Raw genomic sequence first — 114,889 nt, 5'->3', positions numbered from 1 at the left:
TTCTGCTTGGCCGCTGCCACGTCCGGCACGTCGGCCACGATCGGATGCGTGGTCGACAGGGCGTCCTGGCGGTAGGCCCAGGCCTTGCGCCCCACGGCGAAGCCCGCCCAGGCCTCGGTGAACTGCGTGGCGCTGACCGAGGCGTGGGCTCCCATGAACTCGGCGAAGGACTCCTTGAGCCACAGGTCCTCCCACCAGTGGATGGCCACCAGGTCCCCGAACCACATGTGCGCCATCTCGTGCAGGATCGTGTTCGCGCGGCCCGCCAGCTGCTGGCGGCTGGCGCCGTCCGGGAAGAGATAGTCCTCGGTGAAGGTGACCAGCCCGGGGTTCTCCATGGCGCCCAGGTTGTACTCCGGGACGAAGGCCTGCTCGTAGGTGTCGAACGGGTACGCCATGTCGAACAGGTCGGTGAAGAAGTCGAGGCCCTGCCGGGTGATCGTGAAGATCTCCTCGGCGTCCAGGTGCTCGGCCATCGAGGCGCGGCACCACAGGTGCAGGGGCAGGTGCTGCGGGCGCTGAGGAGCCGAGGACTCCCACGACGACTCGGCGCTGACATACGCCCCGGCCAGCACCGAGGTCAGGTAGGCCGGGATCGGCAACGTGGGGGAGAACTCGTGGCGGGTCGCAGCTGAGCCGTCCTGCGCCGGAGTGCTGACCGGCGTGCCGTTGGAGCGCGCTGCCCACTGCTGCGGGGCGGTGAGGCGGAAGACCCACTCGGCGCGCAGATCCGGCTGATCGAAGCACGGCATCACGCGGTGGGCATCGGCCGGCTCGTACTGCGTGTAGAGATAGACCTCGCCGTCCTGCGGGTCGGTGTATCGGTGCATGCCCTCCCCGGAGCGGGAGTAGAGGGCCTCGCCGCGCACGCGCACCCGGTTCTGGGGCTGCAGGCCCTCCAGGCGCAGACGGTCCTCGGCGAAGGCGGCGGCGATCTCCTCGGCGCTGAGGCTGCGGCCGTTGATCTCCAGCTCCAGGACCTCGCCGGTGAAGTCCAGGAACGTCTCATCGGGGCCGTCGGCCCGGTCGAAGGAGAAGGTCCAGGCCACCTCCACGGGGAAGGTGCGGCGCGCGGCATCCGGGGCGCCGGTGAGGTCGAGGTCGACCTCGCATCGGTGCGGGTGCACGCGCTCAGTGCGATCGGCTGCTTCTTCACGGGTCAGGCTGGGAGTCGGCACGGACCCATCCTAGGGACAGCTCACCGGTGCCCGTCATCCCGTGGGGCAACCGGGCGGCGGTGCTCGGATGTGTGACACTCATGACGGGCAAGGGGCCCGGCTCCGCGGCGCGGCCGCAGATCCAGCGCAGACGAGGAAGCGACCGCCACAACATGACGAGACTGTTCAGCGGCTATCCGGACGATCTGTCTGGCCAGACGGCCTATGACGAGATGTTCTCCGACCCCAGGGCCGTGCGCGCTCCGTACGACCGGGTGCACGAGGTCCTCGACGGCCTCGACCTGTCCTCCGTGACCGGACGCGACGAGCTCATGGCCCGGTCCTTCCTGGATCGCGGCGTGACGTTCGACTACGCCGGGGAGGAGCGGCCCTTCCCGCTGGACATCGTTCCGCGGATCATCCCGCAGGAGGAATGGGAGGTCGTGGAGCGCGGCGTGAAGCAGCGCGTGAAGGCCCTCGAGCATTTCCTGGACGACGTCTACGGCGAGCAACGGGTGATCTCGGACGGCATCGTGCCGCGGTCGCTGATCACGTCGTCCTCGCACTTCCACCGCTGCGTGTGGGGCTTCAAGCCCGTGGGCGGGGTGCGCATCCACGTGGCCGGCATCGACCTGGTGCGCGACGACGCCGGGACCTTCCGCGTGCTCGAGGACAACGTGCGCGTGCCCTCGGGCGTCTCCTACGTGATCGAGAACCGCCGCGCCATGATGAAGGGCCTTCCGGAGGCATTCGTCTCCACCCCGATCCTCGGCGTGGACTCGTATCCGCGACAGCTTCTGCACGCGCTGCGGAGCACGGCCCCGGAGCCCGGCGACGACGCCGTCGTGGTCGTGCTGACGCCCGGCGTGTTCAACTCCGCGTACTTCGAGCACACCCTGCTGGCCGGGCTCATGGGCGTGGAGCTCGTGGAGGGCCGCGACCTGGTGGTGCGAGGGGACCGCGTCTTCATGCGCACCACGGAGGGCGAGCAGCGCGTGGACGTGATCTACAAGCGCATCGACGACGACTTCACCGATCCGCTGCAGCTGCGACCGGACTCGGTGCTGGGCTGTCCCGGCCTGGTCAACGCGGCGCGCCAGGGCAATGTCACCATCGCCAACGCGATCGGCAACGGCGTGGCCGATGACAAGCTCGTCTACTCCTACGTCCCCGATCTCATCCGGTACTACCTGGACGAGGAGCCGATCCTGCCCAACGTGGACACCTACCGGCTCGAGGAGGACGAGGCCCGCGCCTACGTCCTGGAGCATCTGGCGGAGCTCGTGGTCAAGCCCGTGGACGGCTCGGGCGGCAAGGGGATCGTGATCGGCCCGCTGGCCAGCGAGCAGGAGATCGAGGAGGTGCGCGCCAAGATCCTCCAGGACCCGCGCGGCTGGATCGCCCAGCCCGTGCTGCAGCTGTCCACCGTGCCCACCTTCGACGGCGAGGGCTTCTCGCCCCGGCACGTGGACCTGCGCCCGTTCTGCGTGAACTCCGGCGACGACATGTACGTCCTGCCCGGCGGGCTCACGCGCGTGGCCATGCAGAAGGGCTCTCTGATCGTGAACTCCTCGCAGGGCGGCGGCTCCAAGGACACCTGGGTCGTCGGGCAGCACCGCCTGGAGCCGGCCGCCGATCCGGAGACCACCGAGACCGTCGCCGACATGGAGGCCACCGCACCGGCCCACGGCGGGGACTTCGACGACTCCGCGCTGCGCCGCCAGCAGGAGCAGCAGCAGCAGGCGGCCGTCGTCGACGACGCTGCAGCTGTCCGCCGCACCACGGGAGAGGAGAAGCGCTGATGCTCAGCCGCATCGCAGAATCGCTGTTCTGGATCGGGCGCTACATGGAGCGCGCCGACGGCGTGGCCCGGATCCTCGAGGTCCACCTGGAGCGGATCACGCAGCTGCCGGAGCACGAGCAGGGCGTGGAGGCCCGTCGGATCATGGCCATCATGGGCGTGGAGCCCCAGGCCGATGCCGGCGTGCAGGACATGATCTTCGAGCTCGCCTGGAACCCGGAGACCACCACGTCCATCGCAGGCTCCGTGGGAGCGGCGCGCGAGAACGCCCGCCGGGCTCGCGAGATCGTCTCCTCCTCCATGTGGCAGACCCTCAACGCCACAAACTACGGGCTGACCGATCACCGCAAGGACACCGTGGGCACCTTCCGCATGTGCCAGTGGGCCTCCGAGCGGATCTCCATGACCCGCGGGCTGGCGGACATGACCATGGCCCACGACCAGTCCTGGCAGTTCCTGACCCTGGGCGTCACGCTCGAGCGCGCGGACATGACCGCCCGGCTGCTGTGGACCCGCGCCTCCTCCCGGGGCGGCTCCGGGGAGGCCACCTGGGCCGAGATCCTCGAGTGCGCCGGGGCCTACGAGGCCTTCCTGCGCTCGCGCGGCGGCTCCTTCAACGACGAGTCCGCGACCTGCTTCCTGGTCCTCGACCGCCTCTTCCCCCGCACGATCATCTACTCGCTGCGCCGGGCGGAGAAGGTGCTCTCGGACCTCGATCCCGGCGGAGGGCGCCTGGGCGTGTCCAGCGAGGCCCGGCGCATCATCGGCAAGGCCCTCATGGAGCTCGAGTACGACAGCTCCGATGACATCGTGAAGCACCTGCCTCGGCAGCTCAACGACGTCCAGTCCGCCATCAGCCGCGCCTCGAAGGCCGTGAGCGAGAAGTACTTCATCCACGCCCAGGAGGCGTCCTGGTTCGGAGGTGTCCTGTGAGCAGGCTCAAGATCGATCACATCACCCGCTACACCTACGAGGGCACGGTCTCGCGCTCGCACAACGAGGCGCGCATGACCCCGGTCAGCGACGACGAGCAACACGTCATCACGGCCGAGCTGGCCGTGAAGCCGTCGTCGGCCTCGATCCACAACTACGTCGACTACTTCGGCACCCGCGTGGCCGATTTCGACGTCCCCCACCGCCACACCGTGCTCGAGGTGCGCTCCTCGGCCACTGTGGACGTGGACCGCTCCGCGGCTGCGGAGACCGACGTCGAGAAGGTGGGCTGGAAGCAGCTGCGGGACCCGCACCTGCTCGACACCCAGGCGGAGTACATCGCGCCCACGTCCCTGACCGCGGCCGGCGAGGAGCTCAAGGCCGTGGCCGAGCAGGTGCGCGAGACCGCCGAGACGCCCGATGCCGCAGCCCAGGAGATCCTGCGCCGGATCGCCGAACGGGTCGCCTACGAATCCGGCGTCACCGGCGTGCACACCGACGCCGACGCCGTGTGGAGCGACGCCAAGGGCGTGTGCCAGGACCTCTCCCACGTGGCCATCGCGCTGCTGCGGGAGCTCGGGATCCCGGCACGCTACGTCTCCGGCTACATCCACCCTGACGAGGACGCCGGGATCGGGCAGACCGTGGCGGGGGAGTCCCACGCCTGGCTCGAGTGGTGGGACGGCGATTGGCGCGCCTACGACCCCACCAACCACAAGGCGCTCGACGACAGCCACGTCAAGGTCGGCCACGGCCGCGACTACCGCGACGTCCCCCCGCTGAAGGGCATGCTCACCGGCGGGTCGTCCACCGAGTCCCTCGACGTCACGGTCGAGATCACCCGGGTGTCCTGAGGGATCCATCGCGGATGCGCGAAGGCGCCGGCCCCGAGGGGTCGGCGCCTTCGTCGTCAGCGGCCGGGCCCGGCCGTCCTGCGGATCAGAACGTGAAGTTCTTGGGGATGACAGTGATGCCGGACTCCGTGACCGTGAGGCCGCGCTCGCGGTCCTCCTGCGGGTCCACGCCCACGCGCACGCCCTGCGGGATCACGACGTTCTTGTCCACGATGCAGCGCTCCACGACGGCGTCGTCCTCGACCTTGACGTTGTGCATCAGCACCGACTCGCTCACGCGGGCGTGGTTGCCGACCTGCACGCGCGGTGACAGGATCGACTCCTGGACCCGCCCGCCGGCCACGATGACGCCGGGGGAGAGGATCGAGTCCGTGGCCACGCCGCCCTCCTGGTAGGGCCCGCGCACCAGCTTGGCCGGCGGCGCGACCACCTGGTGGGTGAAGATGCGCCACTGCTCGTTGTAGAGGTTGAAGATCGGCAGCGGGCGCAGCAGGTCCATGTGGGCGTCGTAATACGAGTCCAGGGTGCCGACATCGCGCCAGTACTGGCGGTCGCGATCGGTCGAGCCGGGGACGTCGTTGTAGGTGAAGTCGTAGACCGCGGCCTCTCCTCGATCGGCGAAGTACGGCATGATGTCGCCGCCCATGTCGTGCTTGGAGTCCTCGCGCTGATCGTCCTCCCGCAGGGCCTCCACCAGGGCGTCGGTGCTGAAGATGTAGTTGCCCATGGAGGCCAGGAACTGGCCCGGATCATCAGCCAGGGGCTGCGTGGTCTCGGGCTTCTCCACGAACTGGGTGATGCGGGAGGAGTCCTGCGGATCCGTCTCGATCACGCCGAAGGACTGCACGAGCGACATCGGCTGGCGGACGCCTGCCACCGTGGCCTTGACGCCCTTCTCGATGTGGAAGTCCAGCATCTGGGAGAAGTCCATGCGGTAGACGTGATCCGCGCCCACGACCACCACGTAGTCAGGGCGGGCGTCGTCGATCAGGTTCATGGACTGGAAGATCGCGTTGGCCGATCCCAGGAACCAGTCCTTGCCGGAGCGCTGCTGGGCCGGGACCGAGGCGATGTAGTTGCCCAGCAGGGTCGACAGGCGCCAGGTCTCCGAGAGGTGGCGGTCCATGGAGTGCGACTTGTACTGGGTCAGCACGACCACCTGCAGGTAGCCGGAGTTGACGAGGTTGGACAGGGCGAAGTCGATCAGCCGGTACGACCCGCCGAACGGGACCGCGGGCTTGGCCCGGTCCTCCGTCAGCGGCATCAGGCGCTTGCCCTCGCCGCCAGCCAGAACGATGGCAAGGACATTCGGTCGCACCATGATGGAACCTCTCGCGTGGAAGACGTCGTCGTCCCGGGGGCCCCGCCCCCAGAGGAGGCGCAGATCACGTCCGCGCACCCGGGCTTACTCAACCCTGAATCGGTGCCGATGGGAAGCCGCCTTGCCGCAATTTGCACTCGCATTTTCGGGTTCGTCGCTCTGCGGTCACGCGGTGGCGCTCGTGCCCGCACGGAGCCCTCCGTGCGGGCACGACGTGGGCGAATCCGCTGCGCGTGTATGGGCAGCCCGAGCGGGGGACTGTAGTGTCGATCACGTGCGCATCGACATCATCTCCAAAGAGTTCCCGCCCGCCATCTACGGAGGCGCAGGCGTCCACGTGGCCGAGCTGTCCCGGGTCCTGGCCCCGCTGGTGGACCTGAACGTCCGCTGCTTCGGCGAGCCCCGCGACCCGGACTTCCACGGCGCGACCGTGAAGGCCTACCCGGTTCCCGCCGACCTCAAGGGCGCCAACCCCGCCCTCGAGACGCTGGGCACCGATCTGACCATGGTCGACGACATCGCGGGCGCCGGCCTGGTCCACTCCCACACCTGGTACGCCAACTTCGCCGGGCACCTGGCCGGGCTCATGCACGGCATCCCGCACGTGGTCTCCGCCCACTCGCTCGAGCCGCTGCGCCCGTGGAAGGCCGAGCAGCTGGCCGGCGGGTACGCGCTGTCGTCGTTCGTGGAGAAGACCGCGTACATGGGCGCCTCCGCGATCATCGCCGTGTCGGACGGCATGCGCCGCGACATCCTGCGCTCCTACCCGGAGGTCGACCCCGAGAAGGTGCACACAGTGCACAACGGGATCGACGTCGAGCAGTGGGACCGCGACGAGTCCACCGATGTCCTGGAGACCTACGGGATCGACCCGTCCCGGCCGTCCGTGGCGTTCGTGGGGCGCGTGACCCGGCAGAAGGGCGTGCCCTTCCTGTTGCGGGCCATGAAGCAGCTCGATCCGTCCGTCCAGCTCGTGCTGTGCGCCGGCGCCGCCGACACCCCCGAGCTCGGTGCCGAGGTCAACCAGCTGATCGACGAGCTCAAGTCCACCCGCGACGGCGTGGTCCTGATCGAGAAGATGCTCCCGCGCCGGGAGGTCATCCAGATCCTCTCCCACGCCACCGCCTTCGCCTGCCCGTCGATCTACGAGCCGCTGGGCATCGTGAACCTCGAGGCCATGGCCTGCGGCTCCGCCGTGGTGGCCACCGCCACCGGCGGCATCCCCGAGGTGGTCGTGGACGGCGAGACCGGCCGCCTGGTCGAGATCGAGCAGGTCGACGACGGCTCCGGCACGCCCCTGGATCCCGAGAAGTTCGTCTCGGACTTCGCCGCCGCGCTGACCGACGTCCTCTCGGATCCCGAGCGCGCCCGGGAGATGGGCCGCGCCGGGCGCAAGCGCGCCGAGGAGCACTTCGCCTGGGAGGCCATCGCCGAACGCACGCTGGAGGTCTACCGGGCCGCGATCGAGCGCGCCTGATCCCCGTCGCACCTGTGCTAAGGTTGTCCGCGTTGCTCAGCGACCAGGCCGGTTCCCGGCAGGGCGTTGGAGTCACCCGCGCGGGTGGCGGAATAGGCAGACGCGCTAGCTTGAGGTGCTAGTCCTCGTATTAGAGGGTGGGGGTTCAAGTCCCCCTCCGCGCACAGTGCGATGTCCCCAGGGCATCGGAGGCACCCCGGACCATCTGGTCCGGGGTGCCTTTCGTCGTTTTCGACTCGCCTCTGCTATCATAGGCTTCGAGGCTGTGCGCAGGAATGCGCGTATAGCCCGACGTCTCCAGTCGGGCCAGGGCAGTGAGCTTCTGCTTCAGCGAGTAGGGCCCGCTGCCTGAACGGAACCACCAAGGGCAGGGGCGCGCTGAGGGGACACGACCCACGAAGTCGCGGGTCTGATGCGCGTCGAATGAGACCCGTTGATGCCGATAGCCGGCCATGACGCGCTCGAGGGCAGGCCTCGTGCGGGCCATCAACGAGCGGTCACCGGTGCAGGGGCCGGCCCGGCTGACGCCTGCCTCGGTGACCACTCGCGAGCCCCTGTGACCGGAGAGGTGCACGGTGGCCCGGATTCTGCGCCCGGAGGCTGGAACCACCGCCCAGTCCCCTCCAGGTCCGCTTAGGCTTCAGAGACCTGCTGTCGCTGTAGGCGCACTTCCGGCATATGACCCACGAGTGGTCGGCGCCTGGGAGGAATGTTCGGCCCGCCGTCATCGGCGAGTTCGGGCCGACTCTGTTCCGCTGGTCTTGGCCTCGACGTCGAGCGCTCGGTCGCCGAAGTTGAGAACGACGCGAATCAGGGAGTCAGAGCACAGGTGAGACGACCACCTCTTGGCGATCTTCGATGCGCACCTTCCATGCATCCCCTCCGCGGCACAATGTGGCTGTGACGGTGCCCGAGGTCGTGACATACGAGTCGACGATACCGAGGGGTGTCCCTGCATTCGGTGCGATCAGGACCGTCAGCCCACGATCAGGGTTCTGCCTCTCCGCAGTGAGCAGAGTTCCCGGCTTGAGGGTCTTCCACCGTGTGCCGAACCAACCGCGCAGATCACCGTCTTGAGCCTCGTGTCGCGAGAGGCGAGGGGTCCCGCCGAGCCAGGTCAAGGACATCGAACGATCCTTGTCCTGCAGAGTGAACCCTCGATCGTGACGTCGGCAACGCAGACCGAGGTCGGCCTGCCAGTGCTGTCGGAGCAGCGATCCTGTGTCGCCGTCTGCAGTGTCACGGATGATCCAGCAGTCCGGACCTGCAAGGTAGATCACGCGGCGACGCAGCTGGACGCCCGGATACCCGGGGTCGAGCACTGCGAAGTCATGGACAGTCTCCGTGATCTCCGCACGCTCGATGGCGACTGTTGAGCGGGGCGAATACTCCCGTTCAGGAAGAAGAGCCAGGTTGTGGGCCTGTCGGGAATGCAGATGCTGACGGGTGCGGTCCGCACTCTGATAGCTGTGGAATCCGCTGTCTACCAACCACGGTCTGCCTGCAGCGTAGATATGGACGCTTCCCAGGTCCGCGTGAGCATGGGCTCGAACGAAGGGTCCGTGACGGAGAATCATATGCGACTCGTTGTGAATCTTTCGCTGCTCCCCCCAACCGCTGCGAGAGATCGCGTAACCGCCGTCGAGTACCAAGGCAGTGGCCTTGGGACGAGTGCCGCGGACGCCTTTGGTTGCGGCGAAGTCCGCCACCGGATCGAGTCCCCTGGAGACCGGGCCACGGGAAGAATCGCCAATCTGCGGCAACCTCCCGTCGGGCTGAGCCAGATGGGCGAGGACTGTTCCTGCGCCAGCCAGCCGGTGTGCTGCGAAATCAGGAATGGCCCTGCCCTCGAGGGCGACCCTTCGCCACGCTTGAGACCACCAGCGAAGGTTCATCTGGTGATAAGCAGTGGAGCCTTCGTCGTTGCAACCTTGGGCGTCGAATGTGGTCGCGAACTGGTCTGTCATCCGGGTGACAGCCGTGTCCATGGCCTCGTCATCGCGCATCACTGCCCCCAGGACGAAGAGTCCTGTGTGTTGGTGAAGGCCGTGGTTCTTGCCCACGATGTGCTCTGGATCCATGAGCCACTCTCGGTGCGCCTTCAGCAGATCTATGAACCACTCGTCGTCATCAGCGAGAAGAGCTGCGCCCAGGGATAGCTGCAGTACTCGATTCCCATCGGCCATGTCCTTCCACGCGAATGCACTGGCTGCCGATGACGGGGGCACATTCGCATGGAACCAGGAGCGCGCCACGGCTCGCCATTCATCACGGGCGCGTGCGTCGCCGTCCAGGGCCGACCACCGGAGGGGATTGAGCCAGCGCAACGTGTGGTGCTGGAACTGCCAATTGCGATCCTGAAAAGGATCGGCGGTCCAGTCCATTCGATCGCCTTCCCAAGAGGGGTGGGGAGGCAGGACCAGTCTGCCCGCCCAGTGCGACGACAGGTCATCGGAAAGTGCTGCGGGCCGATCGTACGACGGCCCCAGTGCTTGCCGAGTCGCAGCGTCGACATCAAGGTCAGCGACGCTGACTGCGGGGATCTGCTGCACTTGTCGTCCTTCCGAGGGGGTGAGGGGAGGGAGAATCGAACCTCATCCTAGCTGGCGCAGGGTCGGTCACGGCGTCAATTGGGAAATATTATGCCCTTGTCGGGTCACCATCCAGAACCGGCGCCTGTGATGTATACACTCGTGCAGACTGTTGCCCCCCCCCCCCGAACGCGCAGATTCACGGAGGACCCCATGGCGAAGCGTCCAACTCCCCATCAGATCACCACTTATGTGAGGTCTGGCCCAGGCGGGTCAGCGGCAGCCGTTTCCGCAGAAGACGTCCTGTGGCTGGCGAAGGAGCGATCGGATCTTTACGACAGCGCCCTCAATAAGCTTGGATACACCATGGCAGAGCAGGCGTTCAAGCACTCCGTGGACGACGTATTTCAGAAGTACAGAGATTTCACAGGTCCTTGGATCGATCGCATAAATCACCCTGCGTCGCGATTGTTGAAGGCTCGGCTCAATGCTTACGAGTCTGCATGGAATGCCGGAATGGGTGACCTGCGGGTTGATTCATCCCCCGAGGATGCCCGCGCCGTGTCAGAGCGGATCGCCCGTCTCTACGAGGGCTCTGGCAACCTGACCGAAGTGCAGACTCTTGCACTTCGCGGTCAGGTGGAGTCGCTGTGGTCGCGTGATGTTGCCGGTCAGACCTTCGAGGAGGTGCGGGGGCACCCCAAGCACGCATCATTGGCCAAATCGTGGGATCGGGGCGCGCTGAGCTACTTCAATTCCAACCAAGTCTTCGAGCGGTCGCGGTCGGCCGAAAATATTGTCGGCACCGTTCCAGAGGTGGCTACCTCAAAATCAGCTTTCGTCATATCGGTGGACCCGGTATTCTTCCGAATCTATGCCCCGATGTTTCTGTTCAATGCGCAGCAGATTCCTGGAGTGGACCTGGTCCTCTTGGTCTGTGCGGGGGCTGATGAGGCAGGAGAGCTGATCGAGGAGTCAAGACAGTATCTGGAAGCGCTGTCCCGAATGAACAAGCAGAACGTGCCGCGAAATGTTCACTTCCATGCGTTTCCCGTACCGGATTGGGTTGGAGATCGGACGACATTCTATGCGTGTGCTCGGTTTCTCGCATTGCCCCAGATCCTGGAGCAGTATGAATATGTATATTCCATTGATGCGGATCTGATCATGCGCTACGACCCGACGGCCTTCTTCAGGAAGACTGCAAAGGTTGTACTGTCGTTCCCCCATATCGGTGGATCGCTGGGAATGGTCCCATGGCGTCGATACATGGCCGGGAATCTGGTGGCGACTCAGAAGCTGCTCGGGGCCTCGTTCATCGGGGATCTGGAGTCCTATATCACTGCTGGTCTTGATCAGCCGCGAGCATGGACACTGGACCAGAACGCGCTGGCGTATGCCGTTGAACGAGGTGATCCGGGAGTCTACGAGCCGCTCGAGAATTACAGCAGGCCCCTCATCACATCGACCTCCATGAACCGCTGGGAGAGGAATTACGTGCGGGCGACACGCTGAACTGGGCATCTCGATGCGTGTGATCACACCGGAAGCGGCTGGGGCAGCGCCTCGGCCGCCCGGAGCTTTGCTGGTTCCGCGATAGCCTGCTGGGCGGCCGTCGAGCAGCTCGGCGCGCACCACCCCACCCCCACACGAGAGGAGCGATCTGTGCTCAGGAAGATCCTGATCATCGGACTCGCGTACTTCGGAGTCACCGTCGGAGCATGATTCGGATCTGGGCAGGAGATGCTCCAGTTCTATGTCTCCTATGGCTGGTGGGGCGTGGCCGGTGCCGCCGTGAACCTGATCATCATGCCGCTGACGGCCATGGCGATCCTGCAGTACGGCAGCTACTTCCGGGCCCAGACGCACGGCAAGGTCTTCGACTCGATCACCACGTCGCTGGTCTCGAGGTTCATGGACTACGGACTGTCCGCAGCCCAGTTCTGCATCGGCTTCGTGATGCTCGCCGGCGCCGGATCGAACCTGAACCAGCAGTTCGGCCTGCCGCTGTGGGTGGGCTCGGCCCTGATGGTCCTCATGGTGATCATCGCCGGCATGTTCAACGCGGACCGCGTCGGCAGCATCATCGGCATGATTACCCCGGCGATGATCGTCGTGATCGTGGGCGCCGGTCCGGCCGGTCTGGCCGCGGCCCGTGAGGCCGCCGCCTCCGACGCGCGCGTGGTGCTGATCGACGAGGACTCGCAGCTCGGCGGCACTCTGCTCGACGACCGGGGCACCGAGATCGACGGGCTGCGCGCCCACGAGTAGATCGCGCAGGTCCGGGCCGAGCTCGAGGCCGCTCCCGAGACCCTCGTGCTCGAGCGCACGACCGCCCTGGGCTGCTACGACGGCAACTACGTCGTGGCCCTGCAGCGGCGCACCGATCACCTGCCGACCAGCCCCGGGCCGGGAGTCTCGCGCGAGCGGACCTGGCACATCCGCGCCCGGCAGGTCGTGCTGGCCACCGGCGCGCATGAGCGCCCGGTCGTCTTCCAGGACAACGACCGCCCCGGGATCATGCTGGCCTCGGCCGTGCGCGCCTACCTCAACCGGTGGGCTGTGGCGGCGGGGCAGTCTCCCGTGATCTTCGCGACCGACGACTCCGCCTACGAGCTGGTCGCCGACCTGGCCGCGGCCGGGGTGCAGGTCGCGGGCGTCGTGGATGCCCGGACGGAGCTCAGCGAGTTCGCCGCGCAGGCGGCCGCTGCCGCAGGTGTCGAGGCCCGCACCGGAAGCGCTGTGATCGGCACCGCCGGCGATGGGCCCGACGGCCGGATCAGCACCGTGACCGTGAGCTCCATCGATGCCGACGGCGCCCCCGTCGGCGAGGCCGAGACCCTCTCGACCGATCTGCTGGCCGTGGCCGGCGGCTGGTCCCCGGTGGTCCACATGCACAGCCAGCGCCAGGGCAGGCTGAACTGGGACGCGCAGCTGTCGGGCTTCATCCCCGCAGCCCCGGTGCAGGATCAGCAGGTCGTCGGCATGCTCACGGGCACGCGCGACCTGGCCGGCTGCCTGAGCGCAGGCGCCGAGGCGGGGGCCGAGGCCGCTCGTCGCACGGGGTTCTCGGTCCAGGCGCGCGCCATCCAGGCCAAGGCCCGCGAGTACGGGCCGGGGCGCCAGCTGTGGCTGATCCCCTCCGGCCAGCCCGAGGACCGCTGGGACCGGCACTTCGTGGACCTGCAGCGCGATCAGACCGCCGCCGACGTCCTGCGGGCCACCGGCGCCGGCATGCGCTCGGTCGAGCACGTCAAGCGCTACACCTCGATCTCCACCGCCAACGACCAGGGCAAGACGAGCGGCGTCAGCTCGATCGGCGTGATCGCCGCGGCGCTGAAGGACCCGGACGTCGGCGGCATCGGGACCACCACCTACCGTGCGCCCTACACGCCGGAGGCCTTCGCGGCACTGGCCGGGCGGCGCCGCGGCCAGATGCTCGATGCCACCCGCGTCACCGCCATCCACCCCTGGCACGTGGCCCACGGCGCGGAGTTCAAGGACGTGGGGCAGTGGAAGCGGCGCTGGTACTACCCGCAGCCCGGCGAGGACATGGAGGCGGCCGTGCTGCGCGAATGCGCGGCGGTGCGCGAGTCCGTGGGCTTCATGGACGCCACCACGCTCGGCAAGATCGAGATCCGCGGGACGGATGAGGGGGAGTTCCTTAATCGCATCTACACCAACGCGTTCAAGAAGCTGGCTCCGGGCAAGGGCCGCTACGGCGTCATGTGCCACGCCGACGGCTTGGTCTTCGACGACGGCGTCACCCTGCGCCTGGACGAGAAGCGCTACCTGATGACCACCACCACTGGCGGGGCTGCCGACGTGCTGAACTGGCTCGAGGAGTGGTCCCAGACGGAGTGGCCCGAGCTCGATGTCGTCTTCACCTCCGTGACGGAGCAGTACGCGACGGTCGCCGTCGTGGGGCCCAAGTCCAGGGAGGTCGTCGCACGGATGGCCCCGGAGCTGGACGTCTCCCAGGAGGCCTTCGGCTTCATGGAGTTCCGCGAGACCACGCTGGCCTCGGCCATTCCTGCGCGGATCTGCCGGATCTCGTTCTCCGGCGAGCTGGCCTACGGGATCAACATCTCGATCTGGTACGGCCACAGGGTCTGGGAGGACGTCGCCGCGGCGGGTGCCGACTACGGGATCACCCCGTACGGCACCGAGACCATGCACCTGCTGCGAGCCGAGAAGGCCTTCCCGATCGTCGGACAGGACACCGACGGCACCGTGACCCCGCAGGACCTGGGGATGTCGCGGGTGGTCTCGACCAAGAAGGACTTCATCGGCAACCGCTCCTACGCCTGCGAGGACACCTCCCGTGAGGACCGCAAGCAGCTGGTCGCCGTCCTGCCCGTCGATCACGACGAGCCGATCCCGGAGGGCGCCCAGCTCGTCGAGGCCGGCACGCCGATCACACTGCAGGACGGGCCCGTGCCGATGGTCGGGCATGTCACCTCGGCCTACCGCAGCGCAGCTCTGGGTCGGACATTCGGCCTGGCCCTGGTGCGCAACGGTCGTCAGCGGATCGGCGACACGCTCCAGGCGCCGCTGGTCGATCGGACCGTCGACGTCGTGATCGCCGAACCCGTCCTCTACGACCCCGAAGGGAACTGCCGAGATGGCTGAGACCACCGCACCCGAGATCGCCGCCCTGCGGCGCAGCCCGCTGCACGATCTGCGCGAGGAGATGGCCGCCCAGACTGAGGTGACCGGCGAGCGCGGCGTCAGCATCCGGGAGATCCCCTTCCTCACGCTGATCGCCCTGCACGTCACCCCCGGCACGCCGGAGGCCGCGGCGATCGAGTCGCAGCTGGGCGTCGCGCTGCCGTAGGGCGTCGGTCAGGTCACCGGCCCGACGGAAGCCACCGCTGTCCTGTGGAACGGGCCCGACGAGTTCACAGTGGTCCAGCCCGACGCCATGACCGGCGGTGGCCTGCTGTCGGAGGAGCTGACGGCCCAGCTGGCGGGCGTCCTCGAGGAGCACGAGGCCCGCGGTCAGACCGTCGACGTCTCGGCCAACCGCACGACGATCGAGGTCTCCGGACCCTCAGCCCGTGCCGTGCTGGAGAAGGGCTGCCGCATGGATCTGCATCCCCGGGCCTTCCCGGTGGATCACGCGGTGTCGACCAACTACGGGGTCGTGCAGGTGCTGCTGTGGCGGACGGGCGAGCAGACCTGGCGCATCATGCCGCGGGCGTCGTTCGCCGAGCACACGGCGCGCTGGTTCCTGGACGGGATGACCGACTTCGGATCGAAGGAGGTGGCCCGATGGACCCGCGCACCACGACGACGGCAGTTCCCGTCGGCCCGAGCGACGACCTCCTGGTCCTCAGTCTGTCCTGCCCGGAGGCCGCGGGCATCGTGCACGCCGTGAGTGAGGTGCTCTACGACAACGACTGCACGATCATCGAGCTCGACCAGTTCGACGATCAGCGCACCCGCCGCTTCTTCATGCGGGTGCGCGTGGCCCCCACCGGCGAAGCCCCGCTGGATCCCGCAATGCTCGAGCAGCGCCTGGCGCCTGTGGCCGAGCGGTTCGAGATGCCCTGGGAGCTGGTCCGCCACGGCGCCAGGCGCCGGGTGCTGATCATGGTCTCCAAGTTCGGTCACTGCCTCAACGACCTGCTCTACCGCGAGCGCACCGGGGAGCTACCCGTGGAGATCGTGGCCGTGGTGTCCAATCACCGCGATCACCAGTCGCTGGTGGAGTGGCACGGCATCCCGTTCTTCCACGTCCCCGTGACCCCCGAGACCAAGCCGGAGGCCGAGCAGAAGCTGCTCGACCTGGTGGATCGCTTCGAGGTCGATCTGGTGGTGCTGGCCCGCTACATGCAGGTGCTCAGCGACTCACTGGCCACCCGGATGGAGGGCCGGGTGATCAACATCCACCACTCGTTCCTGCCGTCGTTCAAGGGCGCCAAGCCCTATCACCAGGCCTTCGAGCGCGGCGTGAAGACCGTGGGCGCCACCGCGCACTACGTCAACGCCGAGCTCGACGAGGGCCCGATCATCGCCCAGCAGGTCCTGGCCGTGGATCACACCTTCGGCCCGGAGGACCTGGTCGCCGCCGGGCGCGACACCGAGCGCAAGGCGCTGTCCGATGCCGTGAAGTGGCACTGCCAGGGGCGGGTCTTCCTCAACGGGAACAGGACGGTCGTCCTGCTGTAGGGGTTCCCCAGAGCTGATCAGGAGAGGGGCTTGTACAACGATCGACCGCGAACGTTATACAAGAGATCGATCAGACGACGACGGCCGCCGTCTCGCTCAAGGCGAGGCGGCGGCCGTCGTGGTGGGAGAGGGCTTCAGTTCTGCGTGTCGGGGTCGCGATCCTGGTCATCGGTCATGGCGCCGACGCCCTCATCGGCGGGCTCCTGGGCCTCGTCCATCTCCTGGATGTTGCGGGCCTCCTCGACGGCGTCGTCGGCGCCGCCGGTCAGCGCCGGGTCGGAATCCTGGTTGCGAGGGGACATCGTGGTCCTCTCCTTTCGGTTCGCGGGGCAGATCGGGATCAGCTTAGGCCCGCCGCCAGGCGCCAGACAGGGGCCTCAGGCGGATTCTCAGGCATTCTCCGGGGCGAGCACGATGTCGAACCGCGCCCTGGCCCAGGTCTGATCGCCCAGGTCACGGCCGTCCGGACCAGGCGTGCCCGCCGGCTGCTCCACGAAGTCCTTGATCAGTGAATCCTTCACGCCGAAGACCGAGTCGCCGATCTCCAGTTGAGGGTCCCCGGTCACGAAGATGTGCGTGACCAGCGTGCGCAGCTGCGGTGCGGTGACCATGAAGTGCAGATGCGCCGCCCGCACGGGGGAGCGGCCGACCCTCTCCAGCAGCTGTCCGACCGGACCGTCGTGCGGGATGGGGTACGGGGTGGGCGTCAGGGCCCAGAACGAGTAGCGGCCCTCGTCGTCGGCCTGCAGGTGAGCGCGCCCGGCCACGCGGCCGTCGGTGTACTGGACGTCGTAGAACCCGTCGTCGTCGGCCTCCCAGACCTCGATCCGGGCCCCGGGGACGGGCTGGCCCGACGTGTCGGTGACCGTTCCCTCGACCCAGCAGGGCTGACCCGAGGCACCGCCGGTGATATCGCCGCCGATGGGGATCTCGGGGGCGTCCTCCACGAAGAACGGTCCGAAGACCGTGGCCTCGGTGGCATTCTCGTAGGCCTCGTTGTTCACCGCGATGGTCTGCATGGAGGCTCCCAGGACGTCCGAGAGCAGCACGAACTCCTGACGCCGGTCATCGGTGATGTGACCGACGGCGGTGAGGAATTCGATCGCCGCGTTCCACTCGTCCTCGGTGAGGCGCACGTCGCGGATGAACGCGTGCAGGTGCCGGGTCAGCGACTCCATCACGGTCTTCAGGCGCGGATCCTGCGTCTGGGCGAAGGAGGCCAGGACGCGCTCGATCAGGTCCTCCTCGACCGCGGTCTGCTCGGGGCTGATCTCGGGCTGGGTGCTCATGACGGGTCTCCTTCGGTTGCGCCGGTCGCGGAGACCAGCGTGTGCGGGTCGTCGCCGTTCAGGGCGGCGGTGAGCAGCTCGCTCAGGTTCTCCTGCGTGACCGGGCGGGGATTGTCGGCGGGGATGGCTGGCAGGGCGATCTCGACGGCCTCGGGGATCCCCTCGGCCGTGAAGCCCAGATCCGAGAGCCGCTGCGGGGCATCGAGCACCCGTCGCAGCTGCTGCAGGCCCTCGAGCGCGGTGGAGCTGCCGAAGGCCGCCGCGATCCGGTCGGCGGCCTCCGGGGCATGGGACATGTTGAAGGCCAGCACGTACGGCAGCACCGTCGCGTGCGTGGGGGCGTGCGGCAGATCGAAGGTTCCGCCCAGGACGTGGCAGATCTTGTGGTGCATGGCCGAGCCGGCCGAGGCGAAGGACACCGCCGCCAGGTAGGCGCCGTAGAGGGTCCGATCGCGTCCGTCGACGTCCTCGCCGTCGGCGGCCACGGCGGGAAGCCCCTGGCTCAGGGCCCGGATCGCCTCCCCTGCCGGGGCGGCGTTGATCGGATCGGCCCGCGGTGCCCACAGTGCGTCGATGCAGTGCGCCAACGCATTGAGCCCGGAGGCCACGGACAGCTCGGTCGGCATGGACATGGTCAGCTGTGCGTCGTAGATGACCGCCTGCGGCAGCACCCGCTGATCGACGCCGGTGGTCTTGCGGGCGCTCTCCGTCAGCCCCCAGACGTCGGTGCGGAGCCGGCGTAGGTGGTGGGCACGGCGATGATCGGCACGCCGCTGATCAGTACGATGGCCTTGGCCAGCCCGGTTGTGGACCCGCCGCCCACACTGACCAGCAGGTCGATCCCGTGCTCGGCGGCCGCGGCACGCCCGCGCTCGGCCACCTCGACGGGCACGTGCATCTCGACCTCGTCGTGCCACAGGGCCACGTCGATCCGTGAGGCGATCCCGCGGGCCATCTCGAGCTCGCGCTCACCGGCGATGCCCATGGCCCGCTGCGCGTCCAGGCGCCGGACCTCTGCCTCCAGGTGCTCGGCGCCGCGGCCGGACCCGCAGAGCACGCGCTGGGGCAGTGTGGTGTGGGTGAACCCCAGGCTCATGTGCACAGGCTCTTTGAGGGGGTGCGAACGGGATCGAGGCGGAGACGGCCATCGCCTCACCACGCGCGAGCCGCCCCTCCGCCTCCGCGCACCGTCTCGGCGGCCGCCACCAGCCCGATCGCCTCCCGGCTGATCCCGGAGGCGTTGCCGATCCAGTCCTTCTCCTCGCGCGGGGCCAGGTGGTGCCCCAGTCCGGTGAGTCCGCGCCCGGCGGGGGATCCGGCCAGACCCAGGTCGGTGTCCTCGCCGTCCTCGTCATTGCGCGAGCTCAGTCGCGGGGCGGCGATCGCGTCTACGAGCGGCAGCGCCCGCTCGAAGTGACCGGCGATGATCTGGGCCACCGAGGTGATGATCGTGGCCCCGCCGGGGGTGCCGACCACCAGGCGCAGCCCGGCGGCGTCGGTGATGATCGTGGGCGCCATCGACGAGCGCGGCCGCTTGCCTGGGCCCGGCAGGTTCGGATCGGGCACTCCGGGAGTCACGGGCACGAAGTTGAAGTCCGTCAGCTCGTTGTTCAGCAGGAACCCGTGGCCGGGCACCGTGATGCCGGAGCCGCCCGTCTGCTCGATCGTCAGCGTGTAGGACACCGCGTTGCCCCACTGATCCACGACGTTCAGGTGCGTGGTCGACTGCCCCTCGTACGGCTCCTGCTGCGCTGCGCCGGCCGGCGGGGTCGTCGTGTAGTCGCCGTCGGGCCAGCCGAACAGGATCGGACGGGGCCGGGCCGACGACGGCCGCATGATCTCGGCGCGCTCGGCAGCGAAGCCGTCGCCGAGCAGCTCGGCGTACGGCACGTCCGCGACATCGCCCACCCAGCGGTTGCGATCTGCGAAGGCCGTGGCGCAGGCCTCCGAGAAGCGGTGCAGGTAGTCGGTCTCGCCCAGCTGGGCCAGGCCGATCCCGGTGCGCAGCTCGTAGTGCTCGAGCAGGTTCAGGATCTCGCCCACGGCCACGCCTCCCGAGCTCGGCGCAGGCATCCCGAACACGAGCATCCCGCGGTACTGGCTGACCGTGGGCGCTCGCAGGACGGGGACGTAGGAGCCCAGATCCTCCGCCGTCATGGGGCTGCCCTGGACCTCCCTGCCTGCGACCGTCGAGGGAGCATTGGCCTCGGCGAGAACTGCGGCGCCGATCTCGCCGCGGTAGAAGGTCTCGACGCCCTCGGTGCGCAGTCGCCGGTAGACGTCGGCCAGTTCCGGGTTGGCGAACGCGGTGCCGACCTCCGGCGCCCTGCCGTCGCGCAGGAAGACACGGGCGGTCTCCGGGAAGCGGGAGAAGCGCTCGGCGTTCTCCTGCGTCTGATCGTGGAAGTGCTGATCCACGACGAATCCGTGCAGAGCCAGCTGCTCGGCCGGCTCCAGCAGCGCACCCAGCGGAAGCGTCCCGAAGTGCTCGGCGGCAAGGGCCCACATGGCCGGGGTGCCTGGCACCCCGATGGACAGACCGGAGTTCACGACGGCGTCGAAGTCCAGCTCGGCGCCCGAGGCGTCGGTGAACTGGGTCTCGGTATAGCTCATGGGGGCCGTCTCGCGGCCGTCGATCGTGTGCACCAGGCCGGTGGCGGCATCGCGGTAGAGCAGGAAGCCGCCGCCGCCGATCCCGCACGAGTACGGCTCGGTGACCCCGAGCGCGGCTGCCATGGCCACGGCGGCATCCATCGCGCTGCCGCCGCCCTGCAGGATGCTCAGGCCGATGTCGCTGGCGTACGGGTCCACGCAGGACACGGCAGCGGTGGTGCCGACCGCCTCGTTGAGCTTCAGCGGCTCGGGCGCGGAGCCCAGCCCGGGATCTGACGGGACTGGTGCCTCAGGCCCTGGAGCTGCCGCCATCGCCTGACTCGCACCCAGGGCACCGGCCCCCAGTGCCGCCCCGGCTGCGAGGGCCGATCGTCGGGTGATCCGTCCGGTGCTGTGCTGCGTCATCTCCGCCTCCGCTGAGCACTCGTTCCTCGGGTGTGATGCAGAACACCCTACGCTCCGACGGCGAGCAGGGCGGAGGACGGCTCAGCGCGAGCGCTCCTGCCGCGCCAGCACCAGGGCGCAGGCCAGGCCCAGGACGATCCACACGCCCATCATCCCCAGTACCCCGAACCAGCCGCCGGCGCTCCAGATGTGGGTGGACAGCGTCCCGGAGACCGAGCTGCCGGCGTAGTAGAAGATCAGGTACAGGCTCGAGGCGCGCGCGGTGTCCAGACCTGCGCGGTGCGCGCCGTCCACCGCCCATCCGCTGGCCACGGAGTGGGCGGAGAAGAACGCGAAGGTCAGCAGGCCCAGTCCCAGCAGGATGGGCAGCACGGCGTCCGGGGTCGTGAGCGCGGCGCCTGCGGCCATGGCCGCGATGCCGAGCATGACCGCCACAGGCCGCCCCGTGCGCTCGGCCAGACGCCGGGACAAGGCGGGTGCCAGCAGACCGGCCGGGTAGGCCAGGTAGAGCACTGCCGCCTGCTCGGGGCTCATGGCGAACGGCTCGGCCTCCAGCCGCAGCGACACCGCGTTGTAGACCCCCACGAACACGGCCATGGAGGAGAAGCCGAGGCCGCACACCAGGGCGATCCGTCCGCTGCGCAGCAGGCTGAACGTCCCCGTGGCGATGTCGAGCACCGAGAAGGGGAACCGCGTGGGTCGATCACCCGGCAGCAGGACCACCACGGCCACTCCGACGAGCACCGAGAACACCCCGAGCACCAGGCTCACCAGCTGCCAGCCGCCGAGCCCGGACAGCGGTCCCGGCAGCAGCCGGCCGGCCGCTCCGCCCAGGCCCGTGCCCATGATGTAGATGGCGTTGGCCTTGGCGTGGGCGGAGGCGGCCACCTTCTCGCGCAGATACGCCAGCGCGATCGCAGGCAGCCCGGCCAGGGCGATGCCCGCGGCGGCGCGCAGGATCAGGAAGACCTCCCAGCTCGGGGCCACCGCGCACAGGGCGCTGAGCGCCCCGGAGAGGATCAGCGACCCGGCCATCACCCAGATGCGCCCCAGATGATCGGCCAGCGGCCCCGCCATGAGCAGTCCCAGGATCATCGCCAGGGTCGTGGCGGACAGCGCGGCCCCCGTGGCGCCCTCCTCGATGCCGAACACGCGCGCGAACTCGGGAAGCAGCGGCTGCACGAAGTAGATCAGCGCGAAGTTCGCCAGACCGCCCAGCGCGAGCACTGCGAGCACTCGGCGATAGCCCGACGACCCCGCCGCGAACCCCTCCTCAGGTAGGCTCACCGACATGCGAGCTCCCCTCCCTGCCTCGTGTCCTCCTCCGGCAGAGGCCGAAGATCGATACGCCTGATCGAATCAGTGCTGGCGACTGTGTCAATTGCTGGTCTGAGTGTGACGCAGGGCATGGACAGGCATAAGGTGAACCTTAGACACATGCTCGGCAGTGCGGCCGCGAGCCGGCCGCCCCAGCACCCACAGCACCGTACGCCCCTCACGGCGAGATCAGGATGACCTTCGACGATGACCGAATCGACCTCCGGAGCAGACCCCCACGGCACGGCGCAGGACCATGCGCTGGCCACCGCCCGTCGGCAGGTCGCTCTGGTCCGGGACGAGAAGCGCAATCTGGACCGGCAGCTGGCCACGGCCGGCGATCAGAACCAGAAGCTGCGCACCGCCCTGGAGTCCGCCCGCGGCCAGATCGAGCAGCTCAAGAAGTTCCTGGCCAACGAGGTCGAGGTCCCGCTGACGATCGCCACCCTGGTGCGCGTGGTCCCGCCGTCCACCACGGTGGGCTCGGCGACCCTGACCGCTGACGTCCACATCTCCGGGCGGCTCGTGCGCTGCCCCGTCTCGCCGCTGATCGCCACGGCGGGACAGCTGGAGCCCGGTCGCCAGGTGCTCATGAACGAGAACTCGACCGTGGTCGCCGTGCTGGGCTACGAGCAGTCGGGCGAGCTGGCACCGGTCCAGGAGGTCCTTGACGCCACCCGGCTGGTCGTGGGCGGACGCTCCGGCGACGACCGCGTCCTGCGCATGTCCGGCGCCCTGCGCAAGGCCAAGCCGCGCCCGGGCCAGATGGTCTCGATCGACTCCCGCAACGGGATGGCCCTGGAGCTCGTCGAGCGCCAGGAGATGGAGCAGCTGGTCCTGGAGGAGGTCCCGAACATCCGCTACACGGACATCGGCGGCCTGGGCCCGCAGATCGAGGCGATCCAGGACGCGGTGGAGCTGCCCTTCCTGCACCCCGAGCTCTACCGCCAGCATCAGCTGACCCCGCCCAAGGGCATCCTGCTCTACGGGCCTCCCGGCAACGGCAAGACCATGATCGCCAAGGCCGTGGCCCGCTCCCTGGCCGAGCGCGCCGCCGAGCAGTCGGGGCGCAAGGAGGCCAAGGGGTACTTCCTGAACATCAAGGGCCCGGAGCTGCTGGACAAGTACGTGGGCGAGACCGAGCGCCAGATCCGCCAGATCTTCTCCCGCGCCCGCGAGCAGGCCGCTTCCGGCGTGCCCGTCGTGGTGTTCTTCGACGAGATGGAGTCGCTGTTCCGCACGCGCGGCTCGGGGGTCTCCTCGGACGTGGAGACCACGATCGTCCCGCAGCTGCTCACGGAGATGGACGGCGTCGAGAAGCTCGACAACGTGATCATCGTGGGCGCCACCAACCGCGAGGACATGATCGACCCGGCCGTGCTGCGCCCCGGCCGACTCGACGCCAAGATCCGCATCGACCGCCCCACCGTCGAAGGCGCACGGGAGATCTTCGGGCTCTACCTCACCGAGACGCTGCCGCTGCGCCAGGAGGAGGTCATCGCCGCCGGCTCCCGCGAGGCGGCCCTGGAGCAGCTCATCGAGGTGGGCGTGTCGTCCATGTACGCCCAGGACGACTCCACGCGCTTCCTGGAGATCACCTACCGGGACGGCTCGCGCGAGACCCTGTGGTTCTCGGACTTCACCTCGGGCGCGGTCATCCGCAACGTGGTGGACCGCGCCAAGAAGATGGCGATCAAGGACCTGCTCACCGACCAGGTGCGCGGCCTGTCCCAGGAGCACCTGCGCCGAGCGGTGGCCGAGGAGTTCCTGGAGCAGCAGGACCTTCCGGACACCTCCGATCCGGAGGAGTGGGCCCGGATCTCCGGGCGCCGCAAGGACACCATCGCGGACCTGCGCTTCGTGCTGCACCGCGGCTCGCGCGCTGCAGCCGCTTCCGCACCGACCGACGGGGCAGGAGAGCAGTCATGACCGTGCGCCGCATCATGGGGGCCGAGACCGAGTTCGGGATCCTGGCACCGGGCAGCCCCAAGGCCAACTCGACCCTGCTCTCCACGCGGGCAGTGACGGCCTACGCAGCCCTGGTGGCCCGCGAGCTCGGCTCGCGCGTGGACCGGACCGTGGACTTCGACTACAGCTCGGAGACCCCGCTGCGCGATGCCCGCGGCTTCGAGATGTCCAGGGCAGAGGCCCACCCCACCCAGCTCACGGACGTGGCCCCGGTGCTGACCTCGGAGGAGATCGCGGCCGAGGCGCTGACCGAGTCCGGGCTGTGGTCCGAGCAGACGCCGCAGGTCGTGATGAACACGGTCCTGCCCAACGGCGCCCGGCTCTACGTGGACCACTCGCATCCCGAGTACTCCTCGCCCGAGGTCCTCACCCCGCGCGATGCAGCCCTCTACGATCTCGCCGGAGACCGTGTGGCGGCCGAGATCGTGGCCACGCTGCAGGCCACCGCGGAGGCCAGCGACCAGGAGCCCGTGCTGCTGCACAAGAACAACACCGACGGCAAGTCGTCCTCGTACGGCACGCACGAGAACTACACGGTGCCCCGCGACATCGACGACGACGCCCTGACCGCCGCACTGCTGCCCTTCTTCGCCTCGCGCCAGGTCATGTGCGGTGCCGGACGCGTGGGGCTGGGCCCCGGCAGCGAGAGGGCCGGCTTCCAGATCAGCCAGCGCGCGGACTTCTTCGAGCGGATGGTGGGGCTGGAGACCACCGTGCGCCGGCCCATCGTCAACACGCGCGACGAGCCGCACGCGGATCAGAAGCGCTACCGCCGTCTGCACGTCATCATCGGCGACGCCAACCTGTCCCACTGGGCGCAGGTGCTCAAGTTCGGCACGACGTCCCTCGTGCTGCGCCTGGTGGAGCAGGGCCTGCAACCCAGGATCGAGCTCACCGAGCCGGTGATGGCGCTGCATCAGATCAGCCACGACCCGTCGCTGCAGGCCGCGGTGGGCCGTCGTGACGGCGAGCCGCTGACCGGGATCCAGATCCAGCGGATGTACCTCGAGGCCGCCGAGGACATGGAGAGCGCCGACGGAGCGAGCCCCGATCCGGAGACCGCCGAGGTCCTGCAGATGTGGCGCGAGACCCTCGATACGCTGGAGACCGACCCCATGGCCATGGCGGACCGCCTGGACTGGCTGGCCAAGCTCAAGCTGCTGCTGGGCTACCGCGAGCGCGGAGGCCTGCGCTGGGACGACGCCAAGCTGGTCATGATCGACCTGCAGTACCACGACGTCCGCCCGGACAAAAGCCTGTACGGCAAGCTCGAGGCGGCCGGGCGGATGCGGCGCCTCTTCGACGAGCAGGAGATCCGCCAGGCCATGTGGACCCCGCCGGCCGACACTCGCGCGAACTTCCGCGGCCGCCTCGTGGCGCGCTTCCCCGACGACGTCATCGCCGCCGGCTGGGAGACCATCGCCGTGGAGCTCCCCGGACTGCGCCGCGGTGCGCGGATCACCATGCCCGAGCCGACCGAGCTGACCCGGGAGCAGACGCAGGACTGGTGGGCCGCAGCCGACATCGAGGAGTTCATCGAGCGGATGCAGCGGGATCGACCCGATCTGGTGGAGGTCTCCGCCCGCATCGGCTGACACAGCCTCCGTGGTCCTTGGCCTCAGCCGGGGCGCATGGCACCGCACACGCAGCGACCGCCCGACGGCCGCGCACAGCAGCGAACATCGAAGGAGAACGAACATGGCAGAGCGCATCCAGCACAACGAGCCGCAGCGTCGCGACGAGGACGTCGAGCCCACGGGCCCGGCCCCCAGCGGCGGCGGGGCGCCCTCGGAGGCGGCCCAGGCCCGCAGCAGCCAGGCCGATGACTTCCTGGCGGACATCGACTCGATCCTCGAGGCCAATGCCGAGGAGTTCGTGAAGGGCTTCGTCCAGAAGGGCGGTCAGTGATCCGATGGATCAGCGGATCATCGGCGTCGAGACCGAGTTCGGGATCATCCACACGCCGCGCGGGGACGCCCCCTCCGGGGAGCCTGCGCGCACGCTGAGCCCGGACGATGCGGCCCGACTGCTCTTCCACCCGATCGTGGAGTGGGGCAGGTCCTCGAACCTGTTCCTGCCCAACGGCGCCCGGCTCTACCTGGATGTCGGCGCGCACCCCGAGTACGCCAGCGCCGAGTGCGCGAACCTCCAGGACATCGTGGCGCAGGACCGCGCCGGCGAGCTGATCGTCGACCGGATGCGCCAGGCCCTGGAGGCCAAGCTGGCCGCCGACGGCACGGGGGGATCGGTCTACCTGTTCAAGACCAATGTGGACAGCTCCGGCAACTCGTTCGGCTCGCATGAGAACTACATGATCGGGCGGGACACCCGCTTCGCGCGCCTCGTGGCCAGCCTGATCCCGTTCCTGGTCACCCGGCAGCTCTACTCGGGCACCGGGCGCATCCACCCGAACGGACCCGTCGGCTTCGGCGAGGGCCAGACGTTCGGCGGCGGGCAGGGCGAGGCCTCGTACTCGTTCTCGCAGCGCGCCGATCACATCTGGGAGGACGCGTCGTCCTCGACCACGCGCGCCCGGCCGCTGATCAACACCCGCGACGAGCCCCACGGGGACTCCGAGCGCTTCCGCCGCCTGCACGTGATCGTGGGGGACTCGACGATGTCGACGACCACCACGGCGCTGCGCCTGGGCGTGACGGATCTGATGCTGCGGGTGATCGAGTCCGGTCAGCCGCTGCAGGACCGCACGCTGAACTCGCCGGCCATGGCGCTGCGTCAGATCTCGCATGATCTGACCGGCACCTTCCAGGTGGCCATGCGCGAGGGCGGCACCCGCTCGGCACTGGACCTGCAGCGCGAGTACTGGGAGGTGGTCTCCCGCTTCGTGCAGGCCAACGGCGCGCACCACGACCGAGTGGACTGGCTGCTGGAACTGTGGGCGCGGTCCCTGGAGGCCGTCGAGAGCGGCGACCATTCGCTCATCGACACCGAGATCGACTGGGCCATCAAGAAGAAGCTCATCGACTCGTGGGCCGAGCGAGCCGGTGCGGACTACAGCCACCCGCGCGCCGCCCAGCTGGATCTGACCTACCACGACATCGCCCCGGGCCGCGGCCTGTTCCGCATGCTGGAGGAACGGGGCATGGCAGCCAGGCTGCCGGGCACCGACGGATCCGAGGCCGAGGCGGCCGTCGACCAGCCCCCGGCCACGCGCGCGGCCCTGCGCGGTGCGCTCGTGCAGGCGGGCATGGAGGCCGGCGTCCACTTCACGGCCGACTGGGTCAACATGAAGGTCAACGGGCCGGCCCAGCGCGTGGTGACCCTGCGGGACCCGTTCGCCACGCACGACGAGGCCGCCGAGCAGCTGCTCGAGCGGCTGCGCGCCGAGCGCACCACCGCGGTCACGTCCTCGCCGCTGCCGCCGGCCGTCTGAGCCGAGCGGCCGATCCTGGGCCGCCGCCGCCCGGGCTGGACACCTGCTCCGGCCCGGGCGGACGATGGCCTCAGGTCCCTCACGTCCCTCGAACCCCTCAGGAGCTCTCCGTGAACACCCCGAACCCCTCGACCACCCCCGCCGGCTCAGCGGGCACGGCCCATGACGAGGCCGCCGAGATCTGCCGGAACCTGATCCGGATCGACACCTCCAACTACGGGCGCGGCGAGTCCAAGGGGGAGCGCCGTGCCGCGGAGTACGTGGCCGGGCTGCTCGAGGAGGTCGGGCTGGCGGCCACCATGGTGGAATCCGCCCCGGGACGCACGAGCGTCTTCGCGCGCATGGAGGGCACGGACCCGTCGGCCGATGCCCTGCTGGTGCACGGACACCTGGACGTGGTTCCTGCAGTGGCCGAGGACTGGAGCGTGGACCCCTTCGCCGCCGAGATCCGCGACGGCATGATCTGGGGCCGCGGCGCCGTGGACATGAAGGACATGGACGCCATGATCCTCTCGGTCGTGCGGCACATGGTGCGCACCGGCCAGAAGCCCAAGCGGGACATCATGCTGGGCTTCTTCGCCGATGAGGAGGCCGGGATGGAGTACGGCTCCAAGTGGGTCGTGCGCAACCACCCGGAGCTCTTCGAGGGCGTGACGGACGCGATCTCGGAGGTCGGCGGCTACTCGGCGAACATCGGCGGCCAGCGCGCCTACCTGCTGCAGACCGCGGAGAAGGGGCTCATGTGGATGCGCCTGTTCGCCGACGGCACCGCCGGGCACGGCTCCCAGGTCAACACCGACAATCCGGTCACGCGGCTGTCCCGTGCCATGGCGAACATCGGCGAGTACCAGTGGCCGATCGAGCTGACCAAGACCACGCGCCAGTTCCTGGACACTGTGACGGAGCTGACCGGCGTGGAGTTCGATCCGCAGAACCCGCAGCGGATGCTCGACGAGCTGGGCTCGGTGGCCCGCTTCGTCGGTGCCACGCTGCAGAACACGGCCAACCCCTCCATGCTCAGCTCCGGCTACAAGGTCAACGTCATCCCCGGCACCGCCGAGGCGGGGCTGGACGTGCGCTTCCTGCCGGAGCAGCGCGAGATCGTGCTGGAGAAGCTGCGCGAGCTGGCGGGGGCGGGCATCCGCTTCGAGTTCGAGGCCGACGACATCGGGCTCGAGGTCCCGTTCTCCGGCAACGTGGTCGATGCCATGGTCGCCTCGCTGAAGCAGCACGACCCGGAGGCCGTGGTCATGCCGTACATGCTCTCGGCGGGCACGGACAACAAGGCGCTGGATCCGCTGGGGATCACCGGCTACGGCTTCGTGCCGCTGCGCCTGCCCGATGAGCTCGACTTCCCGGCCATGTTCCACGGGGTCGACGAGCGAGTGCCGATCGATTCGCTCGAGTTCGGCGCCGACGTCCTGCACACGCTGCTCACCGGCTACTGAGCCGCTCCCTCGAGCGGCCGAATCCGGCCCGTCCAGCCGTCGAGCGGCCGAGTTGTCACCGGTTCATGGCTGAGACGGCGGCGAATCGGCCACTCGATGGAGATGGGGTGGGAATGGGGCTGATGCCGTGTCGTCGACGCGCTGGCTGACTGCTCTCAGAGGGTGCGCTCGACGCGCATGACCCGGCGGCGCAGCCAGTGCTTGCGGGCCCCGCTGTAGAGATGGACCACTCGGTGCAGCTCCCATTTGCCGTATTCGGCGTGCTCGACGACTCTCGCGCGGGCGTCGGCGAGGCGCTCTCCGGGTCCGACGGTCAGCACCAGGTACTCGAAGCGCGGGTCGAGCATGGGCTGGCCCACCCCGGGGTCGCGAGGGGAACTCTGGATGACTTGCTCTCTCATCGCTCCCATTCTGCTCCTCGGGGCGGTAACGTCGAGTCCATGAGCAACGATCCGCGCGTCGCACTCCAGTCCCTCGTCTCCGCCCTCGAAGAGCACCTGGCCGCCCTGTCCAATCGCCGCGGGGAGGACGACCCCTCGGTCGACGCCGCCTACGTGGCGATCGCCGATGCCTTCGACGCCTACGAGGAGTCCCTCTACGAGAACTACGACGAGGTCACGCCTCTGACCGTCTTCGCAGACGACGAGGATGATGAGGACGACGACGACTTCGAGGATGACGAGGACGACCTCGAGGACTTCGACGACGACGCGGAAGACGACTCCGACGACGAGCGCGGAGCCTGATCCCGCCGCCGGCTGACGTCCGGCATCCGAAGCCCCCGGTGATCCCGATCACCGGGGGCTTCGTCGTCGTGGGGTGGGTGTCGGCGCATGTGTGCCGGGAATCGCACGGCGTCCCTCGGGGGCAGTCGCAGGGCCGTGCCATAGGGTGAGCGGCGTGAATTGGCTTGAATCGATCATCCTCGGCCTGGTCCAGGGCCTGACGGAGTTCCTCCCCGTGTCCTCGTCCGCCCATCTGCGCATCGTGGGGGAGTTCCTCCCGGGCTCCGCGGACCCCGGTGCGGCCTTCACGGCGATCACGCAGCTCGGCACCGAGACCGCCGTGATCCTCTACTTCTGGCGGGACATCGTCCGGATCATCAAGCACTGGGCGCTGTCGCTCGTGGGAAAGATGGATCGCTCCGATCCGGATGCCCGCATGGGATGGCTGATCATCGCTGGCTCGCTGCCCATCGGCATCCTGGGACTGCTGTTCGAGGACCAGATCGACACCACGCTGCGCAGCCTGTGGATCACGGCCACCATGCTGATCGTCTTCGGCGTGATCCTGGGCATCGCCGATCACATCGGCAAGCAGGTCCGCGACCTCGAGGACCTCAACGTCAAGCACGGCGTGCTCTACGGCTTCGCCCAGGCCATGGCCCTGATCCCGGGGGTCTCGCGCTCCGGCGGCACGATCACCGCGGGCCTGCTCATGGGCTACAAGCGCGAGGCCGCCGCCCGCTACGCCTTCCTGCTGGCCATCCCGGCGGTGTTCGCCTCGGGGCTCTACAAGCTGGCCTCGGAGATCGTCGATCCGTCGCCCCAGCCGTACTCGATGGCCCAGACCGCCCTGGCCACGATCGTCGCCTTCGTGATCGGCTATGTGATCATCGGCTGGTTCATGCACTACATCTCGAACCGCTCCTACTCGCTGTTCGTGTGGTACCGGATCATCCTGGGCATCGTGCTGTTCATCCTCCTGGGCACCGGCGTGATCTCCGCGGTGCCGGAGCTGACCGCCGGCGGCTGATCCGCCGCTGCGAGGCCCCGTCCGGACCCCGTCGATCCGCCCCCGTGGGCCCCGGCCGTCCGCCGCGGCAGGCGGAGCCGAGCGCGGCGGGGTCCTTCGCACTCGGCCGACGTGGGAGACTGGACGAGACGTGCGCTCGCCCCGCCGAGCGAGCGCACCCCGCGCGGTCAGGTCTCCGCGCCCCATCTTCAGTACGACCGTCCCCAGAGGTGACAATGCAGTCCTGGTCCGCACGCCCCGTCCCCGAGCTTCCCGGTCAGGCAGCCCCGCCCGCGGTGTTCGACTCCCGGACCCGGCAGGTGGAGCAGCTGCCGCAGCAGGAGCGAGCCTCGCTGTACGTCTGCGGCATCACCCCGTACGACGCCACCCACCTGGGCCACGCCAGCACCTACGTGGCCTTCGACCTGCTGCATCGGGCCTGGCTCGATGCCGGGATGCCGGTCGACTACGTCCAGAACGTGACCGACGTGGACGACCCCCTGCTCGAGCGCGCCGATCGCGACGGCGTGGACTGGCGTGATCTGGCCCGTGAGCAGACCGACCTGTTCCGCGAGGACATGACCGCGCTGAATGTCATCCCGCCGCAGCACTACGTGGGCGCCACGGAGACGCTCGAGTGGATCGTCCCGGCCGTCGAGGGGCTCCTGGCCCAGGGCCTGGCCTATCGGGTCCAGGGGGAGGACGGCGAGCCGGACGGCGACGTCTATTTCGACGTCCGCGCTGTCGCCGAGGCCGGCGACAGCATCATCCCGGTGCTGCAGCCGAAGGTGCAGGGCGACGAGGACGGCGCGCCCGGCCCCTGGAGCCTCGGACAGATCTCCGGGCTCACCCGCGACGAGATGCTCGAGGTCTTCGGCGAGCGCGGCGGCGATCCCGAGCGCCCGGGCAAGCGCGACATCTTCGATCCGCTGCTGTGGCGCGTGCACCGCGAGGGCGAGCCCTCCTGGGAGGGGGGTGAGCTGGGCGAGGGGCGTCCCGGCTGGCACATCGAGTGCTCGCTGATCTCCCTGAAGCTGCTGCCGGCGCCGTTCACCGTCCAGGGCGGCGGCTCGGACCTGGTCTTCCCGCACCATGAGATGGGAGCCGGTCACAGTTGGGCGCTGTCCGGTCGGCCCATGGCCCGGAACTTCGTGCACACCGGGATGGTCGGCCTGGACGGGCAGAAGATGTCCAAGTCGCTGGGCAACCTGGAGCTCGTCTCGCGGCTGCGCGAGCGCGGCGTCGAGCCTGCCGCTGTCCGCCTGGCGATCCTGGCCCAGCACTACCGCGAGGACTGGTCCTGGAGCCAGGACGTCCTCACCCGCGCCGAGGCGCGTCTCACGCGCTGGCGCATGGCCGCCGACGTCGCCGTGGAGGGCTCCTTCGCCGATGCTCTCGACTTGGTGCGCGACGCCCTGGCGGATGACCTCGATTCGCCCCGGGCGATCGAGGCGATCGACGTCTGGGCCGAGGGGGTGCTGGTCGGCGGGCAGCGCGGCTCCGGAGACGACCTCGCGCGGCAGGCCATCGAGGCACGGCTGGGCGTCGTCCTCTAGGAGCTGCTGCAGGACATGAGGAAGGGGCCCGTGCGCGAGATGCGCACGGGCCCCTTGCCGGTTCAGCGGCTGTCTCAGCCCTGGTCGCGGCGGCGCAGGAAGCGCTCGAACTCCTGGGCGATCGCGTCGCCGCTGGCCTCGGGGAGATCGGCGGTGTCCTTGGCCTCCTCCAGCTTGGCCACGTAGGCGGCGATCTCCGGGTCCTCCTCGGCCAGATCGTCCACCCCTCGCTCCCACGCCTCGGAGTCCTCGACCAGCGCGTCCATGGGCACCGTGATCCTCAGGAGGTCCTCGAGCCGGCGCAGCACGGCCAGCTGCGCCTTGGGGGAGGGAGACTGGGCCACGTAGTGCGGCACGGCGGCCCACAGGCTCAGCGAGGGGATCCCGGACATCGAGGCCAGGTGGCTGAGCACTCCGACCACGCCGGTGGGGCCGTCGTAGTCCGAGCCGGTGATCTCGAGCTCCTGCTGCAGCTCCTCGGTCTCCGAGGTGACGGTGATGGGGATCGGGCGGGTGTGCGGCACATCGGCCAGCAGCGCCCCCACCATCACCACGAAGTCCACCTCGAGCTGGGTCGCGTGCTCCAAGATCTCGGCGGCGAAGCTGGACCACCGGTACGACGGCTCCCAGCCGTGCAGCAGGATCAGATCCAGGTTGGTCCCGGGCACCGAGGCCCGCAGCATCCGCGTGGTCGGCCACACGATCCTGGACTCGCCGGTGGCGGAGCGGACAATGCGCGGACGCGAGTACTGGTAGTCGTAGTACTCATCGGGGCTGACCTCGAAGTCCTCGACCGCGCCGAAGGCCTCGGCCAGCAGCTTCACGGCATCCGTGGCCGCATCGCCGGCGTCGTTCCAGCCTTCGAAGGCACCGATCAGCACCCGCACGCGCTCGCCCGATCCGGCCTCCTGCACGATGCCGAACGGGCCCGCCTCGGGCTGGGGGAAGGTCTTGTCGAATCCGCTCACGCGACTCACTGTACGCGCGGGGCCTGCGGTCCGCCCGGCCGGGGAGCCCGCTGCTCGCCGTGAGCGCACACGATCACTTCACAGGCGCGGTACCGGTCCGGGGCAGGGCGAGCCGATAGGATCCCAGCATGCTTCCGACGAGTCCCGATCCAGCGACAGAGACCGCTTCCGCCGCCGCGGCCTCCGCGCGCCCCCACGCCGTCCTGTGGGACATGGACGGAACTCTCGTGGACACCGAGCCGCACTGGTTCGCCGCCGAGGCCGACCTCATGGGCTCCCACGGCCTCGTCTGGACGGATGAGGACTCCCTGAGCGTGGTCGGCGGAGACCTCGAGGAGACCGGGCGGATCATGGTCCGCGCCGGGATCCCGCTGAGCGTGCGCGAGGTCGTCGACGCCCTGTGCGAGCGCGTGGCCGCAGGTGTGCGCCGCGAGCTCGAGCTGCGCCCCGGGGCCCTGGAGCTGCTCGTGGCCCTTCGGCGCGAGGGCATTCCCACAGCGCTGGTGACCAACTCCGAGTCCCCGGTGGCCGATGTGGTCGTGGAGAAGCTCGGCGTGATCGCCGCCTCCGGCGAGGACCCCGCCATCAGCTGGGACGGCCCGCTGTTCGATCTGATCGTCACGGGCAACATCGGTCTGCCGGTCAAGCCGGATCCGGCCCCCTACGTCTTCGCCGCCCGTCGGCTCTCCGCCCTGGTCTCCGAGCGCCAGGAGAACCCCGAAGAGCTGAGCATCCGCCGGATGGTCGCCATCGAGGACTCGCTGACCGGCATCCGCTCTGCCATCGGCTCCGGGGCCTTCGTCCTCGGGGTGTCCAACCTGATCGACATCTCGGATGTGGACCTGGACCGGGAGGTCGGCTCCCTGAGCGAGGTCACCCCGGCAGCGCTCGGGACCTGGGTCGACGAGCGCGAGCGGCGCCGCCCGTGACGAGGGCGCCTTCCGGCAGCGCAGCGCCGGCGTCCCAGCCGCGGCGGCGGAGGGGCTCGCGCGGGTCCGTGCCCCTGGGGCGCATCGCCGGGATGCCGCTGCACCTGCAGTCCTCCTGGCTGATCATCAGCTTCCTGGTCGTGCTCCTCTACGGCCCCGTCCTGCGCCGGTCGATGCCCGAGCTCGGCCTCGGCGCCTACGCGGTGGCCCTCGGTTTCTGCCTTCTGCTCGGAGTCTCCGTGCTGCTGCATGAGCTGGCCCATGCCGGTGCCGCCCGAGCCTTCGGCTGGCCCGTGGATCGGATCGTGCTCTCGATCGCCGGCGGGCACACGGCCTTCGGGCGCACGAATCCGCGCTGGTGGGCGTCCACGGTCGTGTCGGTCGTGGGTCCGATCGTGAACCTGCTGATCGCGGCGGTCGGATTCGCGCTGCTGCCCGGGCTGGGGGAGGCCGCGCAGGTCGACGGCGCCATGGTTGCCCGCATCGGCTGGTCAGTGCTGTCGCTGACCTCGACCGCCAACCTCCTGGTGGGCTTGTTCAACCTCGTCCCGGGCCTTCCGCTGGACGGCGGCAGGGTGGTCGAGGGCCTGGTGTGGGGACTGACCGGCAGCGAGCGGATGGGCACCGTGGCCGCGGCCTGGACGGGTCGGCTGTGCGCCGTGGCGATCGTGACCGCAGTGCTGCTGCTGGGGATGTGGCAGCGTCCCCTGAGCCTGATCGTGGCGGGTCTGCTCGTGTGGATGCTGGTCTCCGGCGCCGCGGATGGCCTGCGGCGCTCGAAGGCCTCGGCGGCCATGGAGGGCCGCACCGCCCTGGGCCTGAGCCAGCCGGCGGTCGGCATCCCCGCCGGGCAGAGCCTGCGCGCCGTCGAGCAGACCGCAGCCCAGCTCGAGCCCGGCACCTCGGTCGTCGGGATGGAGGACGGCATCCCCGTGGGCGTGCTCGACGGCGGCCGGCTCAGCGCCGTGCCGTCCCACGAGCGCGCGGCCTCCCCGCTGAGCCGCGCCCTGCTGCCGATCCGCCCGTCGGCGATCCTGCCCGAGGAGCTCTCCGGCCACGACCTGCTCGAGGCTGCGGTGCGCTGCGCCAGCCCGGTGATGGTCGTCGTCGATGCCGAGGGCACCGTGATCGGCACCCTGTCGGCGGCGCGTCTGAATGCCGAGCTCGAGCGATCCGGGCTGATCCGCCCGGACGGCTCGGCACGCTGAGCACGAGGCACCCGGCTGACGCCAGGCAAGCGGCGCAGCCGCACCCCTCTTCCAGGAGCCTGAGAACTGCCGACGCCCGTCGGTCCCGAGCCTGAGACCTGTGGGCGCCGGTCGCGGTCGGCCGGTCGAGCGCGGTGATGCGACAATGTCCGTCGCCGAAGCCCCGCAGGGCCTCGGCCCCGAATCCTCGAAGCCGCCACCGGCGCACCCGTCCCGTGCTCGTGCAGCGAGCTCTCCCGCCAGCGAAAGGCAGTCCATGACCGAGGCCAGCACCCCCACCAGCTCCCCGCAGACCTCCGGCGAGCGCGCCCACGGCCCCTCCGGGGCGATCAACCGCCGCGGGCCCATGCGCGAGGGCGAGCGCATCCAGATCATGGACGACCGGGGCAAGCTGACCACGATCACGCTCACGGCCGGGCAGGAGTACCAGACCCACAAGGGCGTCCTGCCGCACGATCTGCTGATCGGGCAGCCCGAGGGCACCGTGGTCGAGAACTCCGTGGGCATCGCCTACCAGGCCCTTCGCCCGCTGATGAAGGACTTCGTGCTGTCCATGCCGCGCGGTGCCGCGGTGGTCTACCCCAAGGACGCCGGGCAGATCGTCACGATGGGCGACATCTTCCCGGGCGCCCGCGTGGTCGAGGCCGGCGTGGGCTCGGGAGCCCTGTCGATCGCGCTGCTGCGCGCGATCGGCGACGAGGGCAGCCTGCACTCCTTCGAGCGCCGCGAGGAGTTCGCGGAGGTCGCCCAGGGCAACATCGAGACGTTCTTCGGCGGAGCCCACCCCGCCTGGCGGCTGAGCATCGGCGATCTGGCCGAGGAGCTCGGCCGGCGCGAGGAGCCCGGCAGCGTGGACCGCGTGGTGCTCGACATGCTGGCGCCGTGGGAGTGCCTGGATGCCGTCGCGGGGGTGCTCGTCCCCGGCGGCGTGGTGATCTGCTACGTGGCCACGGTGACGCAGCTGTCGCGGGTGGCCGAGGCCATGCGCGCCGACGGGCGCTACACCGAGCCCGACGCGCACGAGACCATGGTCCGCGGCTGGCACGTGGAGGGCCTGGCCGTGCGCCCGGACCACCGCATGGTCGCCCACACCGGGTTCCTGATCACCGCCCGTCGCCTGGCCGACGGCGCCCGCCGGCTGGCGCCCAAGCGGCGTGCGTCGAAGTCCGAGTACACCCAGGAGGACCTGCAGGCCTGGACCCCGCTGACGCTGGGGGAGCGCGAGGTCACGGACAAGAAGGCCCGACGCGCCAGTCGCGACGCCCGCCACCTGGCCGATCGCGCCGCGCAGGCGGATGCCCAGGCGCGTCAGGATCCGCAGGACTGAGCTCCGGCCAACTGCGCCGCCAGTGTCGGCACAGGCGGCATTCAGCCCCGACCGATAGCCTGTGCGCCGACCACCGGTCCGTCCTGGGAAGCCGCCTCGCTTCCGGGATGACCCCACCGAGATGCCGCCCCTGGTCGCGGCCTGGAGGAACACGTGCGCAAGCCCCTGCTCGTCACCGGAACCGCGATGTCCGCAGCCCTGCTCCTGGTGGGCTGCTCGGGAGGCGGAGGACTGCGCTCCGTCGAGATGACGGATGAGGACCGCGCCGCCGGTGAGGCCCCCTCGATCGACTACGAGACCCCCATCAAGGTCGAGGGCAACGAGACCAAGGTCCTGGACGAGGGCGACGGCGAGGACATCGACCCCGGCGACACCCTGATGGTCCAGATGTCGATCTACAGCGGCGGCGACAAGTCGGAGCTGGGGGAGTCCTACTCCCAGCGCGCCGGTCAGGTCCTCACCTTCGACGATGACCTCAAGGAGCGGGTCCCGGAGCTCTACGAGGCCATGGAGGGCATGAAGGTCGGCGGCGTCGTGGCCTACTCCTCGGACGCCACGGCCGGGCAGAGCGGCACCGAGGGCGATGACTCCACCGCAGTGGAGGTCTACGAGATCATCGACGAGGTGCCCAGCGGCATCGACGGCGAGATGAAGGAGTCTCCCGACGGGCTGCCGGCGGTCACCGAGGGGGAGGACGGAGCCCCGCAGATCGCCAAGCCCGAGGGCAAGGCCCCGTCCGAAGTCACCTCCGAGTACCTCATCGAGGGCGACGGCGAGGAGATCGGCGAGGGCGACACCGTCGTGGCCGACTATGTCGGCGTGCGCTGGGAGGACGGAGAGGTCTTCGACTCCTCCTACGAGTCCGGCTCCCCGGCGGCTCTTCCGCTGGACACCATGATCCCGGGCTGGGCCGAGGCCCTCGAGGGCAAGAAGGTCGGCTCGCGGGTCATCATGTCGATCCCCGCCGAGAAGGCCTACGGCACCGCTGAAGAGCTCGGCGAGGACTCCGAGTACCCGGCCGGCGACCTCGTGTTCGTGGTCGACCTGCTGGCCTCCTACGACACCCCCGAGCCGGAGCCCCTGCCCGATCCCACCGCCTCCGTGGTCAACGAGGGCGACGGCGCGGAGGTCGAGGACGGCGACACCCTGCTGGTGCGCACCTCGCCGGTCGCGGACGGCGAGCCGCAGCAGGAGCAGGACCAGGTCATGCGCATCGACGACGACCTGGCAGAGAGCGATCAGTTCCTCCACGACCAGCTCGCCGACGCCAGGGTCGGGACCTCCGTGGACATCACCTCCAGCGCCGACGACGGCACCGGGCAGGTCCAGGAGACCACCGTGCGCTACACCGTCCAGGAGATCCTGCCGGACTCGCCCGAGGGCGAGATGGCCGCCAGCACCGACGGCCTGCCGCAGGTCTCGGAGGGCGAGAGCGGCACCCCGCAGATCGAGAAGCCGTCGGGCGAGGCGCCGGATGACGTCGTCACCCAGACGCTGATCGCAGGCGACGGCGCCGAGGTCAAGGCCGAGGACACCGTGGCGGTGGACTACGTCGGCGCGCGCTGGGAGGACGGCGAGGTCTTCGACTCCTCCTACGAGCGAGGCGTCCCCACCGCGTTCCCGCTCTCGGCCGTGATCCCGGGCTGGTCGGAGGGTCTGGAGGGCCAGAAGGTCGGCTCGCGCGTGCTGATCTCGATCCCCGCCGACAAGGCCTACGGCACCCAGGAGGAGGTCGATGCCGACGGCAGCGGCAGCCCCGCCGGCGACCTGCTGTTCGTCGTGGACATCCTCGGCGCCACCGAATCCGCCGAGCAGCCGGAGGCGCCGGCGACCGGCGACGCGACGGACGGTTCGGAGGATTCCGCGACCGCCGACGACCAGGCGTCCGCCGAGGGCTGATCCGCAGGCCGCTGATGGTCAGGTCCGGCTATCCTGGTCGCACAGTCCGCGTCGCATCGCTCCAGGCCGTGCGACCGTCGATCTCCCACCCCAGAGATCCTGCAACCGAACCCCCAGGAGGAAACCGTGTCCTTCGGACAGCGAAATCTCGACCGCTCCAAGCCCGAGGTGGACTTCCCCGAGGGCGATGCCCCCACCGAGCTCGTGTCGATCGACCTGATCGAGGGCAAGGGCGCTGTGGCGGAGCCCGGCAAGCAGGTCTCCTGCCACTACGTCGGCGTGGCCCACTCGACCGGCGAGGAGTTCGACGCCTCGTGGAACCGCGGCCAGCCGCTGGACTTCACGGTCGGCATCGGCCAGGTCATCGAGGGATGGGACCAGGGTCTGCTGGGCATGCGCGTGGGCGGACGCCGTCGTCTCGAGATCCCGTCGTCCATGGCCTACGGGGAGCGCGGCGCAGGCGGCGCCATCGGCCCGAACGAGGCCCTGATCTTCGTCGTCGACCTCGTCGACGTGCGCTGACGCAGCAGTGCCTGCCGACCAGCGCCGACGCGCTACGGAGCGTCGGCTGAATCTGATGCTCGCGCTGCTGTACCGCGAGCGGGGCTACACCCGCGCGGAGCTGCGCGGGGTCGTGCCCGACTACCAGGAGGCCACGACCGACAGCGGCTTCGAGCGGATGTTCGAACGCGACAAGCAGGAGCTGCGCGCCCTGGGCTTCCCGATCGAGGAGGTCCCGGAGTCGCTGCTCTTCGAGGACGACGCCACCTTCCGCTACCGGATCCCGCGCGGCTCCTTCACGCTGCCTCCGCTGCGATTCACCGCAGAGGAGACGGCTGTGCTCGGCCTGGCCGCCAACGCCTGGACCGAGGCGTCGCTGGGCACCGTGGCCAGGCGCGCCCTGCGCAAGCTCGAGCCCGTGCTGGAGGCCTCGGCCGTCCAGGACGAGCCCTCGCCCATGATCCAGCCCACCGTCACGGTCCAGGAACCGGCCTTCGCTCCGCTCATGGAGGCCGTGCTGCGTCACCGCCAGGTGCGCTTCGACTATCTGGCGGCCTCGACCGATGAGCAGACGCATCGTCGGCTCGAGCCGTGGGGCGTCGGCTCCCGGTTCGGCTCGTGGTACGTGACGGGCTGGGACCTGGACCGCCAGGCCGAGCGCACGTTCAGGCTCTCGCGCATCGTCTCCGAGGTCCGAGCCACCGCCCAGACCTTCGAGCCCCCGGCCGGGTTCTCCATGAACGACCGCCTGGATGCGCTCGAGGCCTCACCGGCACTGGGATCGGTCGCCGTCGACGTGGCCCCGGGCCGAGGCCAGATGCTGCGACGCATGGCCTCTGCCGAGTCGCTGGGCGCCGGGACCGATGGCCGAGACCGCCTGCTGGTGCCCGTCACCGAGCCGGAGCGCGTGGCCGACGAGGTCGCCGCCGTGGGCCCGGACGCCTTCATGCCGTCGCCGGAGCTCGCGGACCTGCCGGAGGCCGACCCGCTGGACGCCGAGCTCGGCGCCGCAGATCCGCTGGAGGCCCTGCTGCAGCCGGGCCAGCCCGAGCCGCGGCTGCAGACCCGCGTGCGCGCCAGCGTGCTGCGCCGCCTGCGCGGGGCGGCTCAGTTCCAGCAGCGCCTGCGAGGAGCCGAGGTCGACTGGAACCGCCCCTCGCGGCGCTCCCGGCGCACCTCCACGTCGTCGTCGGAGCACCTGGCGCGGCTGCTCGAGATCGTGCGCTACGTCTACGGGCACCAGGGCGTGGACATCAGCGAGGTCGCCGAGCACGTCGAGGTCGACGTCGACCAGGTGGTCGAGGACCTGGGCCTGCTCTTCGTGTGCGGACGTCCCGGGCACACCCCGGATCAGCTCATCGAGGCCTCCTGGGACGGCGGGCCGGTCAACGTCTCGAACGCCGAGGAGATCTCGGACCCGGTGCGCCTGACCCAGCCCGAGGCCGCCGCGCTGATGATCGGGCTGCAGACGCTGCGCTCCCTGCCCGGGGAGCAGACCCCGGCCATCGACTCCGCGCTGCGCAAGGTCGCCGAGGCGGCGGGGGAGCCGGCCACGGTCGTGGATGCCGTCGGTGCGCGGGCGGACACCGCACTGGCCGCGGCCTCCCTGGAGGCGGCCGGCCACGACGAGCCCGAGCCGCTGCCGGAGATCACTGCGTGGTCGGCCGCCCAGGACCCGATCGACTCGCTCGTGGATCTGGTCCGCGGGGCGATCGACGACCGACGCCGTGTGCGGATCCAGTACATCGTGGCCTCGCGCGACGAAGTCACTGAGCGGGAGATCGACCCCCTGCACCTGACCTCGTCCAACACCTACTGGTACGTGATCGCGTGGTGCACCAAGGCGCAGGCGCTGCGCGAGTTCCGCCTGGACCGCGTGCGCTCGGCCCTGGTGGTCGGCGATGCCGAGGTCCACGAGGACCCCGCCTCGCGTCCGCAGTTGCGCCCCCGGGACCCAGCGCTGTCCGCCGAGACGGAGATCGCCCTGGTCACCGACCGCCGCAGCCGTTGGATCGCCGATCAGTACCGGGCCACGCGCACCGCGGTCGTCGAGCTGCCGCCGCTGGAGGGGGTGGCCGCGGAAGAGGCTGCCGTCGAGGAAGCCCCCGCCGCTCGAGGGCGAGGCGGGCGCCCGCCGGTCGAGTTCGAGGCCGCGCAGATCTCCTTCACCACGGCGGAGCAGGCCTTCTCGCTGGTCACCCGCTACGGCGGGCAGCTCGGCGCGCTGGCCCCGCCGCCGGTCGTCCAGGCCGGGGAACAGTGGGTGAACACCGCCATGGCCCCCTATCTGGAGGCGGCCGATGATCAGGAATCGGAACTAGGGTGAGCGTCATGTCCTGGTGGATGTGGCTCCTGCTGTGGACCGGGCTCGTGCTCGTCGCGGCAGTGTTCCTGGCGGCACTGCTGTGGTTCGCCTGGCGGCGGCTTCTGGCCGCACTGGGCGAGCTCGACAGGCTGGGTGCCGTGATCGAGCGGGTGGGGTCGCGGCATCCCTCTGGGTCCGCCGGGCGGACCCGGAGCCTGGCGGTGCGGGGCGCGTCGGACGTGTTCACGCCGGTGCGCGAGGCCAGGCTGAAGTATCGTGAAGACAGTCACAGACGACGCTCCGAGCGCGTCGAGCGCCGCATCGCGCGGCGGGCGCTGAGAGCTCAGCCGCAGAGGGTCCAGGACCTGCACGCGGCACGAGGAAAGGAACTCCCGAATGGGTAAGCTCTTCGACAACCCGATGTTCATCGTCCTGATCCTGCTGGTCATCGTCCTGCTCTTCGGGGCTCCCAAGCTGCCCGGAATGGCCCGCAGCCTCGGCCAGTCCATGCGCATCTTCAAGTCCGAGGTCAAGGAGATGAAGGACGACGGCAAGGACTCCAAGGGGGAGAACGAGTCCACGATCGTCGACGGCGAGACCGTGCGCGAGTCCGGGACCAGTACCAGCACGGGCACGAACGGCTCCACGGCGGCGGACAGCGCCTCGAACTCGGACGGCACCGTCCGATGACCCCGGGGCTCACCGCCCCGTCAGCTGACCTCCGGGCCGAAGTCCCTGCGGACTCCGGCCCGGTTCGCCTGCCGCGGCGAGTCCGTCGCCGCGGCCCCCAGGGAGATCGACGATGACCGAGATGCAGCCGGAGAAGCCCGCCGGGAGGCCCTCAGCAGCGGATCGGCGCGAGCAGCGCCGCGTGCGCAGCCGCCGCCGCAACCCCCAGGCGCAGATGGCGCTCACCGAGCACCTGCGCGAGCTGCGCAACCGCCTGATCAAGGCGGCCATCGGACTGGTGGTCGGCATGATCCTGGGCTTCGTGGTCTACAACCCGTTCATGTCCTACATCACCGAGCCGCTCACGGCGGTCGCGGAGGCCCAGGGACAGGAAGCGGCCGTCAACTACAACTCGGTCGGCGGTCCGTTCAACCAGATGGTCCAGGTCGCGCTGACCCTGGGCGTCATCATCTCCAGCCCCGTCTGGCTCTACCAGATCTGGGCGTTCATCATGCCTGCGCTGCAGAAGAAGGAGAAGCGCTACGCCTACGGCTTCCTGCTCGCGGCGGTCCCGCTGTTCCTGACAGGCTGCGCCGTGGCCGTGCTCGTGCTGCCCACCGCAGTCATCGCGCTGACGTCGTTCACGCCCACCGGCGGCACCAACCTGATCGGCGCCGACGTCTACGTCACGTTCTTCATGCAGCTGATCCTGACCTTCGGCATCTCGTTCGTGCTGCCGGTGCTGCTCGTGGGCCTGAACATGCTCGGTCTGCTCAAGGGCCGGACCATCCTGCGCTCATGGCGCTGGGTCGTGATCATCGTGCTGATCATCTCGGCCATGGCGGCGCCGGGGCCGGACATGATGACCATGTTCTACCTGGCCGTGCCGCTGCTGCTGCTGTTCTTCCTGGCGGTGGCGCTGTGCCTGCTGCTCGACCGCCGCAAGGCCAAGCGGGCGGCGGCTCGGGAGGCCGAGACGGGTCTCGGCGCAGACAGCGCGACCTCTGCTGAGGACCTCAGCGCCATGGGGCGCACCGACGAGAAGAGCTGACCCGATCCGATCGGTCTGCCTCATCGCGGCGTGCCTGCCGGCGGCCGCAGCACCCGACAGCCCCGCACCCGCTCCGGCGGACGCGGGGCTGTCGTCGTCGGGTCGTAGGGTGGGGGCATGTCCAGTCCAGCCGAGCGATACATGGCAGCCAAGGCCCGCACCTCCGAGGCCAGGACCTACCGCAGCCGCTTCGCGGCCAGCCTGGACTTCGAGCTCGACGACTTCCAGATCGAGGGCTGCCGTGCGCTCGAGGAGGGCCGCGGCGTCCTGGTCGCAGCACCCACCGGCGCCGGCAAGACCGTCGTGGGGGAGTTCGCCGTCGACCTGGCGCTGCATCGCGGGCAGAAGGCGTTCTACACCACGCCCATCAAGGCGCTGAGCAACCAGAAGCACTCGGACTTCGTGCGCCGCTTCGGTGCCGAGCGCGTGGGGCTGCTCACCGGCGACACCTCGATCAACTCCGAGGCGGACGTGGTGGTGATGACCACCGAGGTCCTGCGCAACATGCTCTACGCGGACTCGCCCACCCTGAGCAACCTCGGCTTCGTGGTCATGGACGAGGTCCACTACCTGGCCGATCGCTTTCGCGGCGCCGTGTGGGAGGAGGTCATCATCCACCTGCCGCCGCACGTGCAGATGGCCTGCCTGTCCGCCACGGTCTCCAACGCGGAGGAGTTCGGCGATTGGCTGGGTGCCGTGCGCGGGGAGACGGACGTGGTGGTCTCCGAGCACCGTCCGGTGCCGCTGTGGCAGCACATGCAGGTCGGCACCGAGCTGATGGACCTGTTCGTCACGGACACGGTCGAGCAGGCCGCCGAGAAGGCCGAACGGCTCGAGCGAGCGCGAGAGGCCGGGCTCGAGGCCCGGATCGAGCCACCGGCGGTGAACCCCGAGCTGCTGCATCTGGCCCGCTCCCAGGCCTCCGGACGGCGTGGTCCGGGTGGGCGGTCCCGAGAGCGCATGCGCCAGAAGAACGGCCGAGGGCGCGGCGGGCACGGACGAGACGACCGCGGCGGCTCCATCCCGCGCATCAGCCGCCCGCACCTTCTCCGACAGCTGCAGAGCGAGGGCCTGCTGCCGGCGATCACGTTCATCTTCTCCCGAGCCGGCTGCGACGACGCCGTGACCCAGTGCCTGGCCGCCGACCTGCAGCTGACTACCGAGGCCGAGCGGCGCACCATCCGCGCTGTGACCGCGGAGGCGGCCGCCTCGCTCAACGACGCCGATCTGGACGTCCTCGGCTTCCGACAGTGGCGGGACGGCCTGCTGCACGGCGTGGCGGCCCACCACGCGGGGCTGCTGCCGCTGTTCAAGGAGGTCGTGGAGGAGCTGTTCACCCAGGGGCTGATCAAAGCCGTGTTCGCCACCGAGACCCTGGCGCTGGGCATCAACATGCCGGCGCGCTCCGTGGTGCTCGAGCGCCTGGACAAGTTCAACGGCGAGGCCCGCGTGGACATCACGCCGGGGGAGTACACCCAGCTCACCGGACGCGCGGGGCGCCGAGGGATCGACGTGGAGGGCCACGCGGTCGTGCTGTGGCGGCCCGGCACGGACCCCCAGGCCGTGGCCGGGCTGGCCTCCAAGCGCACGTACCCGCTGAACTCGAGCTTCCGGCCGACCTACAACATGTCGGTCAACCTGATCGCACAGTTCGGCGCCCAGCGCACCCGCGGGATCCTGGAGTCGTCGTTCGCCCAGTTCCAGGCCGATCGCTCGGTCGTGGGCATCGCCCGGGAAGTGCGCCGCAATCAGGAGGCGCTGGCCGGCTACGAGGAGTCCATGACCTGCCACCTGGGCGACTTCACGGAGTACGCGGCGCTGCGCAGAGAGCTCAAGGACACCGAGAAGTCGGCCGAGAAGGCCCGCTCGCACGCCCGGCGCACGGAGGTCGCGGCATCGCTGCAGGACCTGCTGCCCGGCGATGTGGTGGACATCCCCACTGGCCGCAACCGGGGCTTCGCCGTGGTGGTCTCCCCGGATCCGCACTCGCCGCAGCCGCGGCCGTCGATCGTCACCCACGACGCCCACCTGCGACGCCTGGGCGCTCAGGATCTCGAGGGTCCGCTCGAGCCGATCTCGCGCATCCGTCTGCCCAAGCGGATCGCAGTCTCCTCGCTGAAGGAGCGCAAGGTCATCTCCGGGGCCATGCGCTCCGCGCTGCAGGAGGGCGTGCCTCCGCGGACGGGAGGCCGCAGCGATCAGCCGCGCTTCGCCCGCGGCGGCTCGGGCTCGGAGGCGCGCATCACGGAGCTGCGCCGGCGCCTGCGCGAGCACCCCTGCCACGGCTGCAGCGACCGCGAGCAGCACGCCCGCTGGGCCGAGCGCTGGGAGCGGCTGCGCCGCGAGACCGACCGCCTCATGCGCCAGCTCGACGGACGCACGAACGCGGTGGCCGCCCGCTTCGACCGCATCACCTCGGTGCTGCACGAGCTCGACTACCTCGAGCGCCGTGACGACGAGCTGCGGCTGACCCCGGCCGGGCAGAGCCTGCGGCGGATCTACGGCGATCGCGATCTCCTGCTGGCCATGGGGCTGCGCGACGGCATCCTGGACGGGCTGGACCCGGCGTCCATCGCCGCTGTGGCCACGGTCTTCACGTACCAGGCCAAGCGCCAGGACGCCGGTGCGCGGCCGCGACTGCCCTCCGCCAAGATCGAGCAGGCCGTCGCCACCGCCGTGACGCACTGGACCCGGCTGACCGATCTGGAGGAGCAGCACCGCGTCGATCAGACGGCCGAGCCCGAGCTCGGCATGGTCGGACCCATGCACCGCTGGGCCCGCGGCGGCTCCCTGCGCGCCACGCTCGAGGACACCGAGCTGGCGGCCGGCGACTTCGTGCGCTGGACCAAGCAGGTGATCGACCTTCTCGATCAGGTGGCCTCGATCCGCGGCCTCGACGCCCAGACACGCACCGGCTGCCAGCGCGCCGTCGACCTGATCAGACGCGGCGTGGTCGTCCAATCCGTCCTCGAGGACCCTGAGCCCTGAGCCGCACCGAGCACCGACCGGCCCCCGCACCGATCTGCAAGAGCGCTGACCGGCTCGCAGCAGTGACGGGCACGGAGCACTGAGCCGTCCGCCGGGCGTGCCGAGTCCCCTTTCGACTTCCCGAACCTCCCGAAGGAGCACCATGTCCCAGCAGTCCACCGCGCGAAGCCCCCTCGAGGGTCCTGTCCTCTACCGCCGAGGCTCCGTCTACACGACGGTGGATCCGGGAGCCTCGGCGCTGATCGCCGAGGGGGATCAGGTGGTCTGGGTCGGATCGGAGCAGGCCGCTGACTCGCTGCAGGACGAGCGGATGCAGGTCGTCGAGCTGGACGGCCGGCTGATCACCCCGGCCTTCGTCGACAGCTCCGCGGATCTGAGCCGCAGCGCGCACCCGAGCGCAGCGGCGGCGCTCGGGCTCGGAGCCGTGGTGCACACCGGCGGTCTGCAGGATGCCGAGGCGCTGCAGAACTGGGTCGAGGCGGCGCAGCAGGGCCGTGCCGCGCGCGTCCTGCTGTGGCCGAGCCTCGATCCGCAGGATGACGTCGCCTCGGTCGTCGAGCAGATCCGTGAGCGCTTCAGCGCTGCGCTGGTCGGCCTCCGGCTGCCGGTGGCGGACGCTGACGCCCAGGCCGTGGCGTCGTTCTGCACGGCCGTGTCGCAGGAGTCTCTGGCCCCGGCGCTGGCCGTCAGCCGCGCCGACGAGCTGGCGATCGCGCTGGAGGGCCTCGAGCTCGTGGCGAGCAGCGCGGGGAGCGCACCGCCCACGCCATGGGCGTGCGCGTGGACCTCGTGGGTGCGGTGGAGCTGACCCAGCGCGACCTCGAGCGCCTCGCCGCCGCTTCCGTCACGCTGTGCCTGGATCCCTCGGTCGAGGCGCCGGTGGCCGAGCTCTACCGGCAGGGCATCCCGGTGGTCTGGGGCACGGGCGCCGCTCTGCTCGACGGCTGGGAGGCCGTGCGAGCCCTGCTGCACCACCCCGATCCGCAGCAGCGCATCTCCGCGAGGGCCGCCTTCGTGGCCGCGACCCGCGGCGCCTGGCGGGCTCTGGGCGGAGGACATCCAATGGCCGGGCAGCTGGCCTCCGGAACACCGGCCACCTACGCCGTATGGGAGGTCGAGGCGCTGATGGTCCAGCAAGCCGAGGGCACCGGCGCCTCCTGGAGCACCGACCCCCGGGCCCGCACCCCGCTGCTGCCGGCGCTCGAGGACGAGGCGAGCCCGCGCTGCACGCAGACCGTCGTGGACGGACGCATCCTCCCGCTGAGCTGAGGCATTCCGACGCCCCGTCACCTACCCTGGGAAGACGCTCGGTGATCCTGTGCCGGGCCTGTCGATGCCGGGGCCCTGCGCCTGGTCGTGGCAGAGTCGGAGCACAGCGGCCTGATCAACGGCTGCGTCGGGACCTGTCGTCGCATTCGAGGGTCCTGGCGCGTCCGCGACTAGACTGACCGTCTTGCACCGGCTCGTCGCCTCCCGGCCCGGCACTGCACCCAGCAGGGCTCGAGGAGGCGCACCATTCCCGGTCGGTGCGGGGGCCTCCCGCAGGATCGGCCCTCGATGTCCTGCTCGGTGCACTTCGGCGAAAGGATGCGCGCAGCGTGCGTTCCCTCATCATCATCCCCACCTACAACGAGCGCGAGTCGCTGCCGACCGTCATGGACCGACTGCGTCGCGCCGTCCCGCAGGGCGATGTCCTCGTCGTGGACGACAACAGCCCGGACGGCACGGGCGAGATGGCAGATCGCATGGCCGAGGCCGATGCGCAGATCCACGTCCTGCACCGCACCGAGAAGAACGGCCTGGGCCAGGCGTACATCGCCGGGTTCCGCTGGGGGCTGGAGCAGGGCTACGAGATCCTCGTGGAGATGGACGCGGACTGCTCCCACCAGCCAGAGGAGCTGCCCAAGCTGCTGCAGGCCGTCGAGAACGGCGCCGACCTGGCGATCGGCTCGCGCTACGTGCCGGGCGGCTCGACGGTGAACTGGCCGTGGATCCGCAAGTTCATCTCCCGCGGCGGCGGGATCTACGCCCGCTTCTTCCTGGGCTCGAACATCCGGGACATCACGGCCGGCTTCCGCGCCTTCCGCGCCGAGACCCTGCGAGCCATCGACTTCACCTCGGTGACCTCGCGCGGCTACTGCTTCCAGATCGACCTGGGCTGGCGCACCGAGCTCGCCGGCCTGCAGGTCGTCGAGGTCCCCATCACCTTCGTGGAGCGCGCCGAGGGTGATTCCAAGATGAGCGCCGACATCACTCGCGAGGCCATCGTCAACGTGGCCAAGTGGGGCGTCACCGCTCGCGCCAAGGTGCTGCGGGACAAGGCCCAGGGCCTGCTCGGACGCTGAAGCCCCCGCGCGGGAGGCTCAGTAGCCCCCGCGCCCATGACGAAGGCCGCCCCCGAATCGGGGGCGGCCTTCGTCATGGGCGAACTGATCGTTCCACGGCGGACCTGTCAGAGGCTGCGGCTCAGAGAGCGTGCAGCTCCCGGTAGTGCTCGAGGCGCTGCTGGAGGATCTCCTCGAGCTCCTCCGTGGTGCGCCGCTCCATGAGCATGTCCCAGTGGGTCCGCTGGTGCTTCTCGTTGGGGTTCTCCGGCTTCTCGCCGTCGACGATGATGGCCTCCTGGCCGGTCTTGGTGTACCAGACCTGCGGGACCTCCGCCTCCATGGCGAAGGTCACGAAGACCGACTCGCCGGACGGGGTGCGGTACTCCACGCGCTGACGCGAGGCGGGCTCGACGCCGGCCTCCGACTCCATGGACTGCGAACCGAGGCGCATGCCGCGAAGGCTGCGATCGCTCATCGGATGTTTCTCCTGTCGGTGGGGGTGTCGGTGGGAAGACCTCTGCTGGAAGACACAGCACCGCGACGCTCGAGTCTATTCCCGAGACGTCGCGGTGCTGATGCCTCCCACGCGCTCTCGGCGCGTCCTCTTCCGTGGTCTGCGGCCGCTGGGGTCAGCGCTGCGGGGGCTGACCGTATCCGTCGTGCCCGCTCGTGCGGTAGGGATCGCGGCCGTGCTGCTGAGGGCGCTGCTGGCCCTGGTAGCCCTGCTGAGCCTGCGGGTGGGGCTGCTGGCCCTGCTGATCGAACGGCTGGTCCCGGCCCTGAGGGGCGGCCGCCTGGTGAGGGCGCTGGGCGCCGGCGCGGGTGTCTTCGCCGGGCAGCTTGGCGTTGAGGTCGACCGGGGCGTTCGGGTCGATGGTCTCGGGGCCGGGGACCTCGTAGTCATCGGGGTCGGTGAAGCGCTTGGAGGGATTGAGGTCCTCGTCGGTGACCTTGACCAGGCCCTCGTCCTCCTTGGCGCGGCGACGAGCCTCGGCCTCCTGCTCGTCCTCCTCCTCCATGACCTCGCCCCAGTCCGGTCCGGCGTCGGGACGGCCCAGGAACTCGCCCACGCCGCGCAGGGCATCGCCGAGCTCAGCGGGGATCATCCACACCTTGTTCGCGGAGCCCTCGGCGACCTTGGGCAGGGTCTGGATGTACTGATACGCCAGCAGCTTCTGCGTGGGCTTGGCGCGGTGGATCGAGTCGAAGACCTTCTGGATCGCCTGGGCCTCGCCGTCGGCGCGCAGGATCGCGGCCTTGGCATCGCCCTCTGCGGAGAGCACGGAGGCCTGGCGCTGACCTTCGGCCGTGAGGATCTGGGACTGCTTCTCGCCCTCGGCAGTGAGGATGGCCGCGCGACGGTCGCGCTCAGCGCGCATCTGCTTCTCCATCGAGTCCTGGATGGAGGCCGGGGGAGTGATCTCCTTGATGTCCACGCGCGAGACCCGCAGGCCCCAGCGGCCGGTCGTGGAATCGAGCACGCCGCGCAGCTCCGCATTGATCTTGTCGCGGGAGGTCAGCGTCTCCTCGAGGTTCAGACCGCCGACCACGTTGCGCAGCGTCGCGGAGGTGAGCTCGTCGACCGCATGGATGTAGTTGGTGATCTCGTAGGTGGCCGAGCGGGGGTCCGTCACCTGGAAGTAGACGACGGTGTCGATGCCGACCACGAGGTTGTCCTCGGTGATCACCGACTGCGCCGGGAAGGACACGACCTGCTCGCGCAGATCGATCATGGGCAGCAGCCGGTCGATGAACGGGACCAGGATGTGCAGGCCGGGGGACAGGGTGGACTGGTACTTGCCCAGTCGCTCGACGATGCCTGCGCGGGCCTGCGGAATGATCCGCACCGCCTTCAGCAGGATCACCACAGCGACCACGACAAGGATGACCAGCAGGATGATCGTGGCGATCATGGAGCTCTCCTCGTGACGTCGGTGTTCGGGGGGGGGCGTTCGGATCAGTGGCGATCGACGGGCCGGCCGCGGCGGCTCAGGCCCGGTGCACCGGGGGATCGATGGCGGGGGCGCTGCGTTCGACCCTCACGGTCGCGCCGTCGACGCGATGCACGTAGGCGGTCTCGCCCACCGGGATCTCCGGACCCGAAGTCCGGGCGGTCCAGACATCTCCGTGGAGGCGGACCAGGCCGGTGGCCGAGGTGACGGGCTCCAGGACGGTGCACTCGGAGCCGGGCAGACGGTCGGCGTTGGAGAGACCGTCGCGGCCCGGGCCTCGGTGCAGCCGGGCGAGGATGCGCGGGCGCACGAGGAAGAGCAGCAGCAGGGACACGGCGACGAAGACGAGCACCTGGACGACCACGCCTCCGCCCAGGGCAGAGGCACCGGCGGAGGCCAGGGCGCCGACTCCCAGCATCAGGAAGGTCAGGTCGAGGCTCAGGATCTCGATCACGATCAGCACGGCCGCGAGGATCAGCCACACGATCCATCCGCTGTCGGCGAGCATCTCAAGCATCGGGCGGCCTTCCGTCGTCGGTGATCCGGGTCTCCATCCTGCCAGAATTCGCATTCGAGAACAGGCAGGTCCATGCGTGTGTCGTCGATTCCCCGAGATCGCGTCGTCCAGCAGGGGAGTGGTGTCACCCTCTGTTCATCTGGCGTTCATCCGCTTATCATCTGGGGATTCCGTTCGACGTCCGCACAGGAGTGACCATGAGACCCATCGCCTCGATCGCAGCTTCCGCTGTGGGTGCCGGCGTGACCGGCATGGCGGCGGGTCTGATCACGCTGTCGGCGGTGCAGTCCAACATGCCTGCGCTCATGGCGCACCTGATGAAACCGGTGCCGGATCTGGCGGGCCGTCGGGTGCTGCTGTGCACGGGGGAGGCGGATCACCGCACCCGCGGCACGGCTGCGGACGAGGCCCAGCAGTGGCGTCGGGCACTGGAAGCCGAGCACGACACCCCGGCGATTTTGGTGGACCTGCGCACGGACGCCCGCTGCTCGGCGCGCCGACGGGCGCAGGTGCGAGCGCTGGCGGAATCCGTCCCGGCGGATCACCAGCGGGAGTTCGTTCTCGGCGACTCGGTGTCTGCACAGGCACGCTCTGTGCAGGCGCGCACCGGGGCCTCGTCGGCCGAAGCTCTCGGCTGAGGCCGGGCGCTCAGGAACCCTGCGAGTCCTCGTCGGAGTCCGGCTGCTGCGGCTGATCGCCGATGATCTGCCCGAGAGGATCGACGCGCGGCGGGCGCAGGATGCTGCGGGAGACGTTGCGGTAGTCGTAGCGCCCGAGGAGCTGGGCTGCTTCCTCGTCCTCGAGGTCGTAGGCATGCGCGAGCATGCGGACATTCTCCGTGTAGAAGGCGTGCAGCTTGTCCACGCCCTTCAGGAACTCGATTTCCTTGCTCATGGTCGGTGTGCGGCCTCTCCGGAAGATCTGCGGCTGGATCCGAGACGCAAGCGCCGATCGGACCGTGACCACCGTAGTCCGAACGCCGCAGAAACTCCCGTCCCGGAGCATGGTTCGTCCGAAGACGGAGGCGTCCTGCGGGTGCGGTGCCGGGGATCCAGAGGGTCGCTCGATCCTGCACCTCGTTCGCCGATAATCTACATTATGTAAAGTTAGGCTGAGCGGAGGGCTCGACGCCGACCGGATGGCCCCTCCCTCGCAGGCGGTGGGCATTCACTCGAGGCGTGCCTCGGAGTGCTCGGCTTGTGCGCGGTGCGCCGGCACGCGGCGGCGCGGGGCGACGACCTCGCCGCGGGCCGCCTCACGCCGGATCTCTCCGCGCGGTGCTCGACGCCGCCGGGCGGTCTCGGCTCCGCCCTGCAGTCTTGCCTCGATGATCTGTCTGCGCTGGCGCCTGTGTCGCTCCATGCTCCCGACTCGCCGCGCGTGCTCACCGCCAGCTGTGTCGTCCTAGGCGGCAGACGGCATTCCGTGCGGGCTGCCGCACCGCAAAGGCCATGACGGCTTCGCATAACCCGCTCGGAAATATCCTCCGCATGGTGCGCGCTCTGCGCGCGGGAAATCGGATATTCCGCTGCCGCGGCGCATTGGCCGGCCCGTGAGGGCTCCTGGAAGATGCCACCCGGAGCTCTTCTGAGCTATTCTTCTGACGGTCGGGATATCCTTGTCGCCCTTGGCCTGACAGTCATGCGGTGCCGCATCTGCCGTCGCATGATCTCGCTCGCGTCGATTCCGTGTCGTAGTAGACAAATAGAACGACACGAGATGGCGGAGGCAATCCTGGTGCTCGTCAGCATTCAATAGACCAGTATCGGCGACTCCCCCGGCCTCGATTCCCGAGGATTCCGGGGAGATGCCCGACGCTCCCCCGCAGGCCCATTCTTCCGTCGCGCTTTTCGATAGTATGTTCGAGTCGCCGACCGAGTGATCGATCCGCTGATCGACTCCCCCGGTCTCGGTGACCCGCCCGTCGTCGCCGACCCGAAGGACTCCGCCGCCATGGCTCTGCCTCCCCCGCCCGTCGAGATCCCGCTGCAGGAGGCCGTCGCGCGCTTCCTGGCCTCGGTGGATCGACGGGCGCGTGTGCAGTCGCTGTCGGCGGCCACGGTCAAGAACTATCGCGTGGATCTCGAGCGCTTCCTGGAGCTGCTCCCCCGCGCGAGCGAGCACACCGCGGAATCCGTCACCGGCCAGGACGTGGACGAGGCCCTGCTGCTGTTCGCCGGCACCGCGGATCACCGGCGCAAGCCGGGGCTCGGCGAGCAGAGCGGGGACGTCCGCCGCCGGATGGCCGCCACCGCGCGGGAGGCCAAGTCGGCCGGGTCGACCCTGCGGATGCGACGCTCCCTGTCGCGGTTCTTCGCGTACTGCACGGAGCAGTCCTGGGCCACCGTCTCCCCCATGGCCGCCTCCGAGCTGATCCCCCAGGGCGAGGACCCCCTGCGCGTCGAGCGGACCTCCCTGGACATCGAGGAGGCCCAGGCCCTGCTGCGCCACGGCCCGGGCACTCGGGAGTCGAACCGGCACTGGGACCGGGACGCCATCGCGCTGGGGCTCATGATGGTCGTCGGGCTGCGCGCCGGGGAGATCGTGCGGCTGGATGCGGATCACCACTCGCCTGCCGGTCCGGCGGGTCCGGCTCGGGTGACGGTCTACGGGAAGGGCCGCAGCACGCGGGTGGTCCCGATCGCGGCCTGGATCGACGAGCTGATCTCGTCGTATCGAGCCCGCCTGGGTCCGGAGGCGCCTGCGCCGCTGCTGCTCTCGGCCACCGGGCGCCGCCTGGCCGTGCGCGATATCGAGCGCCTGCTCGAGCGCGCCGTGCAGCGCACCCGAGCCGCCGAGCCGCGCCTGGCCCGCGGCGTGGTCCCCCACGGGCTGCGCCACACCGCGGCCACGCTGATGCTCGCCGACGGCTGGGACGTCAAGGTCGTCGCCCGGCTGCTCGGGCACAGCTCCGTGTCCACCACGAGCCGCTACCTCGACGAGCTGCCCGGAGAGCTCTCGGCCGCGATCGACGCCCACCCGCTGCGGCCCTGACGGACCGGCGGCCCCGATCGCCGTGAGGGGACCGGGGCCGCCGTCGACGGGGGCGCGTGCGAGATGCGAGTGCGGCCGCTCATGGCTCGCACGTCCCGGTGTCCGGAGGACTCAGGCCAGCCTGCCGGTGGTCGGGAAGCGGTCCCATACGCGATGGCGCGTCAGTGCCTCCTTCACGCCGGTGAGCACGCCCTGGGGCGTCTGCGCCACGGTCACACCGACGCCGTCGGCCATGCCCAGGGCCCCCAGGGTGTCGATGCCGGTGCCCCACGCGCCCATGGGCTTGGCCTGGCGCCAGACCTCCTGCAGGAGCAGACTCGCACGCGGATCCACCTCCTGGGGGCTGGGCGCAGCGGCCTTGGCGTCCAGGCCCTGGGCGGCATCGGGTCCGGGCAGGGGGTCCGAAGCCACCAGAACCGCATCGAATTCGACCGAGCGGGCTGTGAGCAGCGTGCGCTGGGCGACCACATCCCCGGCTGCGGTGCCTCCGGTGGGGGCGATCACCAGCGGAACCATGCCGGCGCCGTCGATCTCGCGGATCACCTGCGCCAGGGAGTCGCCGTCCACGCGGCTCCCGACCAGGATGCCGATCTGGCGCCCGTCGACCGGCCAGGTCCTCCCCAGCTGCGACAGCGCCGGGGATGGCTGGACGTCTTGGGCGGGCGCCGTCGTGGGCTCCTGCTCGGGCAGGCCGAGGCCCTCGGCCACTGTGCGGCCCAGCTCCGCATCGATCGCCGACAGATGCTGCAGCTGGCGGATGCGCACGTTCTCATCCCAGCACTTGCCGAGCTCGAACATGTATCCCTGCGCGGTGTGCTCGCGCTCGATCTCGCTGAGCGAGAGCCAGAACATCCGGGCCTGACTGAAGTGATCCTCGAAGGACTGCGGGCGGCGACGCTCCTTGACCGATTCCGCGATCGGCTGCGCCACGTCGATGAACGGCCGCTGCGAGTCGGGCGTCTCGAACGGATTGCCCCCGTCCAGCGAATTCGGGCGGTAGGGCGCGACCCCGGAGTGCACGGCGGACTGGTGCATGCCGTCGCGCAGCATGTCGTTGACCGGGGCATGCGGGCGGTTGATCGGCAGCTGGGTCCAGTTCGGCCCGCCCAGCCGTGTGATCTGCGTGTCCAGATAGGAGAACAGCCGCCCCTGCAGGAGCGGGTCGTTCGTCACATCGATGCCTGGGACCAGGTTGTTCGGGTTGAAGGCGACCTGCTCCGTCTCGGCGAAGTAGTTCGAGGGATTGGCTGTGAGCGTCATCAGCCCGACCGCCTCGACGGGGGCAAGCTCCTCCGGCACGAGCTTGGTGGGGTCCAGCAGGTCGATCCCCTGGAAGGTCTCGTCCTCGGTGTCCGGGAAGACCTGGACGCCCAGCTCCCACTGCGGATGTGCTCCGGCCTCGATCGCATCGGCCAGGTCGCGTCGGTGCATGTCGGGATCGGCGCCGTTGATCAGCTGCGCCTCCTCCCACAGCACGGAGTGCACGCCCAGCCTGGGCTTCCAGTGGAACTTCACGAGCGAGGTGGAGCCGTCGGCGGCCACGAGGCGGAACGTGTGGACCCCGAAGCCCTCCATCATCCGCAGGGAGCGCGGGATGCCGCGGTCGGCCATGTTCCAGATCGTGTGATGCTGCGCCTCCGTATGGAGGGAGACGAAGTCCCAGAAGGTGTCGTGGGCGGACTGCGCCTGCGGGATCTCCCGATCCGGATGGGGCTTGGCCGCGTGGATGACATCGGGGAACTTGATCGGATCCTGGATGAAGAACACCGGGATGTTGTTTCCCACCAGGTCCCAGGTGCCCTCGTCGGTGTAGAACTTCGTGGCGAATCCGCGGGTGTCGCGGGCCAGATCCCCCGAGCCGCGTGAGCCGAGCACGGTGGAGAACCGCACGAAGACGGGAGTCTGCTTCCCCTCGGCGAACACCCCGGCGCTGGACAGGCGGGAGGCCGTCCCGTAGGACTCGAAGACGCCGTGGGCACCGGCACCGCGAGCATGGACCACCCGCTCGGGGATGCGCTCGTGATCGAAGTGCGAGACCTTCTCGCGGAAGTGATGGTCCTGCAGGAGCGCGGGTCCGCGGCGCCCCGCCCTCAGGGAGTCCTCGGAGGTGCTCAGGCGGGTCCCGTGCGCGGTGGTGAGGAACTCGCCCTGCTGGGCTCGGGCGCCCTCGGGAGCGCCGGTCTGCTCTCCGGTGGCCGTGCGAGTCTGCGGGGCGGACTGATCGGGCTTGGGAGGCAGCGGGCTGCGCGGCTGGACGGGCTCCTGCGCGGATGCCGGTTCGGAGCCAGGGACCCCTGGCACCTGAGGAAGCTCGGGGCGGTGATCTGACATGGCGGATCCTCCTGACATCGTCGCTGTGCCGGCCGGGGCTGTCGGCCGCCGGCCCGCCTCCTGTCTATCCGTCCGCAGCCTGATAAGTAAGGAGGCTGACTGGATTGCCAGGGAATCCGGAGCTGCAGGTGAGGTGCGCCACATAGCCCCCGTGTCGCATGGACTCCGCCTGCAGTCCATCCCGGGCGTCTTTGCGGCCGGGGATTGCACCGCGATCCCCTTCAAGCAGATCGTGGTCGCCCAGGGCGCCGGCGCCACCGCCGGGCTCTCGGCATGGGACCACCTGATCCGCACCCAGGCCGTCGTCCCGGCCTCCCTCCCCCGGAAGGCAGCAGGGCCCGTCGCCGTGATGGCGACGGGCCCTGCTGCATGCTGCGGGAGCATCGAGCTCCAGCGCGGATCAGTGCCGCCGGTCCCGGTCCTCCTGCGCCCGCCTGCGGCCCTCGCTGGTGCGCTGCGCCTCGGGGTCCGAGCGGTTCTCGGAATGCTTGTCCTCCCGGTCGGCCTGCTCGTCCTGATCCTCCTGGTCCTGCTGCTCATCCTCCTCGTCGCGGTACTCGTCGAGCTTCTCGCGCTGCTCTTGGCCGCGCTTGGAGTAGGTCGCGATGCGCACGGCCTCGGCGTCGTCGAAGTTGGAGCCCAGGGCGCCGGCGAGCATGCCCATGGACACGGACAGGGACGTGATGGCGATGTAGTCCCACGGCCCGGGTGCGTACCCCAGCTGCCCGGCCAGGAAGTCGGCGTCGATCACGATCAGCGAGAGCAGCCCCAGGGCGGCGAACAGCACGGCGAAGAACGCGATGATGCTCAGCAGCACCGTCACGAACGTGGCGATGTTCTCCACGAGCGCTCGACCCGAGCCGGTGGCCGCACGGTCGCGGAACCACAGCTTGTTGCGCGTGATCAGCCACAGGGTGAAGGTCACGATCATGATGGCCGCTATCAGCACATGCCGCACCGGGCTCAGTGCCACGGAGAGGCTCCAGATGCTGCCGAAGAACACGCCGAACCCGCCCGAGGCCATACCTGCGGCGATGCCGCCGCCCAGCGCCGTGATCAGACGTCCCGGGCGGTTGGCGCGCACCATGCCCGAGACCTGGCGCAGCCGAGCCGTCGGACCCGGGCGCACCAGGTAGTGCACGCCCTCCTCCAGCCCGGCTCGGGAGACCAGTCGGGAGAGCCGCAGCGCCTCGATGAGCTCATCGCCCTCGACCGGGCTGTGCGCGTCGCGGGCGCTCGTGGCCACCAGATCCACGATCAGCTCGAGGGCCGAGGACTTCAGCCCCACCGCACCCAGCGACGGGAGGGAGACCATGGCCGAGCGGCCTGCCTTGTCGACCTCGGCGACGACCGGAACGCGGTCCAGGGCGCGCGGGAGATCAGTCGCGTAGACCAGGTAGCGCCAGCCGTGGCGGTCCAGGATGTCCGGGGCGCGATCGCTGAAGGGCACGGTGCCGTCGTCGTTCAGGGGGAAGGTCACATCGCTGACCTCGGTCTCCCAGGGCGTGCCCGTCCTGCGGGTGAGCTGCTCGGCGATCCTGCCGGCGAGCGCGTCGATGACCTTCTGGGGCACGCCGGGGTCTGCGAGCAGTCCGAGAACCTGGGTTCGATAAGCCATCTGCTCATTCTGGCATCCTGCTGCCGCGGCTCGCTCCGGATGCGTCCGAGGATCAGCAAGTCACGGCCACCCGTTGTCGGGCCATCACCCGGCCGCGGTGGCTGGGGAGCATGTCATCAGAGTCGATCGCATCTCATCCGGACCGCCTGCTCCCGGCGGATCCGGCCACCCGCTCCATCGAGACCTTTGAGAAGTTCGGCGCCGACACCGGCCACGACATCCCGTTCCGGATGGAGTGCACGCGCTCCCTGCAGCCGCTGCTGGCGGACTTCGGCAACGCGAAGGGCTTCAACCTGGTCCTGTTCACGATCGACGGGACCGTGTTCTCCCGCGAGATCGCCCCGCTGGCCGGGTTCTACCCGTCGGTCTACGTGGGCGCCCCGTGGTGGTTCATCGACGAGCCCGATGCCATGCACCGGTGGCGCAGCGCGATCACCGGCACCGCCGGCTTCACCCGTTCCTCCGGGCTCATCGACGACACCCGCGCGTTCACCTCGATCCCGGTCCGCCACGAGGCCTCCCGGCGCACCGAGGCCTCGTTCCTGGCCAAGCTGCTGGCCGAGCACCGGATCACGGAGGATCGCGCCCAGGAGATCATCGTCGACGCCGCACTCAGGAGGGCCTTCAAGCTGTGAGGGCGCAACCGCTGAACCGCACCACCCACCCGCAGGCCCCGGCTGCCCCGGTGCGCATCGTGCACCTGGGACTTGGCGCATTCCACCGGGCGCACCAGCTCTGGTACACGCAGCACTCGGAGGCGGATCCTTCCGATCCGCAGTGGGGCTTCGCGTCCTTCACTGGCCGCTCGCCGCGCATGTCGGATCTGCTGTCCGCCCAGGACGGGCTGTTCACCCTCATGGTCCGCGGACCCGAGTCCGACGAGCCGGAGATCATCGGCGCCCTGAGCGATCCGCGCGCCGCCGATGATGTGCGGCGCCTATGGGAGCTGCTGGCCGCGCCGTCCACCGCCGTGGTGACGCTGACGATCACCGAGGCCGCCTGCAACCTCGGCCCGGAGCTGTCCTTCGACGCCGCCGAGGAGACCGTGGCCGCCGATCTGGAGACTCTGCGCGCGGCCTTCGCGGCCGGCTCCTTCGACACCGATGCCGTGGGCGTGCCGGCCTCGCCGGCGGCCAAGCTCGTGGTGGGCCTGGCCGCGCGCCGCGCCGCCGAGGCCGGGCCGATCGCCGTCGTGTCCTGCGACAACCTCTCGGCCAACGACCGGGCGGCGCACCACGCGATCCAGGGCCTTGCCGCCGAGCTCGACCCGCAGCTCGGCCAGTGGATCGAGCGCAGCGTGTCCTTCGTGGGCACCTCGATCGACCGCATCACCCCTGCCACCGAGGACTTCCTGCTCGACGACGTCGCCCAGGCCACCGGGTTCGCCGATCAGGCCCCGGTCGTCACCGAGCCGTTCAGCAGCTGGGTGCCGCAGGGCGAGTTCCCCGCCGGGTGCCCCGAGTGGGAGCGCGCCGGTGCGGTGTTCGTCGAGGACCTCGAGCCGTTCGAGCGCCGCAAGCTGTGGCTGCTCAACGGGGCGCATTCGCTGCTGGCCTACGCCGGGCAGCTGCGCGGGCACGAGACCGTCGAGCAGGCCATCACCGATGAGGTCTCCCGCCAGCAGGTCCTCGAGTTCTGGGACGAGGCGGCGCATCACCTCACTACCCCGGGCCTGGACGTGCCGGCCTACCGGGAGGCGCTGCTCGAGCGCTTCGAGAACCCGCGCATCCGGCACAACCTGGCCCAGATCGCAGGCGACGGCTTGACCAAGCTGCAGATGCGCGCTGTGCCCGTGCTCAAGGCCGGGCGCAGCGGCGAGATCGCAGCGCGCATGATCGCCGCCTGGACCGTGTACGTGGACGGGCGCGACGAGCTCAGCGACTCCCGGGCCGAGCAGGTCCTCGAGGCCTCTCGCAGCGAGGATCGGATCCGCTCGCTCGTCGGGCTCCTGGACGCGCAGCTGGCCGAGCAGCCCGAGGTGATCGAGCAGATCACGGATCTGGCGCAGGCCCTGCGCGACTGAGCCTCTGCGCGGCCGAGCCCCTCTCGGGGCAGCCGAGCACAGCACGGGAACTGGCCGCAGCCGCCTCCGGGCGACTGCGGCCAGATCTGTGTCACCTCTGACATGAGGCGACGCTCGCTGCCCTGCGGGCAGCACCCTGCAACGTGCAGGTGGACCACCTCCGCGATTTCAGAGCATGGGGGCACAAGGCGGAGACGTCGAGCTCACCGTCGGGCTGATCTTCCGGCCATCTGCTTCGTCGACGCCTTCACGGACATCCTCATCGGGTCCGTCATCGACCGCACGAACACCCGCATGAGCAAGTTCCGGCCCCACATCATGGTCTTCTGCGTGCCGCTGTTGCTCTCGGCCGTCTTCGCGTTCTCGCCGGCCGGTCTGCGCGGCACGAACGGCGTGCTGATCTGGGCCGTCGTCACCTGCTTCCTGCTGGGGTCGGTCTTCTACACCCTGGTCAACATCCCCTACGGCTCGCTGGCAGCCGCCATGACGGGCAACAGCCAGGACCGCTCCAAGTTCGCACTGGCGCGCACCATCGGCACGGGCATCATGCAGATCGTCACGGCCGTGGCCATCAGCCCGGCGATCCAGCAGTTCGCCGGCGATCCGGACGGCCTGCAGGCCACACTGACCCGCACCATCGCGCTGCTCGTCATCACCTCCCGGGCGAACGTCGAGCGCAGGATCGCCGAGGTCGGGCTCAAGGAGAGCCTGCAGACCCTCGCAGCCAACCGCGCTCTGCAGACCCTGGCCGGGATCTCCGTGGTGTATCTCGCCGGGCTGTTCTGCGTCACGGGCATCCTGATCTACTACGCGCGCGACGCCCTGGCCTTCGTGGGCGAGGCCCTGGGCGACTGGGCCGGGCTGTGGCTGATCGGCCAGTTCGGCTGCGTCTCCGGCGCCGCAGCGCAGCCCGACCCCGCGATCACGGGCATCACCCTGGCCGCAGGCGTGGCCCCCGCCGCGTTCTTCCTGCTGGCCGCGGATCCTGGTGCAGTCCTACCCGCTGACCGATCAGGGGCCCGCTGCGCGCTGAGCGGCCCCGTCGCGGGCAATCGAGGGAAATCCCGCTGAGAACCGTCCCGCGGGGCCGTAGCCTGGCGGGCGGTCTGCCGCGGGAGGCGACGATGCCCCCGCCGAGCACCGAGGAGAGGAACTTCTGTGATGGTCGCCAACGAGCAAGCTGCCAGGCCCACCCCTGTAGTCGTCGTGATGGGGGTCTCCGGCTCCGGGAAGACGACGATCGGCGCCCTGGTGGCCGATGCCAAGTCCGTGCCGTTCGTGGATGCCGATGACCTGCATCCGATCGACAACGTCAAGAAGATGGCCGCGGGCACTCCCCTGGATGACGAGGACCGCTGGCCCTGGCTCGACATCGTCGGCCGACGCCTGCAGGAGGCCGAGGAGTCCGGCGAGGGCGTGGTCATGGCGTGCTCGGCGCTGCGCCGCGTCTACCGCGACCGCATCCGCGCCACGGCCCCCAGCACGATCTTCCTGCACCTGAACGGCTCGCTGGAGGTGCTCACCGCCCGCATCGAGGGCCGCAGCGGGCACTTCATGCCCCCGGCGCTGCTGAGCTCACAGATGGAGACCCTCGAGGCGCTCACGGAGGACGAGGCCGGCTACGTCCTGGACATCGGCCAGAGCGTCGAGCAGATGATCGACGAGGCCCTGCCGGCGCTGCAGTCCATCCGGGACGAGATGCCCCGCGACTGAGTCGCTGCTGCTGCCCCTCAGCCGGCCCGACGACGAGGTCGCTCTGAACCCGAATCCGGGCCCCGGCCCCGCCTGCCGTGCTGCTCGCTGTCGGCCCGGGCAGCGGCGACCTGCTCCTCCAGATCCGGTCGGGTCAGGGCCCAGGCCTGCAGCGCGGTGATGCTGATCCCGCGCGGGCCGGTGCGGCGGGTGGTCCCGCGCACCAGCAGCAGTCGCGTGCCGAAGAGCACCGGCCCGGACAGACGCTGCGCCTCGTCGAAGAACGCGCAGTCGGCGGTCCCGGTGCCGTCGTCCAGGCTGATGAACACCACGCGGTTCCCGCCGCGCATGGGCGGGGTCATGGTGGAGACCCGCACCCCGGCCACGAGCACCTCGGTCTGCGAGCGCAGCTCCAGCAGATCGCCCGCGGCGGTGGCGCCCAGTCGGCGCAGCAGCGGGGCGTAGCTGTCGACCAGGTGGGCGGAGACGTCCAGAGCGATGTGGTCGAGCTCGGCGCGCACGGTCTGCTCGGTGCTGGGGCTCGGCAGGCCCGGCACCAGGCCCCGCAGCTCCGGATCGCCCAGGGGCAGCTCGAGCTGCCCGGAGACCTCGCGGCGGACGGCGGACGGGCGGGCGTCGGCTCGGTGGCGCATGGCCTGGACCAGGTCCGCGCGGTTGGCCGTGCTGCCGGAGCTCTCGAGCAGCCCGTCCAGCGCGCCCACCGAGGCCAGCCGCTCGAGCGAGCGCCGGGTGGGCCGCGCCCGTGCACGCAGATCCCCGAGCGAGGCGTAGGGTTGTCCTGCCACGAGGCGTGCGATCTCCGACTCCGAGACGCCGCTGAGCTCGCGCAGGGACAGCCGGATGCCCAGCCGGCGGCGCCCCTGAGCGTCCAGGCCCTCCTCCGGGGCCAGCTCCTCCACACGGTGGTGGTCATCGGAGCGGTTCACGTCCACGGGCAGCACGGGGATGCCCATGCGTCGGGCCTCCCCCACGAGCAGGCGCTTGGGGTACATGCCGGGGTCGTGCTCCCACACCCCGGCCAGGAAGGCCTCCGGATGATGGGCCTTCAGCCACGCGGATTCGTAGGTGGGCACGGCGAAGGCCGCGCCGTGGGCCTTGCAGAAGCCGAACGAGCCGAAGGCCGAGAGGATCTCCCAGACCTGATCGAGCACCGCGGGCTTCCAGTCCCCCTGCGCGCGGGCGGACTCGCGCACGAAGCGCTCCACGGCCGGCTCCTCGGGGCCGCCGAGTTTGCGGCGCAGCTCGTCGGCCCGGGCCAGACCGCAGCCGGTCACGGTGTCGAGGATGCGCAGGATCTGCTCGTGGAAGACCGTCACCCCGTGGGTCTCGGCCAGGATCGGGTCCAGGCGCGGGTCGATCGAGGGCACCGTGGCGAAGCCGTGGCGCTGATCCAGGTACGGCCGCACCATGTTCGACTGCATGGGCCCGGGGCGGAACAGGGAGATGTCCACGATCAGGTCGTCGAAGCTCTCCGGGGCCATCTTGCCGATCAGCTCCCGCTGGCCCGGGGACTCGATCTGGAAGCAGCCCAGGGTGTGGGTGGAGCGGATCAGCTCGAAGGTCGCCGGGTCGTCCCGCGGCACCGCCTCCAGATCGATGCGCGGCGGGACGACGGCGGCCTCATCCTCCTCATCGCGACGACGGGCGCGGATCAGCTCGAGGCGCTGGATCTCGTCGAGCGCGTAGGTCAGCGTGGACTGCATGCGCACCCCCAGGACGTCGAGCTTGAGCATGCCCATGGGGTCCATGTCGTGCTTGTCGAACTGGCTCATGGGCAGACCCAGCCCGGAGGCCTGCACGGGAGTGCGACCCAGCAGGGACTGATCGGAGAGGATCACCCCGCACGGGTGCATGGAGATGTGCCGCGGCAGCCGGTCCAGGCGCTCGGCGACGTCCACCAGCAGGTCGAGCTGCTTGTCCTGGGCGACCTGCTGGGCGAACTCGGCCAGCTCGGGCTTCTCCTCGAGGGCCTCCCGGAACGACGAGGCCGAGAAGCGCCACAGCTGCTTGGCGATCGCGTCCACCTGGGCCGGCTCCATACCCAGGGCCAGACCGGCGTCGCGGACCGCACCGCGAGCGCGGTAGGCGTTCTGCATGCTCATCAGCGAGACCCGCTCAGGCCCGAAGCGCTCGAAGATGCGGTCGTAGACCTCGTGGCGCCGGGCGGACTCGACGTCGATGTCGATGTCCGGCAGGGTCGAGCGGTCCCGGGAGAGGAAGCGCTCGAAGATCAGCCCGTGCTCCAGCGGATCCGGCTGGGAGACGCCCAGCAGGTGGTTGACCAGCGAGGAGACGCCCGAGCCGCGGGCAGCCCGACGCACCCCCATCTGCCCGATCATGTCCGAGACCTCGGCGACGGTGAGGAAGTAGGACGCGAAGCCCAGGTGCTCGATGATCGCCAGCTCGTGCTCCAGGCGCTCCTGCACCCTCTGCCAGGCCGGTGAGCCGGGGGCGGCCTGCGGGTAGCAGCGGGCCACGGCCGTCTGGCACCGCTGGCGCAGCTCCCGGGGTGCCGGGGAGCTCAGGCCCAGCACCGAGGCCTCCGGCACGACCGGTCTGCCCCAGCCGCAGTCGGCGGCGGCGTCCAGGCGGGTGAGGTCGGCGACCTCGGCGGTGCCGCCCAGCAGCGCCTTCACCCCTGCTGCGCCCAGATCGGCGCTGCGGGCTGTGTCGCGGGCCAGGTCCTCCATCTGCGCGGCGGGCTTGAGCCAGGCCTGGCCGTTGGGCTGCAGGGATTCGCTGTCGGTCTCCCCCGCTGCCAGCTGGGCCAGCGGGGTCAGGGTGCGGGCGGCGTCCAGGACGTCGGCGGTGGCCGCGTCCTGCGGATCGAGATAGCGCACGGCATTGGAGAGCACGCAGCGCACTCCGGACTCGACACCCATCCGCAGGGTCCGGGCGGCGTGGCCCGCGCTCCCCGAGGCGCCGGGCTCCGCCAGGTGGTGCACGACCTCCAGGGCCAGCGCCTGCGGGGGCAGCAGCTGCTTCCAGCGAGCCAGGGCCTGTCGAGCGCTGCGATAGCGACGGGCCGCCAGCAGCCTGCCCACATCCGAATCCGGGCCCAGCAGCACGACCAGCCGGACGGGGGCTCCCGCCCTCGCCTCTGCGGCCGTGTCCTCTGCCCCCGGCTCTGCGCTGTGCTTCGTGGACGAGATGCCGCCACCTGAGGAGCCGGTCCCGGGGTCCCCCAAGGCCCCCGGCACCGCCCGCCGACGCAGCTGCTGCCTGGTGATCCCGGGCAGGAACGAGGCGCTCGGCCCCGACCCGAGCCGCGAGCGCAGCCGCGCAGCGCCTGTCCGGGCGCCTCCGCCGGAGGATCCCCGTGCACTCGCCCCAGCCGCACCGTCACCGCGCTCACCAGCCGCGGCCCCGCAGGTCTGCTCCGCCCCCTCCACCCGGTGCGCGTCCGAGATCAGCCGGCACAGCGCGGCGTAGCCCTCCCCCGGCGCTGCTCCGGCCCCGGCTCCGGCGGCGAGCACCACCACGCGGTGGAAGCGCTCGCCGTCCGGATCGCCCACCCGCAGATCGACGCCCAGGATGGGGTCGATGCCCGCAGCCCGGCAGGCACCCAGATGCTTGACCGCCCCGTAGAGGCCGTCGCGATCCGTGCACCCCAGGGCGTCGGCTCCGTCGGCAGCGGCGGCGGACACGAGAGCCTCCGGGCGGGCGACGCCGTAGTGCGCGCTGAAGGCCGTGCGCACATGCAGATGGGTGAAGGTCACCCCCGTATTCGAAACTATGTTCGAATCAGAGTCAACTCACCGCAGGCGGCTCGAGGGCGTCGGGCTCACGAGGCGGAGTCGAGGGCCCGCAGCTCGCCGATCCTGCGGTCGAGCCCGGAGGGCTCTGCGGCCGCCGAGCACTGGGCGAGGGCCTCGCGGCGCCGCAGGGGCAGATCGATCACCCCGCCTCCGGTCTCCGTGGTGGCCCGCAGCAGGCGCCAGCGCCCGGTCTCCATGGTGTGCACGAGCTCCAGGGTGATCAGTGCCGCGCGCGGGCTCAGCCGCACCTGCACGCGCCACATCTCCTGATCGACCACCTCGGTGTCCCGCGGGGCGCGATGCCCATCCACCCACCACGAGCGACGCCGATGCCAGCGCACCGGCTCCTCCGCGACGCTGTGCACCCGCCCCTCCCAGAGCACCCGCACAGGGGCCCCCGACCTCCCGCACTCGACCTCCACGCCCTGCATCAGCAGTCCCATGATGTCCTCCGCTCTCCCGCGTCCCGCCTGTCCCGATCGTCGTCCGATCGATGCTTCGAAACTAGAAGAGGTGTACGACAGCACAAGACGAATATGACGCTCATGGGAACACCAGTTCCCAGGGCGAGGATGGGGTGCTCGCGCCTCATGCCTCCCGGTCGGCCGCATCATTGAGCTCGAAGGAGCCCCTCCCGTCCAGCGTCTCCCGGAGAAGGTCCGCGTGCCCCGCATGACGGGCGACCTCGGCCGCGATGTGAGCCAGGCACCACCGCACCTCCCAGTGCGTGACGTCCTCGGGGATCCAGGGCGAGGGCGGGACGGGCACGAGCGCATCCAGCTCGGCGGCCTCGTCGAGGTTCTGCGCGGTGAGGGCCACGTGACGGTCGAACTGCTCCAGGACCTCGCTCAAGGGCCGGACGTCTGCGATGAGCGAGTCCAAGGACGGGTCCTCCGACAGATCCTCCGGAAGGACGGGCGCCCCGGGTGCTGCAGCCGCGAGCGCGGACCAGTACACCCCCACGGCCGAGGTGTGCAGCAGCAGGCCGGTGAGGTTCAGGACCGAGGCGGTGGGTGCGGCATGGGCCTGCTCATCGCTCAGGCCATGGACGGTGGTGCGCATCTGGGCGAGCTGCTGCAGCGCGTAGGTGCGCAGGACGTCGTGCTCGCCGACGGCGTTCGGGGTCAGGAATCCCATGGTGGTGTCCTCCAGCAGGGCTCATGGCCCGGCGGATCCGGGCGCTGAGCACACTGTTGCTCACACCGAGGACAGATCCTGTCCTCGGGATGAGCGATGATGAGCAGGTGACCGATCCCACCTCCCGAGCCCTCTCCCTGCTCAGGCTTCTGCAGGTGCGCCGCTCCTGGCAGGTGGACGAGCTCGCCGCCGAGCTCGGGGTGACTCCCCGGACGGTGCGCCGCGACATCGCCCGGCTGCGCGAGCTGGGCTACACCGTGAACTCCGGCGGCGGCCTCTACGGCGGATACCACCTGGGTCAAGGCGGCCTGCTGCCTCCGCTGGCGCTCGACCTGGACCAGGCCGTGGCCGTCGCGCTCGCCCTGACCGACGCCGCCGCAGCCGGAGGAGCACATGCGGACGCAGCTCTGCAGGCGCTGCACCTTCTCCAAGAGATCGTGCCTCCTCGGGTGAGGCGCCGACTGCGGGGGCTCAGCGAAGCCTCCGAGGCAGGGATCCCCCACCGCACCGTCGATGCCGCTGCCGTCGACCCGAAGTCACTGCTGCACTGCATGGATGCCATCCAGCAGCGGCTCATGCTCGGCTTCGCCTACACGGATCGCCATGGTCGGCGCACGGACAGGCGCGTGGAGCCGCACTGGCTGGTGCCGGTGCGAGGGAGATGGATGCTGGTGGCCTACGACCCCGCACGGGAGGACTGGCGCACCTTCCGCTTCGACCGGCTGAGCGAGCCGGAGATCCTCCTGCGGCGCTGCACGCCGCGTCCCGGCCTGGATGAAGTGCTGGCGCGTCTCGACGAGCCCACGCCGCCCAACGCCTGGCGGCATCAGGTCGTCGTGCTGATCCACGCACCGCTCGACGAGGTCGCGGAGACCATGCCCCGCCTGGCAGGGCACCTGCAACCCGTCGGGGAGTCCGAGACCGAGTTCCGCACCGGTGCCGAGGATCCCGACGACGCGGCGAGGTGGCTGAGCACGCTGCGGCAGGACTTCACTGTGCTGGGCGATGAGGAGGTTCACCAGGCCATGAGGCGTCTGTCCGACCGCCTGGGGCGCAGCGTCGCGGACTCGACCGGATGAGGCTCAGCGCGGGATGAAGGGGGTCCTCCCAGGACCTTCCATCGATCTGGCGCAAGGACCGGTTCTACACGGGGCACCGCGGCTCGTTCAGCTACTTCGACGTCGACGCGACGCCCACATCGTGGAGCTGATCCCGAACAGCGCCAGCGACGCCTTCAAGGCGCACCTGCGCTCCGTCGGGGCCTCCTATCTCATCGCCGGCGAGAAGACGCTGGACATGGAGATCGCGGTGCGCGGATCGGAGAGGTCTTCGGCGTGGACGAGCTGATCCTCGGCGGCGGAGGGACCCTGAACTGGTCCATGGTCCGCGACGGGCTCTGCGATGAGATCAGCATCGTGATGATGCCGCTGGCCGACGGCGAGACCGACACGAATTCCCTGTTCGAGGCCAGCAGCGAGCACTCCAGCCCCCTGCCGATCGGCTTCGCGCTCAAGGGAGTCGAGCCTCTGGAGGACGGCAGCCTGTGGCTGCGCTACGACGTGACGGGCCCGGTCGCCCAGGAGCAGTCATGACCCGCATCCTGGTCACCGGATCGACCACCGGCGTGGGCCGAGCCACGGCTGCGGCGCTGCTGGAGGACGGCCACGACGTCGTCGTCCACGCCCGCTCCCAGGATCGGCTGGCAGCCGTCGAGTACCTGATCGACGCCGGAGCCGCGAGCGTCGTGGGCGATCTCGCTGACCCCGGCCAGGTGCGCGGCATCGCCGAGCAGGCCCAGCAGATCGGCCCGCTGGATGCGGTCATCCACAATGCCGGAGTGATCGCCGGGGCCGACCTGCTGTCGGTCAACGTGGTGGCGCCCTACGTGCTCACGACGCTGCTGACAGCCCCGCGGCTGATCTATCTGTCGAGCAGCATGCACCGGGGAGGACGACCGGAGCTGGCCTCGGCCGACTGGTCGGGAGCCTCTGAAACCGTCTCGTACTCGGACACCAAGCTGCTGGTCACTGCGCTGATGGCTGCAGTGGCGCGACTGCGCCCGGACGTGCTCGCGAATGCCGTCGACCCCGGCTGGGTGCCAACCCGCATGGGCGGCCCCGACGCCGCCGAGGAGCTCGAGCTGGCCCACGTCACCCAGGCCTGGCTGGCCACGAGCCAGGACGCCGAAGCGCTGAGCTCCGGCGGGTACTGGCATCACGGGCGCGTCGAGAAGACCCACGCGAACGTGCACGACGAAGCCTTCCAGGACGAGCTGCTCGCGGCGCTCGCCGAGCACACGGGGACGGATCTGCGCGACGGCTGACCCCCCTGAGGAGCCGCGGCCGGTCAGCCGGGCAGGGTCTGGGCCGGGCGCGTCTAGGCCCAGGCGCGCCTCAGGCCGGCCGCGTCTCCCAGAACGCCGCCGCCACGTTCAGCGAGTCCACCCCGTGGGACATGGGGATCCGCACCGTGAGATCGGCGTGGTGGATGGCAGGCGGCGTGAGCCCGTGGCCCTCGGTGCCCAGCAGCAGCGCGAGCTTCTCCCCCGATTCCCGCACGCGGGTGCCGAGCTCGTCGAGGGCCAGGGAGTCGTCCTCCAGCGCCATGGCCGCGGTGAGAAAGCCGGCGTCCTTGACCTGCTGCAGATCCGCCGTCCAGTGCTCCAGGCGCACCCATGGCACCTGGAAGACGGTGCCCATGGACACCCGGATCGCCCGGCGGTAGAGCGGATCGGCGCAGCGCGGGGTCACCAGCACGGCATCGACCTGCAGGGCCGCCACCTGGACCTGATGAGTCAAATAGCCATATACGATACGTCGAAAGAAATCTGTAGCTACGCCAATGCGTGCGGAGTACATCAGGCATGGCCAATACAATGCGTCCAAGTATGTCTGTCACCTCATTCGTCATGTCACTCCGAACGTCGGCGCCTGGAACAGTTCATCACAGCAAAAGTTGCTCTGACCGACTTCACCCGGACGAGCGAAATTTTACAACGCCGCTTTTCGAGATCGATTGGCGTGCTAAGGTGGCAGCTACTATATGACATGCTTCGCGAACGCCTCAGCCGTGTCTGCCCGAACGGCGGTTAGACCGTTCCGCCAATCCTTTGCGAACGTCTTCGTGCGCGGCCAGATGACAACCAGAGTAATCACTGAAACGCGTCCACAATCGAAGGAAAATCTGCGCTACCCGTCGTCCGCCATGCAATTAAAAGATGAAGAGATTCACATCGGAAGCCCAGAAATAACTGCACCACATCAGCTCGCACCACGCATGAGATCGACGAGAAGGGGCATCGCAGATGAAGGATTCGGGCCGGTTCGTCCAGCCTTCATCGCGGGATCCGTCGATCGAGCGATTCTACAAGCGTCGTCGACGCACTCGATGGGAAATCGTGGAGTCAGTGACTTTTCGCTGGTTAACTTTAGCGCCGCAACTTGCCGGTCCAGCTGGGACGAGCTCAAGGCTGACCTTTTGTCCTCGGAGTGCCAGCGTAACCATACTTCGAACTTCAGATTTGAAACTAAAAGCAGGACTGACTCGCGCTCGGCCAGCCTGCTCGCGCGCTCCAGTGTGCTGTGATCATCTACATCGACCAGGCACACACAGAAGTCGTACTGTTTATCATTACTGGCGGCAACGTCACGCAATTCAATGGATTTTTCAACGACACGAAAAGGATCCGCCCCGACACCCATCGACTTGACGACCGCCGTGGTCGACTTGCTGCGCAGGTATCTATTGAGAAGTTCGACGTACTGGGGTTCTGTCCTTATGCCTTCAGTTACGACAAGGATACGCCGGGCAAAATTGCGTTGTGGCCGTCTCTTGACTCTTCCTCCTCGTCTACTTGACACGCTTATTCCTTCCCGGATTGCACGAGTGCAGCCAAGGAACTGGGCGAAAGGCGTGGAGTGCCGCCATATCGGCCCGTAAGGTAGCGCCGAGACACGTTTGCATCGGGGTGTCTCGGAAAATCAGAGAGACACGTTAGCTCTGTAACTCCCTCATAGGACTTGTCGGTAAACCAAATCTGCTCAGGATCCAACCTAACTTCACTCAAAGGCGACAGGACGAACGACTCGTGGCTGGTGAAGATCAATTGGGCGTGCTCTGTATTGACACTCGGATCCGCGAACGCACCGAGGAGTAGCTCCAGCAGGTGAGGATGGAGGCTCGCGTCTATCTCATCGACCACTAGAAGTCCGCCTTGCCGAAGGGCCTCCAGTGCTGGAACTGCGGTGGCGAGCCACGCGATAGTGCCATCACTCTCGTCCTGGATTGAGAACGCTGGGCTGTCCTCTATCGTTCCGCGGTGAGTGAAGACTAGATGGCGAATAACCTGCTCGAGCTGATCAGGATCGAGCTCGTCACCGCTATTGTCACCCTCATCCGTTTCCTCGTCGTCACGCAACTCTCGCTTCAAATTGAGAATCGCACGACGGAAACCCTCGGGGATATTCATCTCCTCGATGTCAACCTTCACCACTCCGATGTCAGCGACTTGGAGTAGCGCCTCAATATCTGTGAAAGTGATGGTCTTGTCGGCCAAGGAATCCGCGATATCCCTCAGCCGCTCCTCGCGGTGGGAGTCCTTCACCAATACTGCATCGAAGTGCGATACGAGATCCTGGGCGACGGCGTGAAGAAGCGTATCGCCCAGAAGAAGTGCGCGACTCAGGACCAACTCCCGAGGAGTGACTTCGATCTTCCCGCGCAATGACGCGTGGAAATTAAGCGTACCCTCTCCGCGGTTGCGCTCGAGCAGGGTGCGCCAGCGCGATTTAGGAACGTCGCGCATCCACTCTCGCTTGATCCCCTCGGCGTCGACCTCAAAGCCGTACAGGTGTCGGCGGCCATCATGGACGAAGTCGAGCTCGTATGTACTCGAAGACGAGCGTGCCGTCCCATCGAGCAGAAAGGGGGCACGGTGCACGGACTTGGATGCCTGCCAGCTCGTCGCAGACCTCTCGATGGCTGCAAAAACATACCGCAGGGCATCCAGCACTTGCGACTTCCCGGTGGCGTTGCCACCGAAGATGCCTGCGAGCGGGTAGCTCGCTCGCGACCAGTCGGAGCCCTTCGGCTGCAGGGTTCGGAGTGAGGGATGCGTGAGGTCGAGCGTAATCTCATCCCGGACGCTGGCATGGTTGCGCACGGTGAAGCTCAACAGGATCATAGGTTGAAGATAGCATGCGGAGCGTCGAAGTTCTTACGATTTTCGAGCAGATCGACTGACTCCTATGAAGCTCGGGTGTCGACCGATCGGGTCGTCAAAGACGCCCAGAACCATCGGACGAACATCATCCGGATAGGTATGGGCAGGGCCACGGGACCGCTCTGAGGCTGCGGTGGCGCCACTGCGCCCGGGGGTGATCGTCCACGCGGTCGATCCCGGCTGGGTGCCCACCCACATGGGCGGCTCTGACGCCGCTGATGACCTCGACCTGACCCATGTCACCCATGGGTCCGCGGTGACGGATCCTCAGGAGGACGCGGTGCCAGCCGTGACGGGCGTCAGACCGGCCGCGTCTCCCAGAACGCCACCGCAGACGCCGCGGCCACGTTCAGCGAGTCCACCCCGTGGGACATGGGGATCCGCACCGTGAGATCGGCGTGGTGGATGGCAGGCGGCGTGAGCCCGTGGCCCTCGGTGCCCAGCAGCAGGGCGAGCCTCTCCCCCGATTCCCGCACGCGGGTGCCGAGCTCGTCGAGGGCCAGGGAGTCGTCCTCCAGCGCCATGGCCGCGGTGAGAAAGCCGGCGTCCTTGACCTGCTGCAGATCCGCCGTCCAGTGCTCCAAGCGCACCCACGGCACCTGGAAGACGGTGCCCATGGACACCCGGATCGCCCGGCGGTAGAGCGGATCGGCGCAGCGCGGGGTCACCAGCACGGCATCGACCTGCAGGGCTGCCGCCGAGCGGAAGATCGCCCCCAGGTTGGTGTGATCGACCACGTCCTCCACGATCGCCACGCGCTGCGACGAGGCCAGCACCGAGGCCAGCGGCAGCGGCTCCGGGCGCTGCATGGCCGCCAGCGCCCCGCGGTGCAGGTGGAACCCGGTGACGCCCTCGAGCACCTCGTCCTCCCCCACATAAAGAGGGACCTCGGGGTGGGCGTCGAGCACATCGGCCAGATCGAGCACCCACTTGCGGGACATGAAGAACGACCGCGGCTGATGCCCCGCCGCAAGCGCCCGGCGCAGCACCTTGGAGGACTCCGCCAGGTACATCCCGCGCTCGGGCTCGAGCTTGCGGCGCAGCGAGACGTCGGTCAGCGAGGTGTAGTCCGCCACCCGAGGATCGGCCGGATCGCTCAGGACCGTCAGCTGCGGGAACCGCTCACCGAGCTCGTCGAAGGACGGGGGGATCTGCTGGCTCACAGCACCTGCCTCACCATATTGGCCAGGGCGGCCAGCCCCAGGACGACGATCACCGTGCGCAGGGCCACCGGCGAGAGCCGGCGGCCCACCTTGGCGCCCAGCCACGAGCCCACCGACGATGAGATCGCGATCAGCACCACGACCCACCAGTCGATGCGCTCGAAAGAGAAGAGGATGTAGGACACGGCGGCCACGATGTTCACCGCGGCCACCAGGAAGATCTTCACGGCATTGGCCGACTGCATGGACGCCAGCAGGAACACGCCCAGGATCCCCAGCAGCAGCACGCCCTGGGCGGCCACGAAGTAGCCGCCGTAGATGCCGGCGATGAACACGAGCACGTAGAGGATCGACGGCTGCGGCAGGGAGTTCGGGTCCAGCTGTGCCGGCTCCTCGCCGTGGGCCCGGGCGGCGTCAGCGATCTCCTGAGCCTGAGCCTCCTTCCGCTGCCGCACGATCCCCTGCAGTCGGGGCTGGAAGACCACGAAGAACAGAGCGACGACGATCAGCACCGGCGCCACATAGGAGAAGACCTCCTCGGGCAGCACCATGAGCAGCCCGGCGCCTATCGCACCGCCGACGATGGAGCACGGCAGCAGCTTCAGCAGGGTGCCGCGCAGCCCGCGCAGCTCAGCGCGGTAGTTCCAAGCCCCGGTGAGGTTGCCCGCGATCAGGCCCATGGCATTCGACATGGTGGCCGTCACCGGCGGCACGCCCATGGTGACCAGCACGGGGAACGTCACCAGCGTGCCGGAGCCCACAATCGTGTTGATCAGACCGGCCCACACCCCGGCCACGAGGATCAGCCCCGCCTGCCACCAGGTGAACTCGAACGACTCGAGCAGCCCGGACATCCACTCCATCGAGAGGACCGGATCAGTCGCGGCGGAACGCGGCGAAGCGATCGCCCACGCGCACGAGCTTCAGCGGCATGCCGAAGGTCTCCGAGAGGTTGGACTGCGTCATGACCTCGCCCACCGGTCCAGCGGCGACCACGCGGCCCTCGCTGAGCAGCAGGGCGTGTGTGAAGTTCGGGGGCACCTCCTCGAGGTGATGGGTCACCATCACCACGGCAGGCGCCAGCTCGGAGGCGGCCAGCTCGTCGAGCCGCGTCACGAGGTCCTCGCGCCCGGCCACATCCAGTCCGGAAGCGGGCTCGTCGAGCAGCAGGATCTCGGGGTCGGTCATCAGGGCGCGGGCGATCAGCACCCGCTTCTTCTCCCCGGAGGACAGCGAGCCGAACTTCCGATCGGCCAGTCCCTGAAGGTTCCAGTCCGACAGCAGCTGTGCGGCGCGCTCGGTGTCGGCCTCGTCGTAGTGCTCGCGCCAGCGCCCGGCCACGCCGTAGGCGGCCGTGAGGACGACGTCGGCGACGGTCTCCCCGCCGGGGATCTGATCCGCCAGGTGCGAAGAGGTCAGGCCGATCCGCGGACGCAGCTCGAACACGTCCACCCGGCCCAGGGTCTCGTCGAGGATCTCGACGGTGCCGCGGGTGGGGTGCTGACGTGCCGAGGCCAGGGAGAGCAGAGTGGACTTGCCGGCGCCGTTGGGCCCCAGGACCACCCAGCGCTCGCTGTCCTGCACGGACCAGCTCACCTGCTCCAGCAGGTTCTTCCCGCTGCGGACGAGATCGACATCGGTCATCGACAGGGCTGCGCTCATGCCCGCCACTCTATCCTCCGGCGGGCTCCCGTCCGTGACGACCTGCAGAGCCGGACGATGCCGGATGACAAGCCCACTGCCGCTAGACTCGCCGCCATGACCGAGCAACTCGCCCTGATCGCCCTGGCACGGACACCGCATCCGGAGACCGTCGGGCAGATCATGGAGACCATCGAGGAGGCCGGGGGCGACATCGAGTCCCACGGCCGCGTCCGCGTCACGCCCAGCGCCTCCGGCGGCGGCTCGGCGGATGGAGACCTCAACGGCTACAACGCCGCCTACGCGAAGTTCACGGGCCTGACCCTGGACGAGGCTCGCCGGATCGTGCGACCGGATCCCCTCTCGTCCCTGTGGGACGACGTCGACGTCAGCGTCGTCCCCGCCTCGATCCTGGATCCCGAGCGCCGCAAGCTGCTCGTCATGGACATGGACTCCACCTTCATCCAGCAGGAGGTCATCGACCTGCTGGCAGCCAAGGCCGGAGTGCAGGACCACGTCGCCGATATCACCGAGCGCACCATGCGCGGGGAGCTCGACTTCGCCGCGTCGCTGCGCGAGCGCGTCGCCCTGCTGGAGGGCCTGCCGGACTCCGTGATCGGCGAGGTCGCCCAGGAGCTGCGTCCCACGGTGGGCGCTGCCGTGCTGGTCGAGACCTTCCACCGCGCCGAGTGGACCGTGGGCGTCGTCTCCGGCGGCTTCCGCCAGGTGCTCGAGCCGCTGATGGCCAAGCACGAGATCGACCACTACCTGGCCAATGAGCTGGAGGTCGTGGACGGTCGCCTGACCGGACGCATCCTGGGCCCCATCGTGGACGCCTCGGTGAAGGCCTCGATGCTGCGCGCCTGGGCCGAGTCGGACGGAGTCGCTGCCGATCAGACCATCGCCGTGGGCGACGGCGCGAACGACATCCAGCTGCTGGAGGCCGCCGCGGTGGGCATCGCGTTCAACGCCAAGCCCGTGCTGCGCGAGGTCGCCGACGCCCAGATCAACATCCCCAACCTGGATGCGGTGCGCTTCTTCGCCGACCTTTGAGGTCCCCCTGCACGACGACGGCGGCGCCGAGCTCACTGAGCTCGGCGCCGCCGTCGTCGTATGTCGAAGGTGCTGGATCAGCCCTGCGACTGGGCCAGGAAGTCCTCGGCTCCGCCCACGAGCTCCACGTGTCCGGTGGGAACGTCGGCGGTGACCATGGCGGCGATCTCCTGCGCGAACTCCTGGACCGTATAGAGGCGGCCTGCCGACTCGCGGCGCTGATCCAGCGCGCCGGGACGAGCGCGGTTGAGCAGCGTGGCGGTGACGGTGCCCTCGATCATGTCCGCGGAGACCACGACGAAGTCGATGCCCTTCTCGGAGAGCATGGGGATCCGCTCGGTGAGCGCATCCTCGCCGGCGCGCTTGGACAGCGCCACCTGCTCGTACTCGGGCATGGTCTCGACCTCGCGGATGAAGTGCGCCTGGTGGCTGGTCACGAACACCACGCGACCGCCCTGGGGCAGGGCCTCGGCCGCGGTCTCCAGAGCGCGGACCTGGGCGTCGCGGTTCAGGCGCATGGCGTAGTCCTCGCCGAGGTCCGACTCCATGCCGCCCGAGGCGTTGAGGATCACGACGTCGACGGACCCGAAGCTGTCCTGCGCGGCCTGCAGCAGCGGGCTGATGCCCTGATCATCGGTGAGATCGGCGCCCACGGCCACGGCCTTGCCGCCGGCCTCCTCGATCTGCTGTACGACCTTATTGGCGCGCGGAGCCTTCTGCCGGTAGTTCACGACGACGTTCGCGCCCTGCCCGGCGAGGATCTTGGCGGTGTCGGCGCCGACGCCGCGCGAGGATCCGGTGATGACGACAGTCTTGCCTGCCACTGAGTCCATGGTGCTCTCCTGTGCTCGCTGCTGCTGGATGTCTGCGACCGCTCAAGGGCCTCAGATGCTGTGTCGGGTGCGTCCGGGAAGGCAGAGGCCTCAGACGCCCATGCCGAAGCCGCCGTCGACCGGGATCACGGCTCCGTTGATGTAGGCGGCCCCGGAGGAGGTGGCCAGCCAGCGCACGACCTCGGCGACCTCCTCGGGCTCGCCGAAGCGGTTGGCAGGGATGCGCTCGGCGTAGCCGGCCGAGACGTCCTCGGGAAGCTCCGCCGTCATGTCGGTGCGGATGTAGCCCGGGGCCACGACGTTGGCGGTGATGCCGCGGCCGCCGAGCTCGCGGGTGATGGAGCGGGCCATGCCCTGGAGCCCGGCCTTGGAGGACGCGTAGTTGACCTGCCCCGGACCGCCCGTGTAGCCGACGATCGAGGAGATGAACACGATGCGCCCGGCCTTCTTCTTGAGGAAGCCGCGGGTCGCGCGCTTGGAGACCCGGAAGGCCCCGGTGAGATTGGTGTTCACCACGGAGGTGAAGTCGTCCTCGCTCATGCGCATGAGCAGGGTGTCCTGGGTGATCCCGGCGTTGGCGACCACGACGTCCACGGGGCCCCAGGTCTTCTCGATCTCGATGAAGGCCGCGTCCACGGACTCGGTGTCGGAGACGTCGCAGCGCACGGCGTCGACGCCCTCCGGAGCCTCGCCCGAGCGGTAGGTCACGACGACCTGATCACCCTGGGCACGGAAGGCCTCCGCGATGCTGCGGCCGATGCCTCGGTTGCCGCCGGTCACCAGGACCACTCGCGGAGTCTGCGCGTCCTGCGTCTGAGCTGTCATGTGGTGTCGAGCCTTTCGAAGCGGAAGAAGTCCAGCGACACATTACCGGCCGGCGTCCGCCGATCCGTGGTGGAGCATCTCAGAGATTCCCCGTTCCGGCTTGTGCCGATCAGCAGTCAGCCGCCCGGCCCGAGGCTGTCAGCGCGCGGGTGCACAATGGTGGGATGCCGTCGGGCGGCTGATCCGACGGCCGCGGCGCACCGGGTTCCTGCTGCGCCGTCTGAACGCGGCGGAAGGAGCTGAGGACATGACGCCCCGATACCTCAACCCCTCCGACCTCGCCGCCATGCAGGCCTCGGCCGAGCGAGCGCGCGCCCGCTCCCGCGCTGTCGAGCCCCGAGCCTCCTCGTCCTCAGGATCGGGCGGGAAGCGTCGGGGGAAGGACGCGGACTCCTACTCGATCACCTCCACACCGGAGGCGCACTCGGCGGACATGGGCCGGCGCATGGTCGTCTACGGCATCCAGATGCTGCTGCGCGTGGTCTGCCTGATCGCGTTCGTGCTCGTGGACCACTGGATCCTGCGCATCGTGTGCGGGCTGGGCATCATCGTGCTTCCCTGGTCGGCCGTGCTGCTGGCCAATGTGGGCGCGGACCGCACCGAGCGCTCGTCGTCGTACATGGCCCCTGATCCGGAGCCGGCCCCCGTCCAGCTGACCGCCGAGCCCGCGAGCGATTCCGATGCGGAGACGATCGACGGCGAGTGGAGCGAGGACACCGAGCGCATGCTCGAATCCGGCCGGGGCCGCTCCGCTGCCGGAATGCAGGACAATGGAACGGGCGGCCGATCCGGCTGAGACCCGCCCGCGCCGCCTGCGAACCACTTCACCAGACCACCAGGAGTCCTCTCCCCCATGTCCTTCGATCTGCTCGGCTCGCTGTCCGACGGCCCCCGGGAGCCCCGGGAGGCCGCTTCGGCGGATCAGGACGGCGCGGCCCCTCAGTGCTCGCGCCGCGGCTGCCGTCAGGCCGCCGTGTGGGTGCTCGAGTGGAACAATCCTCGCGTCCACGCCCCTCAGCGGCGCAAGCGCTGGGTGGCCTGCCAGGAGCACCGGCAGCACCTCGGCGAGTTCCTGGACGCTCGCGGCTTCCTGCTCGAGATCCGTCCGCTGTCAGAGGCGCAGGCATGAGGCGGTTCCTGCAGACCTACTCGTTCCTGCTCTCCGGGCGCTGGATCGGCTGGTTCCTCGTGTGCTGCCTGGGCGCGGCCCTGTGCCTGTACCTGGGCAACTGGCAGTACGACCGCGCCGAGCAGATCGATCACAGCAACCAGCTGATCATCGACAACTACGACGCCGATCCCCTCACCGGCCAGGAGGCCTTGTCCGCCTTCGAGGACTACGACGGCTCCCAGCAGTGGCATCCGGTGCAGCTGCGCGGGGAGTACCTCACGGAGGACACCGTCCTGGCTCGCAACCGGACCTCCGAGGGGCAGATCGGCTACGAGGTCCTGGTGCCGCTGCGCACGCAGCAGGGTGCCGTCGTGCTGATCAGCCGCGGCTGGATCCCCACATCCGAGACCGGCGACGGCAGCCCCTCCGAGGTCCCGGAGGCTCCCGCCGGCCAGGTCGAGGTCACCGCCCGCGTGCAGCCCTCGGAGGGCACGCCCGAGCGCACCGCTCCCGAGGGCCAGGTCGCCTCGATCCACCTGCCGGACGTGGAGGAGGTTTCCGGCGCGGATCTCGTGGACCAGGCCTACGGGCAGATGATGGCGGAGGACCCTGCCGGGCAGACGCGGCCGACCGGATTCGCCGAGCCGGACCTGGACTACGGGCCGCAGCTGTCGTACTCGATGCAGTGGTCGGCCTTCGCGCTGCTGGCCTTCGTGGCGTACGGCTACTCGGCGCGCCAGAAGGTCCGCAACGACGCCTGGGACCGCGACTACGCCGCCCGGATCGAGACCGAGCTGGCCCAGTACTACGACGCCGAGGGCCGCTTCATCGGCATCGGCGACGGACGCACCGAGGAGGACCTCATGCGCCAGCTCGAGATGGTCGACGACATGCCGGCGCATCTGCGCGATCTGACCCGGCCCAAGCGCCGCAAGCGCTTCGGGGTGCAGGACGCCGCCGAGGAGGATGCCGCCCTGGACGTGCGCTGAGGCTCGCTCGCAGCGGCTGCCCGGCTCCCGCAGTGCCCTGGAGCCGGGACCGCGAGGCTCAGGCCAGCGAGATGAGGTCCTGGTACTCCTGCGACCAGTGGTCCTCGATGCCGTCCGGCAGCATGACCACGCGCTCAGGGTTCAGCGCCTCCACCGCTCCCTCGTCGTGGGAGACCAGGACGACGGCGCCCTCGTAGCGGCGCAGCGCGGCCAGGATCTCCTCGCGGGAGGCAGGATCCAGGTTGTTGGTGGGCTCATCGAGCAGCAGCACGTTGGCCGAGGAGGCCACCAGAGTGGCCAGGGCCAGCCGGGTCTTCTCACCGCCGGAGAGCACGCCGGCGGGCTTGTCGACGTCATCGCCCTGGAACAGGAACGAGCCGAGCACGGTGCGTGCCTGGGTGTCGGTGAGCTCCGGGGCCGCCGTCTTCATGTTCTGCAGGACCGTGCGGTCCTGATCCAGGGTGTCGTGCTCCTGGGCGAAGTAGCCGAGCTTCAGGCCGTGGCCGGGCTCGACCTGCCCGAAGTCCGGCTCGGCCACGCCGGCCAGCATGCGCAGCAGCGTGGTCTTGCCCGCGCCGTTGAGGCCCAGGATCACCACGCGCGAGCCGCGGTCGATGGCCAGGTCGACGTCGTTGAAGATCTCGAGCGAGCCGTAGGACTTGGACAGCCCGGAGGCCCGCAGAGGGGTCTTGCCGCAGGGCGCCGGTGCCGGGAAGCGGATCGCGGCGACCTTGTCCTGGACGCGCTCGCCCTCCACGGAGGCCATCAGCCGCTCGGCGCGCTTGAGCATCTGCTGCGCCGCCACGGCCTTGGTCGCCTTGGCGCGCATCTTCTCGCCCTGGGCCTTCAGTGCCGTGGCCTTCTTCTCCGCGTTGGCGTACTCCCGCTTGCGGCGGTGCTCGTCCTGCTCGCGCTGGGCCTTGTAGCGCTTCCAGTCCATGTTGTAGACATCCACGACCGCCCGGTTGGCGTCGAGGTAGAGGACCTTGTTGACCACCATCTCCATGAGCTCGACGTCGTGGGAGATCACCAGGACGCCGCCGGAGTAGCTGCGCAGGAACTCGCGCAGCCAGGCCACCGAATCGGCGTCGAGGTGGTTGGTGGGCTCGTCGAGCAGCATCGTGTCGGCATCCGAGAACAGGATGCGGGCCAGCTCCACGCGTCGGCGCTGACCACCCGAGAGCGTGCGCAGCGGCTGGTTGAGCACGCGGTCCGGAAGGTCCAGGTTCGCGGTGATCGTGGCGGCCTCGGACTCGGCCGCGTAGCCGCCGCCAGCCTGGAACTCGGTCTCCAGGCGGGGGTAGCGCTTCATGGCCCGGTCCCGCACGGTCTCGTCCTCGGAGGCCATCTCCTCCTCGGCTGTGCGCATGCGGGCGATGACCTCCGCAAGGCCGCGCGCGGAGAAGATCCGGTCGCGGGCCAGCTGCTCCATGTCCTCGACCTTGGGGTCCTGCGGCAGGTAGCCGATCGTGCCGCTGCGGGTCACGGTGCCTCCGGCCGGGATGCCCTCGCCGGCCAGCACGCGGGTCATGGTCGTCTTGCCGGCGCCGTTGCGCCCGACCAGGCCGACCTTGTCGCCCTTCTGCACCCGGAAGTCCACGTCGTCCATCAGCAGCCGGGCTCCGGCTCGCAGTTCGAGGTTCGACACGGTGATCACTTCAGGCACGGCCTTTCGACGGGGGCGGCCGCCGTCGGCGGACGGCGGAACCGATGCAGTCTAGCCGGGAGCATTCCCCGGCGCTGTCAGCTGGGACACCGCTGCCCGGATCGACCGGACCGGCGACGCGCCCCCGCGCCCGGTCGGGGCGCCTCCCCGCAGGCCTAGACTCGACCGGAGGCTGTGCCCCCGCCATGGAGGCGACAGATGAGATCCCGATCGAAGGCGAACCCGATGACCAGTGACCCGACCCCGGCCGGCACCGCGTCCACGGGCGACCCCGATCGCTCGCCCCGGCGCGGAGGGGCGTCGTCCGGCGGCTCGCACATCGCCGCGGCGGAGCCCGTGCTGCACCAGCACTCGGATGCCCCGGGGCCCGCGCAGCCGCCGGAGCAGCTGGATGCCGGCGGCGGCGTCTGGCGCGATGCGATGGGCCGTGCCGCAGGGCGCGCCGCGCAGATCCTGATCCTTGGCATCCTGGCGGCAGCCCTCGTCTGGGTGATGATCATCGTCCAGCTGGCGGTCATCGCGGCGCTCGTCGCCCTGATCCTGGCGACCACGGTCGGGCCGCTGGTCAACGCCCTGGTGCGCCGCGGCCTGCCGCGCTGGGCCGGTTCCGCGATCGTGTTCGTGGCGCTGATCGTGGTGGTCTCGGGCATCGTCGCCGCGGTCGCCGCCACGGTCACGGCCGAATGGGACACGCTGTCCCAGCAGTTCGCCCAGGGGGTCGATGACATCGAGGGCGTGCTCACGGACCCCTCCGTGCCGATCGACTCCCAGATGCTCTCCGACCTGACGTCCTCCGCCGGGTCCATGCTCTCGTCGCAGGCGGTCGTCTCGACTCTGTTCTCGAGCTTCGGAACCGCCGGCAGCGTCCTCACGGGCACGATCCTCTCGCTGGTCATGCTGTTCTTCTTCCTGAAGGACGGCCCCCGGATGTGGAACTTCCTGCTGCGCTGGTTCCACGGCGGGGTCCGCGCCCGCATGGCCGAGACAGGTGATCGCACGGCCGAGGTCCTGGGCGGATACGTCCGGGGCATCGTCATCGTGGCCACCGTCGACGCCACCCTGATCGGTCTCGGACTGTGGGCGATCGGCGTCCCGCTGGCGCTGCCGCTGGCGGTGCTGTGCTTCCTGTCCGCCTTCATCCCGATCGTGGGCCCGTTCTTCTCGGGCTTCTTCGCGGCCATCGTGGCGCTGGTGACGCTGGGGCTCCCCTCGGCGCTGGCGGTCGCGGCGCTGACCATCATCGTCAACAACGTCGACGGCAACCTCCTCCAGCCCCTGATCGTGGGCAAGTCCCTGAGCCTGCACCCGCTGATCGTGCTCACGGCGCTGACGATCGGCGGGCTGGTCGGCGGGATCGTGGGCACCATCCTGGCCACGCCCGTGACCGCGGTGGCCTGGTCGGTGATCCAGATCTGGTCGGATCGCTACCAGTCCGGCGACGACCCCGTGCTGGGAGCAGATCCCGTCGATCCAGCCACCTCTGCGGCGCGCCGAGCCTCGCTGGCCGAGCGCTGGCGCTATCAGGCCATGCGGCTGCAGCCTGCCCGCCATGCCTCCCGTGGCGCGACCGCGACCGATGCCGCCACCGGTCAGCTGCTGCCGGCCGCGCATCCGCCGACCCAACCGCTGCGGGATCCCGTGGCCGAGTGGCCTGTGCACCAGCCCGACGGCGGCACACCCCGGGCCGAGCCGCGCTCCGAGGAGATCGGCGATCTCGGTCGTCCCGCGCCGTGGGGCGAGACCGCAGGCGCGGGCGGCCGGTCGAGCAGCGGTCCCGACGAGGGCGAGACCGCGGACTCTTGCCACGACCGGCGCCCTGCTGCCGATTGATATCCGAACCCTCCCTTATCCTTGTGCCATGCCTTCATCATCGTCAGCATCCTCCCGTCCTCAGGATTCCGCCGACTCCGCACAGACCGCTCCTGCCGCCGCACGGAAGCATTCCGCCTCCGGTCGCAGCGCGGGCACGGACCTCGGCCTGATCGCTGTCTTCGCGGCCTTCGTGGCCGTGTGCGCCGTCCTACCCGCGATCCCCGTGGGCCCCCTGGCCGTGCCGATCACGCTGCAGACGCTGGCCGTGTACCTCACCGGACTGGTGCTGGGCGGCCGCCGGGGCTTCCTGGCCGTCGCGCTCTATGTGGTGGTGGGTCTCGTCGGGCTGCCGATCTTCTCCGGCTTCCGCGGCGGGCCGGCGGTCCTCGCCGGCCCCTCGGCCGGCTACATCATTGCGTTCCCGATCGCCGCCGCCTGCGTAGGGTTCTTGGCCTACGCCGTCCTGCGCCGCGGCGTCTCACGAGGGCGTGTGCTCCTCGGGCTGATCAGCGCTGCGCTGCTCGGCGGCTTCTTGATCACCCGCGTCTTCGGCATCCCCGGAATGATGCTCAACGGCGGACTCACCCTGCGCGATGCCTTCCTGGCAGATCTGCTCTACTGGCCCGGCGATCTGCTCAAGCTCGTGCTGGCGGCGATGATCGCCGCCGCCGTGCACCGCGCCTTCCCCCGGCTGGCCGCACGGTCGTGAGCGGCGGGCAGCACCGCGGAATCGAGCTGCGCGAGATCGTCGTCGAGGTCCCCGGCCCGCCGAGCAGCAGCGAGCCCGTTCGCCTGCTCGGGCCGCTGAGCGTCGAGCTGCACGAGCGCCGGATCGCGGTGATCGGGCTCAACGGCTCCGGCAAGTCCACGCTGCTGCGCGTGCTCAACGGCCTGGCCGAGGTCTCCTCGGGTTCGGCCCGCGTCCACGGGACGGACGCGGTGCACGACGTCCGCGCGGCCCGTCGCGCCGTCGGGTTCCTGTTCTCGGATCCTGCCGCCCAGCTGCTGATGCCTACGGCCCAGGAGGACGTCGAGCTCTCCCTCCGGGTCGCGGGCGAGCCCTCCGGACGACGGGCCGAGATCGCCGGGCGGCTGCTCGAGGAGGCGGGCCTGTCCCGGCAGCGCCATCAGTCGATCCACGACCTCTCCGGCGGTGAGCGCCAGCTCGTGGCCCTGACGGCGGTGCTGGCCGTGCAGCCCAGGGTGCTGGCCCTCGATGAGCCCACCACGCTGCTGGACCTGCGCCACCGCGATGACCTGCTCGAGCGCCTCGACGCCCTGCCCCAGCAGCAGATCATCTCCACGCACGACCTGGAGCTGGCCGCCACGGCCCAGCGGGCGCTGCTCATCCACGACGGCCTCCTGCTGGATGACGGCCCCGCCGAGGAGGTCATCGACCGCTACCGGCGCTGCTGCCGCGAGGGCTTCCCCACCGCTCCGCCGGGCCCCGGGACCGCTCCGTGAGCCGTTCGCGCCGCAGGCTCTTCGGCTTCCACCGCCCGGCCGACACCCCGGTCCACCGCGCCCCTCTGGCGCTCAAGGCCTCCGGCGTGGCGGTGATCTCGGTGCTGCTGATGCTGCCCTTCCCATGGCTGCTGCGACGGCTCGGCATCGAGGCGCCCGAGACCTCCTGGGCGGTGCCCGCCGGGTGCCTGCTGCTGGTCCTGCTCGCGGCAGCCGCCGCACGCATAGGTCCGCGCGCCTGGTGGCACAGTCTCCGTCCCGCCTCGTGGATCCTGGGTCTGCTGGCGGCCTATCACCTGCTGCTGCGCCGCGATCCCGCCATGGCCGCCGAGGTGCTGCTCACGGTCGTGACCGCGCTGCTGGCCACCCGGGTCCTGCTGGAGACCACGCCCCTGCCCGAGCTGCTCGACGGGCTCGTGCGGCTGCTGTCCCCGCTGCGGCTGATGGGGGCGGATCCGGAGCGGATCGGGCTGGCGATCCAGATCATGCTGCGCTCGATCCCGTTCCTGACCGGCGTGCTCGACGACCTCCGCGATGCCGCCGGCGCGCGGTGCCCGGCTCGGCCCCGCCGGGCTCGCCGCTCCCCTGGTGATCTCCGCCGTGGCCCACGGGCAGCGCACCGGCGAGGCACTGGCTGCCCGCGGACTGGACTCGCCTCGGCCGTGACCCGTCCCACGGTCGTTAGAGTGGCCGTGAACCAGCACCCGAGATCAGGAGAGTCGATCGTGAAGTTCCTCTGCCGCATGCAGATCCAGTTCCCCGAGTCCATGTCCGCCGAGGAGGTGGCCCAGAAGCAGGCCCAGGAGAAGGAGTACTCCCAGGGGCTGCAGGAGGCCGGTGAGTTGGAGGCCATCTACCGCGTGGTCGGGCAGTACGCCAACGTGTCGATCTTCGAGGTCGAGTCCAACCAGCGACTGCACGAGATCCTCTCGGGCTTCCCCATGTACCCGTACATGACGATCGAGACCACTCCCCTGTGCCAGCACCCGAACTCGATCCGCTGATCGAGCGCTGACGCGGGGCCGTCGGGCCCGCGCAGCCCCGATGGGGCCCGCACACACGACGACAGCGCCCGGTCGCGCAGCTGATCAGCTGCGCGACCGGGCGCCGTCGTGCGCCGCAGGCGGGTCAGATGTTGAAGCCCAGGGCCCGCATCTGGTCGCGGCCGTCCTCGGTGATGCGCTCCATGCCCCACGGCGGCATCCAGACCCAGTTGACGTGCCACTCGTCGACGAGCGGGCCGAGGTTCTGCTCGACCTGCTCCTCGATGACGTCCTGCAGCGGGCAGGCCGCCGTGGTCAGCGTCATGTCGAGCTTGAGGGCCCCGTCCTCCATGTAGGAGGCGCCGTAGAGCAGGCCCAGATCGACGATGTTCACGCCGAGCTCGGGATCGATGACGTTCTTCAGCGCGTCCTCGACCTCGGAGATCTGCGGCGCGCCCGCGGGGACCTGGCCCGCGTCGGCGGTCGTTTCGGTCATGGTGTCCTCCTCGTCCGGGTTCAGCCGGTCACTTGGCGGCCGCGACGTACTTGTCGTAGCCCTCGGCCTCGAGCTGCTCGGCCAGCTCCGGACCTCCCTGCTCCACCACGCGGCCGTCGGCGAAGACGTGCACGTGATCGGGAGCGATGTAGCGCAGGATGCGGGTGTAGTGGGTGATGAGCATGACGCCCATGCCGTTGGCGGCCTTGGCGCGGTTCACGCCCTCGGACACGACCTTGAGGGCATCGATGTCCAGGCCGGAGTCGGTCTCGTCCAGCAGCGCCATCTTGGGCTTGAGCAGCTCGAGCTGCATGATCTCCATGCGCTTCTTCTCGCCGCCGGAGAAGCCCTCGTTCACGTTGCGCTGGATCATCTGCGGATCCATCTTCAGCTGAGCGACGGCCTCCTTGACGTCCTTGGTCCAGGTCCGCAGAGCGGGGGCCTCGCCGTCGACGGCGGTCTTGGCCGAGCGCAGGAAGTTGGAGGTGGTCACGCCCGGGATCTCGACCGGGTACTGCATGGCCAGGAAGAGCCCGGCCCGCGCCCGCTCGTCCACGGACATCTCCAGGACGGACTCGCCGTCCAGCAGGATGTCGCCCGAGTCCACGCGGAACTTGGGGTGGCCCGCGATGGTCGAGGCCAGCGTGGACTTGCCGGAGCCGTTGGGCCCCATGATCGCGTGGACCTCATCCGAGTTGATGGTGAGGTTCACGCCCTTGAGGATCTGCTTGCTGTTCTCGTCGTCGAGCAGGACCGATGCGTGCAGGTCCTTGATCTCCAGAGTGCTCAAAAGTCTCTCCTGAAATGGTGAAGGTGTGGGTGCCGTGATCGGCAGGTGCTTCGGTGGCGGGGCCTCAGGCGCCGCGCTCGACGTTGGCCAGCTCGGCCTCGACGATCTCGCGCAGGCGCTCCTCGATGCTCTCGTCCTCGATCTGCTGCAGGATCTCGAAGAGGAAGCCGCGCACCACCAGGGCGCGGGCATCGCGCTCGCTGATGCCTCGCGACATGAGGTAGTAGAGGTGCTCCGCATCCAGCTGGCCCGTGGTGGAGGCGTGGCCGGCACCGGCGATCACTCCGGTCTCGATCTCCAAGTTGGGGATCGAGTCCATCCGGGGCCCGTCGTTGAGGATCAGGTTCCGGTTGAGCTCGTAGGTGTCGGTGGCCTCGGCGGCCGGGCGGATCAGGACGTCGCCGACCCACACCCCGTGGGCGCCCTCGCCCTGCAGCGCGGACTTGTAGGTCACGCGCGAGCGGCAGTTGGGCTGCGAGTGGTCCACGAACAGCCGCGACTCGAGGTGCTGGCCGTCGTCCACGAAGGTCAGCCCGTACATCTCGACGTCGGCACCCGGGGCGCGGAAGCGCACCGACGGAGTCACTCGCACGGTGTCCCCGCCCAGGGAGACGACCACGTGCTTGAAGCGCGAGTCGCGGCCGAGCGAGACGTGCTGCGCCGAGGCGTGCACGGTGCCCTCGTCCTCCCACTCCTGCAGGGAGACCACGGTGATGTTCGCCGAATCGGCGATCGAGAACTCGACGTTCTGCGAGACCACGGCCGAGCCGTGGTGGCGCAGCACGATGCGCGCCTTCGAGAACTGCTCGGCGACCACGACCAGGTGGGAGGCGGCCGGATCGGGGCTGGTGCCCTCGATCTCGATCATCACGGTGCCGTCGATCTCGGCCTCGGCCGGGACCGTCACCACGGTGGCCTCCTGGAAGGCGGCCCAGGCGCTGGCCGAGAGGCGGTCCTCGGGGATGCCGGCCGAGCCCACGCGGGCGTCGTCGCGGCCCACGGTCTCGACGCGCACGCGATCGGAGCCGGACACGGTCACCGCCGGGGCGGGCCCCGTCAGCTCATCCGTGTGCAGTCCCTTGAGGCGCTTGAGCGGGGTGAACCGGAAGTCCTCCTCGCGCCCGGTCAGCTCCGGGAAGTCCGCGAGGTCGTAGGACGCCTGCCGATCGGCGCGCGAGGTGCCGGCGATCTTGGTGCCCTTGACCTTGCCGTCCTCCTGCGAGGCGGAGACCCCCATGGCCTCCTCCTCGGACTCGACCATGGCGGTGGCGAGCTTCTCGCCCTCCTGGGTCATCCCGGGGATGGCGATGCGCGCCTCATCGGTGCGCACGCCGTTGACCACATCCTCCTCGGGGGTGGTGGTGCCGGGTGCTGCGGCGGTGTTGGGCTTATCAGCCAACGGATCCCTCCATCTGCAGTTCGATCAGGCGGTTGAGCTCGAGCGCGTACTCCATGGGCAGCTCGCGGGCGATCGGCTCCACGAAGCCGCGCACGATCATGGCCATGGCCTCGTCCTCCGGCAGGCCGCGCTGCATGAGGTAGAACAGCTGCTCCTCGGACACGCGCGAGACTGTGGCCTCGTGGCCCATGGAGACGTCGTCCTCGCGGATGTCGACGTACGGGTACGTGTCCGAGCGCGAGACGGTGTCCACGAGCAGGGCGTCGCAGACCACGTTCGACTTGGCGTGGTGGGCGCCCTCGCGGACCTGGACCAGGCCGCGGTAGGCGGAGCGGCCGCCGTTGCGGGCCACCGACTTGGACACGATCGACGACGACGTGTGCGGGGCGACGTGCACCATCTTGGAGCCGGTGTCCTGGTGCTGGCCCTCGCCGGCGAAGGCGATCGAGAGGGTCTCGCCGCGGGCGTGCTCGCCGGTCATGTAGACCGCCGGGTACTTCTGGGTGACCTTGGAGCCGATGTTGCCGTCGACCCACTCCATGGAGGCGCCCTCGTGGGCGATGGCGCGCTTGGTCACCAGGTTGTACACGTTGTTCGACCAGTTCTGGATGGTCGTGTAGCGCACGCGGGCGTTCTTCTTGACGATGATCTCGACGTTGGCCGAGTGCAGCGAGTCCGTCTTGTAGATCGGCGCGGTGCAGCCCTCGATGTAGTGGACGTAGGAGTCCTCATCCGCGATGATCAGCGTCCGCTCGAACTGGCCCATGTTCTCCGTGTTGATGCGGAAGTAGGCCTGCAGCGGGATGTCCACGTGGACGCCCTTGGGCACGTAGACGAACGACCCGCCGGACCACACGGCCGTGTTCAGCGCGGCGAACTTGTTGTCGCCCACCGGGATGACCGTGCCGAAGTACTCCTCGAAGAACTCCGGGTGCTCGCGCAGCGCGGTGTCGGTGTCCATGAAGATGACGCCCTGGGCCTCCAGGTCCTCGCGGATCTGGTGGTAGACGACCTCGGACTCGTACTGCGCGGCTACGCCGGCCACCAGGCGGGAGCGCTCGGCCTCGGGGATGCCCAGCTTCTCGTAGGTGTCGCGGATCTCCTCGGGCAGCTCCTCCCAGGAGCCGGCCTGCTGCTCGGAGGCGCGCACGAAGTACTTGATGTTGTCGAAGTCGATGCCCGACAGGTCCGCGCCCCAGGTGGGCATGGGCTTGCGCTGGAAGAACTTCAGGGCCTTCAGGCGCAGGTTCAGCATCCACTCGGGCTCGTTCTTGCGCGCCGAGATGTCGCGCACGACGTCCTCGTCGATGCCGCGGCGCGCGGAGGCTCCCGCGACGTCCTTGTCGGCCCAGCCGTACTCGTACGTCCCGATGCCCTCGAGCTCGGGGTTCTTCTCCAGGATGTCGGAGATGGTGGTGTCGTTGGCTTGTGTCACATCTGTCACGACGGCCTCCTCTGGTGGTCTGCTGCCGATCCGGGCTCTGCCCGGTCGACCGCGGTGGTTCGGATGGTGAGGGAAAGTCTCAGGTGCGCTCGGCGCTGCGTGGTGGATCCTCGTCCCGGCGCTCGAGGGGCACATGCGTGTTGCACACGTGCGCCCCGGAGGCCAGCGTGGACAGCCGACGGATGTCGACGCCCAGCAGGGAGCCGATCATCCTCGTCTCCGCCTCGCAGAACTCGGGGTGGTCCTCTGCCAGCTCGAGCAGGGGGCAGTGCCCCTGGCACAGCTGCAGGGAGGCCATTCCGCGGCGCTGGGAGCCGACCTGCACCACGGTGGAGCTGGCGGCGTAGCCGTCGGCGGCCATCTGGCGCACGAGGGCGTCCAGACGATCGGCGACGTCCTCCCCTGCAGCCTCGACGGCCGGGCGGTACCGGTTCTCGATGCGGTGCTGGTGACGCTGCACGAAGCCTCGCAGGGCCTCTTCTCCCCCGAGCTCGCGCAGGGTGCGCAGGGCGTCGTGGGCGACCTCGAGGTAGTCGTTGCCCAGGCGCTCGTGGCCCTCGGGGGCCACCACGTAGCGACGGGCGGGGCGACCCGCACCTGCTCCGGGGCGGCGCACCAGGGTGACCTCGATGAACCGATCCCGCTCCAGGGCGTCCAGGTGACGACGCACTGCAGCGGCCGTGAGGCCCATCTGCGCTGCGATCTCGCTGGCGGAGACGGGTCCGGATTCCAGGACGGCGTTGAGGATCCGGGATCGGGTGGTGGACTCGGCGGCGTCCTCGGTGCTGCGCGCGCTCCTGACTTCCGTCTGGACCATGCTCGTACCGCCTCTCGCCGTCTCGGGGGTCCGTGATCCGGACCCTGTCCAATACACAACTCAAGTATGTCCAAATCCATTCCGCGTTCCTAGCAAGGTCACCCTCAGAAAGACCGTGATGTGATGAGAACCTCATCCTTCGACTCGATCAGGCGCAGAACGCACAGGGGCCGCTGGATTCCGCAGCGACGGATTCCAGCGGCCCCTCCCGAACCGGTGCGGGCTTCGATGCGCCCTCAGACGGTGACGGGCCCGTCGCGGCGCTCGGCCTCCGTCAGCACGGGAGCCTCGGAGGTGACGTGGAAGCCCTTCTCCACCGCCATGGACACGACGGCCACGAACAGGGCCGAGCCGATGAGGTGCAGCGCGACCACCAGGATCGGCAGGCCGTTGAAGAACTGGTAGAAGCCGATCAGCGCCTGCATGATCACGACGAGTCCCACGAGCTGCAGCGACCGGCGCACCGCCATGGGCCAGGTCCGGCGGCCGACGAGCAGTCCGATCAGCACCAGCGCGACGACGGCGTAGGCGGGCAGAGCGTGCAGCCGGGCGATCACCAGGGCGTCGAAGGTGTGCCGCACGACGTCGCCGGCGTCGCCGCCGTGGGGACCCGTGCCGGTGACCAGCGTGCCCAGGTAGATGCTCAGCGCCGCGAACACGGCCAGTGCGATGAGCAGCCCGCGGATCGGGCCGCGCTGCTGCGGCGACTGTCCGGCCAGCTCCGCCTGCGCCACGTGCTCCAGGCTCAGCCGCCGGGTCCGATTCACGAGCATCGCGGCCATGGCGATCATGGCGGAGGAGATCATGAAGTGGATGCCCACGATCCACGGATTCAGACCGGTCAGCACCGTGACGCCGCCGACCACAGCCTGAACGGGGATGCCGAGTCCGAGCAGCAGGGTCAGCACGAACAGCGACGCGTGACGGCTGGCCATGCGCACGACGGCCAGGAAGGCCAGCACGGCGACGATCATGAGCACGCCCGTCAGAGTGCGGTTGCCGAACTCGATGAACCCGTGGATGCCCATCTCCGAGGTGTTGGTCCAGGACTCGTCGGTGCACCGGGGCCAGGTGGGGCAGCCGAGGCCGGAGCCGGTGAGCCGGACCAGGCCGCCGGTGAGGATCAGCAGCATGTTGGCCGCCAGGGAGGCCCAGGCCGTGAAGCGGACCCATCCGTCGACCTGGCCGCGCAGGAAGAAGCCGATCGGAGCTCGATCGCTGCGCGGCTCGGGTCCAGGCCCCGGAGCCTCCCGCGGGTCGTCGCCGAGGTCCGAGGCGGTCGGGGCCGAGGAAGGGGTGCTCACGTGCTCACGTCCAGGATCTGAAAGGGGGTCAGTGCTTGCGCGACCGGAGCGCCGGGCGCCCGACCAGTCTAGTCCTGCACCCTGTGCACGCGGACCGGAGCCGGCGGCCCGTGTGCAGTCTCAGCTCCAGCGGAACAGACGGACGGTCGCCGCCCAGCTGAGCAGGCCCCATACGGCCAGGACCGCCAGATGCAGCACCAGGGGGCCGTGGCCGGTGCCGACCAGCACGATGCGCAGCGACTCCCCCAGCGCAGCCGATGGCAGCAGCGAAGCCGCCCAGCCGAGCACACCCGGAAGGGCTGCGGCCGGGCCCAGGGTTCCGCCGGCTGCCGCCAGCAGGACCCACAGCAGATTGACGACGGCCAGCGTGGCTTCAGCGCGCAGCGTGCCGGCCTGAGCAGGCCCAGCCCGGTGAACACCGCGGCGCCCACCCCGAGGATCAGCAGCATGGCCAGCACCGACAGCGGCTCGGGCCGCCAGCCCAGGGCCAGACCGATCCCGCAGATCAGCACCGTCTGCACGGCCAGCACCGCCAGGATGGCGCCGAGCTTGCCGGCGATGAGCCCGAACCGGCCCAGGGGCGTGGTGGACAGCTGCCGGAGCACGCCGTAGCGGCGGTCGAAGCCGGTCTGGATGCCCTGGCCGGAGAACGCGTTCGAGATCACCGACAGCGCCAGGACCCCGGGCACGGCCAGGTCGATCCTCTCGGCACCGGCCGGCAGCGCCCCGTCGAGCAGATCCATCCAGGTCAGGGCGAACAGGGCCATGACCGGGAGGATGATCAGCAGCAGCAGCTGCTCGCCGTTGCGCAGCATGGTGCGCGTCTCGTAAGCGGCCTGGGCGGCGACGCGCCGGGCAGCAGGGGCCGGCCGCGACGGGGCCGGGTCCTCGGAAGCAGTACGAGACAGGATGGTCCTCTCGGTCATCGGATCTGCCTCCCCGACAGCTCCAGGAAGACGTCCTCCAGCGAGCGGGGCTGGAGGCTCAGGGACAGGGGCAGCTCGCCGGTGGCCGCGAGCCACTGGCTCAGCTCGGCCAGCTCCTGCGGGCGCGTCGCACCGCTGATCACGATCCGGGCTCCCTCAGCGCTGACCTGCAGGCCCGGGCGCTGCACGAGCTCAGGGGGATGCTGCGCCCAGCGCTGCTGCTGGGCGGCGGTGAGCTCCACGCGCAGGGCTCCGGAGCGGCCGTCGCCGTCGATCAGCTCCTGCACGGAGCCGCAGGCGCGGACCTGGCCCTCATCCACGATGACCACCTGGTCGGCCAGGCGCTGGGCATCGTCGAGCAGGTGCGTGGTGAGGATGACGGCGGTGCCGTCGCCGCGCAGCTCGTCGATCAGGTCGAAGACCACCGCGCGCGACTGGGGATCCAGGCCGGCCGAGGGCTCGTCGAGGAAGACGATCTCCGGCCTTCCGGCCAGCGCTGCGGCCAGCGACACGCGCTGGCGCTGGCCGCCGGAGAGCCGCCGGATGGGGGTTCCGGCGAAGGAGCCGATGCCCAGGCGCGCCTGGAGCTCGTGCTGCGGGACCGGGTCCTGGTACATCGCGCTGATGTGGCGCAGGTACTCCCCTGCCCTGACCGACTGCGGCAGGCCGCCGTCCTGCAGCATCACGCCGGCGCGGGCGCGCAGCTCCGGTCGGGCGCCCCAGGGCTGCTCGCCCAGCAGCCGGACGGTCCCGGAGGTGGGCCGCCGAAGGCCCTGGGCGCACTCGAGCGTGGTCGTCTTGCCCGCCCCGTTGGGCCCCAGCAGCGCGGTGACCTCGCCGTTGCGGGCCGTGAGGCTCAGGCCGTCCACGGCCCGGAGCCTCGAGCGCGGCGCAGGCGTGTCCACGCCCGTGTCGGGGTCGCGGCTCCCCCGGCGTCGCCGGCTGGGCGCGCGGCGCTGCGGGAACGCCATCACCAGGTCCTCGATCTCGAGCGCGGCCGTCACTGCTGCATCTCCGCGCGCAGATCGCGGACGGCCGAGCGGATGCGCTCGCGGCTGGGCGTGCCCACCGGGTGCAGGGGCCGCCTCGGCGGGGCGGTGCGCATGCCGCAGATGTCATTGAGGGCGTAGAGCGAGCTCAGCGGCCGCTCCCAGCGCAGCACCTCGATCAGCGGGGAGAACGCCCGGCGCCAGCGGTCCACGAGCTCGACGTCCCTGGCCGCAGCGGCGGCGCGGAACGCGACCCACTCCCGGGGCAGTGCGGCGGCGAAGCCGGTGTGCCAGGCGATCGAGGCATCGGCCGAGTTCAGGATCAGCGAGGTCCCGGCGATCCCGAAGCTCGTCCCGGGCTCGGCCAGCTCCAGGAAGAGGTGGCGACGGTTCTGCAGGGCGCGCTCGGAGTCGACCGTGTCCTTGAACGCCACGACGTTGCCCAGATCGCTCAGCTCGGCGGCCAGGTCCACGGGGTAGACGAAGCCGGTGGTCGAGGGGTTGTTGTCCAGGCACAGCGGCAGCGCGACCGACGAGGCCACGGTCTCGACCTGATCCGCGATCTCGGGCGAGCGCAGGGCCACATAGGACAGCGGGTTCAGCACCAGGCCGTCCGCTCCGGCGCTCTCCGCGTCCCACGCCAGCTCCAGGACGTCCTGGGTCGTCATGGCGGAGACTCCGGCTCCCACGGGGATCCCGGAGCCCGCGGCAGCCTGGACGGCCGTGCGCACCACGGTGGCACGCTCCTCGGAGCTCAGATAGGCGAAGGAGCCGGCCGTGCCGAGCACGCAGATCGAGTCCACGCCCGAGCCGACCAGGACCTCGACCTGGCGGGCGAGCTCAGGCAGGTCCACGGCGCCGGCGGTCGTGAACGGTGTGACCGGATAGGCGATCAGCCCGGAGAAGTCCATCCTGAGCGTGCTCTCGATTCTGGAGGGAGTGATGGGGCCGCGACCCGTGCGGGTCCGGGGAACGGGGACTCAGCGCGAACCGGCTGGTCGGCGGGCGCGAGGGTCGCCGTGCGTCAGCTGAGCGACGTTCAGAGGATCGGTCCGCCGAGGAACGGATCCAGCGCCACGGCCACGAACACGAGGCTCAGATAGGTGATCGAGCCGTGGAAGACCTTCATGGCCTGTGTGGAGGTGGGCTCAGCCTGGCTGGCCAGCCCCAGCAGCCGGTGGCACTGCAGCAGGAACCAGGCTCCGGCGGCCAGCGTGACCACGGCGTAGACCCAGCCGGCGCCGCCGACCGGGACGAGCAGCAGCGAGCAGATGACGGTGGCCCAGGCGTAGAGCACGACCTGGCTGGCCACGCGCCCATCCGAGGCGATCGCCCCGAGCATGGGGATCCCGGCGCGGGCGTAGTCGTCCGAGTACTTCATCGACAGCGGCCAGTAGTGGGGCGGGGTCCACAGGAAGATCACCGCGAACAGCACGACGGCCGGCCACTCGACGGTCCCCGTCACCGCGGCCCAGGCGATCAGCACCGGCATGCAGCCGGCGATCCCGCCCCAGACGATGTTCTGGCTGGTCCGCCGCTTGAGGATGATCGAGTAGAAGACCGCGTAGAGGAAGATCGCCGCGGCCGTCAGCACGCCCGACAGGACGTTGACCGCCAGGGCGAACAGCAGCACCGAGGCCACCGAGAGGACCCAGCCCAGGACCAGGGCCTCCCAGTCGTTGACCACGCGAGTGACCAGCGGGCGCTTGGAGGTGCGCTTCATCAGCCGGTCGGACTCGCGGTCGATGTAGGAGTTGAAGGCGCCCGCGGCACCTGCGGAGAGCGTGCCGCCCACAAGGGTGACCAGGATCAGCCAGATGCTCGGGAAGCCGCCGTTGCCGTGGTAGTGGTGGGCGAAGATCATGGTCGGCACCGTGGCCACGAGCAGCAGCTCGACGATGCGCAGCTTCATCAGCTGCAGGTACGCCCGCACGCGCTGACCAGGTGTGGTCCGCCCGCTCTCCCGACGCGCATCCGACGGCTCCTGGGGACCGGTCGGTGCTGCATGCCTGGAGACCTGCGCTGAACTCACGTGAACTGACTCCCTGGAACGGTGACGGGGTCGACGACTCGGAAACGGACTCCCCGTCGTCCAGGCCGACCCGGGCCCGGAAGGAGTGTGCGCGGCGCCTGGCGGATGGCGTGCGACGGGGATGGTCTGCCCAGTCTAGACCCTCATGGCCGCTCGCGCCGTGGCCCGCGACGCATCACCGGCGATGCGACAGGAGGAGGCATCGACTACGCCCTCAGGCAAACCACGGAATCACCCCTTCCGCTGACCGACGGGTGATCTAGGCTGGATCCACAACTCCGGCATCGCCGCACGTGCGAGCGGTGCCATGCGCCCCGAGAAAGGACAGTGCACCTGTGCCTCAGTCTGATCAGACACTCACCTGGACCGATGTCGACCGCCGCGCCGTGGACACCGTCCGCGTGCTCGCCGCGGACGCCGTGGAGAAGGTGGGCTCAGGACATCCCGGGACGGCCATGAGCCTGGCCCCGGCCGCCTACCTGCTCTTCCAGAAGGTCATGCGCCATGACCCCAGCGATGATCGCTGGACCGGCCGCGACCGCTTCATCCTCTCCCCGGGCCACACCTCGCTGACGCTGTACATCCAGCTCTTCCTGGGCGGGTTCGGCCTGGAGATGAAGGACCTGGAGGAGCTGCGCACCTGGGGCTCCAAGACCCCGGGCCACCCGGAGTACCGCCATACGGCCGGCGTGGAGATCACCACCGGCCCGCTGGGCCAGGGCCTCTCCTCGGCCGTGGGCTTCGCCTACGCCCAGCGCTACACCCGTGGGCTCTTCGACCCCGAGTCCGCGCCGGGCCAGTCCCCGTTCGACCACCGCGTCTACACGATCGTCTCCGACGGCGACCTCCAGGAGGGCGTGACCTCTGAGGCGTCGTCGCTGGCCGGGCATCAGGAGCTCGGCAACCTCATCGCGATCTACGACCAGAACCAGATCTCGATCGAGGACGACACCGACGTCGCGTTCACCGAGAACGTCGCCGAGCGCTACAAGGCCTACGGCTGGCACGTCCAGACCGTGGACTGGACCGCAGGCGGCCCCAACGGCAACGAGTACGTCGAGGACGTCCAGGGCCTGCACGACGCCATCCGGGCTGCGGAGGCGGAGACCTCCGCCCCGTCGCTGATCTGCCTCAAGACGATCATCGGCTATCCGGCGCCCAGCAAGCAGAACACCGGCGGCATCCACGGCTCCAAGCTCGGTGCCGAGGAGCTCGCGGCCACCAAGAAGGTCCTCGGCTTCGACGCCGAGCAGAGCTTCGTGATCGAGGACGAGGTCCTGTCGCACACCCGCGAGCTCGTCGAGCGCGGCAAGGCCGATCGCGAGGAGTGGGAGAAGGGCTTCGCCGAGTGGCGCCAGGCCCACCCGGACCGCGCCGAGCTCTACGACCGCCTGCGCGACGGCACCCTCCCCGAGGGCTACGCCGAGGCCTTCCCGCAGTTCCCTGCCGGTGAGACCGTGGCCACCCGCGCGGCCTCCGGCAAGGTCATCAACGCGATCGCCGACACCTTCCCCGAGCTGTGGGGCGGCTCCGCCGACCTCGCGGGATCGAACAACACCACGATCGAGTCGGCCAACTCGTTCAACCCGTCCAGCCGCACCACCAAGAAGTTCTCGGCGGACCCGTACGGACGCGTCCTGCACTTCGGCATCCGCGAGCACGCCGCTGCCGCCATCGTCAACGGCATCACCATGTCGTCGCAGACGCGCGCCTTCTCGGGCACGTTCCTGATCTTCTCGGACTACCAGCGCCCGGCAGTGCGCCTCGGCGCGGTCATGCGGGTCCCGTCGATCTACATCTGGACCCACGACTCGATCGGCCTGGGCGAGGACGGCCCCACGCACCAGCCGGTCGAGCAGCTCAGCTCGCTGCGCGGCATCCCGGGCCTGAACGTCGTGCGCCCGGCCGACGCCAACGAGACCTCGGTGGCCTGGCGGACCATCATGGAGACCACGGAGAGCCCCTCCGGCCTGGCGCTGACCCGCCAGAACGTCCCCACGTTCCGCCGCGAGGACATCCACCCGGACGGCGAGGGCGAGGCCTTCGCCTCGGCCGAGGGCACTGCCAAGGGCGGCTACGTCCTGGCCGACGCCCCGGAGGGCACGTCCCTGGACGTCGTCCTCATCGGCACCGGATCCGAGGTGCAGCTGGCCGTGGAGGCCCGCGAGCAGCTCAAGGAGAAGGGCATCGGCGCGCGCGTCGTGTCCATGCCGTGCCGCGAGTGGTTCGACGCCCAGGACCAGGACTACCGCGAGTCCGTGATCCCCCGCGAGCTCACCGCCCGCGTGAGCGTCGAGGCCGGCATCGCCATGTCCTGGAACGACCTGCTCGGCTCGAGCGGCCGCGCTGTCTCGCTCGAGCACTTCGGCGCCTCCGCCGCCTACGAGCGCCTCTACAGCGAGTTCGGCATCACCGCCGAGGCCGTCGTCGAGAAGGCCCAGGAGTCCATCGCCGCCGCGAAGTGACGCACCCGGTGACTGCGGCCGATCCGTCGGCCGCAGTCACCGGCCCCAGCACGACCACGCAGCGTCGCCTGCACCGCAGACGCACTGACGATCCTTCGACATCACAGGAGCATCATCATGACCGACACCACTGCCAAGCTCTCCCAGGCCGGAGTCTCCATCTGGCTCGACGACCTCTCCCGCGAGCGTCTGAGCACCGGCAACCTGCAGGAGCTCATCGACACCAAGGACGTCGTGGGCGTGACCACGAACCCCACGATCTTCGCGGGCGCGCTGTCCAACGGGGAGTCCTACGCGGCTCAGGTCAAGGAGCTGGCCGCCGAGGGCGTCGACGTCGACGAGGCCGTCTTCCGGATCACGACCGACGACGTCCGCGACGCATGCGACGTCTTCGCCCCGATCGCCCAGGCGACCCAGGGCAAGGACGGCCGCGTCTCGATCGAGGTCGATCCCCGGATGGCGAATGACGCCCAGGCCACCTCGGAGATGGCCCAGCGCCTGGCGCAGACCATCGATCGCGACAACGTGCTGATCAAGATCCCGGCCACCGAGGTCGGCCTCCCCTCGATCACTGCCACGCTGGCCGAGGGCATCTCGGTCAACGTGACCCTGATCTTCTCGCTCGAGCGCTACCGTGCCGTCATCAACGCGTTCCAGACCGGTCTGGAGCAGGCGCTGGAGAACGGCAAGGACCTCTCGAAGATCCACTCGGTCGCCTCGTTCTTCGTCTCCCGCGTGGACTCCGAGGTCGACAAGCGCCTGGATGCCATCGGCACCGATGAGGCGACCGCGCTGAAGTCCAAGGCCGGCCTGGCCAATGCCCGCTTGGCCTACCAGGTCTACCAGGAGGCGTTCTCCACGGAGCGCTGGAAGCGCTTGGCCTCGGCCGGCGCCAACGCCCAGCGCCCCCTGTGGGCCTCGACCGGCACCAAGGACCCGTCGCTGCCGGACACGCTCTACGTGGACGGACTGGTGGCCGCCGACGTCGTGAACACCATGCCGGAGAAGACCCTGGACGCCGTGGCCGATCACTCGGAGATCACCGGCGACACGATCACCGGCACCTATGACGAGTCCAACGCGCACCTGGACCGCCTGGCCGAGCTGGGCATCGACTACGACGAGGTCGTGAACCTGCTCGAGAAGGAGGGCGTCGAGAAGTTCGAGGCCTCCTGGGCCGAGCTGCTCGAGACCGTGCAGTCGGCGCTGGACTCCTCGCGCTGAGTCCCTCAGGCCACCGGATCTCGCGTCTGCTCGCTGTCCGGTGGCCCCCGTCGGCCCGTCCGCTCCGGCCGTCGCCGCAGCGGACGGGCCGACGCACCGCAGGACCGCAGCATCGCAGGACTTCAAGCATCGGATCGCGAGGCAGATCGGCCGCCGACGGCCGAACCGGAGCCCCGCTCATCGAGAGGACATCATGAGCACCCTTTCCGTCACCGCCGCGGGCGCCGCCCGCGAAGCCATCGATCGCCACGTGCCGCAGCTCGTCGAGGACCGCTTCGCCTCGCGGCTGTTCGCCAAGGACCACACCCTGTGGGGCGCCGACGCCGAGGACGAGGCCTCGAAGCGCCTGGGCTGGGTCGAGGCGCACGACGTCTCCCGCCCCCTGATCGAGGAGATCCTCGAGCTTCGCTCGGCGTTCGAGGCCGAGGGCGTCGACCGCTTCGTGCTCGCGGGCATGGGCGGCTCCTCGCTGGCCCCCGAGGTCATCACCCGCACCGCAGGCGTAGAGCTGTTCGTGCTCGACTCCACGGACCCGGTGATGGTCCAGGCGGCGCTGTCGGATCGCATCGGCCGCACCGCGGCGATCATCTCCTCCAAGTCCGGCTCGACCGTCGAGACCGACTCGGCCCGTCGCGCCTTCGAGAAGGCCTTCACGGATGCCGGGATCGATCCGGCGCGCCGTCTGGTGGTCGTGACCGATCCGGGCTCCCCGTTCGATAAGACCGCCCGCGAGGCCGGGTATCGCGCCGTCTTCAACGCCGATGCCTCGGTGGGCGGGCGCTTCTCCGCCCTGACGGCCTTCGGCCTGGTCCCCTCGGGGCTGGCAGGCGCAGACATCACCGCCCTGCTGGATGACGCCGAGGCCGCCGCCGAGATGCTGCGCGAGGACGCCGGGGACAACCTGGCTCTGCGCCTCGGTGCGGCCCTTGGCGGCACCTCGCCGCTGCGCGACAAGATCGTGCTGCAGGACCGCGGCTCCGGCATCGTCGGATTCGCCGACTGGGCCGAGCAGCTGATCGCAGAGTCGACCGGCAAGCTGGGCACCGGCATCCTCCCCGTCGTCGTGGGCCAGGACGCTCCCGAGCTGCAGGCCCCCGTGGCCGCCGACGTCCTGCCGGCGCTGCTGGTGGCCTCGGACGACGAGAGCGTCCTGACTGGAGACGTCGACGCTGTGGCGGTCGCCGGCTCGCTCGGCGCGCAGATGCTGCTGTGGGAGGTGGCCACCTCCGTGGCCGGCGCCCTGCTGAAGATCAACCCGTTCGATCAGCCGGATGTCGAGTCCGCCAAGATCGCCACTCGCGCCGTGCTCGCGGACAAGCCCGAGCCGACTCCGGCGGACCTCGTCGACGGCTCCGTGGAGATCCGCGGCGACGCCTCGCTGCTGGACGGAGCCGATGACCTGCGCGGGGCCATCCAGGCTCTGCTGAAGACGCTGCCGGACAACGGCTACCTGGCTGTCCAGGCGTACTTCGACCGTCTGACCTGGACCGAGCTCGAGGATGCCCGTCCGCTGCTGGCCAGCATCACCGGACGTCCCACCACGTTCGGCTGGGGCCCGCGCTTCCTCCACTCGACCGGTCAGTTCCACAAGGGCGGCACCCCCGTGGGCTCGTTCCTGCAGATCACTGCAGCCTCGGACACCGACCTGGACATCCCGGGCGGCGACTTCACCTTCGGCGAGCTGATCTCCGCCCAGGCCGACGGCGACGCCCAGGTGCTGCGCGAACACGACCGCCCCGTGCTGCAGCTGCGCCTCACCGATCGCGAGACCGGCGTCAGCCAGGTGCTCGACGTCCTGCACGCGATCCTGGGCCGCTGACCCGGTCCTGGCAGAAACGGACCCCGTCCGGCCTCAGCCTGCGCCGCGCCGTCGCCCGCTCTCAGGGCGGCGGCGCCGCGCACGCCGGACCCGGCTCTCGCCGCGTTCTCGCGCTGCTCCCCCGCCGCCGCCGCTCGGCCGTCGTCGGGCAGGAGTAGTCTCATCCCCGCCCGACGTCCTCGGATGCTCCGCGCACCCGACGTCGTGCCCGCACCCCAGCCCTGCTCTCCAGAGGAGCCCCGTGCCGCATTCCGCACCTCCTTCGACCAATCCGCTGCGCGATCCCTGCGATCGCCGCCTCGCCCGCGTTGCCGCACCGTCGGCCCTCGTGCTCTTCGGCGTGACGGGCGATCTCGCCCGCAAGAAGCTGCTGCCCGCCATGTACGACCTCGTGAACCGGGGCCTGCTGCCGCCGTCGTTCTCGCTGGTCGGCTTCGGACGCCGCCAGTGGAGCCACGAGGACTTCGCCGCCTACGCCCGCAAATCGGTGATGGCCAACGCCCGCACCGAGTTCCAGGAGACCGTGTGGCAGCAGTTCGCCGCCGGCCTGCGCTTCGTGCAGGGCGAGTTCGACGACTCCGCCGCCTACGACCGCCTGACCGAGGTCCTCGCCGAGCTCGATGAGGACCGCGGCACCCGGGGCAACCACGCCTTCTACCTCTCGATCCCGCCCAAGGCCTTCGAGCTCGTGTGCCAGCAGCTGGCCGAGCACGGCCTGGCGGAGAACCCCGAGGCCGAGGGTTGGCGCCGCGTGGTCATCGAGAAGCCCTTCGGCCACGATCTCGAATCCGCCAAGGAGCTCAACTCGATCGTGGAGAGCGTGTTCTCCCACGACGCGATCTTCCGGATCGACCACTACCTGGGCAAGGAGACGGTCCAGAACATCCTGGCCATGCGCTTCGCCAACGCCATGTACGAGCCCCTGTGGAATGCCGACCACATCGATCACGTGCAGATCACCATGGCGGAGTCGATCGGGATCGGGACCCGCGCCGGGTACTACGACGGCGTGGGCGCGGCCCGCGACGTCATCCAGAACCACCTGCTGCAGCTGCTGGCGCTGACCGCCATGGAGGAGCCCGGCAGCTTCACCGCCCGTGCGCTGCGCTACGAGAAGGCCAAGGTCCTCTCGGCTGTCGTGCTCGGCGACGACCTCGGCGAGTCCTCGGCCATCGGCCAGTACGGCGAGGGCCTTCAGGGCGGCGAGGAGGTCAAGGGCTTCCTCGAGGAGCAGGACATCCCCTCGGACTCGCGCACGGAGACCTTCGCGGCGCTGCGCCTCGAGGTCGACAACCGCCGCTGGCAGGGCGTGCCGTTCTTCCTGCGGGCCGGAAAGCGCCTGGGCCGGCGCGTCACCGAGATCGCCGTGATCTTCAAGCGCACCCCCAACCGCCTGTTCACCCCGCACGACACCGAGGAGTTCGGTCAGAACGCGGTCGTGATCCGCATCCAGCCCGACGAGGGCGTGACGATCCGCTTCGGCTCGAAGGTCCCCGGCACGCAGTCGGAGATCCGCGACGTCACCATGGACTTCGGCTATGGCCATGCGTTCACCGAGTCCTCCCCCGAGGCCTACGAGCGCCTGATCCTGGACGTGCTGCTCGGCGAGCCGCCGCTGTTCCCGGATCACGAGGAGGTCGAGCTGTCCTGGAAGATCCTCGACCCGTTCGAGCAGTACTGGGCCGCCCATGACGTGCGCCCCGAGACCTACGCCCCCGGCTCCTGGGGACCCGCATCGGCGGACCGGCTGATGCAGCGAGAAGGAAGGACCTGGAGGCGACCGTGATCATCACCCTCGAGAACACCACCACCGCAGACGTCGACAAGACCCTGCAGCGCCTGCGCGAGGAGAGCGGCGTGGTCACCCTGGGCCGCGTCCTCACGCTCGTGATCGTGGCCGAAGCCGGGCACTCCGAGAAGGCCCTGGATGCCGCGATCGAGGCCTCCCACGAGCACCCGTGCCGCATCATCATGCACGTGGCGCACTCCGTGAACGACTCCACGCGCCTGGACGCCCAGGTCCGCGCCGGCGGCGACGCCGGTGCCTCGGAGGTCGTCGTGCTGCACGGCTACGGCGAGCTCGCCGAGCCGTCCGAGACCCTGGTCTCGGCGCTGCTGCTGCCGGACGCCCCTATCGTGGCCTGGTGGCCGCATCGGGTGCCGGTCAGCCCCGCCGCGTCGTCGATCGGCCGGATCGCCCACCGCCGCATCACCGACTCCACCACCGCGGAGGACGTCGTGCAGACGCTGGCAGACCTGGCGGCCAACTACCGTCCCGGCGACACCGACATCTCCTGGACGCGGCTGACCATGTGGCGCGTCCAGCTCTCTGCGGCCTACGAGCAGGCCCCGCCCAGCCCCATGGTCGAGGTCGTCATCACCGGCGCCGAGGAATCCTCCCGCGTCCGGCTGCTGGGGTCCTGGCTGGGTTCTCGGCTGGACTGCCCCGTGCGCCTGGAGCACTCGGAGCGCTGCGAGCACGGCCTGGACACGGTCCGCCTGGTCCGCGAGGACGGCGAGATCGTCCTGGACCGCCCCGGCGACACCCTGGCCACGCTGAGCCAGCCCGGTCAGCACGACCAGACGGTCGCCCTGCCGCACCGGACCCTCAGCGCCTGCCTGGCCGAGGAGCTGCGCCGCCTGGACCCGGATGAGGTCTACGGCGACGTCCTGCGCGCGGTGGTCGACTTCGAGACCCTGTTCCAGGCCGGGCAGTCCCCCGCCGAGTCCGGATTCGCGGATCCCGCAGAATCGACGGATCAGCTGTGGGTCTCCGGCCAGGAGGCCGACGCCGAGGCAGCCGAGCAGGAGCACCTCACGGAGGAGCGGTCATGAGCGCACCCGAGATCCGCACCGCCTCGTCCAAGGACGAGCTCGCCGACCTGGTGACCCGCGAGGCGATCGCGGTCCTCGCGCAGGCCCAGCAGCAGCGCGGCCGCGCCTCGATCGCCCTCACCGGCGGGACCATGGGCACCAAGTCAGTCGCTGCTCTGGCCGCGGCCTCGCGGACCACGGAGCAGGACCTGAACTGGTCCCGGATCGATTTCTGGTGGTCGGATGAGCGCTTCCTGCCCCGCGGCGATTCCGAGCGCAATGTGCAGCAGGCCATGGACGCCGTGACCGCCGCGGCCCCCGAACTGCAGCTGCCGCCGGAGAACGTCCACGTGATCGGCAGCGCCGATGAGTTCTCCACGCCGGAGGACTCCGCGCAGGACTACCTCGACGAGCTTCGCGCTGCGGCCGCCGATCAGGGCACCGGCGGGCTTCCGCCCCTCGACATCGCCCTGCTGGGCGTGGGCCCGGACGGCCATGTGGCCTCGGTGTTCCCGGGGCGTCCGGAGCTGGAGATCGAGGAGGCCACTGTGGTGGCCGTCCACGACTCCCCCAAGCCGCCCCCGCTGCGCGTGTCCATGACGCTGCCGCTGATCCGCACCGCCGCCCACGTGTGGTTCGTGGTGGCCGGCGAGGACAAGACCGAGGCCGTGGGCCGCCTGCTGGCCGGAGGTCCGCTCGAGCAGACGCCGGCCTGCGGTGCCCGGGGCACCGTCAGCACGCGCCTCTACGGCACGCCCGACGCCCTTCCCGAGGGCCGCGGCTGAGACGGAGCACAGGAAAGAGGCCCTGCCTCCCCGAGAAGGGGAGGCAGGGCCTCTTTCCTGCGGCGACTGCGGCTCAGAGTCCGGCGGTCGGAGCCGCGGTCTCCACGAAACGCATCGAGATGCCGTAGGCGGCGATGCACACAGCCCAGACGATGATCACCGTGGTGGTCAGCCGCACGAGGTTCTTCTGCGCGACGCCCGACGTGTTCAGCGACTGGGTCATGCCGCCGCCGAACATGTCCGACAGTCCGCCGCCCTTGCCCTTGTTGAGCAGGACCAGGACGACCGCCAGAACGCTGGTGAGGACGATGATCCCCAGCAGGATGTCTTGCAGGATCTCCATGGATCTCCCTCTGAAGTCGTGGTCCGGGCAGCCGACCGAGCGAGATCAGTCGGTCGTGAGGTGCTGCTCGAACTTCACAATGCTAGCAAACTCATCCGCATCGAGGCTGGCACCGCCGACCAGGGCGCCGTCGACGTCCTTGCCGCGCAGGATCTCCGCGACGTTCTTGGACTTCACGGAGCCGCCGTAGAGGATGCGGGTCGACTGGGCTGTCTGCTCGTCGTAGACCTTCACGAGCTCGGCGCGGATGGCCGCCGACATCTCCTGGGCATCCTCCGGTCCGGCGACCTTGCCGGTGCCGATGGCCCACACGGGCTCGTAGGCGATGACGAGCTGGGCGACCTTCTCGGCCGGCAGGCCCTTGATCGAGCCGCGGACCTGCTCCAGCGTGTGCTCCACGTGCTGGCCGGCCTCGCGGACCTCGAGGCCCTCGCCGACGCACAGCACCGGGGTCAGGCCGTGGCGGTGGGCGGCCTCGATCTTGGCCCGGCACTGCTCGTCGGTCTCGCCGTGGATCGTGCGGCGCTCGGAGTGCCCGACCAGCACGTACGTGCAGCCGAGCTTGGCCAGCATCTCCCCGGAGATGTCGCCGGTGTAGGCGCCGGAATCCTGATCGGAGAGATCCTGGCCGCCGAAGCGCACGGGCAGGTCATCGCCGGTCACGACGGTCTGCACGGAGCGCAGGGCGGTGAAGGGGGGGAACACGGCGACCTCGACGCGGTCGAAGTCGTGCTTGGCATCCTGCAGCGTCCACGCCAGCTTCTGCAGCAGAGCCACGCCCTGCTGGTGGTCGAGGTTCATCTTCCAGTTGCCGGCGATCAGCGGAGTGCGATCGAATGCGCCATTGGTCTGCGAGGTCATGGGAGTCTCCTTCGTGTGCGGCCCACGGGGCCTGTCGGTGCGGGGTTGCGCCGCCGTCGTCGTGCGGGCCCGTGCTCGGCACGACGACGGCGGCGATGAAGCGGGAGCGGATCAGCCCATCACGGCGACGCCCGGCAGCTCCTTGCCCTCGATGAACTCCAGGGATGCGCCGCCGCCGGTGGAGATGTGTCCGAACTGGTCGTCCGAGAAGCCGAGCGTGCGCACGGCGGCTGCGGAGTCGCCGCCGCCGATGACGGACATGCCCGAGCCCTCGGCCAGCGCCTCGGCGATCGCCCGGGTGCCGCCGGAGAACGCCTCCATCTCGAACACGCCCGCGGGCCCGTTCCAGAAGATCGTCTTGGCGGCGCGGATGGCCTCCGCGAAGGCCTTGGCGGAGTCCGGTCCGATGTCCAGGCCCATGCCGGAGTCGCCGATGGAGCCGCCCTCGATGTCCTCGACGGGACGGACCTCGTGCTCGGCGTCGGCGCTGAAGGAGGCCGCGTATACGATGTCGGTGGGCAGGACGATCTCCGTGCCCTCCCCCGCCGCGCGATCGAGGTAGCCCTTCACGGTGTCGAGCTGATCGTCCTCCACGAGCGAGGAGCCGATCGAGTAGCCCTGCGCCTTGAGGAAGGTGAAGACCATGCCGCCGCCGATCAGCAGCTGATCGGCGCGGCCGATGAGGTTCTCGATCACGGCGAGCTTGTCCGAGACCTTGGATCCGCCCATGACGACCACGAACGGATGATCGGGATTCGAGACGACCTTGGTCAGGACGTCGACCTCGGTCTTGACGAGATCGCCCAGGTAGGACGGCAGGATCTTGGCGACGTCGTAGACGGAGGCGTGCTTGCGGTGCACGGCACCGAAGGCATCGCCCACGAACGCACCGTTCTCACCGGTGAGGGCAGCGAGCTCCTGGGCGAACTGCTGGCGCTCGGTCTCGTCCTTGGACGTCTCGCGGGGATCGAAGCGCACGTTCTCGATGACCAGGACCTGGCCGTCGCTCAGCGCCTCGGCCTTGGCCTGGGCGTCCTCGCCCACGACATCGGAGGCGACCTGGACGTCGAGGTCCGAGAGCTCGGCGAGCTTCTGGGCAGCCGGGGCGATCGAGTACTGGGGATCGACCTGGCCCTTGGGGCGGCCCAGGTGGGCGCACACGATGACGCGGGCGCCTGCCTCCGAGAGCTTGGTGATCACGGGCAGCGAGGCGCGGACGCGGCCGTCGTCGGTGACGGTCGAGCCGTCGAGCGGCACGTTGAGATCGGAGCGGACCAGGACGCGGCGTCCCGAGACGCCCTCGGCGAGCAGATCATCCAGTGACTTGGCCATGGCGGTGTTCCCTTCTTGTGGCTTCTGGCGGTGCCCGCGCGGGGTCCGGCGGGTCCACGGCGCGGACTGCCTCCAGTATCCCGTCTGCGCGGGCGGAACGGCGGTTGCAGCTCCGATGTCGGTGCGCGGGTGCGCAGACGACAGCGCGCGGGGCGCCGCAGCGAACAGCTGCAGTGCCCCGCGCGCGAGGTGCCTCACGACCAGGTGCCGGCCGGGGCCGAGCAGGCGGTCGTGCAGAGGCTCGATCAGAACTTGGAGGCGACCAGGTTCGTCAGGGAGACCAGGCGGGAGGTGTAGCCCCACTCGTTGTCGTACCAGGCGATGACCTTGACCTGGTTGTCGATGACCTTGGTCAGCGGGGCGTCGAACACGGTCGAGACCGGGTAGCCCTCGATGTCCTTGGACACGATGGGATCCTCGCTGTACTCGATGATGCCCTTCATGGGGCCCTCGGCGGCCTTCTTCATGGCCGCGTTGACCGACTCGACGGTGACGTCCTTGGCGACGTCGATCGTGAGGTCCACCAGCGAGCCGGTGGGGGTGGGAACGCGCACGGCGAAGCCGTCCAGCTTGCCCTGCAGCTCCGGCAGCACGAGGCCGACGGCCGCGGCCGCACCGGTGTTGGTGGGGACCATGTTCAGGGCGGCGGCACGGGCGCGGCGCAGGTCCTTGTGGGGGGCGTCCTGCAGTCGCTGATCCGAGGTGTATGCGTGGATGGTGGTCATCAGGCCGCGCTCGATGCCGAACTCGTCGTTGAGGACCTTGGCCATGGGAGCCAGGCAGTTCGTGGTGCAGGACGCGCCGGAGACGATGTTCTGCGTGGCGGGATCGTAGGAGTCCGCGTTGACGCCGAACACGAAGGTGCCGTCGATGTTCTTGCCCGGAGCGGACAGGACGACCTTCTTGGCGCCGGCCTCCAGGTGGGCCTTGGCAGCGTCGCCGTTGGTGAAGAAGCCGGTGGACTCCACGACGATGTCCACGCCGAGCTCGCCCCAGGGCAGGTTCGCCGGGTCCTTCTCGGCCAGCAGCTTGACCTCGTGCCCGTCCACGGTGAGGGTGTCGTTCTCGAGCGAGACCTCACCCGGGAAGCGGCCGTTGATGGAGTCGTACTTCAGCAGGTGAACCAGCGTCTGCGCCTCGGTGAGGTCGTTCACGGCGACGATCTCGATGTTCTCGCCCTGCTCGCGGACTGCGCGGAAGAAGCTGCGTCCGATGCGGCCGAAGCCGTTGATGCCAACCTTGATGGTCACTGCGATCGATCTCCTTGTCTGAGGTGACGTCGTTCGACGAGTGCGCGACCAGTCCGTCCCAGCGGTTCAGAGCCGGGCGCACTTCTGATCGCTCGAGGTTGAGTGGGCTTCCGAGGGAACGCAACTGTTCACACGTCCGTCCGAGCGCTCCCGGATCGACGCTGTCGTTCCGGGCCCTTCACCCTCTCGTCCCCTTCAGTCTAGTGGCATCGACCGCAGTTGCCCAGAGGATCGCAGAGAAAAGCCCGACTTCCTCGGGCGCCCTCGGCGCAGAAACACACACAAACCAACATTCAGGTCGATGGAGGCGGCCCGGAGGTCGCCTTCCGGCTCAGGCGCGCTCGCCCGGCTCCCCGCCCTCGGTCCCGGCGATGCCCAGCTCCTCGGCGCGGCGGTCGGCCATAGCCAGCAGTCGGCGGATGCGCCCGGCGATCGCGTCCTTGGTCAGCACCGGATCCGACAGGCGCCCCAGCTCGTCCAGGGAGGCCTGCTTGTTGGCCAGGCGCAGCTCGCCGGCCATGCGCAGGTGCTCGGGGACGTCGTCGCCGAGGATCTCCATGGCCCGCTCGACGCGCGCGCCGGCGGCCACGGCTGCCTGCGCCGAGCGGCGCAGGTTGGCGTCGTCGAAGTTGGCGAGGCGGTTGGCGGTCGCACGGACCTCCTTGCGCATGCGCCGCTCCTCCCACGTCATGAGGCAGTCATGGGCGCCCATGCGGGTCAGCAGCGCGGCGATCGCATCTCCGTCGCGGATCACCACCCGATCGCCGCCGCGGACCTCGCGCGCCTTGGCGATCACGTCCAGGCGACGGGCCGCACCCACCAGCGCCAGAGCCGCCTCGGGGCCGGGGCAGGTGAACTCCATGGCACCGGAGCGCCCGGGCTCTGTGAGCGAGCCGTGGGAGAGGAACGCTCCGCGCAGCACGGCGGCGGCATCGCCGACCGAGCCGTTGACCACGACCGGAGGCAGCCCGCGCACCGGTCGTCCGTGCGCATCCAGCAGGCCGGTGCGGCGGGCCAGGGCCTCGCCGTCCCGTGCCACGCGCAGCACGTAGTTGCTGCCTCGGCGCAGTCCTCCTCCGCCGGAGATCACGCCGAGCTCGCAGGTGTGGCCGAACTCCTCGATGACGATGGACCTCATGCGCCGGGCGACCGCAGCCATGTCCAGCTCGATCTCGATGACGATGCGCCCGGAGACGATGTGCAGGCCGCCGGAGAAGCGCAGGACGGCGGAGAGCTCAGCGCGGCGCTCCGAGGCCTTGGTGACCTCGGTGCGGGCGAGCTCCTCCTTGACCGATGCCGTGAGGGACATCAGATTCCTTTCGGTGCAGAAGCTGTGGGGGTGCTCCGGCGCGCGTCAGCCCGAAGCGCGTGGGAGGCACCGGGACACCATAGCGGCAGCCCCTGCTCACCGCCCATTCGACGGTGCATCGTTCCCGTTGCGACCAGGGCGGTCGCGGCAGCGGCTCAGCGCTCCATGACCTCCTGATACGCCGCCGCCAGCTTCAGCGGCGAGTGGATCGACAGCCCCTCAGCCCGGCGCAGATCGGCGAAGTGCACGATCGCGCCCATCCGCGCCGCCGCCCGCTCCAGGGCCTCGCGGTCCTCCACGGAGCTCGGATCGGCCACGACAGCGTCGATCCCGACGTCCGGGGCGTAGTGGCGCAGGATCTCGAGCTCCTGTGCGCTCGTCTTGCCCTGCGTCTCCGAATCCCGGGACAGGTTCATGGTCACGAACTTCATGCCCTCGGTGTCGCGGATCGCCTGGCGCATCTCCGGCATGAGCAGGTGCGGCAGCACCGAGGTGTGCCACGAGCCCGGGCCCAGGATCACGCAGTCGGCGGACTCGATCGCGCTCAGAGCCTGCAGGCACGGCTCGGCGTCGACCGGCAGGAGCCGGACGTCGCGGATGTACGGCTCGCGCGCCAGATCCACCTGGCCGGTGACGGTGCGCAGGCCGTCGGGGGCGGTGTCATCCGGGACCTCGCCCTCGATGACCAGCGGAGTCAGCGACATGGGCAGCACGGTGCCCTCGGCCTCCAGCAGGGCACCGGCCCAGCGCAGGCCTTCGACGGGATCGCCGAGCAGCTCCCACAGGGTCACGATCAGCAGGTTGCCCAGCGCGTGGCCGTCGAGCGAGCTCAGCCGCTCCGGCCCGGAGTCGAAGCGGTGCTGCATGACGTCGCGCCAGGTCATCCCCCAGTCGGAGTCATCGCACAGCGCCGACAGCGCCATTCGGAGGTCGCCGGGGGGAAGGACGTCGAGCTCCTGGCGGAGCCGACCTGAGGAGCCGCCGTCGTCGGCGACGGTGACCACGGCGGTGAGCCGCTTGGTCAGCAGGCGCAGCGCCGACAGCGAGGCGGACAGGCCGTGGCCGCCTCCCAGGGCGACGACGGAGCGGCCGCTCTGGCGCCGCGGTCGCGGCGCTGCGCCGCCCTGGAGGGGGCTCTGCGGCGAGCGTCCCTGCGGAAGGACGTCGCGCAGTCGGTTCTCGGTCATGGTGCGGTCCAGGTGATCGTGGCGGTCGTGGGTCGGGGCGGCGGCCTACTCGCGGCCCACGTCCCGATGCTCGACGTTCACGACGACGCGCGGCAGCTTGGACAGCCGCTTGGCGACCTCCTCGGTCATGGCCACCGAGCGGTGCTTGCCGCCGGTGCAGCCGATCGCGATGGTCGCGTAGTGCTTGTTCTCCGTGCGGTAGCCCTCGAAGACCGGCTCCAGCATGGAGGTGAAGCGCTCCACGAACGTGCGGGCGCCGTCGCCCTGGAAGACGTAGTCGCGCACCTCCTTGTCCCGTCCGGTGCGCGGGCGCAGGGCCGGCACCCAGTGGGGGTTCGGGATGAAGCGGACGTCGGCGACGTAGTTGGCGTCGGCGGGCACGCCGTACTTGAAGCCGAAGCTCATGACGGTCAGGCGCAGGACCACGGGGCCGTTCGTGGAGTACAGATCCGCGACCGCCTTCGACAGGCCGTGGACGTTGAACGACGACGTGTCCAGCACGACGTCGGCGGATTCGCGCAGCGCCGAGAGCAGCCGGCGCTCGGCTGCGATGCCGTCCAGGATCCGGCCTCCGGCCTGCAGCGGATGAGGACGGCGCTGGTGCTCGTAGCGAGCGACCAGCACCTCGTCCGAGGCCTCGAGGAACAGGATCGAGAACTCGACCCCGTTGGCCTCCAGGGCCGAGAGCGTGTCCTGCATGTCGTCGAACAGGGCCTTGCCGCGGACGTCGATCACGACCGCCAGGCGCGGGATGGCCTCCGGCGAGCGGGAGACCACATCCGCCAGTGTCTGCAGCATCTGCGGCGGCAGATTGTCGACGACGTACCAGCCCTGGTCCTCCAGAGCGTTGGCCGCCGTGGAGCGCCCCGCCCCGGACAGACCGGTGACCACGAGCAGCTCGGCCGTGCGCGGACGCTCCGGGCGCGCCTGATCCTGGCCCGGGGTCGAGTGGGTGTTCTCCGTCATGTTCTGCCTCCTGGCTCCAGAGCCTATCCCGACGCGCGGGGGTCTCAGTCGAGGATCTCGCCGGTGTCCATGTCGACGGCCGGCAGCGGCTCCTCGGAGCCGTCCTGCTCGGCGTGCAGCCCAGCGAAGACCTTCAGCGCCAGGGCGCTGCCGAAGCCGGGGACCTCCTCGAGCTGCTCGACGCGGGCCTCCTTGATCTTCTTGACGGAGCCGAAGTGCTTGAGCAGGGCCTTCTGCTTGGCGGGGCCCACGCCCGGGAGGTCGTCCAGCACGGAGGCCGTCATGGCCTTGCCGCGTTTGGCGCGGTGGAACGTGATGGCGAAGCGGTGGGCCTCGTCGCGCACGCGCTGGACCAGGTACAGGGCCTCGGAGGCGCGCGGCAGGATCACGGGGAACTCGTCGTCCGGGACCCAGACCTCCTCGAGCCTCTTGGCCAGCCCGACGACGGCGACATCGTCGATGCCCAGATCCTCCAGGGCTCGGGCGGCCGCGGCGACCTGGGGCGGGCCGCCGTCGACGATCACGAGGTTCGGCGGGTAGGCGAAGCGCCTGCGCTGGGCGGGGTCATCGGCCAGGTCCTCCTGGTCGAGCTCTCCGGTGCGCGGGGCCTGCTGCTCCTGCTGCTGCTCGAGGTGGCGGCGGAAGCGCCGGTGGATGACGTCGTACATGGAGGCGGTGTCATCGCGGGCTGCCTCTCCCGTGATGGAGAACTTCCGGTACTCGGCCTTCCGGGGCAGTCCGTCCTCGAAGACGACCATGGAGGCCACGACGTTGCTCCCCTGCACGTGGGAGATGTCATAGCACTCGATGCGCATGGGGGCATCGGGCAGATCCAGGGCCTTCTGCAGCTGCTGCAGGGAGGCGGAGCGGGTGGTGATGTCCCCGGCGCGCCGCGACTTGTGCAGGGCGAGGGCCTGCCGCGCGTTCTCCTGAACCGTCTGCATGAGCTGGGCCTTCTCGCCGCGCTGCGGCGTGGACACGGAGACCCGGGAGCCGCGCAGCTCGGTGAGCCACTGCTCCATCTGCTCGCGGTCCTCGGGCTCCTGGGAGACCAGCACGGTGCGCGGGACGGCGTCCTCTCGGTAGTCCATCTCGGCGCTGCGCGGACGGTGGTGGCTGCCCTCCGCGGCCTCGCGGGCGCGCTGGACCTCGCGCTGCTCGACGGCGGCGGACTCGGTCTCGCCGTAGACCTGCTGCAGCAGCACCTGCAGCAGGTGCCCGGCATCGGTCTCCTCCACCTTCTCGGTCACCCAGCCGCGCTGGCCCCGGATGCGCCCGCCGCGCACGTGGAAGACCTGGACGGCGGCCTCGAGCTCGTCGTCGGCCAGGGCGAAGAAGTCGGCGTCGACGGCGTCGGAGAGCACGACGGCATTGCGCTCGAAGGCCTTGCGCAGGGCCTCGACGTCGTCGCGGCGGGCCGCCGCGGTCTCGAAGTCCATCTGCGCCGCCGCCTGCTTCATGAGCCGCTCCTGCTCGCGGATGAACGGCTCGGCGTGCCCGGCCATGAACCGGCAGAGGTCATCGACCAGGTCACGGTGGTCCTCGACCGAGATCTGCCCCACGCAGGGTGCCGAGCACTTGCCGATGTAGCCCAGCAGGCAGGGCCGCCCCGAGCGCTCGGCGCGGCGGTAGACGCCCTTGGAGCAGGAGCGCACCGGGAAGACGCGCAGCAAGGCGTCGAGGGTCTCGCGGATGGCCCAGGCCTGGGAGTAGGGGCCGAAGTAGCGGGTGCCCTTCTGCTTGGCGCCTCGGGTCACCATGGCCCGGGGCACCTCCTCCCCCAGCGTGATGGCCAGGTAGGGGTAGGACTTGTCGTCCCGGTAGGCGATGTTGAAGCGCGGGCGGAACTGCTTGATCCAGGTGTACTCGAGCTGCAGGGACTCCATCTCCGAGCCGACCACGACCCACTCCACGCCGGCGGCCGTGGTGACCATGGCTCGGGTCTTGGGCGCCAGCGTGGACGGCGGGGCGAAGTAGGACCACAGCCGGTTGCGCAGGTTCTTGGCCTTGCCGACGTAGATGACGCGCCCGGTCTCGTCGCGGAAGCGATAGACGCCGGGGTCCTGCGGTATCTCGGATCGCTGGGGGCGGTAGGAGGCCGGATCAGCCACGCCTGGCATCCCCCTCCAAGGTCGTGGAGGTGTTGAAGGTCTCCGCGCGCTCCTGGCCCGACAGCTGCCCGATCGCCTCCATGACCCGGTCGGTCAGCTCACGGCGCTGCCTGCCGGTCTGGCGGCCCTCGGCACGCGGAACCTCGATCAGCTCGCCCAGGCTCACGGTGAACCGGCGCGGGCGCGGCCACGTGGTCCCCAGCGGCTGGACGTCCTGCGTGCCCTCCAGGGCGACGGGGAGGATCGGAGCCCCCGTGCTCAGCGCGGCGTGGGCCACACCTGTGCGGCCGCGGTAGAGGCGTCCGTCGCGGGAGCGGGTGCCCTCCGGGAAGACGCCGAAGACTCCCCCGGCCTCGAGCAGCTCGATCGCCGGATCCATGGCGGCCGCCGCATCGCGACGCGACGAGCGGTCCACCGGGATGATGCCCAGCAGCTCGTAGACCTGGCGCATGGCCCAGCCGCGGATCCCCGGCGTGTTCAGCGGCGAGGCCTTGGCGATGAAGGAGACCCGTCGCGGGAAGATCGCGGAGAGGATGATGCTGTCGATCAGCGCGCGGTGGTTCGAGGCCACGATCACCGGCCCCTCGGCCGGGAAATTCTCCTTGCCGCGGATCTGCGCGCGGCACAGGACCATGAAGGCGGCGGCCACGGCGCGCTGCGTGGTGCGGTAGAGCCCGATCTGCGAGGGGACCGCACGCAGCCTGTCCAGCGCGCTCATCGTGCGGCCCCCGCCCCGACGGCCTCGGCCTGGACCTCGATGACGGCGCCGTTCAGGATCTCCCGCAGGAACTCGCCCGTGAAGCTGTCCGGCGACGCGGCGACGTCCTCCGGGGTGCCCTGGGCCACGACCGTGCCGCCGCCCGAGCCGCCCGTGGGGCCCATGTCCACGACCCAGTCCGCGGTCTTGATGACGTCGAGGTTGTGCTCGATCACCATGACGGTGTTGCCCTTGTCGACCAGGGCGTGCAGGACCTGCAGCAGCTTGGAGATGTCCTCGAAGTGCAGTCCGGTGGTGGGCTCGTCCAGCACGTAGATGGTCTGGCCCCGGGACTGGCGCTGCAGCTCCGCGGCGAGCTTGACGCGCTGGGCCTCGCCGCCGGAGAGCGTGGTGGCCGGCTGGCCCAGTCGGACGTAGCCCAGGCCCACGTCCACGAGGGTGTGCAGGTGCCGGGCGATCGCCGTGTAGGCGGAGAAGAACTCGGCGGCCTCCTCGATCGGCATGTCCAGGACCTCGGCGATGTTCTTGCCCTTGTACTGGACCTCGAGGGTCTCGCGGTTGAA

The 114,889-nt window shown here is 69.8% G+C and carries 97 protein-coding genes, 1 tRNA gene and 5 pseudogenes (2 of these 103 only partly in view); 55 read left to right on the top strand and 48 right to left on the bottom strand.

All coding sequences use genetic code 11. The annotated features are described in order from the left end of the window. Positions 1–1,178, bottom strand: the 5' end (the start) of a protein-coding gene (gene pepN, locus OVA15_RS04685) for an aminopeptidase N (protein WP_268143408.1). Its footprint begins 1,420 nt before the window's first position; 1,178 of the gene's 2,598 nt are visible here — the first part of the coding sequence; the start codon lies at positions 1,176–1,178; the stop codon falls past the left edge of the window. A 152-nt stretch (positions 1,179–1,330) separates the two neighbouring features. On the opposite strand from pepN, the gene OVA15_RS04680 reads away from it, so the two are divergent. Genes OVA15_RS04680 through OVA15_RS04670 form a run of 3 tightly spaced genes read left to right on the top strand, consistent with a single transcriptional unit; the run spans position 1,331 to position 4,745 of the window. After that, complete coding sequence (locus OVA15_RS04680; protein WP_268143406.1) at positions 1,331–2,959, top strand: circularly permuted type 2 ATP-grasp protein; 1,629 nt, start codon at positions 1,331–1,333, stop codon at positions 2,957–2,959. Beyond that, the gene (locus OVA15_RS04675; protein WP_268143404.1) at positions 2,959–3,891 is read left to right on the top strand and encodes an alpha-E domain-containing protein; all 933 of its coding nucleotides are present in this window, start codon (positions 2,959–2,961) and stop codon (positions 3,889–3,891) included. The genes OVA15_RS04680 and OVA15_RS04675 overlap by 1 nt, the downstream gene beginning before the upstream one ends. Next, on the top strand, positions 3,888–4,745 hold the full coding sequence (locus OVA15_RS04670; RefSeq protein WP_268143402.1) for a transglutaminase family protein: 858 nt from the start codon (positions 3,888–3,890) through the stop codon (positions 4,743–4,745). The genes OVA15_RS04675 and OVA15_RS04670 overlap by 4 nt, the downstream gene beginning before the upstream one ends. A gap of 85 nt (positions 4,746–4,830) precedes the next feature. On the opposite strand, the gene glgC is transcribed toward OVA15_RS04670, so the two are convergent. Beyond that, a complete protein-coding gene (gene glgC, locus OVA15_RS04665; protein ID WP_251715273.1) occupies positions 4,831–6,066 on the bottom strand; it encodes a glucose-1-phosphate adenylyltransferase in 1,236 nt (411 codons plus the stop codon). Between the two features lie 274 nt (positions 6,067–6,340). Here glgC and glgA point away from each other — a divergent pair, with 274 nt between their 5' ends. Then, on the top strand, positions 6,341–7,543 hold the full coding sequence (gene glgA, locus OVA15_RS04660; protein WP_268143399.1) for a glycogen synthase: 1,203 nt from the start codon (positions 6,341–6,343) through the stop codon (positions 7,541–7,543). Positions 7,544–7,621: 78 nt separating this feature from the next. Then, positions 7,622–7,707 (top strand) — tRNA-Leu (locus OVA15_RS04655). 654 nt (positions 7,708–8,361) lie between these two features. Here OVA15_RS04655 and OVA15_RS04650 read toward each other — a convergent pair. Next, the gene (locus OVA15_RS04650) at positions 8,362–10,095 is read right to left on the bottom strand and encodes a heparinase II/III domain-containing protein (protein ID WP_268143397.1); all 1,734 of its coding nucleotides are present in this window, start codon (positions 10,093–10,095) and stop codon (positions 8,362–8,364) included. A gap of 192 nt (positions 10,096–10,287) precedes the next feature. Here OVA15_RS04650 and OVA15_RS04645 point away from each other — a divergent pair, with 192 nt between their 5' ends. The 5 genes and pseudogenes from OVA15_RS04645 to purU all read left to right on the top strand — a co-directional run bounded on the left by OVA15_RS04645 (position 10,288) and on the right by purU (position 16,248). Continuing rightward, the gene (locus OVA15_RS04645) at positions 10,288–11,589 is read left to right on the top strand and encodes a hypothetical protein (protein WP_268143395.1); all 1,302 of its coding nucleotides are present in this window, start codon (positions 10,288–10,290) and stop codon (positions 11,587–11,589) included. 597 nt (positions 11,590–12,186) lie between these two features. Next, positions 12,187–14,706 (top strand): annotated as a pseudogene (locus OVA15_RS04640) (glycine cleavage T C-terminal barrel domain-containing protein); the annotation flags it as partial. After that, a complete protein-coding gene (locus OVA15_RS04635; protein ID WP_268143393.1) occupies positions 14,699–14,911 on the top strand; it encodes a hypothetical protein in 213 nt (70 codons plus the stop codon). The pseudogene OVA15_RS04640 and the gene OVA15_RS04635, both read left to right, overlap by 8 nt. A 42-nt stretch (positions 14,912–14,953) precedes the next feature. Then, entirely contained in the window at positions 14,954–15,454 is a 501-nt protein-coding gene (locus OVA15_RS04630; protein ID WP_268145611.1) for a sarcosine oxidase subunit gamma, read from the top strand. After that, the gene (purU, locus tag OVA15_RS04625) at positions 15,349–16,248 is read left to right on the top strand and encodes a formyltetrahydrofolate deformylase (RefSeq protein WP_268143391.1); all 900 of its coding nucleotides are present in this window, start codon (positions 15,349–15,351) and stop codon (positions 16,246–16,248) included. Before OVA15_RS04630 ends, purU begins: the two co-directional genes overlap by 106 nt. A 134-nt stretch (positions 16,249–16,382) precedes the next feature. Here the strand turns inward: purU and OVA15_RS04620 are convergent, their stop codons facing one another. The 5 genes and pseudogenes from OVA15_RS04620 to OVA15_RS04600 all read right to left on the bottom strand — a co-directional run bounded on the left by OVA15_RS04620 (position 16,383) and on the right by OVA15_RS04600 (position 21,848). Next, entirely contained in the window at positions 16,383–16,550 is a 168-nt protein-coding gene (locus tag OVA15_RS04620; protein ID WP_171004129.1) for a hypothetical protein, read from the bottom strand. Positions 16,551–16,637: 87 nt separating this feature from the next. Further along, on the bottom strand, positions 16,638–17,537 hold the full coding sequence (locus OVA15_RS04615; RefSeq protein WP_268143390.1) for a dioxygenase family protein: 900 nt from the start codon (positions 17,535–17,537) through the stop codon (positions 16,638–16,640). After that, positions 17,534–18,633, bottom strand: a pseudogene (locus OVA15_RS04610) (maleylacetate reductase). Before OVA15_RS04610 ends, OVA15_RS04615 begins: the two are co-directional and overlap by 4 nt. 56 nt (positions 18,634–18,689) lie before the next feature. Then, the gene (gene ggt, locus OVA15_RS04605; RefSeq protein WP_268143389.1) at positions 18,690–20,555 is read right to left on the bottom strand and encodes a gamma-glutamyltransferase; all 1,866 of its coding nucleotides are present in this window, start codon (positions 20,553–20,555) and stop codon (positions 18,690–18,692) included. 81 nt (positions 20,556–20,636) lie between these two features. After that, positions 20,637–21,848: an MFS transporter gene (locus OVA15_RS04600; protein ID WP_268143387.1), complete on the bottom strand. Its 1,212-nt coding sequence runs from the start codon at positions 21,846–21,848 to the stop codon at positions 20,637–20,639. A 231-nt stretch (positions 21,849–22,079) separates the two neighbouring features. Here OVA15_RS04600 and arc point away from each other — a divergent pair, with 231 nt between their 5' ends. From arc to OVA15_RS04575, 5 genes are all read left to right on the top strand, one after another. After that, the gene (gene arc, locus OVA15_RS04595; protein WP_268143385.1) at positions 22,080–23,801 is read left to right on the top strand and encodes a proteasome ATPase; all 1,722 of its coding nucleotides are present in this window, start codon (positions 22,080–22,082) and stop codon (positions 23,799–23,801) included. Then, entirely contained in the window at positions 23,798–25,435 is a 1,638-nt protein-coding gene (gene dop / locus OVA15_RS04590) for a depupylase/deamidase Dop (protein ID WP_268143383.1), read from the top strand. Before arc ends, dop begins: the two co-directional genes overlap by 4 nt. Before the next feature lie 103 nt (positions 25,436–25,538). After that, positions 25,539–25,748 carry a ubiquitin-like protein Pup gene (locus OVA15_RS04585; RefSeq protein WP_006215727.1) on the top strand — a complete coding sequence of 70 codons (210 nt, stop codon included), beginning with the start codon at positions 25,539–25,541 and terminating at the stop codon, positions 25,746–25,748. Positions 25,749–25,752: 4 nt separating this feature from the next. After that, a complete protein-coding gene (gene pafA / locus OVA15_RS04580) occupies positions 25,753–27,231 on the top strand; it encodes a Pup--protein ligase (protein WP_204781781.1) in 1,479 nt (492 codons plus the stop codon). Between the two features lie 110 nt (positions 27,232–27,341). Beyond that, a complete protein-coding gene (locus OVA15_RS04575; RefSeq protein ID WP_053447418.1) occupies positions 27,342–28,679 on the top strand; it encodes a M20/M25/M40 family metallo-hydrolase in 1,338 nt (445 codons plus the stop codon). A 155-nt stretch (positions 28,680–28,834) separates the two neighbouring features. Here OVA15_RS04575 and OVA15_RS04570 read toward each other — a convergent pair whose 3' ends face one another. Then, a complete protein-coding gene (locus tag OVA15_RS04570; protein ID WP_006215724.1) occupies positions 28,835–29,026 on the bottom strand; it encodes a DUF5703 family protein in 192 nt (63 codons plus the stop codon). Positions 29,027–29,119: 93 nt separating this feature from the next. Between OVA15_RS04570 and OVA15_RS04565 the strand changes: the two genes are divergently transcribed. The 3 genes from OVA15_RS04565 (at position 29,120) to mshC (ending at position 31,969) form a co-directional block, all read left to right on the top strand. Beyond that, positions 29,120–29,425 carry a hypothetical protein gene (locus tag OVA15_RS04565; RefSeq protein WP_053447417.1) on the top strand — a complete coding sequence of 102 codons (306 nt, stop codon included), beginning with the start codon at positions 29,120–29,122 and terminating at the stop codon, positions 29,423–29,425. 154 nt (positions 29,426–29,579) lie between these two features. Then, the gene (locus tag OVA15_RS04560) at positions 29,580–30,434 is read left to right on the top strand and encodes an undecaprenyl-diphosphate phosphatase (RefSeq protein WP_024290403.1); all 855 of its coding nucleotides are present in this window, start codon (positions 29,580–29,582) and stop codon (positions 30,432–30,434) included. Between the two features lie 215 nt (positions 30,435–30,649). After that, positions 30,650–31,969, top strand: coding sequence for a cysteine--1-D-myo-inosityl 2-amino-2-deoxy-alpha-D-glucopyranoside ligase (mshC, locus tag OVA15_RS04555; protein ID WP_268143378.1), 1,320 nt, complete (start codon positions 30,650–30,652; stop codon positions 31,967–31,969). A gap of 74 nt (positions 31,970–32,043) precedes the next feature. Here mshC and OVA15_RS04550 read toward each other — a convergent pair whose 3' ends face one another. Further along, positions 32,044–32,937, bottom strand: a complete 894-nt coding sequence (locus OVA15_RS04550) for a PAC2 family protein (RefSeq protein WP_206390207.1) — start codon at positions 32,935–32,937, stop codon at positions 32,044–32,046. 128 nt (positions 32,938–33,065) lie between these two features. On the opposite strand from OVA15_RS04550, the gene OVA15_RS04545 reads away from it, so the two are divergent. The 13 genes from OVA15_RS04545 to OVA15_RS04485 all read left to right on the top strand — a co-directional run bounded on the left by OVA15_RS04545 (position 33,066) and on the right by OVA15_RS04485 (position 48,159). Beyond that, positions 33,066–33,866, top strand: a complete 801-nt coding sequence (locus OVA15_RS04545; protein ID WP_268143375.1) for an HAD family hydrolase — start codon at positions 33,066–33,068, stop codon at positions 33,864–33,866. Positions 33,867–33,934: 68 nt separating this feature from the next. After that, positions 33,935–35,074 (top strand): site-2 protease family protein, encoded by a 1,140-nt coding sequence (locus OVA15_RS04540; protein WP_006215718.1) that lies wholly within the window; start codon positions 33,935–33,937, stop codon positions 35,072–35,074. Between the two features lie 256 nt (positions 35,075–35,330). After that, on the top strand, positions 35,331–36,401 hold the full coding sequence (locus OVA15_RS04535; RefSeq protein WP_053447415.1) for a tRNA (adenine-N1)-methyltransferase: 1,071 nt from the start codon (positions 35,331–35,333) through the stop codon (positions 36,399–36,401). Between the two features lie 153 nt (positions 36,402–36,554). Then, positions 36,555–38,300: an FKBP-type peptidyl-prolyl cis-trans isomerase gene (locus tag OVA15_RS04530; RefSeq protein ID WP_268143372.1), complete on the top strand. Its 1,746-nt coding sequence runs from the start codon at positions 36,555–36,557 to the stop codon at positions 38,298–38,300. A gap of 126 nt (positions 38,301–38,426) precedes the next feature. Beyond that, entirely contained in the window at positions 38,427–38,822 is a 396-nt protein-coding gene (locus OVA15_RS04525; RefSeq protein WP_268143370.1) for an FKBP-type peptidyl-prolyl cis-trans isomerase, read from the top strand. A 55-nt stretch (positions 38,823–38,877) separates the two neighbouring features. Next, positions 38,878–41,127 (top strand): WYL domain-containing protein, encoded by a 2,250-nt coding sequence (locus OVA15_RS04520; RefSeq protein ID WP_268143368.1) that lies wholly within the window; start codon positions 38,878–38,880, stop codon positions 41,125–41,127. Further along, positions 41,124–41,510 (top strand): hypothetical protein, encoded by a 387-nt coding sequence (locus OVA15_RS04515; RefSeq protein ID WP_268143366.1) that lies wholly within the window; start codon positions 41,124–41,126, stop codon positions 41,508–41,510. The genes OVA15_RS04520 and OVA15_RS04515 overlap by 4 nt, the downstream gene beginning before the upstream one ends. After that, positions 41,503–41,796 carry a Sec-independent protein translocase subunit TatA gene (tatA, locus tag OVA15_RS04510; RefSeq protein WP_006215712.1) on the top strand — a complete coding sequence of 98 codons (294 nt, stop codon included), beginning with the start codon at positions 41,503–41,505 and terminating at the stop codon, positions 41,794–41,796. The genes OVA15_RS04515 and tatA overlap by 8 nt, the downstream gene beginning before the upstream one ends. Before the next feature lie 112 nt (positions 41,797–41,908). Next, positions 41,909–42,826 carry a twin-arginine translocase subunit TatC gene (gene tatC, locus OVA15_RS04505; RefSeq protein WP_082803378.1) on the top strand — a complete coding sequence of 306 codons (918 nt, stop codon included), beginning with the start codon at positions 41,909–41,911 and terminating at the stop codon, positions 42,824–42,826. Positions 42,827–42,943: 117 nt separating this feature from the next. Further along, positions 42,944–45,814, top strand: coding sequence for a DEAD/DEAH box helicase (locus OVA15_RS04500; protein WP_268143361.1), 2,871 nt, complete (start codon positions 42,944–42,946; stop codon positions 45,812–45,814). Positions 45,815–45,956: 142 nt separating this feature from the next. Then, a complete protein-coding gene (locus OVA15_RS04495) occupies positions 45,957–46,622 on the top strand; it encodes a hypothetical protein (protein ID WP_268143359.1) in 666 nt (221 codons plus the stop codon). After that, entirely contained in the window at positions 46,589–47,083 is a 495-nt protein-coding gene (locus tag OVA15_RS04490; protein WP_268143357.1) for an amidohydrolase family protein, read from the top strand. Before OVA15_RS04495 ends, OVA15_RS04490 begins: the two co-directional genes overlap by 34 nt. A gap of 329 nt (positions 47,084–47,412) precedes the next feature. Continuing rightward, on the top strand, positions 47,413–48,159 hold the full coding sequence (locus tag OVA15_RS04485) for a polyprenol monophosphomannose synthase (protein ID WP_006215708.1): 747 nt from the start codon (positions 47,413–47,415) through the stop codon (positions 48,157–48,159). Between the two features lie 121 nt (positions 48,160–48,280). On the opposite strand, the gene OVA15_RS04480 is transcribed toward OVA15_RS04485, so the two are convergent. The 3 genes from OVA15_RS04480 to OVA15_RS04470 all read right to left on the bottom strand — a co-directional run bounded on the left by OVA15_RS04480 (position 48,281) and on the right by OVA15_RS04470 (position 50,610). Then, positions 48,281–48,616 (bottom strand): RNA polymerase-binding protein RbpA, encoded by a 336-nt coding sequence (locus OVA15_RS04480; RefSeq protein ID WP_024290413.1) that lies wholly within the window; start codon positions 48,614–48,616, stop codon positions 48,281–48,283. A 154-nt stretch (positions 48,617–48,770) separates the two neighbouring features. Further along, a complete protein-coding gene (locus tag OVA15_RS04475) occupies positions 48,771–50,054 on the bottom strand; it encodes an SPFH domain-containing protein (protein ID WP_268143353.1) in 1,284 nt (427 codons plus the stop codon). Between the two features lie 76 nt (positions 50,055–50,130). Then, on the bottom strand, positions 50,131–50,610 hold the full coding sequence (locus OVA15_RS04470; RefSeq protein WP_268143351.1) for an NfeD family protein: 480 nt from the start codon (positions 50,608–50,610) through the stop codon (positions 50,131–50,133). 197 nt (positions 50,611–50,807) lie between these two features. On the opposite strand from OVA15_RS04470, the gene OVA15_RS04465 reads away from it, so the two are divergent. Then, positions 50,808–51,248 (top strand): hypothetical protein, encoded by a 441-nt coding sequence (locus OVA15_RS04465; RefSeq protein WP_053447407.1) that lies wholly within the window; start codon positions 50,808–50,810, stop codon positions 51,246–51,248. A gap of 10 nt (positions 51,249–51,258) precedes the next feature. Here OVA15_RS04465 and OVA15_RS04460 read toward each other — a convergent pair whose 3' ends face one another. Next, positions 51,259–51,504, bottom strand: a complete 246-nt coding sequence (locus OVA15_RS04460) for a hypothetical protein (protein WP_053447406.1) — start codon at positions 51,502–51,504, stop codon at positions 51,259–51,261. A gap of 984 nt (positions 51,505–52,488) precedes the next feature. Here OVA15_RS04460 and OVA15_RS04455 point away from each other — a divergent pair. Beyond that, positions 52,489–53,604, top strand: coding sequence for a tyrosine-type recombinase/integrase (locus OVA15_RS04455; protein ID WP_268143349.1), 1,116 nt, complete (start codon positions 52,489–52,491; stop codon positions 53,602–53,604). A gap of 111 nt (positions 53,605–53,715) precedes the next feature. On the opposite strand, the gene OVA15_RS04450 is transcribed toward OVA15_RS04455, so the two are convergent. Beyond that, complete coding sequence (locus OVA15_RS04450; RefSeq protein WP_268143347.1) at positions 53,716–55,935, bottom strand: catalase; 2,220 nt, start codon at positions 55,933–55,935, stop codon at positions 53,716–53,718. 400 nt (positions 55,936–56,335) lie between these two features. Next, complete coding sequence (locus OVA15_RS04445; protein WP_053447405.1) at positions 56,336–57,553, bottom strand: hypothetical protein; 1,218 nt, start codon at positions 57,551–57,553, stop codon at positions 56,336–56,338. A gap of 182 nt (positions 57,554–57,735) precedes the next feature. On the opposite strand from OVA15_RS04445, the pseudogene OVA15_RS04440 reads away from it, so the two are divergent. The 4 genes and pseudogenes from OVA15_RS04440 to OVA15_RS04425 form a co-directional block, all read left to right on the top strand. After that, a pseudogene (locus tag OVA15_RS04440) lies at positions 57,736–58,188 on the top strand (glucuronate isomerase); the annotation flags it as partial. Beyond that, a complete protein-coding gene (locus OVA15_RS04435) occupies positions 58,185–59,576 on the top strand; it encodes a mannitol dehydrogenase family protein (RefSeq protein WP_268143345.1) in 1,392 nt (463 codons plus the stop codon). The pseudogene OVA15_RS04440 and the gene OVA15_RS04435, both read left to right, overlap by 4 nt. 102 nt (positions 59,577–59,678) lie before the next feature. Continuing rightward, positions 59,679–60,647, top strand: coding sequence for an MFS transporter (locus OVA15_RS04430; protein WP_268143343.1), 969 nt, complete (start codon positions 59,679–59,681; stop codon positions 60,645–60,647). A gap of 90 nt (positions 60,648–60,737) precedes the next feature. After that, the gene (locus OVA15_RS04425; protein ID WP_268143341.1) at positions 60,738–61,289 is read left to right on the top strand and encodes a gluconokinase; all 552 of its coding nucleotides are present in this window, start codon (positions 60,738–60,740) and stop codon (positions 61,287–61,289) included. A gap of 17 nt (positions 61,290–61,306) precedes the next feature. Here the strand turns inward: OVA15_RS04425 and OVA15_RS04420 are convergent, their stop codons facing one another. The 3 genes from OVA15_RS04420 to OVA15_RS04410 form a co-directional block, all read right to left on the bottom strand. Next, positions 61,307–65,008: a DNA polymerase III subunit alpha gene (locus OVA15_RS04420; protein ID WP_268143339.1), complete on the bottom strand. Its 3,702-nt coding sequence runs from the start codon at positions 65,006–65,008 to the stop codon at positions 61,307–61,309. Positions 65,009–65,073: 65 nt separating this feature from the next. After that, positions 65,074–65,490, bottom strand: a complete 417-nt coding sequence (locus tag OVA15_RS04415) for a hypothetical protein (protein ID WP_268143337.1) — start codon at positions 65,488–65,490, stop codon at positions 65,074–65,076. Positions 65,491–65,635: 145 nt separating this feature from the next. Beyond that, positions 65,636–66,184: a mycothiol transferase gene (locus OVA15_RS04410; protein WP_268143335.1), complete on the bottom strand. Its 549-nt coding sequence runs from the start codon at positions 66,182–66,184 to the stop codon at positions 65,636–65,638. 107 nt (positions 66,185–66,291) lie between these two features. Here OVA15_RS04410 and OVA15_RS04405 point away from each other — a divergent pair, with 107 nt between their 5' ends. The 4 genes from OVA15_RS04405 (at position 66,292) to OVA15_RS04390 (ending at position 68,507) form a co-directional block, all read left to right on the top strand. Next, on the top strand, positions 66,292–67,263 hold the full coding sequence (locus OVA15_RS04405; protein ID WP_268143333.1) for a helix-turn-helix transcriptional regulator: 972 nt from the start codon (positions 66,292–66,294) through the stop codon (positions 67,261–67,263). A gap of 121 nt (positions 67,264–67,384) precedes the next feature. Continuing rightward, a complete protein-coding gene (locus OVA15_RS04400; RefSeq protein ID WP_268143331.1) occupies positions 67,385–67,531 on the top strand; it encodes a hypothetical protein in 147 nt (48 codons plus the stop codon). Continuing rightward, positions 67,519–67,776, top strand: a complete 258-nt coding sequence (locus tag OVA15_RS04395) for a dihydrofolate reductase family protein (protein WP_268143329.1) — start codon at positions 67,519–67,521, stop codon at positions 67,774–67,776. The genes OVA15_RS04400 and OVA15_RS04395 overlap by 13 nt, the downstream gene beginning before the upstream one ends. Next, positions 67,773–68,507: an SDR family NAD(P)-dependent oxidoreductase gene (locus tag OVA15_RS04390; protein ID WP_268143327.1), complete on the top strand. Its 735-nt coding sequence runs from the start codon at positions 67,773–67,775 to the stop codon at positions 68,505–68,507. The genes OVA15_RS04395 and OVA15_RS04390 overlap by 4 nt, the downstream gene beginning before the upstream one ends. A 70-nt stretch (positions 68,508–68,577) precedes the next feature. On the opposite strand, the pseudogene OVA15_RS04385 reads toward OVA15_RS04390, so the two are convergent. The 6 genes and pseudogenes from OVA15_RS04385 to OVA15_RS04355 form a co-directional block, all read right to left on the bottom strand. Continuing rightward, positions 68,578–68,964 (bottom strand): annotated as a pseudogene (locus OVA15_RS04385) (TrmH family RNA methyltransferase); the annotation flags it as partial. A 480-nt stretch (positions 68,965–69,444) separates the two neighbouring features. Continuing rightward, on the bottom strand, positions 69,445–70,044 hold the full coding sequence (locus OVA15_RS13395) for an RloB family protein (protein ID WP_442786722.1): 600 nt from the start codon (positions 70,042–70,044) through the stop codon (positions 69,445–69,447). Positions 70,045–70,046: 2 nt separating this feature from the next. Beyond that, a complete protein-coding gene (locus tag OVA15_RS04375; protein WP_268143323.1) occupies positions 70,047–71,366 on the bottom strand; it encodes an AAA family ATPase in 1,320 nt (439 codons plus the stop codon). Positions 71,367–71,704: 338 nt separating this feature from the next. Beyond that, positions 71,705–72,514 (bottom strand): TrmH family RNA methyltransferase, encoded by an 810-nt coding sequence (locus tag OVA15_RS04365; protein ID WP_268145609.1) that lies wholly within the window; start codon positions 72,512–72,514, stop codon positions 71,705–71,707. Positions 72,515–72,564: 50 nt separating this feature from the next. After that, positions 72,565–73,431 carry a sulfite exporter TauE/SafE family protein gene (locus OVA15_RS04360; RefSeq protein ID WP_024290428.1) on the bottom strand — a complete coding sequence of 289 codons (867 nt, stop codon included), beginning with the start codon at positions 73,429–73,431 and terminating at the stop codon, positions 72,565–72,567. Positions 73,432–73,444: 13 nt separating this feature from the next. Next, positions 73,445–74,230, bottom strand: coding sequence for an ABC transporter ATP-binding protein (locus OVA15_RS04355; RefSeq protein ID WP_204781761.1), 786 nt, complete (start codon positions 74,228–74,230; stop codon positions 73,445–73,447). 96 nt (positions 74,231–74,326) lie between these two features. Between OVA15_RS04355 and serB the strand changes: the two genes are divergently transcribed. Then, entirely contained in the window at positions 74,327–75,262 is a 936-nt protein-coding gene (gene serB / locus OVA15_RS04350; protein WP_024290430.1) for a phosphoserine phosphatase SerB, read from the top strand. 77 nt (positions 75,263–75,339) lie between these two features. Here the strand turns inward: serB and OVA15_RS04345 are convergent, their stop codons facing one another. Both OVA15_RS04345 and fabG read right to left on the bottom strand, forming a co-directional pair. After that, positions 75,340–76,095, bottom strand: coding sequence for an SDR family oxidoreductase (locus OVA15_RS04345; RefSeq protein ID WP_006213156.1), 756 nt, complete (start codon positions 76,093–76,095; stop codon positions 75,340–75,342). A gap of 90 nt (positions 76,096–76,185) precedes the next feature. Next, on the bottom strand, positions 76,186–76,920 hold the full coding sequence (gene fabG / locus OVA15_RS04340; protein ID WP_251714960.1) for a beta-ketoacyl-ACP reductase: 735 nt from the start codon (positions 76,918–76,920) through the stop codon (positions 76,186–76,188). A gap of 247 nt (positions 76,921–77,167) precedes the next feature. On the opposite strand from fabG, the gene OVA15_RS04335 reads away from it, so the two are divergent. Genes OVA15_RS04335 through OVA15_RS04325 form a run of 3 tightly spaced genes read left to right on the top strand, consistent with a single transcriptional unit; the run spans position 77,168 to position 79,020 of the window. Beyond that, positions 77,168–77,716: a DUF3099 domain-containing protein gene (locus OVA15_RS04335; protein ID WP_268143319.1), complete on the top strand. Its 549-nt coding sequence runs from the start codon at positions 77,168–77,170 to the stop codon at positions 77,714–77,716. Positions 77,717–77,773: 57 nt separating this feature from the next. Continuing rightward, on the top strand, positions 77,774–78,049 hold the full coding sequence (locus OVA15_RS04330) for a hypothetical protein (protein WP_268143317.1): 276 nt from the start codon (positions 77,774–77,776) through the stop codon (positions 78,047–78,049). Beyond that, the gene (locus OVA15_RS04325) at positions 78,046–79,020 is read left to right on the top strand and encodes an SURF1 family cytochrome oxidase biogenesis protein (protein ID WP_268143315.1); all 975 of its coding nucleotides are present in this window, start codon (positions 78,046–78,048) and stop codon (positions 79,018–79,020) included. The genes OVA15_RS04330 and OVA15_RS04325 overlap by 4 nt, the downstream gene beginning before the upstream one ends. 58 nt (positions 79,021–79,078) lie before the next feature. Here OVA15_RS04325 and OVA15_RS04320 read toward each other — a convergent pair whose 3' ends face one another. After that, positions 79,079–80,677 (bottom strand): ABC-F family ATP-binding cassette domain-containing protein, encoded by a 1,599-nt coding sequence (locus tag OVA15_RS04320; protein WP_024290436.1) that lies wholly within the window; start codon positions 80,675–80,677, stop codon positions 79,079–79,081. 234 nt (positions 80,678–80,911) lie between these two features. On the opposite strand from OVA15_RS04320, the gene OVA15_RS04315 reads away from it, so the two are divergent. The 4 genes from OVA15_RS04315 to OVA15_RS13225 are packed head-to-tail and all read left to right on the top strand — an operon-like array spanning position 80,912 to position 84,966. Next, complete coding sequence (locus tag OVA15_RS04315; protein WP_268143313.1) at positions 80,912–82,516, top strand: AI-2E family transporter; 1,605 nt, start codon at positions 80,912–80,914, stop codon at positions 82,514–82,516. A 28-nt stretch (positions 82,517–82,544) separates the two neighbouring features. Beyond that, positions 82,545–83,207, top strand: a complete 663-nt coding sequence (locus OVA15_RS04310) for a biotin transporter BioY (RefSeq protein WP_204781756.1) — start codon at positions 82,545–82,547, stop codon at positions 83,205–83,207. Continuing rightward, the gene (locus OVA15_RS04305) at positions 83,204–83,962 is read left to right on the top strand and encodes an energy-coupling factor ABC transporter ATP-binding protein (protein ID WP_268143310.1); all 759 of its coding nucleotides are present in this window, start codon (positions 83,204–83,206) and stop codon (positions 83,960–83,962) included. Before OVA15_RS04310 ends, OVA15_RS04305 begins: the two co-directional genes overlap by 4 nt. After that, on the top strand, positions 83,959–84,966 hold the full coding sequence (locus OVA15_RS13225) for a muconolactone Delta-isomerase family protein (protein WP_326493260.1): 1,008 nt from the start codon (positions 83,959–83,961) through the stop codon (positions 84,964–84,966). The genes OVA15_RS04305 and OVA15_RS13225 overlap by 4 nt, the downstream gene beginning before the upstream one ends. Positions 84,967–85,090: 124 nt before the next feature. Here the strand turns inward: OVA15_RS13225 and OVA15_RS04290 are convergent, their stop codons facing one another. The 10 genes and pseudogenes from OVA15_RS04290 to OVA15_RS04245 form a co-directional block, all read right to left on the bottom strand. Further along, positions 85,091–85,441 carry a metal-sulfur cluster assembly factor gene (locus tag OVA15_RS04290; protein WP_006213168.1) on the bottom strand — a complete coding sequence of 117 codons (351 nt, stop codon included), beginning with the start codon at positions 85,439–85,441 and terminating at the stop codon, positions 85,091–85,093. 28 nt (positions 85,442–85,469) lie between these two features. Then, entirely contained in the window at positions 85,470–86,231 is a 762-nt protein-coding gene (gene sufC / locus OVA15_RS04285; protein ID WP_006213169.1) for a Fe-S cluster assembly ATPase SufC, read from the bottom strand. Between the two features lie 64 nt (positions 86,232–86,295). After that, positions 86,296–87,525 carry a Fe-S cluster assembly protein SufD gene (sufD, locus tag OVA15_RS04280; protein ID WP_442786747.1) on the bottom strand — a complete coding sequence of 410 codons (1,230 nt, stop codon included), beginning with the start codon at positions 87,523–87,525 and terminating at the stop codon, positions 86,296–86,298. A 97-nt stretch (positions 87,526–87,622) separates the two neighbouring features. Beyond that, on the bottom strand, positions 87,623–89,074 hold the full coding sequence (gene sufB / locus OVA15_RS04275) for a Fe-S cluster assembly protein SufB (protein ID WP_024290442.1): 1,452 nt from the start codon (positions 89,072–89,074) through the stop codon (positions 87,623–87,625). Between the two features lie 79 nt (positions 89,075–89,153). Further along, the gene (locus OVA15_RS04270) at positions 89,154–89,891 is read right to left on the bottom strand and encodes a helix-turn-helix transcriptional regulator (RefSeq protein ID WP_024290443.1); all 738 of its coding nucleotides are present in this window, start codon (positions 89,889–89,891) and stop codon (positions 89,154–89,156) included. A gap of 236 nt (positions 89,892–90,127) precedes the next feature. Further along, on the bottom strand, positions 90,128–91,195 hold the full coding sequence (locus tag OVA15_RS04265) for a COX15/CtaA family protein (RefSeq protein ID WP_268143305.1): 1,068 nt from the start codon (positions 91,193–91,195) through the stop codon (positions 90,128–90,130). A 120-nt stretch (positions 91,196–91,315) separates the two neighbouring features. Further along, positions 91,316–92,121 (bottom strand): annotated as a pseudogene (locus tag OVA15_RS04260) (ABC transporter permease). After that, positions 92,118–93,125, bottom strand: a complete 1,008-nt coding sequence (locus OVA15_RS04255; RefSeq protein WP_268143303.1) for an ABC transporter ATP-binding protein — start codon at positions 93,123–93,125, stop codon at positions 92,118–92,120. The pseudogene OVA15_RS04260 and the gene OVA15_RS04255 overlap by 4 nt, the downstream one beginning before the upstream one ends. Next, positions 93,122–94,021, bottom strand: a complete 900-nt coding sequence (locus tag OVA15_RS04250) for a dihydrodipicolinate synthase family protein (protein ID WP_006213176.1) — start codon at positions 94,019–94,021, stop codon at positions 93,122–93,124. Before OVA15_RS04250 ends, OVA15_RS04255 begins: the two co-directional genes overlap by 4 nt. A gap of 128 nt (positions 94,022–94,149) precedes the next feature. Continuing rightward, positions 94,150–95,142, bottom strand: a complete 993-nt coding sequence (locus OVA15_RS04245) for a heme o synthase (protein ID WP_206390182.1) — start codon at positions 95,140–95,142, stop codon at positions 94,150–94,152. A 335-nt stretch (positions 95,143–95,477) separates the two neighbouring features. Between OVA15_RS04245 and tkt the strand changes: the two genes are divergently transcribed. The 6 genes from tkt (at position 95,478) to pgl (ending at position 104,249) form a co-directional block, all read left to right on the top strand. After that, entirely contained in the window at positions 95,478–97,607 is a 2,130-nt protein-coding gene (gene tkt, locus OVA15_RS04240) for a transketolase (protein ID WP_206390181.1), read from the top strand. 117 nt (positions 97,608–97,724) lie between these two features. Continuing rightward, complete coding sequence (gene tal, locus OVA15_RS04235; RefSeq protein ID WP_024290448.1) at positions 97,725–98,831, top strand: transaldolase; 1,107 nt, start codon at positions 97,725–97,727, stop codon at positions 98,829–98,831. 193 nt (positions 98,832–99,024) lie between these two features. After that, positions 99,025–100,650, top strand: coding sequence for a glucose-6-phosphate isomerase (locus OVA15_RS04230; protein WP_206390180.1), 1,626 nt, complete (start codon positions 99,025–99,027; stop codon positions 100,648–100,650). 241 nt (positions 100,651–100,891) lie between these two features. Continuing rightward, positions 100,892–102,436: a glucose-6-phosphate dehydrogenase gene (gene zwf, locus OVA15_RS04225; protein ID WP_268143299.1), complete on the top strand. Its 1,545-nt coding sequence runs from the start codon at positions 100,892–100,894 to the stop codon at positions 102,434–102,436. Beyond that, positions 102,433–103,485 (top strand): glucose-6-phosphate dehydrogenase assembly protein OpcA, encoded by a 1,053-nt coding sequence (locus OVA15_RS04220; protein WP_251714970.1) that lies wholly within the window; start codon positions 102,433–102,435, stop codon positions 103,483–103,485. The genes zwf and OVA15_RS04220 overlap by 4 nt, the downstream gene beginning before the upstream one ends. Beyond that, a complete protein-coding gene (pgl, locus tag OVA15_RS04215) occupies positions 103,482–104,249 on the top strand; it encodes a 6-phosphogluconolactonase (RefSeq protein WP_058870892.1) in 768 nt (255 codons plus the stop codon). The genes OVA15_RS04220 and pgl overlap by 4 nt, the downstream gene beginning before the upstream one ends. A gap of 73 nt (positions 104,250–104,322) precedes the next feature. On the opposite strand, the gene secG is transcribed toward pgl, so the two are convergent. The 10 genes from secG to uvrA all read right to left on the bottom strand — a co-directional run. After that, positions 104,323–104,592 (bottom strand): preprotein translocase subunit SecG, encoded by a 270-nt coding sequence (secG, locus tag OVA15_RS04210; protein WP_006213185.1) that lies wholly within the window; start codon positions 104,590–104,592, stop codon positions 104,323–104,325. 45 nt (positions 104,593–104,637) lie between these two features. Continuing rightward, positions 104,638–105,453: a triose-phosphate isomerase gene (tpiA, locus tag OVA15_RS04205; RefSeq protein ID WP_206390178.1), complete on the bottom strand. Its 816-nt coding sequence runs from the start codon at positions 105,451–105,453 to the stop codon at positions 104,638–104,640. Between the two features lie 111 nt (positions 105,454–105,564). Then, positions 105,565–106,785, bottom strand: a complete 1,221-nt coding sequence (locus OVA15_RS04200; RefSeq protein WP_251714972.1) for a phosphoglycerate kinase — start codon at positions 106,783–106,785, stop codon at positions 105,565–105,567. Positions 106,786–107,030: 245 nt separating this feature from the next. Continuing rightward, positions 107,031–108,035: a type I glyceraldehyde-3-phosphate dehydrogenase gene (gap, locus tag OVA15_RS04195; protein WP_268143294.1), complete on the bottom strand. Its 1,005-nt coding sequence runs from the start codon at positions 108,033–108,035 to the stop codon at positions 107,031–107,033. A gap of 331 nt (positions 108,036–108,366) precedes the next feature. Next, entirely contained in the window at positions 108,367–109,344 is a 978-nt protein-coding gene (whiA, locus tag OVA15_RS04190; protein WP_206390177.1) for a DNA-binding protein WhiA, read from the bottom strand. Between the two features lie 155 nt (positions 109,345–109,499). Beyond that, positions 109,500–110,531 (bottom strand): gluconeogenesis factor YvcK family protein, encoded by a 1,032-nt coding sequence (locus OVA15_RS04185; protein WP_235444602.1) that lies wholly within the window; start codon positions 110,529–110,531, stop codon positions 109,500–109,502. A gap of 45 nt (positions 110,532–110,576) precedes the next feature. Next, positions 110,577–111,497: an RNase adapter RapZ gene (gene rapZ, locus OVA15_RS04180; protein ID WP_006213191.1), complete on the bottom strand. Its 921-nt coding sequence runs from the start codon at positions 111,495–111,497 to the stop codon at positions 110,577–110,579. Positions 111,498–111,541: 44 nt separating this feature from the next. Then, the gene (gene uvrC, locus OVA15_RS04175; RefSeq protein WP_268143290.1) at positions 111,542–113,608 is read right to left on the bottom strand and encodes an excinuclease ABC subunit UvrC; all 2,067 of its coding nucleotides are present in this window, start codon (positions 113,606–113,608) and stop codon (positions 111,542–111,544) included. Further along, positions 113,601–114,326: a lysophospholipid acyltransferase family protein gene (locus OVA15_RS04170; RefSeq protein WP_206390175.1), complete on the bottom strand. Its 726-nt coding sequence runs from the start codon at positions 114,324–114,326 to the stop codon at positions 113,601–113,603. The genes uvrC and OVA15_RS04170 overlap by 8 nt, the downstream gene beginning before the upstream one ends. After that, positions 114,323–114,889, bottom strand: the 3' end of a protein-coding gene (gene uvrA, locus OVA15_RS04165; protein WP_442786721.1) for an excinuclease ABC subunit UvrA. 2,409 nt of this gene lie beyond the right edge of the window; the window shows 567 of its 2,976 coding nt (coding positions 2,410–2,976); its start codon lies off the right edge, out of view; its stop codon occupies positions 114,323–114,325. Before uvrA ends, OVA15_RS04170 begins: the two co-directional genes overlap by 4 nt.

Source organism: Kocuria sp. SL71 (assembly GCF_026672465.1).
GTDB lineage: Bacteria > Actinomycetota > Actinomycetes > Actinomycetales > Micrococcaceae > Kocuria > Kocuria palustris.
The sequence above is the reverse complement of the archived record's forward strand: the minus strand, read 5'-3'. Positions and strand labels throughout refer to the sequence as shown.

Bases quoted from the DNA above. Each gene is read 5' to 3' on its own strand.
- OVA15_RS04330 (WP_268143317.1), top strand. From the start codon at position 77,774: ATGTCCTTCGATCTGCTCGGCTCGCTGTCCGACGGCCCCCGGGAGCCC.
- OVA15_RS04460 (WP_053447406.1), bottom strand. From the start codon at position 51,504: ATGAGCAAGGAAATCGAGTTCCTGAAGGGCGTGGACAAGCTGCACGCC.
- OVA15_RS04675 (WP_268143404.1), top strand. From the start codon at position 2,959: ATGCTCAGCCGCATCGCAGAATCGCTGTTCTGGATCGGGCGCTACATG.
- OVA15_RS04465 (WP_053447407.1), top strand. From the start codon at position 50,808: ATGAGACCCATCGCCTCGATCGCAGCTTCCGCTGTGGGTGCCGGCGTG.
- OVA15_RS04185 (WP_235444602.1), bottom strand. From the start codon at position 110,531: ATGACCGAGAACCGACTGCGCGACGTCCTTCCGCAGGGACGCTCGCCG.
- OVA15_RS04425 (WP_268143341.1), top strand. From the start codon at position 60,738: ATGGTCGCCAACGAGCAAGCTGCCAGGCCCACCCCTGTAGTCGTCGTG.
- OVA15_RS04390 (WP_268143327.1), top strand. From the start codon at position 67,773: ATGACCCGCATCCTGGTCACCGGATCGACCACCGGCGTGGGCCGAGCC.
- OVA15_RS04535 (WP_053447415.1), top strand. From the start codon at position 35,331: ATGACCGAGGCCAGCACCCCCACCAGCTCCCCGCAGACCTCCGGCGAG.
- OVA15_RS04360 (WP_024290428.1), bottom strand. From the start codon at position 73,431: ATGGAGTGGATGTCCGGGCTGCTCGAGTCGTTCGAGTTCACCTGGTGG.
- OVA15_RS04355 (WP_204781761.1), bottom strand. From the start codon at position 74,230: ATGAGCGCAGCCCTGTCGATGACCGATGTCGATCTCGTCCGCAGCGGG.
- rapZ (WP_006213191.1), bottom strand. From the start codon at position 111,497: ATGACGGAGAACACCCACTCGACCCCGGGCCAGGATCAGGCGCGCCCG.
- OVA15_RS04495 (WP_268143359.1), top strand. From the start codon at position 45,957: ATGTCCCAGCAGTCCACCGCGCGAAGCCCCCTCGAGGGTCCTGTCCTC.
- OVA15_RS04290 (WP_006213168.1), bottom strand. From the start codon at position 85,441: ATGACCGAAACGACCGCCGACGCGGGCCAGGTCCCCGCGGGCGCGCCG.
- OVA15_RS04565 (WP_053447417.1), top strand. From the start codon at position 29,120: ATGAGCAACGATCCGCGCGTCGCACTCCAGTCCCTCGTCTCCGCCCTC.
- OVA15_RS04470 (WP_268143351.1), bottom strand. From the start codon at position 50,610: ATGCTTGAGATGCTCGCCGACAGCGGATGGATCGTGTGGCTGATCCTC.
- OVA15_RS04620 (WP_171004129.1), bottom strand. From the start codon at position 16,550: ATGTCCCCTCGCAACCAGGATTCCGACCCGGCGCTGACCGGCGGCGCC.
- tatA (WP_006215712.1), top strand. From the start codon at position 41,503: ATGGGTAAGCTCTTCGACAACCCGATGTTCATCGTCCTGATCCTGCTG.
- OVA15_RS04635 (WP_268143393.1), top strand. From the start codon at position 14,699: ATGGCTGAGACCACCGCACCCGAGATCGCCGCCCTGCGGCGCAGCCCG.
- OVA15_RS04450 (WP_268143347.1), bottom strand. From the start codon at position 55,935: ATGTCAGATCACCGCCCCGAGCTTCCTCAGGTGCCAGGGGTCCCTGGC.
- OVA15_RS04170 (WP_206390175.1), bottom strand. From the start codon at position 114,326: ATGAGCGCGCTGGACAGGCTGCGTGCGGTCCCCTCGCAGATCGGGCTC.
- OVA15_RS04200 (WP_251714972.1), bottom strand. From the start codon at position 106,785: ATGGCCAAGTCACTGGATGATCTGCTCGCCGAGGGCGTCTCGGGACGC.
- OVA15_RS04545 (WP_268143375.1), top strand. From the start codon at position 33,066: ATGCTTCCGACGAGTCCCGATCCAGCGACAGAGACCGCTTCCGCCGCC.
- OVA15_RS04335 (WP_268143319.1), top strand. From the start codon at position 77,168: ATGACGCCCCGATACCTCAACCCCTCCGACCTCGCCGCCATGCAGGCC.
- purU (WP_268143391.1), top strand. From the start codon at position 15,349: ATGGACCCGCGCACCACGACGACGGCAGTTCCCGTCGGCCCGAGCGAC.
- secG (WP_006213185.1), bottom strand. From the start codon at position 104,592: ATGGAGATCCTGCAAGACATCCTGCTGGGGATCATCGTCCTCACCAGC.
- OVA15_RS04475 (WP_268143353.1), bottom strand. From the start codon at position 50,054: ATGATCGCCACGATCATCCTGCTGGTCATCCTTGTCGTGGTCGCTGTG.
- whiA (WP_206390177.1), bottom strand. From the start codon at position 109,344: ATGTCCCTCACGGCATCGGTCAAGGAGGAGCTCGCCCGCACCGAGGTC.
- OVA15_RS04480 (WP_024290413.1), bottom strand. From the start codon at position 48,616: ATGAGCGATCGCAGCCTTCGCGGCATGCGCCTCGGTTCGCAGTCCATG.
- tatC (WP_082803378.1), top strand. From the start codon at position 41,909: ATGACCGAGATGCAGCCGGAGAAGCCCGCCGGGAGGCCCTCAGCAGCG.
- OVA15_RS04680 (WP_268143406.1), top strand. From the start codon at position 1,331: ATGACGAGACTGTTCAGCGGCTATCCGGACGATCTGTCTGGCCAGACG.
- OVA15_RS04410 (WP_268143335.1), bottom strand. From the start codon at position 66,184: ATGGGATTCCTGACCCCGAACGCCGTCGGCGAGCACGACGTCCTGCGC.
- OVA15_RS04250 (WP_006213176.1), bottom strand. From the start codon at position 94,021: ATGGACTTCTCCGGGCTGATCGCCTATCCGGTCACACCGTTCACGACC.
- OVA15_RS04230 (WP_206390180.1), top strand. From the start codon at position 99,025: ATGAGCACCCTTTCCGTCACCGCCGCGGGCGCCGCCCGCGAAGCCATC.
- OVA15_RS04375 (WP_268143323.1), bottom strand. From the start codon at position 71,366: ATGATCCTGTTGAGCTTCACCGTGCGCAACCATGCCAGCGTCCGGGAT.
- ggt (WP_268143389.1), bottom strand. From the start codon at position 20,555: ATGACGCAGCACAGCACCGGACGGATCACCCGACGATCGGCCCTCGCA.
- OVA15_RS04520 (WP_268143368.1), top strand. From the start codon at position 38,878: ATGCTCGCGCTGCTGTACCGCGAGCGGGGCTACACCCGCGCGGAGCTG.
- pgl (WP_058870892.1), top strand. From the start codon at position 103,482: ATGAGCGCACCCGAGATCCGCACCGCCTCGTCCAAGGACGAGCTCGCC.
- OVA15_RS04325 (WP_268143315.1), top strand. From the start codon at position 78,046: ATGAGGCGGTTCCTGCAGACCTACTCGTTCCTGCTCTCCGGGCGCTGG.
- tal (WP_024290448.1), top strand. From the start codon at position 97,725: ATGACCGACACCACTGCCAAGCTCTCCCAGGCCGGAGTCTCCATCTGG.
- serB (WP_024290430.1), top strand. From the start codon at position 74,327: ATGACCGAGCAACTCGCCCTGATCGCCCTGGCACGGACACCGCATCCG.
- OVA15_RS04645 (WP_268143395.1), top strand. From the start codon at position 10,288: ATGGCGAAGCGTCCAACTCCCCATCAGATCACCACTTATGTGAGGTCT.
- OVA15_RS04445 (WP_053447405.1), bottom strand. From the start codon at position 57,553: ATGGCTTATCGAACCCAGGTTCTCGGACTGCTCGCAGACCCCGGCGTG.
- fabG (WP_251714960.1), bottom strand. From the start codon at position 76,920: ATGACAGCTCAGACGCAGGACGCGCAGACTCCGCGAGTGGTCCTGGTG.
- dop (WP_268143383.1), top strand. From the start codon at position 23,798: ATGACCGTGCGCCGCATCATGGGGGCCGAGACCGAGTTCGGGATCCTG.
- OVA15_RS04615 (WP_268143390.1), bottom strand. From the start codon at position 17,537: ATGAGCACCCAGCCCGAGATCAGCCCCGAGCAGACCGCGGTCGAGGAG.
- tpiA (WP_206390178.1), bottom strand. From the start codon at position 105,453: ATGACCTCGCAGACCAATGGCGCATTCGATCGCACTCCGCTGATCGCC.
- OVA15_RS04570 (WP_006215724.1), bottom strand. From the start codon at position 29,026: ATGCTCGACCCGCGCTTCGAGTACCTGGTGCTGACCGTCGGACCCGGA.
- OVA15_RS04345 (WP_006213156.1), bottom strand. From the start codon at position 76,095: ATGGACTCAGTGGCAGGCAAGACTGTCGTCATCACCGGATCCTCGCGC.
- OVA15_RS04600 (WP_268143387.1), bottom strand. From the start codon at position 21,848: ATGTCGGTGAGCCTACCTGAGGAGGGGTTCGCGGCGGGGTCGTCGGGC.
- sufD (WP_442786747.1), bottom strand. From the start codon at position 87,525: ATGACCCAGGAGGGCGAGAAGCTCGCCACCGCCATGGTCGAGTCCGAG.
- OVA15_RS04585 (WP_006215727.1), top strand. From the start codon at position 25,539: ATGGCAGAGCGCATCCAGCACAACGAGCCGCAGCGTCGCGACGAGGAC.
- OVA15_RS04430 (WP_268143343.1), top strand. From the start codon at position 59,679: ATGAGGCGACGCTCGCTGCCCTGCGGGCAGCACCCTGCAACGTGCAGG.
- OVA15_RS04270 (WP_024290443.1), bottom strand. From the start codon at position 89,891: ATGGTCCAGACGGAAGTCAGGAGCGCGCGCAGCACCGAGGACGCCGCC.
- mshC (WP_268143378.1), top strand. From the start codon at position 30,650: ATGCAGTCCTGGTCCGCACGCCCCGTCCCCGAGCTTCCCGGTCAGGCA.
- OVA15_RS04315 (WP_268143313.1), top strand. From the start codon at position 80,912: ATGACCAGTGACCCGACCCCGGCCGGCACCGCGTCCACGGGCGACCCC.
- OVA15_RS04500 (WP_268143361.1), top strand. From the start codon at position 42,944: ATGTCCAGTCCAGCCGAGCGATACATGGCAGCCAAGGCCCGCACCTCC.
- glgC (WP_251715273.1), bottom strand. From the start codon at position 6,066: ATGGTGCGACCGAATGTCCTTGCCATCGTTCTGGCTGGCGGCGAGGGC.
- arc (WP_268143385.1), top strand. From the start codon at position 22,080: ATGACCGAATCGACCTCCGGAGCAGACCCCCACGGCACGGCGCAGGAC.
- pafA (WP_204781781.1), top strand. From the start codon at position 25,753: ATGGATCAGCGGATCATCGGCGTCGAGACCGAGTTCGGGATCATCCAC.
- OVA15_RS04415 (WP_268143337.1), bottom strand. From the start codon at position 65,490: ATGGGACTGCTGATGCAGGGCGTGGAGGTCGAGTGCGGGAGGTCGGGG.
- OVA15_RS04310 (WP_204781756.1), top strand. From the start codon at position 82,545: ATGCCTTCATCATCGTCAGCATCCTCCCGTCCTCAGGATTCCGCCGAC.